The following is a 91,523-nucleotide window of genomic DNA, read 5'->3' as shown; positions in this document are numbered from 1 at the left end:
GGTGGTGCGGATGATCCTTGCCGAGGCAGGGGCGATCGCCCACGGGGCCGGGGCGTGGGGCGAGCTCAAGAGGAAGCGTGCGGCCTCCTGGGCGTTGCGGGCCGGGATCACCTTCGCCGCGGTCCTGGCGGCATGGCCTTCCACGGCGAGCAGCCTCGCCTCACGTCGTCCCAACCCCATCCGCCGCAGCGCCCGCCACACCGTGCTCGGGGGGACATGAATCCCTTGTCGCTCAAGCTGCAGCGACACCCGCTTAGGCCCCCACGTCGGCCACGCTGTGGCCACGATCGCCCGCTCCAGCTGCCGACAGGCAGCGCTCACGTTGCCCAGTTCCTCCGCTCGGCGGAGTGCATGGAGCCGGAAACCGTGTACCTTGTCCTCGAGGGTCATCGGGGCACCTCCCAGGTCTCTTGTCGGATTCCTGGTGAGCTTGCCGCGGTGACCCTCACCTCTGCTACCCCCTCCGTGCACCCCCACCCGTCAGCACTGCTATGAGACTGAACATTCTAGGACGCCCCTCGCCGTGGCCGGCGATGTCGGGGGTCACCCCACGCGGGCGGATTGAGCCCGTGGGGTTAGGAAGTTTTTCCCCTGAACCGCTCCAGGGCGTCGGCGATCCGGGCCACGGCCCGGCGCAGGGGGGCCTCGTCCGGGCCCTCGGCGAAGATGCGGATCAGGGGCTGCGTACCGGAGGAGCGAACGACGAGCCGCCCCGTGCCATCGAGCATGTGCCGCGCCTCTCCGATCGCCCGGCGGACGATGGGGTCGGCCAAGGCCCCCTCCTGGTCCAGGACCGGGATGTCCTCCCGCACCTGGGGGTAGAGAGGCACGGGGGCGACGAGCGAGCCGAGGTCGGTGCCGGCGCGCCGGAGGGCGTTCAAGGTGAGGAGGGCGGTGAGGATACCGTCCCCGGTCGGGGCGTGGCGGGCGAACACGATGTGGCCGGATGGCTCTCCGCCGAGCTCGCTTCCCTCCGCCCGCATCGCCCAGGAGACGTTCCGGTCCCCCACCGGGACACGGGCCACCCGGAACCCACGCTCCGTGAGGTACCGCTCGGCCCCCATGTTCCCGAGCACGGTGAACACCACCTGTTGGGACAAGAGCTCCCCCCAGTCCCGGAGAAGGGGGGCGAGGGCGGCCATGAGCCGGTCTCCTTCCACGACCTCGCCATGGCCGTCCACGAACAGCGCCCGGTCCCCATCCCCGTCGAACGCGATCCCCAGGTCCGCCCCCGCCTCACGCACTACGGCCTGGAGTTGGCCCAGGGCGGCGACGCCGGTGGTGTTGATCCGGGCCCCGTCCGGCTTCGCCCCGAGCAGGGCGAGCGTGGCCCCAAAGGCGGAGAACAGGCCCGGGGCCACCGGGGCGGTGGCCCCGTAGGCGCAGTCCAACGCGATCCTGAGGCCCCGGAGGTCGAGGTCGGGCACCGCTTCACGCAGGAACGCGACGTACCGGTCCGCGGCCTCGGGCCACGGGGCGACCATCCCCAGCCGACCTGGCGGGGAGGGCTCGTCCAGGACTTCCTCCACCCGATCCTCGTCCTGGGGGGAGATCTTCAATCCCTGTCCATTGTAGAACTTGATCCCGTTGTCCTGAGGTGGGTTGTGGGACGCGGACACCACGACGCCCAGGTCGAACCGGTGGAGCCGTACGAGATGGGACACGGCCGGGGACGGGAGGACCCCACCCAGATGTACGTCGCCGCCGGCCTCGGCAAGGCCGGCGGCACAGGCCGCCTCCAGGGCCGGCCCGGACAGGCGGGTATCCCGGGCGAGGAGGGCGGTGCGGGGCCCAAGCGCCCGCCCCGCCGCCCGCCCCAGACGGAACCCAAGCTCGCCGGTGAGCTCCACCCCGGCGATCCCCCTCACCCCATCCGTTCCGAAATGTTTGGCCATCCCGTGGCCTCGATCGCCTAAAGCGCCAGTGGGAAGCGTACCCGCATCCTACCCCTCCAGACAAGGGCCGTCACGTGCGGCGCACGCGAATGCGCCCGCCGGCAGGGGCCGCGGTCCCATCGAGGGCCAATCCGATCACTGCTCATCGCTTCTCTCCCCGCTTCACGGCGTGCCCCACCGGTCACCTCGGCGGAACAGCAGTGCCCGGAGGAACATGAGCACGGGGATGATCTCCAGGCGGCCAACCCACATGTTGAAGCACAGCACGAGCTTGGCCAGGGTGGGCATCTCGGGATGGGTGATGCCCACCGATAGGCCGACGTTCCCCTGGGCCGAGGCGACCTCGAACAGCGCATCGGCCAGGCGGGCGGGCACGAGGTGGGACAGGGTCACCGTTCCCAGAAAGAGGAACCCGACCCAAAGGAAGGCAAGCATTGCCGCTTCGGCGATCCGTCGGAAGGCGACCTCTTCCGGGAGGGCATTGCGGCCCAGGCGGAGGGGGGTGATGGCATCCAGGGGCCGTACGATTCGCCGGAGCTGCCAGCTCACTCCGCGCACGAGGAGGACAATCCGCATCACCTTGACCCCTCCGGCGGTCGACCCCGCTGCCCCCCCCACCACCATCCCCAGCACGAGCAGGAGCTTCCCCGTGTCCGACCATCCTCCGAGGGATGTGGTTTGGAATCCTGTACAGGTCATGGCCGAAACGTATTGAAATGTCCCCCAGCGAAAGGCAACAGCAGGGCCCGCCAACTCAAGACCTTCTACCCCCACCAACGCTACCCCCCCAAGGAGGAAGGCCAACATCCAGCGGGTCTGGACATCGCTAAACAGCACACCCAGCCCCCGCTGTAGGGTGTGGTAGTGGACGACGAAGCTTATGGCGCCGGCGAGCATGGCCAGGATCGCGATGAGCTCGATAGCGAGGGACTTGTAGTGGCCGATGGACTCCGGCCACACCGAGAACCCCCCGGTGGCGACGCCGGTCATGGCGTGGTTCACCGCCTCCCACGGGGGCATCCCCGCCCCCCACAGCCCCACCGCGGCGATCACCGTGTACAGGGCAAAGATCCACCACATGGTGCGCACGGTGGAGCGGACCGAGGGGTGGATCTTCTCCCCCCGGGCCTCGGCGAAGTACAGGTTGGCGGCGGCTATCCCGGGGCCGGCGATCAGGGTGATCATGAGCACGATCACCCCCATCCCCCCCACCCACTCCGTAAACGACCGCCACCACTGCAAGGTGCGGGGGAGGAGGTCCGGTCGCAGGGCCATGGTGAGCCCGGTCCCAGTGAACCCGGACACGGATTCGAAGAAGGCGCTGGCCATGTTCGCATAAGGGAAAACCGTCCCTCCACCCAGGCGCACCGACACGAAATGGAGGGGCAACGCCCCCACCGCGGACACAAGGAGCCATCCCAGGGCAGCGATGATCAGCCCGTGTTTCAGCTGGGCCTCCCCGGCCCGGCGGAACGGGAGGTAGAGGAGGGCCCACAGGCCGAGGGAGGTGAGGGCGGTCAGGCCAAGCGGCCACAGGGCGTAGCCCTCCCCGAACGCCGCCGCCACCGGGAGCGACAAAGCGGCCATCACCCCCACCGTGGTCACAACCAAGCCCAGGTCCCGGAGGACGATCTTCAGGTCTTCAGAGCGCATGACGTCAGCCGGTGAGCCGCTCGATCAGGCTCTCGGGGGCGTGGCTCTTGGTGAACACGGTCACGATGTCCCCGGCCTGGATCACCGTGCTCCCCGAGGGGATGATGAGTTCCCCGTTGCGTTCGATGGCGGCGATCAGGGTCCCATCCGGGACCAGGTTCTCTTGGCCAGCCTCCCGCAGAGAGGTGCCCACCAGGGGTGACTTCTCGGTAACCGTGGTGCGGAACACCTGCGCCCCCCCGGGCAGGGTGACGAGGTCCCGGATCCAGGGATGACGGGCGGCGTGGTACAGGTACTCGGCCACGATCACGTCCGGGTTCTCCATGACGTGGGCCCCGAGGCGGCGGAACAGCTCGGTGTGTTCGCGGTTGTTCACCACGGACACGATGGTGGGCACCCCGAGGTCCCCAGCGGCGGCGATGACCATGAGGTTGGTGGCATCGTCGTGGGTGGTGGTGATGAGCGCATCCGCGCGTTCGGCCCCCGCCTCCCGCAACACCTCCGCCGACGCGGCGTCGGCGTTGATCACCAGGGCGTCGTACCGCCGGGCGATGGTTTCCGCCTTCTTCGGGTCGCGCTCGATGACCACCACGTTGTGGCGGTCACGCACGGCGATGTCGATGATGGCACTGCCGATGCCCCCTGCACCGACGACGATCAGGTACACAGTCCGGTATCATACAGCGCGGCTCCGTGTCGGTCAAAACCCTTTCTTAGACAGGATTTCGCGTTGTTCTCCTCACGCAGCCCGGTGCCCTGTCGACCTCGGCTGCCCGCACCGATCGCCCGGGCCGCCGTTGGCCCGGGCGAGGGGGGTCGAGTAGCATGGTTAAGATGCGGACGTTCGTGGTGGTCAGCCATACCGCGCCTCTGGACGGCGGGTTCCCCCTTTCCGACCTCGCCGGGGGGGCAGGGCGGCTGGATGTGCTCTGCCGGTGCGCGGTGGACGCGTTCCTCCTGTCGCACGGGATCAGGAAGGACGTGGTGCTCCACCTGGTGATCCGGGACCGGCTTGCGATCACCCTTGCCGGCAGCCGGTTGCGGTACCTGAACCCGGACGAGCGGTCCACCGGGGCCCTCCTGCGCGAGGCGCTGCGCCTGGCCCAGGGCCTCGGCCCGGGGGAGGAGGAGGAGTCCACCCCCGGGATCACCGTGCGCTGGCTGGGCCTGGCCGGCCTGATGGGCACCCTGAGCGAGGCCGGACTACGGCCGGTGCTCCTCAACGAAGATGGGGAGCCGCTGCGGGCGGCGCCCCTCCCGGAACGGCCGGCGTTCGTGCTCTCCGATCACCAGGACTTCACCCCTGAGGAGCTCGCCCTCCTCGCGCATGCGCCCCGTGTGTCGGTGGGACCCAAGGTGCTCCACGGCCACCAGTGCGTTACCCTCGTGCACAACGAGCTCGACTTAAGGGAGGCAGGATGGACCGCTGGGAGAAGCTGACTACGGTGATCGGCGAACCCCAAGCCCAGCTTTTGGCCGGGTTCCTCACCGGGGAGGGGATCCCCGTCCGGTTCCGCACCCATGTCCCGGCATCGGTGTACCCGGTGACGGTGGACGGGCTGGCGGAGGTGCAGATCCTGGTGCCGGCCCAGGATCTCCTCCGGGCCCGGGACGCCCTGGCCGCGTTTCGCCAGGGCGGGGAGTAAGGCAAACCGTGGGGGAGCTGACCCCGTCCGACGAGGCGGAGCTGGCGAGGGCGCGGGCGGCTCTGGTGGCGGAGCTCAGGGCCTTGGGCATCCGCGACGGGCGCGTGCTGGCGGCGATGGGCCGCGTCCCCCGCCACCGGTTCGTGCCCCTATCGCTCCTCGCTTTCGCCTACGAGGACCGCCCGCTTCCTATCGGGTTTGACCAGACCATCTCCCAGCCGTACATCGTCGCCCTGTCCACCGAGGCGCTGGACCCCGCCCCTACGGATCGCGTGCTGGAGGTAGGCACCGGCTCTGGCTATCAGACGGCGATCCTCGCCGAGCTCGCGGGCGAGGTGTACACGATCGAGCGGCTCCCGGAGCTCGCCCGGGCCGCGCGTGCGCGGCTGACCCAGCTCGGGTATCGGAACATCCAGGTCCGCGTGGGGGACGGGACCAAGGGCTGGCCGGAGGCCGCCCCGTTCCCGGCGATCGTGGTCACCGCCGCCGCGCCCCGGGCCCCGCAGTCCCTCCTCCACCAACTGGGGGACGGGGGACGACTGGTGATCCCCATCGGGGGGAAGACGAGCCAGGACCTGTGGTTGATCGAGAAACGGGGGGAGCAGCTCGTGCACCGGTGCCTGTGCCCGTGCACGTTCGTGCCCCTGATCGGAGAGGAGGGATGGATGTGATCGACCTGCGCTCGGACACGGTGACCGTGCCCACCGCAGGGATGCGCCAGGCGATGGCCCAGGCCGCGGTGGGGGATGACGTGTTCGGGGAGGACCCTACGGTGCGGAGGCTGGAGGAACGAGCCGCGGAGATTACGGGGATGGAGGCCGCCCTGTTCGTCCCCTCGGGGACGATGGGGAACCAGATCGCCATCGCTTGCCACACCCGCCCCGGCCAGGAGGTGATCGTTGAGGCCACCTCCCACATCTACAACGTGGAGATGGCCACCATGGCCCGCTTCTCCGGGGTCCAACCCCGCCTCCTCGTGGGGGAGCGCGGTGTGTTCACCGCCGACCAGGTAGCGGCAGCCATCCACCCCGACCTCTACTACCTCGCCCCGACCGGACTTCTGTGCCTGGAGAACACGCACAACGCCGCCGGAGGGCGGATTTGGCCGGTTGAGGGTGCGCGGGAGGTGATCGCGGTCGCCCACGCCCGTGGCCTCCCCGTGCACCTGGACGGGGCCCGCATCTTCAACGCTGCGGTGGCCACCGGGCTCCCCGTCCGGGAACTTGTGCGCGGGGTGGACTCGGTGATGTTCTGCCTGTCCAAGGGCCTCGGCTGTCCCGTCGGCTCGATGTTGTGTGGGTCGGGCCCGTTCATCGCCGAGGCCCGCCGGGTGCGCAAGGCCATGGGTGGGGGGATGCGCCAAGTAGGGATCCTGGCCGCGGCTGGCCTGTACGCCCTGGAGCATCACGTGGACCGCCTCGCCGACGACCACGCGCACGCCCGCCTCCTCGCGGACGGGCTCTCCACGATCCCCGGCCTCTCCGTGTGGCCCCCGGAGACGAACATCGTGGTGTTCGAGATCCAGACCGGGCCCACCGCCCAGGAGCTCTGCCTTGGGCTCCGGGAGCGGGGGGTGCTGGCCGCCCCGGCCGGCGCCGGCACCCATCCCCGCCGCATCCGTATGGTGACGCATCTCGGGATCACCCGGGACGACATCCTGCGGACGGTTGACCGCCTGCGCCGGGAACTGGGTACCCCGCGGATGTGACGAACCCCCCCTAGCCCGGTCCGCCCTGTCCTCGCGTCAGTCCCCCTGCGGGCGTAGCCTGCGTTACACAAGAGGGCCAGGACATCATGAGAGCGGTGTGGGCGGCGGCGATAGCGGCGGTTCTCGGGGGCGCCACGGTGGGGGCAGCCCCGGTGGTGGTGGAATCCGGAGCCCAATGGGTCCTCACGTCGATGGCCTCGCTCACCACGTTCATCCAGCTCGCCAACCATACCATCGACTTCGTCAACGAGCGGCTCCCGGAGAGCCCGGTTCCTCCCCTCCCCGCCCTTCGCGATGGGGTCGGCCTGCGGTTCACCGAGGCGTGGGGGGAGGGGCTGATGGTCGGGGCGCAGCTTTCCCTGGCCAAGGTGGAGACGGCCACCCAGGGCGTGTGGACCCAAGGGGGCGCCGAGCATCCAGTGCACCTGGCGCTTCAGGCCCAACTGGCCACGGTCGAAGCGGAGCTCGCGTTCACCGTGGTGGCTGACCTCTTCAGCATCGGCCTTTCTGCCGGGTGGGGCCTCGCCAACCTCCACTACCTCGGGGTGTTCCCCACCGCCCTGCCCACCGACTGGTCGGTCCCGTTCCTGCCCCGTAACGAGGACCGGGCGTACACCGTTCACGGCCCGGTGGGGGCGGCCTTCACCCGGGTTTCCTTGCCCCTCGGATCGGGGCTGTTCGTGGGCCTGGAAGCCGGGTTTCGGGTGGCCCCGCTGGGGGTGCCCCAAGCCGGGACCGTCCCGCTGGATCTCAACGCCGACGGTTCGGGAGACCCGCTCGATTTCAGCGGGCTTTGGCTGGGGTTGACCGTGCGTCTGGCGTTCACGCTATGAGGGAGGGGGGATGACGATGCGCGGAAGGTACCTGATCGTGGGCGGCGGGCTGGCCGTGGCGTTGGCCCTGGGAGGGTGCGTGGCCAAGTTCCAGATGAAACCGCCTGAGGCCCTGTTTGCCCTGCGCCCGAGCGAGGGGGTGGCCCCGCTCACCGTGATCTGCGATGGGTCCCTGTCGTTCGCCGACCAGGGGAGGATCACCGAGTACATCTGGGACTTCGGCGACGGTTCCCGGGGCTTGGGCCCGGTGGTGTCCCACACCTACGAGCGGGGCGGCACCTACCGGGTGATGCTGGAGGTGTACGACGAGCGGGGGCTGTCCAGCCGGCGAGAAACCCAGGTCACGGTGCGTTTCCCTGCCCCCACCGCCCGCTTCACCTACGCCCCGTGGCGGCCCGGGACCGGGGAGACCATCGTGTTCGATGCCTCCGCCTCCACCAGCCCCAACGGCGCGATCGTCGAGTATCGCTGGGCGTTCGGAAACGGACAGTGGGCCAGTGGTCGGTCGGTGGAACACCGGTACTGGTACGGCGGAGGGTACCCGGTGACCCTGACCGTGGTGGACGCGGCCGGCCAGGAGCACACGGTCACCCAAGTGGTCGAGGTCCAGGGCGGCCCGGGGTGCCAGGCCCCGTGAGGTCACCATGAAGAAGCTTTTCGCGGCGGCGATGTTGGGGGCATTGGCAGCCCTGGTCGGGTGTACGCCCCAGGTCGGGCCGGCCACCAAGATCCTGGCGGTGATCACCGCCGCCCCGACCCAGGGGCAGGCGCCCCTCCAGGTGCACTTCGACGCCACCCGCTCCACCGACCCCGAGGGCGCACTCACCGACTTCCTGTGGGACTTCGGCGATGGGAGCCCGGTCGCCTCTGGCCGAGAGGTGGACCACACCTTCGACCGCGCCGGCGAGTACATGGTCACCCTGGTGGTGGTGGGCCCGTCCGGCACCGGCCGGGCCACCACCGTCGTGCGCGCCCTGAACAACCCGCCCACGGCCGCGTTCACGTTCTACCCCCGGGACCCGTTCGAGGACGAGGAGGTGACCTTCGATGGGTCCGGATCGTCCGATCCTGACGGGGACATCGTGCGCTGGACCTGGGACTTCGGCGATGGGGCCACCGGGGACGGGGAGATCGTGCGCCACACGTTCGCCAATCCCGGCCAGTACCTGGTGGTCCTCACCGTGACCGACAGCGCCGGGGCCGAGGGCCGCACGAGCGGGCTCGTGACCGTGGGCGACTGCAGTTCCGGACGCTGCGGACGACGGAGATAGAGAGCCCGCTTCCGCAGGTTGAAGCGCCTTCCCGGCCCCGAACCGGGAAGGCGCCTTTTTGGAAGCTAGAGGTTGGGGATCAGCGCGAGGAGGAGCCGGCCGAGCTCGCCCGCCTTGCGGCGGGTGATGGCGATGACCTCGTCGTGGGAGAGGGGGGTCGGGGACACCCCGGCGGCGAGGTTGGTGACGCAGGAAATCGCGAGCACCCGCAGGCCGGCGTGGCGGGCGGCGATGGCCTCGGGCACGGTGGACATCCCCACCAGGTCTGCCCCGAGGGCCCGGAACGCCCGGATCTCCGCCGGGGTCTCGTACGACGGCCCGGTGGTCGCCAGGTACACCCCCTCCTTGACGGTGATCCCCAGGTCCTGGGCCGCCTCCCGGGCCCGCCGACGCAGCTCGGGGTCGTAGGCCGCAGTCATGTCCGGGAACCGCGGGCCGAGCCGGTCCAGGTTCGGCCCGCGCAGGGGGTTCCCCCCGAGCAGGTTGATGTGGTCGGAGACGAGCACCAGGTCCCCCGGCTCCAGGCCGAACGCGATCGCCCCGGAGGCGTTGGTGAGCACGAGGACCTTCACCCCCAGGACGGCGTAGACCCGCACCGGGAACACCACTTCCCCAAGCTCGTGGCCCTCGTAGTAGTGGACCCGCCCCCGCTGCACGAGCACCGTCCGCCCGGAAACCTCACCCACCGCCACCTCGCCGGCGTGGCCGGCCACGGTCGGGGCGGGGAACCCGGGGATGTCGGGGAACCGGAGCGTGCGCTCCCCCTGAAGCGGGAGCACCTGAGACAGTCCCGAGCCCAACACCACCGCCACCTCCGGCCGCCCGAGCCGGGCCAGGGCCGCTGCCGCCTGCTCGATGCGCTCTATTTCCTTGGGGACCTCAACTCCACACGGCATGTTCACGTTCTCGAACCTCCGGTTTTCCATATCCTGTGTATTTCGCCAGGCCACAGAAGACGGCCCGGGTTTCGTGGGGCCTTAGAACCCCTCCAGGATGGCGGCGTAGCCGGTCTTGAACCGGGCCAAGCCGTACTTGATCGCCCGCGCCCGCGCCTCCCCGATCCCCTTCACCTTCTCCAACTGCCGCCGGTTGGCGCGCTGCAGTTGGTCCAGCGCTCCGACCTCCTGCACCAGCCGCTCGATGACCGACATCGGCAGCCTGGGGATCTTTGAGAGCAGCCGGTACCCGCGCGAGGGCAGCGGCCGCTCCAGATCCTCCTCGTCCACCAGGCCGAGCGGCTTGAGCACCGCCTCCGGGTTCACCAGGTCCTCCCGGCCCATGCCCAGCAGTTCCGCCATCACCTCTTCCACCGGCCGGGACGGGTCCGTCTGGAAATCCCGTACGATGAACTCCAGCTCCTCTCGCACCCCTCGCATCAGCCCGGCCAGATGCCGCTCCGGCAGCTCCTTGTGCATCCCCAGCTCCACCAGGCTGAGCTTGATCTCCTTCTCCAGGTCGAGCATCTGGAGGATGCGCTGGATGACTGCGGCCACGTGGTAGGGCAACACCCGCTGCTCGAACTCCAGCGGAGCGAGCTCGGTCAGGAGGTCCCGTAGCTCCCGGCGATACCGATCCAGGATGAGGAGCCCCTGGGAGACCTGGCTGATCAGGGTTTGGATCTCTTGGAGCTCGTACTTCCACTCCCCGCGGTACAGGGTCACCTGGCGACGTTCCTCGGAGATGGCGATCACCGGGCGGTCGAGCTGTCGGGCGATCTGCTCGGCCACCCGGTGGCGGGTGCCCGTCTCCTGGGAGGGGAGGGTGGGGTCGGGCACGAGGTGGGCGTTGGCGTAGAGGATGGTGCGCAGGTCTTCGTCCACCACCACCGCCCGGTCCATCTTGGAGAGCTCGCCGATGGCCTGGGGGGTGAACGGGGCGTTCAGCTCGAACCCGGCGGCGATGACCGGGCTGGCGACCTCGCGGTCGGCGATGAGGATCAGCCCGCCACGGCCGAGCTGGACCACCCTGTCGATCGCCTCGCGCAGGGGCGTCCCGGGCGCCGTGCGCCGCAGGAGTTCCAGCCGTGCATCGCGTCTTGGCCCCATGTCACGTCAGGCCTAAGGCTTCGGCCGCCTCCCTGAGGGTTTGTACCTGGATCGCCTCCAACGATAACCGCTTGGGCAACGGAGCCTTCGGCACCACCGCCTGCCGGAACCCGAGCTTGGCCACCTCCCGCAGTCGCTCCGGTCCCTTGCGCACCGGACGCACGTCACCGGCCAAGCCCACCTCGCCCAGGATCACCGTGTCCGCGGGGATGACCCGGTTCCGGACGCTCCCCAGCACCACCGCGCACACCGCGAGGTCCACCGCCGGCTCCCGCACCTCCAGTCCCCCCGCCACCGCAAGGTAGACGTCCATGGCCCGGGTGTGCACCCCAAGGTGCTTTTCGATCACCGCCAGCAGCACCAGGGCACGGTTGAAGTCGAGCCCGGCCGTCCGCCGCTGGGGCGGGCCGTAGCCCCCGCTCGGGGTGACCAGGGCCTGGATCTCCATGAGCAGGGTTCGTGACCCCTCCAATACCGGCACGATGGCCGACCCCGGCCTGGGCGTGCGGTCCTGGGACACGAAGAACAGGGATGGGTTGGCCACCTCGACGAGGCCCGATGCCCCCATCTGCAGCACCGCCACCTCGGCGGTGGACCCGTACCGGTTCTTCACGCACCGCAGGAGCCGGAGGTCCCCCTCCCGCACCCCCTCCAAGTACACGGCCACGTCCACCAGGTGCTCCACCGTCTTCGGGCCGGCGAAGCCGCCCTCTTTCGTGATGTGGGATACGAGGACCGTGGCCATGCCCAGGCCCTTGGCAAGGCGAGCAAAGTGGGCCGCGGCCTCGCGCACCTGGAGGAGACCGCCGATCTCTCCCCCGTCCGGCCGAGCCAGCACCGTCTGCAGCGAGTCCACCACCAGGGCCGTCGGCCCCACGTCCTGCACTGCCTCCACGATGCGCAAGAGGTGCTGCTCGGAAAGGAGGTACAGGGTGGGCTCGGCGACGCCTAGACGCTCCGCCCGGAGCTTCACCTGAGCGGTGGCCTCCTCGCCGGACACGTACAGGACCTTGCCGTAGCGGGCAGCGAGCTGGGCGGCGAGCTGGAGGAGCAGGGTGGACTTGCCCACCCCCGGCTCGCCCCCGAACAGGACCACCACCCCGGGGATGAGGCCCCCGCCGAGGACCCGGTCCACCTCCCCCATCCCGGTGGACAGCCGTTCCTCCGGGATCCGGGGGATGTCTGCCAGGGACCGGGGCCGCTCGCCGACCCACGTCTCCCCGGCCGCCTCGCCGGCCTTGTCCTCGGCGACCTCTTCGAAGCTCTCCCAGCTCTGGCAAACCGGGCAGCGGCCCAGCCACTTCGGCGACCGGTAGCCGCACCCCCGGCAGCGGTAGGGCATCTACTCCTTCCGCACCGTGATCTCCCCGCCCTGGGCCTCGGCCACCACCGTGCACCCATCGGGGAACTCTTGGGTCAGGATCTTCTCGGCGACCGAGTCCTCCAGCAATCGCTCGATGGTCCGGCGCATCGGGCGCGCCCCGTACTTCTCGTCGTACCCGCGCTCGATGACGAGGTCACGGGCGGACTCGGTGAGCACAAGCGAGATCCCGTGCTCCTCCTGGAGGCGCTTCCTCAACCGCCCGATGAGGAGCTCGGCGATCGCCCCCACCTCATCCTTGGTCAGGGCGCGGAACACGATGATGTCATCGAGCCGGTTTAAGAACTCCGGAGAGAACAGCTTCCGCACCTCACCCATCACCCGGGACTTCATGTCCTGATAGGCCTCCTCGGACTCGACCTCCACGGTGCTGAATCCGAGGCTCGTCCGGTCGGTGATCAGCTTGCTCCCCACGTTGGAGGTCATGATCAGCACCGTGTTGCGGAAGTCCACCTTGCGCCCCTGGGAGTCGGTGAGGATGCCGTCGTCCATGACCTGGAGGAGGATGTTGAACACGTCCCGGTGGGCCTTCTCGATCTCGTCGAACAGGACCACCGAATAAGGCCTCCGGCGCACGGCCTCGGTGAGCTCCCCCGCCTCCTCGTACCCCACGTACCCCGGCGGGGCGCCGACGAGGCGGGACACGGTGAACCGCTCCATGTACTCGGACATGTCGATGCGGATCAGGGCGTCCTCATCGCCAAACAGGAACTCAGCCAAGGTCCGGGCGAGCTCGGTCTTGCCGACCCCGGTCGGGCCAAGGAACAGAAACGAGCCGATGGGCCGGCGGGGGTCCTTGATCCCCGCGTACGCCCGGCGGATGGCCCGGGATACCGCCTTCACCGCCTCCTCTTGGCCCACCAGCCGCTCGTGGATCTTCTCCTCCATGTGCACCAGGCGCGCCGTGTCCTCCTCCTGGAGGTGGTGGATGGGAATCCCTGTCCACGCGGACACGGTGGCGGCGATGTGCTCCCCGGTGACCACGGGGACAACGGCCTCGCTACGGCCCCCCTCCTCGAACCGCTTGAGGTCCTCGATCAGGGCCGACCGCTGGTCCCGGAGCTTGGCGGCGAGCTCGTAGTTCTGCTCAGCCACCGCCGCCTCCTCCTCGTCCTCGAGCCTGGTGATCTCGGCGAGGAGCCCCCGCGCCTCCTGGGGGAGCTCGGTGGCCGCGAGGCGCACCTTGGCCGCCGTCTCGTCGACGAGGTCGATCGCCTTGTCCGGGAGGAACTGGTCGGTTATGTAGCGATCGGCAAGCCGGGCCGCCTGCCACAAGGCGTCGTCGTTGATGCGCACCCCGTGATGTTCCTCGTAGCGGCGCCTGAGCCCGTGCAGGATCTTCACCGTTTGCTCCACCGACGGTTCGTCCACGTACACCGTCTTGAACCGGCGCTTTAGAGCCGGGTCCTTCTCGATGGATTTCCTGTAGGCGTCGGGGGTGGCGGTGCCGATGCACTGGATGGCCCCGGAGGCGAGCGGGGGTTTCAGGATCGCCGAGGCGTCGATCGCCCCCTCGGCCCCGCCGGCGCCGACCACCGTCTGGAGCTCGTCGATGAACAGGATGATGTTCTCCGCGGCCATCACCTGGTTGAGGATCGTCTTCAGGCGTTGCTCGAACTCGCCACGGTACTTGGTGCCGGCGACGATCCCGGCCATGTCCAGCTCCACGATCTCCTTGTCGGCGAGGGCGGTGGGCACGTCCCCGGCCGCGATCTTCTGGGCGAGGCCCTCCACGATCGCCGTCTTCCCCACCCCGGACTCCCCGATCAGGGCCGGGTTGTTCTTCTTGCGACGGCACAGGATCTGGATGAGCCGCTCCAGCTCCCGCTCCCGGCCGATGACCGGGTCGAGCGCCCCCGCCGCCGCCTCCTCCACCAGGTTGCGCCCGAACTCGCCGAGCTCCCCGGGGAGGCGGGCGTGGCTGGTGCGCACCCGCACCCCACCCCGGCGGGGGGAGAAGTGGTCGCGGGCGGAGCGCAGGTCGATGCCGTGGGCGCGGAGGATCTCCGCCGCCGTGCACTCCCCCTCCCGGAGGATGGCGAGGAGCAGGTGCTCCGGTTCAATGGTGTCCGCGCCCTCCCGCCGGGCCTCCTCGTAGGAGAGCTTCATCACCCGCCGCAGCCGTTGGGTGGGCTCGAGGTCATCGGGGGCCACGTAGAGCTTCCCCCGTCCCTTCTGGCGCTCCACGATGCGGGTCACCCGGTCGTAGGTCAGCCCCTTCCCCTCCAGGAACCGCGCCACCCGCGATCCTTCCAGGCGCAGGGCGGCGAGGAGCAGGTGTTCCGTCCCTACGTACCGGTGGCGCCACTCCCCGGCCTCTTCCTGGGACGCGGCGAGCAGCTTCATCGCTTCCTTAGAGAACTTTTCGTACATCCGGTGGCCTCCACTCGTAATTATACCCGTTCGCCCTTTCCCTCACGGGAGAAACTGTCCAGGGCCGCGGCGAGCCCGCCCTCGAGGAACCGCAGCGCGAGCCGGGCCGCCCGGTCGGCGGCGCAGGCCAGTACGTTCGCTTCCTCCGGGGGAGGAGGGGACAACACGTAGTCCACCAGGTCTACCCCGGGCGGGGGGGCGCCGACCCCCACCCGCAGGCGGGGGACCTCCTCGGTACCCAGCGCCGCCAGCACGGACTGCATGCCGCGGTGGCTGCCCGGCCCGCCGGCGGGCCGGAGCCGCACCTCGCCCACGGGCAGGTCCACGTCGTCGTAGACGACGAGGAGATGCGGTGGGGCGAGGGCAAAGCGCGCGGCGAGCTCCCGCACGGCCTCGCCGGACCGGTTCATGTACGTGAGGGGACGCAGGAGGAGGCTTTCCCCCCGCTGGTACACCTCGCCCCACGGCTGCACCCAACGCCGCCAACGGCCGGCGCGCAGGAGCCGCTCGGCGACCCAAAAGCCGAGGTTGTGCCGGGTGGCGATGTACTCCGGGCCCGGATTCCCGAGACCGACGACCGCCCTCAAGCCGCGGGCTCGCCTCCCTCAGGCGGGGTCGGGGCGGCCTCCGGAGCCGCCACCGCCGCCCGCGGGACCAGCACCGTGGCCACCACGTTGTCCGGGGGAAGCAGAGGACGAACGCCTTCCTCCCACGTCAGGTCCTTGACCAGGATCGAATCCCCCACCCCGAGGTCGGACACATCGATCGCCACGGAAGGCGGGATCTTCTCCGGGGGGGCCTCGACGGCGATGTAGGCGTGGACGTGTTCGAGGATGCCGCCGTCCTTCAACCCCCGCGGGGTACCAGTGAGCTTCACCGGGACCTGCATCACCAGCGATCGGCCGGGCTCGGGCACGTACAGGTCGAGGTGGAGGAACCGCTCCGTGATCGGATCCACCTGGATCTCCTTCACGAACACCCGGTACGCCTCGCCCCGGTCGACCTGGACCTCGACCATGGTGGACCGGGTCACATGATCGAACAGGTTCACCAGGTCCTTCTCGGAGATGGTGATGTGCACCGGTTCGACATGTGCGCCGTAGAGCACCGCCGGGACTTGGCCCTGGCGCCGAAGGGCCTTGGGGTTCACGTTGAGGGGCCGCCGCATCGCTTTCACCAACATGGATGTCCTCCTAGCTACGCACCAACAGGTCGCTTACCGATTGGCGGTTGTAGATCCGCCGGATGGCGTCCGCTATCAGTTGGGCCACCGACACGACCTCGACCTTGGGATGGCCCTGGACATGCTGAGGGCAAATGGTATCGGTCACGAAAACCTTCTGCAAGGGGGATCGTTCGAGGACGGACAGGGCGTCGCCGCAGAACAGGCCGTGCGTGCAGGCGGCGAACACCTGGGTCGCCCCGGCCTCGACCAGCCGTTCCGCCGCGGTGACCAGGGTGTGCCCGGTGGCGAGGATGTCGTCCACCAGGAGCACGTCGTGCCCGTCCACATCCCCGATGACGTACTGCACCTCCACTTCCTCGTCGTGGATCCCGATGCGGTGCTTCTCCACGATGGCGATGGGGGTTCCCAGTTCCCGCCCCAGCCGACGGGCCCGCCACACCCCGCCCAGATCGGGGGAGACGACCATCAGGTTGGTCAAGAGCTTGGGATAGCGCATCTTTACGTGGTCGGCGAACAGCTTGTCGCTGCGCAGGTGGTCGACGGGCACGTTGAAGAACCCCTGGATTTGGCCGGCATGGAGTTCCATCGTCAGCACCCGATGCACGCCGGCCGCCTCGAGCATGTTGGCTACAAGGCGGGCGGAGATGGGCACCCGCCCCTTCTTCTTCCGGTCCTGACGGGCATAGCCGAAGTACGGGATCACCGCACAGATCATCTGGGCCGAGGCCCGACGCAGGGCGTCCACCACGAGCAGGAGCTCCATCAGGTGGTCGTTCACCGGGGGAGACAGGGGCTGGAAGACGAACACCTCTTTGCCCCGCACCGTCTGCTGGATCTCCACCCGGACCTCCCCGTCGGGGAACCGTCCCGGGGTGAGGGCCTCCGAATCCGCCGGGCACAGCTCGGCGCCGAGGAGCCTGGCCACCTCTTGGGCGAGGGTTACGTTCGCTCGGCCTGACAGCAATCCTAACTTGTTCAACCTTGTTCCCCCCGTTCCTTGGCCCACCCAGGCTTGACCACCTGAGGGGAGCGTTCAACGGCGAGCGCATAGGGCGGAACGTCCGCGGTGATCACTGAACCTGCCCCCACCACCGCCCCCTCGCCGATGCGAACCGGGGCCACGAGAGCGGCGTTGCTGCCGATGAAGGCCCCCGGCCCGATCTCGGTGCGCTGCTTCTCCTTGCGGCCGGGCTGCAAGTTGCAGGTAATGGTCCCCGCCCCGATGTTCGCCCCGGCCCCCACCTCGGCATCACCGATGTACGCGAGATGGGAAGCCTTAGCCCCCTCCCCGATGGAGGCCGCTTTCACCTCCACGAAGTTCCCGACCCGGGCCCTCGCTCCGATCCGCGCCCCCGGCCGGAGGTGCGCGTAGGGGCCGATCTGGGCCGCCGGCCCCACGTACGCCCCCTCCAGCACCGAATACCACACCCGCGCCCCGGCCTCGACCTCGGTGTCCACCAGGTACGCCCCGGGGCCGATCGCACACCCCTCGCCGATGGCGGTGCGGCCGAGGAGGTGGGTGCCGGGGTGGAGGACCGTGTCCGGCCCCACCGTGGCGTCCGGGGAGATGTACACCGTGGCCGGGTCGACCACGGTGACCCCGGCCCGCATGAGGGCGGTGAGGAGGCGGGTTCGCAGGGCGGCCTCGGCCCGGGCGAGGTCAACCCGGTCGTTGATCCCCATGAGGTCCTCGGCGTGCGGCCAGAGGAGGGCCGCCGCCTTCCCCTGGCGGGCGAACACGGCCACCAAATCCGTCAGGTAGTACTCGGCTTTGGCGTTGTCCGCAGAAAGGCCTGCCAAGGCCTGCCAGAGGTGGGGCGTGTTCTCCAGGCAATAGATCCCGGAGTTGACCTCGCGGATCGCCCGTTCATCCGCGGTGGCGTCCTGGGCCTCCACGATGCGCACCGGGCGCCCGCCCTCCCGCACCACCCGGCCGTAGGCGCACGGATCGGGCGGTTCCATGGTAAGGAAGGACAGTTCCGCCTTGGTCTCCCCGTGATGGGCGAGGAGCGCCCGCAGGGCTGCCGGCGGCACGAGGGGAACGTCGCCGGGGAGGACCAGGGTCCGGCGCGCGGAGAGCGCCGGCTTTGCCACGAGCAAGGCGTGGCCGGTGCCGCGGGGGTCGCCCTGGTCCACGAACTGGAGAGGGCGCCCGGAGAACGCGGCACGGACCTGGTCCCCGCCGAACCCCACCACCACCACCGTACGGGCGGGGGCCAAAGCCAAAGCGGCTCGGATTGGGTATTCGAGGAGGGGCAGGCCGGCCAGGGGGTGAAGGACCTTGGGGCGATGGGAACGCATCCGCGTCCCCTTGCCCGCCGCCAGGATCACTACGTCCAGCGATTCCGCCATCTACCCCATACTTTAGCCGTAGCGGCCAGGGATGGCAAAACGGACGGTTGCGGTTTCCCACCGACCGCCTATACTGCCCGGCCAGGAGGTCGCCATGCGTATCTTCTCTGGCATCCAACCGACAGGGGAGCTCCACATCGGGAACTACTTCGGGGCCATCCGGCAGTGGGTCGAGCTTCAGGAAGGGAACGACTGCATTTACTGCATCGTGGACTACCACGCCCTCACGAACGAGGACACCGTGCCGGACGAGCTCCGCCGGGCCCGCCGGGAGCTGGCTCTGGACCTCCTCGCCTGCGGGATCGACCCCGAGCGGGCGATCCTGTTCCTCCAATCGGACGTGCCCGAGCACACCGAGCTCGCCTGGATCCTGGGTTGTGTGACCTCGTTCGGGGACCTCTCCCGCATGACCCAGTTCAAGCAGAAGGCGGCGGAGCAGGAGTTCGTGAACGGGGGCCTGTTCTACTACCCGGTGCTCCAGGCGGCGGACATCTTGCTGTACCGCGCGGACCACGTGCCGGTGGGGGAGGACCAGGTCCAGCACCTTGAGCTGGCCCGCCGGATCGCGCGTCGGTTCAACTACCGGTTCGGCCAGTACTTCCCGGAGCCGGAGCCCATTTTGGGCAAGGGGGCCCGGATCATGTCCCTGGCCGACCCGGAGCGGAAGATGAGCAAGTCCGCGGGCCCCGATCACTGCGTGGGGCTGATGGAGCCGGAGGAATCCATCAAGAGGAAGGTGCGGTCGGCGGTGACCGACGTCGGCCTCATCCCCGGGCAGGACATGTCCCCCGGGGTCGCGAACCTGTTCACGATCCTGGAGCTGGTGGCCCCGGCCGAGGTGGTGGAGGGGCTCAGGGCGGAGCACCGGCAGGGGAAGCTCCTCTACAAGAACCTGAAGGAGACGTTGTTCACCCACCTTATGGCCATGCTTCGCCCGATCCGGGAGCGACGGCGGGAGCTCCTCGCGCCGGGAAAGGTGGACGAGGTGCTGGCCGCCGGGGCGGAGCGGGCGAGGGGGATCGCCCGGGAGGTGATGGGCGAGGTGCGGGCCCGGGTCGGATTAGCTTAGGCCCGGACGGTGCACGGGACGAGCCGAGAGATCTTTTCGGCCACGATCTTGAGCTCTTCTCCGGTCAATGCCGACCGCGTTCGCCAGCCCTCGTCCACCAGGCGCTTCCCCCTTGGGACGAAGAACCGCTGAAGCACGTAGCCCCGTGCGCCCCGGATCTCGCGGGCGATGGCGAGAAGGTCCTCTCCGGTCAAGCCTGGGGCGACCGTGGTCCGGAACTCGTAAGAGCGGGCGTGGGCGCACACAAGGGCGATGCTTTCCCGAACCGCATCGGTAGCGTCGGGGACAAGCCCCGACGCTACGATGTACTCGCCGTACCGTTCGAAAGGGGCCTTCACGTCCAGGGCCACGTCGTCCACCAGTTGTTCGGCGAGGAGGCGGGCCACCACATCGGGGTGGGTCCCGTTGGTGTCGAGCTTCACCTTGAGCCCCAACGCCTTGACCTCGCGGAGGAAGTCGGGGAGGTCCGGGTGAAGGGTCGGCTCTCCCCCGGTGACGACGAGGCCGTCGAGGAAACCCGTGCGCTCGCGCAGCCGGGCCAGGACTTCCTCGGGAGGAAGTTTCGGGAGTGCCCGGACAAGCTCGGGCAAGACGAGCTCAGCGTTGTAGCAGAAGGGACAGCGCAGGTTGCACCCGACGGTCCACACGACCGCCGCCACCTTGCCAGGATAGTCGATGAGCGACGTCCCTTGCAGGTAGGCGAGGTCCATCCCTCGCTCCACTAGCGACCAGGGCCGGGGGTCAGGGTCGGGTGAAACATCTTGCGGTCGCGGAACTCCGATTGTTTGCCGGCGTTCCACTGCTCCACCGGCCGGAGGTACCCCACCACCCGGGAGTACACCTCGGCGAGCGCCCCACAGGTCGGACAGCGCTCCTGCTCCCCTACCAGGTACCCATGAGCGGGGCACACGGAGAACGTCGGGGTCAGGGTGAGGTAGGGGATGCGGAAGTTCCCCATCACCTTCGCCACGAGCGACTTCACCGCTTCCGGAGAAGGAAGCCGCTCCCCCAGCCACACGTGGAACACGGTCCCTCCGGTGTACCGGGTCTGCAGGGGCTCCTGCAGGCGCAGAGCAGCGAACAGGTCGAAGGTAGCGTCCACCGGGAGTTGGGAGGAGTTCGTGTAGTACGGGGCGGCGCCGCGCTCCCGCACGGCTCTCTCGTTGGCCACCACGATCCCCGGATGCCGGTCCTTGTCGACCATCGCCAGGCGGTAGCTCGTCCCCTCGGCCGGGGTCGCCTCCAGGTTCCACGGATGCCCGGTGGCTTCTTGGAACCCCACGAGCACCTCGCGCATGAAGTCGAGGACGCGGAGGGCGAACGCGATCCCCTCCTCCTCGGCCAGGGTGCACCCCAGGAGGTTGAGGGTGGCCTCGTTCATCCCGATGACCCCGATCGTGGAAAAATGCTGGGCCCAGTACTCCCCCCGCGGCTCCTTCACCCCGCGCAGGTAGAACTTGGAATAAGGATACAAGCCCTGGTCGGTGAGGCGCTCCAGCACCTTCCGCTTGATGATGAGAGACTTTCCGGCGAGCTGCATGAGCTCGTGGAGGCGGTCGAGGAACTCGTGCTCATCCCGGGACAGGTACGCCAGCCGGGGCAGGTTCAGGGTGACCACGCCGATCGACCCGGTGAGGGGGTTGGACCCGAACAACCCGCCGCCCCTTCTCCGCAGCTCCCGCACATCTAGGCGCAGGCGACAGCACATGCTGCGCGCGTCCTCGGGGCGCATCTCGGAGTTGACGAAGTTCGCGAAGTACGGGATCCCGTACTTCGCGGTCATCGCCCACAAGGGCTCGAGAGTGGGATCGTCCCACGGAAAGTCGGGGGTGACGTTGTAGGTGGGGATGGGAAACGTGAACACTCGGCCTCGGGCATCGCCCTCGGCCATCACCTCCGCAAGCGCCCGGTTGAAGAGGTTCATCTCCCGGGTGAACTCGCCGTACGTGGCGTGGATGGGCTTCCCGCCCACGATGGCCGGGAGATTGGCCAAATGCTCCGGCGGCCTGAGATCCAAAGTTACATTGCTGAAAGGTGTTTGAAAACCGACGCGTGTAGGCACGTTGAGGTTGTACACGAACTCTTGTAGAGCTTGCTTCACTTCTGTGTAAGAAAGGCCGTCCACGGCAATGAACGGGGCGAGAAGGGTGTCGAGAGCGGAGAACGCCTGGGCCCCGGCGGCCTCGCCCTGGAGGGTGTACAGAAAGTTGACGGCCTGGAGGAGGGCGACCCGGAAGTGCTTCGGCGGAAGGGACTCCACCTTGCCCCTTGCCCCCCGAAACCCCTGGGCGAGGAGGTCCCCGAGGTCCCACCCCACGCAGTAGGGGCCGAGCGTCCCCAGGTCGTGGATATGGAAGTCCCCGTCCACGTGGGCCTTCCGGATGTGCTCCGGGTAGACCCTGGTCAGCCAGTACTTGCCGATGATCTTCTCGGTGAGGAACACGTTCAGGCCCTGGAGGGAGAACGACATGTTCGAGTTCTCCCGGACCCGCCAGTCCTGCCCGTTCACGTAGCTCGCCACAAGTTCGGGGTCGACGAGCTCCTTGACCTCGCGGAGCTGCTGGTGCTGATGGCGGTAGACGATGTAGGCCCTTGCCGCGTCAGGGAGGCCGGCGGCCATGAGCACTTCCTCCACCGCGTCCTGGATCTCCTCCACGTGGGGGGGGCCGAATAGGGCCCCGCACCGGCCCTCGAGCGTCTTCACCACCCGCAGCGCCAGTTCCTCGGCCAGCGCCCGGTCGTCCTTCCCGACCTCGGCCAGCGCCCGGCCGATGGCGGAGACAATCCGGTCCTGATCGAACGGAACCACGGTTCCATCGCGCTTGCGTACGTGCTCGATCATGGCCCCCCTTGAGCGCAACCGGTGTTACCTTAGCCCGTCCCCTGGGGGCCCGACAAGCTGAAGTTTGTCCCTGTCCCTTCCTTGCACCGGGCCCAGGGAAGGGCTACCATTTCCCTTCGGATTCACCAAGGATAAGGAGGGGATTGGCCATTCCCAACACGCGTTCAGCCAAACGTCAGCTGCGGAAGAGCTTGGCTCACCGAAGGAGGAACGACCTGCGCAAGAGCGCCGTCCGGTTTTGGCGCCGCAAGTTTCAGACGCTGGTCGAGGCCGGAGACAAGGAAGAAGCCCGCAAGGTCCTCCCCCAGTTCCAGAAGGCGGTGGACAAGGCCGCCGCGCGCGGGGTCATTCATCCCAACCGGGCTGCCCGACTCAAGGCCCGACTGAGCCGTCGCCTCAAGGCCGCCTGAACAGGAGAAGGCCATGACCCAGTTTGACTTCATGGGCAAGGCGAAGTACTTCTCCTCCCTCTCGGGTGCGCTGGTGTTGGCGAGCATCCTGGTGCTGGTGTTCGTCGGCCTGCGCCCGGGCATCGACTTCACCGGCGGCATCCAGCTCACCATCTTCTACCCCACGGGCACGAACCTCACCAACGACGCCCTCCGCAGCTACCTCGCCCCACTCGTGGGGGAGGGCACGGCCAAATCCACCCTGTACGTCCAGAGCGTGACCGCCGACCGGGAGGGGGTAACCCTGCCCGGAAAGATCGTGACCGTCCGGGAATCCTCTGAGGAGCTCAAGGCCCGGATGCGCGAGGCCCTTGCCCGCCCAGCAGCGGGCTCGGGGATCCCGGAGCCGGCCCAGGTGAACGGTCTTCCAGACACCAGCGTGACGGACATCGGGGCTCAGGTGTCCCGGGAGATCGTCAACCGCGCCTGGCAGGCGATTCTGGTGGCGATGGCCGCGATGCTCGTGTACATCGCGTGGCGGTTCCGCCTCCGGTACGCGGTGGGGGCGGTGGCGGCCCTTATCCACGACGTGGTCATCACGTTGGGCGTGTTCGCCTTGTTCCGCTTGGAGATCGACCTTCCGGTGATCGCCGCCCTGCTCACGGTGGTTGGTTACTCCCTCAACGACACGATCGTCATCTTCGACCGGGTGCGGGAGAACCTGAAGCTCTCCAAGAAGACCCCGCTCCGCGATCTCATCAACCGTTCCATCAACCAGACGCTCACCCGGACCATCAACACCGTGTCCACCACGTTGGTCCCCATCGTGATCTTGTTCGTGTTCGGCGGGACCGCGTTGCGGGGGTTCACCGTGGCGATGCTGATGGGCGTGATCGTCGGCACCTATTCCACGTTCTACGTGGCCAACCCGATCTTCTACTGGTGGACCCTCACCGCGGAAAAGGCGAGGGCCCGGCGCTGATCGCCTTATCCTCGTTTTCCTCGGCAGCGGGTCCAGCCGAGCCCGATGTGGTAGAGGAGGAATGGGACCGCCCACAGCCTTCGGACCCGGCGTGGGTCCTGGGCTGCCCGCCACAGCCACTCCAGCCCTAACCGCTGCCAAGCCCGGGGGGCCCGGCAGAACCGGCCGGCCCAGAGATCCAGCGTCCCTCCCACCCCCATGAGGAGACCGGCCCCGAGGTCGCGGTGGGCGAGGATCCACCGCTCCTGCTTGGGATGCCCGAGCGCCACGAGAAGCAAATCAGGCTGCAGCCGGCGGATTTCGCGAACGGGGCCGCCTCCCGCGAAGTACCCGTGGTGCGTGCCCACGATCCTGAGCCCGGGGAACGCGGCGCGCACCCGGCGCGCGGCGGCCGCAGCCACCCCCGGCCGGCCCCCGAGGAGGTACACCGACCACCCTACCTCGGTCCCCCGTGCGCACAGCGCCCACGCCAGGTCCACCCCGGCCACCCGGGGCAGGGGGTGCCCCCCGACCCGCGCCGCCCAGGCGAGAGAGGTTCCATCGCATGCCACCAAGTCCGCCTGTCGGTACAGGGCGCGGATGTCGTCGTACAGGATAGCCCGTGCGGCTGCCCAGGCGTCCGGGGTGAACAGGGCGATCCCTCGCTCCCCCTGGGCGAGGCGGCGGGCCACCTCGTTCACGAACCCGTCCTGGGAAAGCGCGGTGAGCGGGATGCCGAGCACCTCCACCCGGCCCTCTCCTGCCCGTACGGGCGGGGTAGGACCGAGGACGGCACGGCGCAGGTTCATTCCTGGGTTGGTTCGATGACCACCCGGCGGCCGCTGCCCTTCCCCACCGAGTACGTGCGCACCCCGGGGAAGTCGGCCAGCACGAGGTGGATCACCCGGCGGTCCTGAGGAGGCATCGGCTCCAACTGGATCCGGCGCCGCTCGGCCACCACCCGTTCCGCCACCCGGCGAGCCCGCTCCTCAAGCTCATGACGGCGGGCGAGCGCCTCCCCGTTGATGTCCACCACGATGCGGACGCCTTGGGGCAGATCGGCCCGGAGGTGGAGCTGGGCCACCCGGCTCAAAGCGGCCCGGAAGGCAGAATCCCCTTGGGGGATGAGCTTGAACGGCCCGCTCAGGTTGACGTAGACGTCCCCATCCTCGGGGGTGACCTCCACCTGCCCCGGCTCACCCAGCACGACGAGGCAACCGGAGAAGAACTGGCGGATAGCCTCACCGGTCTTGGCGTCCATCGTCCGCCGTGGCGGTGGGGACCCGGGCTTCGCGGGCCATCTCCCAGTCGAAGATCCACTGCTGCCCGATCTGGAGGAGGGTGGTGAGGAGCCAGTACAGCCACAGCCCGGCCGGGAAGCTCATGAAGAGCAAGGCCATGACGAGCGGGAACACCCACCCCAGGACCTGGCTCCCCCCGGTGGGCGGTTCCGGCATGCGCCGCTGGGTGAACCACTGCTGGAGGAGCTGCGCTCCGGTAGCCAGGATCAGCAGGATGTAGTACGGATCAGGCTGAGAGAGGTCGCGGATCCAGAGGAACCCCGGGGAGAGGTGGATCTGCTCCGCCGAGTACATGATCGTTTGCCACAGCAGGATCAGGATCGGAAACTGCAGCAGCATCGGAAGGCACCCACCCAACGGGTTGACCCCCTCCTGGCGGTACAGCTCCATCATCTGCTGTTGCAGGGCCTGCCGGTCGTCTTTGTACCGCTCCTGGAGCTTCTTGAGCTTGGGGGCGAGCCGCTGCATCTTGGCCATCGACCGGTACTGGTTGCGCATGAGCGGGTACACGACGATGCGGGTGATCAGGGTGAACAGGATGATCGCCCAGCCGTAGTTCCCGGTGATCCGATACAGCCACTCGAAAAACTGCATCACCCACACCAGGAAGCGGGAGAAGAACCCGAGCGGGGTTAGCACCTCCAGTCCGGACCTCTGCAGGAGGAGATATCGGTTGCGGCCGCTGTAGAGCGTTCCCCGGATCGCCAATTCGCCGGTGGCCTCCAGGCCGAACACGGGCTGGCCGGCCGCGTTTTGCCCGAAGAACGGGGTGCCCGTCCCCTCCTGGACCCTCAAGAAGTACACCATCTCCTTGCCCACCAGGCCCACGCCCTCGAACTTGGTGTAGGTGCCCGGGGCAAGGGGGGCGGTGTAGACCCTGCCATCGTAGAGGAACCGGAGGTCTGGGACATCCCGGCCGCTCGGGCGATGGCCGAGGACGAGCCTCACCCTTTGTCCTGGGGCCTGGACGCGGACGTTCACGTCCATCGTGTAGAACGCATCCCAGTTGATGGTGAACGCCTTGTCGACGACGAGGCCGTCTCCGGACCTCTGCAGCCGCACCACCGCCACATCCGGGGCCAGGGTTTCCACGGCCACGGCGTACACAGTTGGATCGACGGTGGCCTCGTCGAGCCACACCTCGAACGGCAGGCTGACCCCCGGGCCGAGGGAGGGCTGAACGCCGCCCTCCCACCCCGGCACCGCGTCCATGTTCTGGGTGCGGTAGCTCGTGAAGTGCACGTACGCGCTCCGCAGGCTCCCCCCCAGCTCGGCGAACTGGTACCGCACCAGGCCATTGGTGACCTGCACCACCTCGCCGCCGTCGTGGAGCAGGCGCACGATCTCCAGGGGCTGGTCGGCCAGCACGGTGAGGAACCAGGGGCTGAACACGAGGGCCAAGGCCAGGACTGTTCTCCACATTGCCGAACGAACTTTACCGGGTGTCAAGGGAGGCCGCAACCGGTTGTGTGGGGGCGGGAAACCGCATACACTGTATAGATCATGTTCACCGGCATTGTGCGCGCCGTGGGCCAGGTGGTGCGGCGGGAGCCGCGGCGGCTTACGGTGCGCGCCGAGGGCGTGGCCCTGGACGAGGGGGCGAGCTTGGCGGTGAACGGGGTTTGCCTAACCGTGGCCGCCGTGCGCGATGTAGGGATGACGATGGCTCTTTCCCAGGAAACGCTCGCCCGCACTGCCCTGGGTGACCTTCGGCCGGGAGAGGCGGTGAACCTGGAGCCGGCCCTCCGGGTTGGGGAGGAATTGGGTGGCCACTTCCTCCTCGGGCACGTGGACACGGTGGGCAAGGTAGCCCTCCTCGAGCGAAGAGGGGAGGACGTACTGCTCGGCGTCTCCTTCGATCCCCGGTTCTCCGAGCTCGTGGCGGACAAGGGGTCGGTGGGTGTGGACGGAATTAGCCTAACCCCGTACGAAGTTGAGGAGGGGAACTTTCGCTGTGCGATCGTCCCCTATACCTGGGAGCACACGAACCTCCGTGCCCGCCGGGTGGGAGACCGGGTGAACCTGGAGTTCGACGTCTTGGCCAAGTACGTGCGGCGGTGGAGGGAGCGGTGAAGCTGGCGACGGTAGAGGAAGCGGTGGCGGCGATCCGGGCCGGCCGGATGATCATCGTCGTCGATGACGAGGACCGGGAGAACGAGGGCGACCTCGTGATGGCCGCGGAGAAGGCGACCACGGACGCGGTGAACTTCATGGTCCGCGAGGCGCGGGGACTCCTGTGCGTGCCCCTTCCCCGGGAGTGGGCGGAGCGGCTGGAGCTCCGCCCGATGGTGGAGCCGCCTCAGGACAGCCACGAGACGGCGTTCACCGTGTCTGTGGACGCCCGGGTCGGCGTCACCACCGGCATCTCCGCCCACGACCGGGCGCGCACGCTCCGCGTCCTGGCCGACCCGAGCTCGCGGCCAGATGACCTCGTCCGGCCCGGGCACGTGTTCCCCCTGATCGCCCGCGACGGCGGCGTCCTGCGCCGGGCCGGGCACACCGAGGCCGCGGTGGACCTGTGCGTGCTCGCCGGCCTCGCCCCGGTGGGGGTGATCTGCGAGATCATGAACGACGACGGGACGATGGCCCGCCTCCCCGATCTCGTGGCGTTCGGGGAACGTCATGGGCTTCCGATTCTGACCATCGCCGACCTCATCGCGTACCGCAAGAGGCGGGAGAAGCTGGTGGACCGGATCTGCGAGGCGGACCTGCCCACGCGGTGGGGGGAGTTCCGCATCGTCACCTTCCGCGACCGGATCGCCGGGCAGGAGCACGTGGCCCTGGTGAAGGGCGACCTCGCTGGGGAGGCGCCGGTGCTGGTGCGGGTGCACTCGGAGTGCCTGACCGGGGACGCCCTGGGGTCGCTGCGGTGCGACTGCGGCGGCCAGCTCCACGCCGCGCTCGACATGGTCGATCGGGAGGGGCGGGGGGTGGTGCTCTACATGCGCCAGGAGGGGCGGGGGATCGGGCTCGCCAACAAGGTGTGCGCCTACCACCTTCAGGATCAGGGCCTGGACACGGTGGAGGCCAACCTGCGCCTCGGGTACCCGGCCGACCTACGGGAGTACGGGATCGGGGCCCAGATCCTGGTCGACCTCGGGGTGAAGAAGATCCGACTCCTCACGAACAACCCGCGCAAGGTGGCCGGGCTCGCAGGCTACGGCCTGGAGATCGTGGAGCAGGTGCCGATCGAGGTCGAGCCGAACCCGTACAACGTGCGCTACCTCAAGGCGAAGAAGGAGAAGCTCGGCCACGAGCTCAGGAAGGTATGAAGGAGGAGGGATGGCCGCCTACGAGGGAAAGCTGGACGGAAAGGGGCTAAAGGTCGGGATCGCCGTGTCCCGGTTCAACGAGCTCGTGACCAAGGAGCTCCTGGCCGGGGCGGTGGACCGCCTGCGGCGGCTCGGGGTAGAGGAAAAGGACATCGCGGTGGCATGGGTGCCGGGGGCGTTCGAGCTCCCGCGGGCGGTGCGGACCCTCGGCTCGTCGGGCAAGGTCCACGGGGTCCTCGCCCTGGCGGCGGTGGTGCGCGGGGCCACGCCCCACTTCGAGTACGTGGCCGCCGAGGTCGCGAAAGGCCTTGCGAAGCTTAATCTGGAGCTCCCGGTGCCGGTGGCGTTCGGGGTGATCACCGCTGACACGCAAGATCAGGCCCTGGAGCGGGCCGGGGGCAAGGTCGGCAACAAGGGCGCCCAGGCCGCGGAGGCCCTGGTGGAGATGGTGAACCTGGAGCGGGCGATCGGCGGATGAAGGTCGAGAGCGTACGGGGGATGCGGGACATCCTGCCCGAGGAAACCCCCTTTTGGCAGCGGGTGGAGGCGGAGATCCGTGCTGCCTTCGCCCTGTACGGGTACCGGGAGATCCGCCCGCCGCTGGTGGAGCTCGCGGCCCTGTTCAGCCGGGGGGTGGGGGAGACCACCGACGTCGTGCACAAGGAGATGTACGTGTTCCCCGACAAAAAGGGCCTTGAGCTTGCCCTGCGCCCGGAGGCGACGGCGTCGGTGGTGCGGGCGTACGTGGAGCACGGCCTCTACGCCAAAGGGGATTTGGCCAAGCTCTACTACATTGGGCCCATGTTCCGTTACGAGAAGCCCCAGAAGGGCCGCCAGCGCCAGTTCCACCAGTATGGGGTGGAGGCCCTGGGGTCGCTCGATCCGGCGCTGGATGCTGAGGTCATCGACCTGGCGAGCTTCCTCATGGAGCGGTTGGGCCTCCGCCGGGAAGGGCTGTTTTTGCGGCTCAACTCCATTGGCTGCGCTCGGGATCGGGTCGGCTACCGGGAGGCTCTCCGCCAGCACTTCCTCCCCCGGGCGTCCGAGCTGTGTGCCGACTGCCAGCGCCGCCTTGCCGAAAATCCGATGCGCATCCTCGATTGCAAGCAACCCCAATGCCAGCCCGCGATCCGAAGCGCGCCGAAGAGCGTAGACCACCTGTGTGACGCCTGCCGGCACCACTTCCAACAAGTCAGGGAGCATCTCGACGCGCTCGCGCTCAGGTATGAGCTCGACCACACCCTGGTCCGGGGGTTCGACTACTACACCCGGACCGTGTTCGAGCTGTGTTCCCGGGAGCTTGGGGCCCAGGATGCGCTTCTGGGCGGGGGGCGGTACGACGACCTGGTGGAGCTTCTCGGGGGACCGGCCACGCCCGGGGTCGGGTTTGCCGGGGGGATGGAACGGTTGGTGCTTGTGCTCCAGGCCCAACGGGGGGAGGAAAAGGACGCGACGCCCGAGCTTGCGTGCTGCGTGGTCCCGATCGGGGACGAGGCGCAGAGGAAGGCGATCGAGCTCCTTGCCCAGCTCAGGCGGGCCGGGGTTTCTGCGGACATGGAGTACATGGGGCGTTCGCTCCGGAAGGCGATGCAGGTGGCGGGACGCCGCGCCCGCTACGCCCTGATCGTGGGCCCGGAGGAGCTTGAACAGGGTCAGGCCAAGGTAAAGGACCTTACTACCGGCGAACAGCGCCTGCTGGAGCTCCAGGAGTTTTCCGCTGCCCCCGAAGTGCTCCGGAGGAGGTTTTCGAGTGATGCCCCAGCCCGAGGGGACGTCGGGTTTGGCGTCGGGGATGAACCCCGCGAGCGTCGGGCACAAGGCCCAACCTGAACGTCGGGGATAAACCCCGACGCTACAGGTGTAGCGTCGTCCTTTATGGACGACGTTTCGTAAGGCCGTGCGCGGCCACGTGGCGGTGGAGCGCCTCGTGGAACCGAACCACCGCCCCACCCGCGGATGGTGGGTCAGGCGAGGTCGAACCCGCGATCCTTGGCCAGAAGCAGCTCCGGACCCTCGAGGTTGATCCCGGCCAGTAGATGGCCGTATCCCCGGGGACCTCGTCCACAGGCCAGCGCCACCTACCCCTACCCGTGCCACCCCACCGCCAGCCGCCCCGTATAATGGGGCCGGCAAAGGGTGAGGGAACGGAGATGCCGAAGTGGGTTTGCTCGTTGTGCGGTGAAGTGGTAAACGGGAGTTCTCGCCCCAAGAAGTGCCCGAGCTGCGGCGCCTCGAAGGAGAAGTTCGAGAAGGACAAGTAGCCCCCCGGCCCGAACGCCTGGACTGGGGCTCGGCCGGTCCGGGGCCGATGGCTCCGAACGTCGGGCATGAAGCCCGATGCTACGGTCCGAGGCGTAGCGCCGCCCTTTCGGGTGGATCCTGAGCCGAACCCCGGAACTTCCGGCGGATGTGCTCACAGGGATCGTGGCGCGACTCAACGCCCAGGGCTACGACTTCGGTGCGTTCAGGATGCCCCCTCAGCCCTGACCTCTAGTCCGGAAAACGGAAGGAGAAGAGCTGGGCGGTTTCTTCCAGCTTCTCGGCGAGGTCGAGGGCCTGCCGCAGGGTCGACCCCACCGCCACCGCGCCATGCCGGGCGAGGAGCACGGCGTTCCCGCCGCCCAAGGCGGCCACCGCGGCGTGGGCCAGATCCCACGTCCCCGGCGGGGCATGTCGGGCTACGGGAATCGCCCGGCCGAACAGAAGCTCCCCCTCGTCGTGGGCCACCGGAAGCTCGGGAAGGGGCACGGCCACAGCGGTGGCGTACGGGGAGTGGGTATGCACAATGGCCCGCACGTCCGCCCGGGCCCGGTAGATGGCCACGTGCAACCGCCACTCCGACGACGGCCCGCCGCTCCCGGACAGGGCTTTTCCCGCAAGGTCAATGGCCACCACCTGACGAGCCCGCAGGTACGCGTAGGGGATGCGGGTCGGGGTGATGAGGACGGTGTCCCCTACCCGCACCGAGACGTTCCCCGAGCTCCCCCGAACCAGACCACGGGCAGCCATTTCCCGGGCGGTCTCCGTCACCCGCTCACGCCAGAGCCGCAGGGACCGTGTCATGGTAAGGTGGCCGGATCACCCCCCGCTCGGTGACGATGGCCGTGACGAGCTCCGCCGGGGTCACGTCGAACGCCGGGTTCCACGCCCGTGCCCCGGGCGGGGCGAACGTGACCCCGCGCGGCGCAACCACCTCCTCCTCCGCCCGCTCCTCGATCGGGATCTCCGCCCCCGTGGCCACGGCGAGGTCGATCGTTGAGGTGGGGGCAGCGCTGTAGAACGGGATGCCATGACGATGGGCAAGACAGGCCAGGGTATAGGTGCCGATCTTGTTGACCACGTCGCCGCTCCTGGCGATGCGGTCCGCCCCCACCAGGACCGCGTCCACCCCGCCCCGGGCCATGAGCCATCCTGCCGCCCCGTCCACGATCAGCCGAAACGGGATCCGTTCTGTGAGGAGCTCCCACGCCGTGAGCCGCGCCCCCTGGAGGAGGGGGCGTGTCTCGCACGCGTACACCTCGCGGAGCTTCCCTTGTTCCCAAGCCGCCCGCACCACCCCGAGGGCGGTGCCATATCCGCCGGTGGCGAGGGCCCCGGTGTTGCAGATGGTCAGCACCCGCGCCCCTTGTGGAAGGAGGGCCGCCCCGTACTCCCCGATCCGCCGATTGGCGGCGATGTCCTCCTCGTGGATCCGTACCGCCTCCGCGAGGACCCCCCGGCGCAGCTCCCCTGGGTCCGAACCCGCAAGTCGGCGGAATGCGCCTTCCATCCGGCGGATGGCCCAGAACAGGTTCACGGCGGTAGGGCGCGTCCGGGAAAGGCCCTCCGCGGCCTCCTCGAACGCGGCCCGGGGGGCCTTGCCCGGAGAGGGGTTCCAGACCGCCAGGGCGAGGCCGTAGGCGGCGGCGATCCCGATCGCCGGTGCCCCGCGCACCCGCATGCTCTTTATCGCCTCCGCCACCTCCCCCCAGCGGGTGAGGGAAAGCCACACCTCCTCCTGCGGAAGCCTCATCTGATCCAAGAGCTTTATCGCCCCGTCCTCCCAGTAAACCGGCCTGATCACCCTTGTTCTCCTTTCTGGATGCCCTCAAGGATGGAACGGGCAAGGCAAGTGAATCGGGCCTTGATTTCCTGGGGATCCCAGGAGGCTACCATCTCTACCGGCCATCGCTCGGGCTCATCCGGGAATTCCTCCACCCGCTGGAACGCTTGGGCAAGCCAGTAGGGATCAAAGCCGGGGTCCTTCCGACGGGCCAACTCCATCAGCCCTTTGAGTTCGGGCTCTCGAAGGAGGAAGAAAAGGTCCACCGCATCCCTGGGCTCGGCGCGGCCGAAAAAGGCCAAGAACTTGTCGACCGCCAGATCCACGAAATCGTTCACCCTGACGAACGCCGCCTCCTCCGGGGGATGGAACCGAAACGGTGAATCGTAAGCAAGCTGTACGCGCACCTCCTCAGCCCCTATCTTCACCGTGAACTCGGCAAAGCTTGCCCGCCGACGTACCGTCCGGACTTCGAACCCGGCATCCCCAAGCTGGTTTTCGAAAAGGCGCGAGAAAGGCAGGACAAGCCCCTCCTCTGCGGTGAAGAGATCCAAGGCGAAGGAACGTCGGTGCCCCAAATAGAACTCGGCCAGGGCGGTGCCACCGGTAAGAAAGAAGCGGCCGCCACTCCCGATTCGAAGTCGGGCGGCTCCGTACGTCCCGCGGGCCACGATTTCCTCCGCGCGAGCACGGGACCCCATCCTCGCCTATCTCGTACAGCTCAAGCTCGGGTTTCTGGTTGGCTTGATATTGGCGGAAGATCAAAAAGCCGCTTGCCTTTGGGACAAGGGCCTCGCCGTACCCCCCGGAGAACCCGGTGCTGCCCACCCAAGCCCAAGAGGGCACCGCCCTTGGCGCCTCCTCCCCCAGCGCTACAGCACCCAAAAGCGAGGGTATTCCCACCACTAATGTTAGCTCAACCCACATTTTCCCCTCCCCCTGCCCACTCACGAATCACCCGCGCTCCTTCACGTACGGCTTCCCCAGGGCCTTGGGGACCTTGGTTCGGCCCAGGAACCCGGCCAGCACCACCACAGTGAGGATGTAAGGGAGCATCAGCGAGAACTGGGAGGGGATGTACGCCTGAAGCCTCATCTGCAGGGCGTCCACGAACCCAAACAGGTACGCGGCGAGAAGGGCGGGAAGGGGCCGGTAGTTGCCGACGACCATCGCCGCGATGCCGATGAAGCCGCGGCCCCCCACCATGCCGTCGGTAAACCTCCCTAGATTGTTGAACAGGAACGCCCCGGCCAGGCCACACAGGGCGCCGTTTAGCACGGTGTAGATTAGCTGGGTCCGGTACACGTTGATCCCCGCGGTGTCCGCGGCCCGGGGGTGCTCACCCACCACCCGCAGCCTCAAGCCCCACGGGGTGCGGAAGATGTAGACCTGAGAAAGGGCGATGAGGAACAGGCCCGCGCCCACCAGGATCCAGGCGTTCAAGGTGGGGGCGGAGGGGGAAGTGCCGCGCCAGCCCCAGATGACCCGGGTGAGGAACAGGGCGAACCCCACCACCAACAGGTTGATGGCCGCGCCGGACACCACGTGGTCCGCCCTGAGGTACACGCTCCAGACGGCGTGGAGCGCCCCCAGGAGGGCCCCCACCCCGATCGCCGCCACCAGGGCCAAGGTAGGGCTCCCACTGAAGTAGGCCACGATGGCCGTGGTCAACGCCCCGGCCAGGGCCATCCCCTCCACCCCAACGTTGATCACCCCGGCCCGCTCGGAGTAGGTCTCCCCCAGGGCCACCAGGGCAATGGGGGTGGCCAGCCGCAGCGCGGAGACGAGGAGTTCAAGGCTCAGAACGGACACGGCTCCTCCTTAGCGCACCCAACCGTTTGAGGTGGCGGATGAGCTCCGGGGCCACCACGAACAGGATCACCAGCCCCTGGAACACCGCCGCCAGGTCCGCCGGCGCCACCCCGGCCCGGTCAATGGCCATCCCCCCCGCCCTGAGCGCCCCCATCAGGATCGCGGCGAAGATCGCGGCGATGGGGTGAGCTCGGGCAATGAGCCCGCCGGCGATCCCGTCCCAGCCATATCCCGGCGAGAAGAACTCGATGAACCGGCGGTGGGTGCCCAAGATCTCCGCCGCCCCGCCCAAACCCGCGAGCGCCCCGGCCAAGGTCAGGGCGAGGATCATGCTCCTCGATACGTCGATCCCCCCGTACTCGGCAGCCTGGGGGTTCTGCCCCACCGCCCGGATTTGGTACCCACGCGGGGTACGAAAGATGAAGTACCACACGAGCACGGCCACCATGGCCCCCACCGCGATCCCCCACGACAGCTGGGCCCCGGCCATGAACCGCGGCAGCTCCGCGCTGCGGAGGATGCGCACCGTCTGGTTCGCCCACTGGGTGCCGTGGTACGGCCCCCGGGGCGAGACGAGCCAGCTCGTGAGGTAGATGGCCACGTAGGAGAGCATCATCGTGGTCACGAACTCGTTCGCCCCGCGCCGGGCCCGCAGCCACCCGGGAACGAGGCCCCACAATCCTCCGGCCACGGCGCCACACAGCAGGCACACCACGGTATGCAGCACCGGGGGAAGCTCCAACGTGAACCCAGCCCACGCCGCGGCGAACGCGCCCACGTAGAGCTGCCCCTCCGCTCCGATGTTGAACAGGCCACAACGAAACGCGATCACGAACGAAAGCGAGGTGAAGACGATCGGGGTCGCTTGGGTCAACGTCTGGAACAGCTGGTACTTGCCCCCGAACGCGCCCCGGACGAGCTCCCGGTACACCGCGGGCACGGAGTAGCCGGTGAGAGCGGTGACGATAGCTCCTACCCCCAGGGCGAGGGCGATCGCCCCGGCCACCGGGGCCATTTCCCTAAGCCACTTCACCCTTCCCCCTGAGCATCCACAGCCCCAGCTCGCGCTTGGTAGCCTCCCCCCGTCGCACCACGGCCACGACCTCCCCTTGGTACATCACCGCGATCCGGTCCGAGAGCATCATCACCTCGTCCAGGTCCATGGACACCAAAAGCACCGCGCACCCCTGGCGACGCATGGCGAGAAGTTGGTTCCACACGAACTCCATCCCCGCGACATCGAGCCCCCGCGTCGGCTGCACGGCTACCACCACCCGTGGCCCGCGCCCGAGCTCCCGGGCCAGGATCAGCCGCTGTTGGTTCCCCCCGGACAGGGCTTGCACCGAGGTGCGCACCGACGGGGCGGCGATGGAGAACCGCTCCACCAGCTCCTGGGCGTAGCGGGCGATGTTCCGGCGGGCCTGGGCCCACGGGCCGATAGCGAAGCGGGGGTCGTACTCCTGGCCGAGGATGGCGTTCTCGGCCACGGTGAACGGGAGGATGAGGCCCCGCTGCTGCCGGTCCTCCGGGACGTGGACCAACCCGGCCCGGGTGAGCTTCCGGGGGCTGGCCCCGGTGAGGTCGCGCCCGCCCACGGAAACGTGGCCGGCTTGGGGCTGCCGGAGGCCGCAGATCGCCTCCACCAGCTCCTTCTGGCCGTTCCCTTGGACGCCGGCGATCCCCAGGATCTCGTGGTCGTGGACGACAACGCTCACCCCCCGTACCGCCTCCACCCCCCGGTCGTCCGTGGCCACGAGGCCCTCCACCGCAACCAGGGGCTGCCCCTCGCTCACCACCGGTTCCGGCCGTACCTGGAACACCACCTCCCGGCCGACCATGAGCTCGGCAAGCTGGGTTTCGGTGGCCTCGCTCGCCGGAAGGGTGCCCACGTTCTTGCCTTTTCTGAGCACGGTGATCCGGTCGCACACGGCGAGCGCCTCGTCGAGCTTGTGGGTGATGAACACCACCGCCTTCCCCTGCTCCTTGAGCGCACGCACGGCGGCGAACAACGCCTCTGCCTCCTGCTCGGCGAGCACGGCGGTAGGCTCGTCCAGGATCAGCACCTCTGCTCCGCGGTACAGGGCCTTGAGGATCTCCACCCGCTGTTGCTCCCCTACCGCAAGCTCCTCCACCCGGGCCTCGGGGTCGACCCCGAGCCCGTACTGCTCCACCAAGGCCTCGATCCGGCGGACCATAGCCCGGCGATCGAGCAGGGGCCCGCGGGTGGGCTCCCAGCCCACGGCGATGTTCTCCGCCACCGTGAGTCGGGGGACGAGCATGAAGTGCTGGTGCACCATGCCGATGCCGATGCGGATGGCCACGGCGGGGCTTCCGATGCGGGTGGGGGTTCCCCGGACGAAGATCCTCCCCGCATCGGGCTGGTAGAGGCCGTACAGGATGCTCATGAGCACCGTTTTGCCGGCCCCGTTCTCCCCAAGGAGGCCGTGGGCCTCGCCGAAGTCCAGGGAAAAGTCGATGCCGGCGTTGGCCAGAACGCCGGGGAACCGCTTCACGATCCCCTCCATGCGCACGGCCTGAGAGATGCGCCGGGCTCCGCCTGGCGTCTCTTCTACGCCGGGCATCGACCTTCCCCTTATCCCTGATCAGAAAGGAGCACTACTCGTGCTCGATCACGATCGTCCCGTTGAGGATCCCCTGAGCGGCCTCGACCGCCTTGGCCACGACCTCAGCGGGGATGGCGACCTGGCTTGCGCTGGCGACCACGTAGGGCGGGAGCGCATCCTCGCTGCCCACGGCGATCCCGGTGCCGAGTTTGGCCTCCGCGGCCATGCCGTAGCTGATGACGCCGGGGGCCCAGGTTCCCTCCACCGCCTTCATGATCTCCGTGTACACGGCGAGGTCCACCCGCTTCAGGCCCGAGGCGATGATCACGTCGGCGTGCTCAGGGGTGGACCAGGCCTGGTCCACGTCGGTGCCGATGGCCCACCATACCCCGGGCTTCTCCTCGGCGGCGGCGAACACCCCAAGGTGGGACTTGCCGGCCGCCCCGTAGACCACGTCCGCCCCAGCCTGGTACATCTCAAGTGCAAGCTCCTTCCCCAGGGTGGGGTTGTTCCAGGCGCCTACGTAGCGCACGAGGACGTCTCCCTCCGTGATCGCGGGGTTGGCCCACATCGCGCCCTGGGTGAAGCCCTGCACGAACCGGCGGATGAGGGGGATGTCCATCCCGCCCTCCACCCCGACCTTGCCGGTCTTGGTCCAGAGCCCGGCCACCACCCCGCACAGGAACGCCTCCTCCCAGTCGTTGAACACGATGGAGGCCACGTTGCCGACCGCGGCCACGGCATCGATGACCACGAACCACTGGTTCGGATAGTCCGGCGCCACTTCTTCCAGCACCGGGGCCTGGTCAAACCCGATGCACACGATGATCGTGTACTCGCCGGAGCGGGCGAACTCCCGCTGGAACGCCTCGTAGTCGGCGATGGACCGCGGTTCCACGTAGCTGAACACCTGTTCCACCGGGACCCCGTACTTGGCCGCCAGCTCCTTGGCCGCCCGCTCGGCGCCCCAGTAGGACTGGTCGTTGAACGACCGGTCTCCCAGACCACCCGTGGCCAGGATCAGCCCGATCTTGGGGATGCTACCGAAGGCCACCGCCACACCTAGGACCATCAACAACGCCCACAGCAAACCCTTGCGCATGAAACACCTCCTCTATCCACAGTCTACACGAGCTCACTCCGCGTTCGATCCACCGCTGTGCTCCTTCTCACCCCCTCCCGAACGGCTCCATCAAGGTTCACCTCCGCTCCACGATCCGCCCCTCCACCTCCGGAGCCACCGGAGAGTGGGCGCGGAGGTAGTCGGCGAGGACCTCGTAGTCCACGAACCCGAGGTTGATGACCTGCCGCGCCTCGAGGAAGACCTCGTAGCCGTCCCCGCCCCCGGCGAGGAAGTTGTTGGTGGCCACGCGGTAGGTGCCCTTGGGGTTGATCGGCCGCCAGCCCTCTTCCGTCCACACCTCCACGGACACGACGCGCTCCCCGGCGGCCTTGGCCGGATCCCAGGTGAACCGGATCCCGGCCACCTGGGGGAACCGCCCCTTGGCCTGCTCCACCAGGCTCACCCCGTTCTCCAGGGCGGCGAGGAGCTGGGCCCCGGTGACGTCGAGGACCACAAGGTAGTTCCCGAATGGGAGGACCTCCATGACCTGGCCCAGGGTGACCTCGCCGGCGGGGATGGAGGCCCGGATCCCACCCCCGTTCTGGATGGCGATCTGGGCCCCGGCAGCCTTCGCCTTCCACAACATCGCGTCGGCAATGAGGTTCCCGAGGTTCGTCTCCCGGGTGCGCACCCGGGTCTTATCTCCGTCCAGGTCGACCCGCGTCTCCCCCACGGCCTGTGCCTTGAGGGCGGCGATGGGGGCGCCAAACACGGCGAGCTGGGCCTCGATCGCCGGGTCCATGGGTACCTCGGCCACCGGGATGAGCTCCCCGTTCCAACCGGTCAGGACCCCTTGCCCGTCGAACGTCACCTCCAACCGACCGAGGTGCTGGGCGTGCTCCCCGGCCTGGACGACCAGGGTGGGGATGCGGACGTCCGCGACCGCGATCCGATCCCGAATGGCGGCGAACGTGGCGGGACCGATCCCGGACACGTTCATGATCTCCTCGATCTTCTGGAACGGCCCGCGGGACGTACGCCAATCCACGATCCGCTGGGCCAACGTGGGGCCAATCCGGGGGAGGGCCACAAGCTCGTCCACGCTGGCGGTGTTGATGTTCACGAGCTTGCGCTCCACCACCGCCGGGTACCCGGCAGGGAGTGTATGGGAGTGTCCGCCCACGACGATGTCGATCCCGGTCACGGACGTGGCGAGCTCCAGGTCACGATCCCAACCGAGGTGGGTCAGGGCGATGATCACGGTGACGCCCTGGGCGGTGAGCTCGTCCACCGCCCGCCGGGCGGCGGCGAACGCGTCGCCGATGGCGATGTTCGGCCCAGGGTTCGAGCTCCACGCCGTGTCCTCGGTGGTGAGCCCGATGATCCCCACCCGGTTCCCGGCCACGTCCACGAGTACGTAGGGCAGGATCTCCCCGGCGAGGAGGGGGTCCTGAGAGAAGTCGAAGTTGGCCGAGAGAAGGGGGAAGCCCACCGCCTCGGCGAACTTGGCCAGGGTCGCCGAGCCCTCGTCGAACTCGTGGTTCCCGAGGGCCATGGCGGTGAAGTCCATGTGGTCCATGACCCATGCGTCCGCCGCCCCCTTGTGCACGGTGAAGTAGAGGGTCCCCAGGAACGCGTCCCCGGCGTGGAGGAGGATCACCTCCGGGACCTGCGCCCGAATCTCCTGGATCAGTGTGGCCTGCCGGGCCATGTTCTCCAGCCGCGAATGGGTATCGTTCGTATGAAGGATGGTTATCGTCCAATCGGCTTCGGCCCAGGTGACCTGGGTCGGAAGAGCGACCACCACCAACATCGCTAACAACCACTTCCTCATTCCTTCCTCCTTGTTGGTCCTCCTTTCAAGGTGTGAGCTAGGGAAGATCGCCTACGCCCCTTTCCCACCTCCTTCCCCCCACCGATCTTGAGGAGCGCCTCCAGGGCCACCCCGATCTCCCGATCGATGGCCTGCCGGACGGTGTCCCGATGGGGATTATAGTCGCCGAGTGTGGCCCGGCGGGCGTCCCCATCGATGGCGAGAATGGCCCCGGCCCGGACCCCGCGCAGGGCAGCCACGCAGAACACGGCCGCGCACTCCATCTCCACCGCCAGGGCCCCACTCCGGGAGAACGTGTCCAGCCCAAGGTCCAGGACCCCGCGGTAGAACGCGTCGAGGGTGACGACCACGCCGCGATGGACAGGAAGGCCGCGTTCCCCAGACAACTCCCAAAGGGCGGCGGCCACGTCCGGATCGCTCAAGGCCGGGAACTCCACGGGCAGGAGCCGCGGCGTGGTCCCCTCCGCCCGCACCGCGCCGAGGGCTACGACCAGGTCACCATCCCGCACGCGATCCTGGAGCGACCCCGCGGTCCCCACCCGGATCAGGACCTTGGCCCCGGCGCGGATCGCCTCCTCGACGCAGATCGCCGCCCCGGGGGCGCCGACCCCGGTGGAGACCACACCCACCGGCAGGCCCCGCCAGGTGCCGCGGTAGGCGTGGAACTCGCGGTTCTTGGCCACTTCTTCCGCCCCATCCAGCCGCGCCGCGATGCGCGCGGCGCGGGCCGGATCGCCGGGCAGGAGCGCGTACGGGGGAAGGTCGCCGGGGGCGATGCCGAGGGTTGGGAGTCGCGGCTGCACCATGGCGCCCTGAGTATACCGAAACGCAGTCCGATGTGCGCCTGCTTCGGTCCCATCGTTCTTCGGAAGCCGATGCTCCCCGCGGGATTGACCCCCGGCCTGCCGCACGACCCCGGTCGGAGTTCGTGCAGCAAAAGGGCGCGGGAAACAAGGCCGCTCTAAAGCGGATCGTGGACTCGGGCGAGGTCCCGGGGATCCTCGCCTACGCCGGCGGAAAGCCCGCGGCGTGGTGCGCGGTGGGACCACGGGAGCGGTACCCGGCCCTGGACCGGGCCCGGACCCTGAAGCGGGTGGACGATCAGCCGGTGTGGTCGGTGGTGTGCTTCTTTGTGGCCAAGCAGTTCCGGCGCCGGGGATCACGGTGCCTCTCCTCAAGGCGGCAGTGGCGTTGGCCGCGTCCCGCGGGGCGCGGATCGTGGAGGGATACCCGATGGACAAGGCTGGGCTGCCCGGGGCGTTTGTGTTCACCAGCCCGGCGGCCACGTTCCAGGGGGCCGGGTTCGTCGAGGTCCACCGATGGTCGCCGATCCGGCCCATCATGCGGTACTACATCGGGGAAAAGACGTGACCAACCGTGCAGCATTGGAGGAGCTCCTCGCCGAGATCCACGCGTTCTGCGCTGCCCACGCCGACCCGCAGGTCGCCGCCCGCTACTTCAAGGAAGGGCACGACCCGTACGGGGTGATGGGCGACTGGCGCACGTCGCCGGCCAAGTATAGGCGGGCGGTGCCGGTGGCGATTACGCCACGGAGAAGATGAGCCCGGAGGCCAAGGCCCGGTTCCGTCGCCGGAGTTCTCCTTTGCGCAAACCCATGGTTGGGCGAGCGGGGGATACACTCGCCGCCCGGAGGACCAACGTTGAACGGATCGCGAACAAACGTCGTCCACGCGGTGTGCTTCGACTGGGGGGGCACGGTGATGCGGGAACTCCCAGGGATGGTTCGCCAGGCCCTGGCCCGCGTTCATCTGGACCGCTACCTCGACGTTGTGGTCACCGCCCGCGACCTCGGGGCAGCGAAGCCCGACCCCGCGTTCTTCCACGCCGTGCTCGCGCGGCTCAACTGCCCTCCGGCCGAGGCGGCAATGGTCGGTGACGGGTAGGCCACCGACGTCGCCGGGGCCAAGCAGGCCGGACTCTGGGCGATTTGGTTCAACCCCTCCGGCGATCCGTGCCCGTGCGTTCATCCGCTGCACGACGCCGAGATCCGGGACATGGCCACCCTGCCCGCCGCGCTTTCGGATCTGCGCCTGCCGGATCTCCACACATGCTTGGAGCTTCTGGCCGAACACGGTGTGCCCGCGAGCGTGGTCCGGCATTCCCTGGCCGTGGCTGCCCACCACCTCGCCCTCCCCGATGTGGATCGGGGCGACGAGGGAAGCGTTGGTCCCGATGAACGCCCCCGGGCCGACCGTGCACTCCCGCCCGAGCGCGGTCCGGCCCAGGAGGTGGGTCCCGGGGAGGAGGACCGTGTCCTCGCCCGCAGGTCGTCGGGGCAGGGCCAACGGAGGGCCGCGGCCCTCCCGGCCGGGGCGAAGTGGGCCACGAGGTCGGTGAGGTAGAGCTCGCCCTTGGCGTTGGCGGTGGACAGGGCGGCCAGCGCCCGCCACAGGTCCGGGACGTTCTCCAGGCACCAGATCCCGGAGTTCACCTCCCCGACCGAAAGCTCCGCCGGGCTTGCATCCGCGGCCTCGACGACCCGCACGGGCCTTCCGTCCTCCGTGCGGACCACTCGGCCGTACGGGCCCGGGTCAGGGGGACTCGCCGTGAGGAGCGAGACCGTGGCTCGCCGCTCCCGGTGGCAGCGGAGGAGCGCCCGCAGGGCCTCCGGGGGGACAAGGGGGACGTCCCCCGGGAGGACGAGGAACCTCTGGGCGCTCACCTCCGCCTGGGCGGAGAGGACTGCGTGGCCGGTGCCGCGGGGCTCTCCCTGGTCCACGAACCTCACTCCCCGCGCGGAGAACGCCTCCCGCACCTCGTCTGCCCCGTGGCCGACGACGACCACCACGCGCCGGGGGCAGAGGGAGAACGCCGCGCGCAGGACGTGTTCCAGGAGGGGGAGCCCGGCCAGGGGGTGGAGGACCTTGGGGCGGCGGGAGCGCATCCGCGTCCCCTTCCCCGCCGCCAGGACCACGACATCGAGCGAGTCGTCCATCGGCCGTTTCGACTATAGCCATGGGGCAAGCGGAGCGCAAAGCCCCTTGTCGGGCCTTGACACCCCCCCCGCGCCTCTGTATAACCCAGCGCCGTTTCGGGTTCCCGTCCGAAACGGACTGGGGGCGTAGCTCAGCTTGGGAGAGCGTCGGCTTTGCAAGCCGAAGGTCGGCGGTTCGATCCCGCTCGCCTCTACCCCCTTCACCGATGCTCACGCTCCGCGAAGGTCTCCAACTCGCCGAACCCCTGCGCCGGGCGAGGGTCCTCGCCGGCGAGGGGGGTCTGGACCGGGTCGTGGAGTCGGTGAACGTGATGGAGGTGCCGGACATCCTGGAGTGGGTCCGTCCCGGCGAGCTCCTCGTCACCACGCTGTACCCCCTGCGGGACAACCCCGAAGCGCTGGCGGAGCTCGTCCCCCAGCTGGCCGCCAAGGGCCTGGTGGGCCTTGCCATCACCCCCGGAAGCTACGTGGATCGCATTCCCCCCGAGATGATCGAGGTTGCGGACCGCCTTGACTTCCCCCTCATCGAGCTGCCCCCCAAGGTCTCGTTCATCGACATCATCCAGCCCCTCACGAGCCGCATCCTCCACATCCAGGCGAGTGAGCTGCGGCAGTCGGAGTCCCTTCTGCGCCGGTTCCTGGACCTCGTGCTGCGTGGGGGGAGCTTCGCGGAGATCGCCCGCCTCATCGCGGAGGCCGTGGGTCACCCCGTGGCGGTGATCGACCGGTTTCGGCGCGTGCTTGGGCAGAGCGCCCCGTTTGGGGAGGGGGAGATCCTCGTGCGCGACCCGTCGGGGGACCTGTACTTGCGGGAGGATCTCCCCCCTGCGGCACCGGCGGAGCTGGGGTGGGAGGGGGCGGAGGTGTGGGAGGTCGCTGGGCCCCGGGGGAGGCAGACCATCGTGGCCCATCCGATCCACGCCAGCACGATGGCCCTTGGCTACATCCTGGTGGGAGGGGCCCTTTCCCCCTCGGTCCCCTACGCCGTGCGGGTGGCCCTGGACCATGGGGCCACCGTGGCGGCCCTCAAGATGATGGAGCTGCGGGCCCTGAGCCAGGTGGAGCAGCAGTTCCAACACGAGGTCCTCGAGGCGCTGCTTGCCCCGGGGGCCGGGGCCCGGGCCGTGAACCTGGCGCGCCAGATGGGCCTCTCCCTGGACCCGCCGTTCTACGTGGTGGTGGCCGCCCCGGACCTTCCCCTGGGAGAGGTGCTCGCGCACGGGGAGGACCGCAGCCGGAGCGCGATTGACACGAGTCTGCACCTGGCGCGCCGGTACGTCCGCACCCTGAACCCCAGGGCCGTGTTCTGGCGCCTGGGGACGCGGCTGGTGGCCTTGTTCCCGGTGGGCGGGCTCCGCACCGACCGGGCGGCGATCGCGCAGGCCCTGCGGGAGGTATGCCAGCGCGTGGGGACCGAGAACCCTCCCCACTCCGTGTCCATGGGGGTAGGACCGTTGACCACGACGGTGGAGGGGTTCGCCGAAGGCTACCGGGCTGCGATGCAAAGCCTCGAGCTGGGGAGGCTCGTCCAGCCGAAGGGGAAGGGGACGGTGACTTGCTACGAGGAGCTGGGCCTGTTCCGCCTCCTGTCCGGGGTGCAGTCCCGGGAGGACCTGGCCAGCTTCTGTCGGGAGTCCCTGGGGCCGGTTCTGCGCGCGAAGCGGTCCGCTGCCCTTTTGGGCACTCTGCGCGCGTACCTCGAACATGGGCAGAACCTCCGCCAGACCGCCCACGCCCTGGGCATCCACTACAACACCGCCCGGTACCGGCTGCGCCGCCTCCAGGAGCTCCTCGGCCCCGCCCTTGAAGATCCTTCCACCCGCCTCGCCCTCGAGATCTCCCTCCACCTGCTCCCCCTGGCCTTCCCCGAGGTTGTCACTAAGTGACAAGGTGGTTTGGGGAGGCTTGTCGCCCCTGTGCCCTGGGGCAGGGGTGTTCGTGCCAGGAGAATCGCCGTGTCCCAAGGGGGGGCGATGACCGACCGGCGGCCGGTTGTGCGGCTGTCCCAGATCACGAAGAGGTTTCCCGGCGTGGTAGCCAACGACGGGGTGAGCCTCGAGGTCTACCCAGGGGAGGTCCACGGGCTTCTGGGGGAGAACGGGGCGGGCAAGAGCACCCTGGTCAAGATCCTGTACGGTTTCTACCGGGCGGACTCCGGGTCGGTGTTCCTGGACGAGCAGCCCGTGTCCATCCGTTCGCCCCGCGATGCCCGGCGGCTGGGGATCGGCATGGTGTTCCAGGGGTTCACGCTTCTTCCGGCCCTCACCGTGGCCGAGAACGTGGCCCTGTTCATGACCAGGGTCCCGGCGGTGCTCCCCCCCCGCCGGCTGCGCCGGGCGGTCGTCGAGGCGAGCCGCCGCTACCACCTTGAGCTCGACCCCGATGTCCCGGTCTGGCAGCTGTCCGTGGGCCAGCAGCAGCGGGTCGAGCTCCTCAAGCTCCTCCTCTCCCAGGCACGGGTCCTGGTGTTCGATGAACCCACGAAGGTCCTCGTGCCCCATGAGGTCGAGGCCCTGTTCAGGACGTTCGCCAGCCTGCGCGAGGGGGGGTATGCGCTGATCTTCATCACCCACAAGCTCCGCGAGGCCCGGGCGTGCGCGGACCGGATCACCGTGATGCGGCGGGGGCGGGTGGTGGACACGGTTCCCGCGGCCGACGTCACCGAGGAGGGCCTGGTGAACCTGATGTTTGGGGAGCGCCTTGCCGACGTGACGCGTCGCGGGGGCGGGCCGCCCCCTGGGGAGGCGATCCTCGAGCTGCGGGGTGTGAGCACGTGGCCGGTGGGCATGGCCCCCGCCCTGGACGGGGTGAACCTTTCCGTGCGGGCGGGGGAGATCGTGGGCGTGGCCGGGGTGTCGGGGAACGGGCAGCGGGAGCTGGGGGACGCGATCCTCGGTCTGGTCCGCATCACCCACGGGCGGAAGCTGTTCCTGGGCCGGGACGTCACCGGGTGGCCCACCGGGAGGCTTGTGCGCCGGGGGTTGGCGTTCATCCCCGAGGACCCGCTGGCCATGGCGGTCGTCCCGTGGTTCTCGACCCTGGAGAACCTCGTCCTCATGGACCCGAGGCAGTTCAGCCGCTGGGGAGGGTTGAGCCTGGATTGGTCGAGGGCCCGGGGGTTCCTCCAGGAGGGCTTTTCCCGCTTGGGGATTGACCCCCTCCCGGACAGGGCCCGCGCCGCGAACCTCTCCGGAGGGAACCTCCAGCGGCTGGTCCTGGCCCGGGAGCTGGGGCGCTCCTTCCACCTGGTGGTGGGGCTGTACCCCACCCGGGGGTTGGACGTGCGAAGCGCCAACGCCGTCCGTCAGGCGTTTCTGGCGGCGAAGGACCAAGGCAAGGGGGTGCTCCTCATTTCCGAGGACCTGAGTGAGCTGTTCACCGTGTGCGATCGCGTGGTGGTGATGTTCCGGGGGCGCATCGTGGGCGAGTTCTCCCCGGAGGAGGCGAGCCTGGTCGAGGTGGGCCGGGCGATGACCGGGGCGGGGGTGGCCCATGCCTAGCTGGCTCAACGCCCGGCTGAGCTGGTCTGTTCTGAGGCTCCTCGTCATGGTGGGGGTGATCGTTGGGGTGTTCAGCCTGTTCCTCCTGCTCCAGGGAAAGGACCCCGTCCGCGCCTACCAAGACATCGTGCGCATCAACCTCCAGAACCCGCGGGGCCTCGCGGAGGTCCTGGTGCGGATGAGCCCCCTTCTCCTCACCGCGCTGGGGGTGGCGATCCCGTTCCGGGCTGGGCTGATCAACGTGGGGGCGGAGGGGCAGTTCATGGTTGGGGCCCTCGTCGGCACCTGGGCCGCCCTGAACCTGGGCGGACTCCCCCGGCCCGTCCTCCTGCCCGTGGTGATCCTGGCGGGAATGGCCGGTGGGGCGGCGTGGGGGCTCGTGCCGGGGGTGCTGCGCGCCCGGGGCTGGATGAACGAGACGATCACCACCCTCCTCCTGAACTACGTTGCCCCCCTCATCGTGGGGTACTTCGTGTTCGGGCCGTGGCGGGCAGCGGAGTTCGCCATCTACCCCCAGACCGCGGAGATTCCCCCCGCCGCGCGGTTCCCGATCCTCGTGGGGGGGACCCGGCTGCACCTGGGGTTCGCCTTGGGGCTGGCGGCCCTCCTCCTGTACGGGTACGGCGTGGCCCGGACCCGGTGGGGCCTGGAACTGAAGACCGTGGGGGGGAACCCGGAGGCAGCCCGGCGCCTGGGCCTGTCCGTGGGGGGATGGATGGTCGCCGCCATGGCGCTGGGGGGGGCATTGGCGGGGCTGGCGGGGATTGCCGAGGTCGCCGCGATCCACAGCCGACTGAAGTTGGCCATCTCCCCCGGCTACGGGTTCATGGGGTTCCTCGTGAACTGGCTCGCCTTTGCCAACCCCGTGGGCATTCTCCTCATGGCATTCTTGATGGCCCTGATCGCCGCGAGCGGGTTCACGCTCCAGATCACGCAACAGCTCCCCTTCGCGGCGGTCAACGTGCTCATGGCCCTCATCCTGTTCACCGTCCTAGCCAAGCCCCTGGGGAAGGGGGTGAGGCGATGAGCTGGCTCCTGTCGTGGCTGTCCGGGACCTTGCTCTATGCCGCTCCCATCCTCTATCCCACGGTGGGTGAGGTGGTGGAGCAGCGCACGGGCATGGTCAACCTGGGTCTGGAGGGGCTGATGCTTCTGGGGGGGGCGGTGAGCTTTGCCGTGTCGCGCCTGGCGGGGGACGCCTGGGTGGGGGTCCTGGCCGCGGGGGCCACCGGGCTGGCGGCGAACCTCGTGTACGCGTGGCTCGTCGTGCACCGGAGCGCCCACCAGCTCGCGGCAGGGCTGGCCCTCATGTTCTTCGGGATCGGGCTGTCGGCCCTCATCGGGAAGCCCTACGTGGGGCAGATGGCCCCGTCCCTCCCGAAGTACCCGCTCCTCGGCCCCCAGTCCCTCACGTTCCGCTACGACCTTCTCGTGTACCTGGCGTTCCTCTTGGCACCGCTCATGTGGTTCACCTTGTACCGAACCCGCTGGGGGCTGCGGGTGCGGGCGGTGGGGGAGAGCCCGGCGTCGGCCTACGCGGCTGGCGTTTCGCCATCCCGCGTGCGGTACGCGGCCGCCGCCCTGGCGGGGCTTCTGGCGGCGGTGGGCGGGGCCCACCTCGCGGTGGGGATCACGGGCACCTGGAGCGAGGGGATGACGGCCGGGCGCGGGTTCATCGCCATTGCGCTCGTGATCTTCTCCCGGTGGAATCCCCTCCGGGCGGTGGTGGGCGCCCTCATCTTCGGGGGAGCAGTGGTGCTCCAGCTCCAGCTCCAGGCCCAGGGGATCGGGATCTCGGCGTTCATCTTGGACATGATCCCGTACGCCTTGACCCTCCTTGTGCTCCTCGTCTGGGGCCGGGGGGTGCGCCACGTGGCCCCGGCGAGCTTGGGCCGGGTGTACTTCGGAAGCGAATAGGGGGTGAGAGCCGGGCAAAACCCAGCGGGACTGAGGAAGGAGAGGGAACTCTGAAAGCGAACTTGAGGAGGGGATCGGAGATGAAACGTGCACTGGTGGCAATGCTGGCGGTGGCGGTGGTGGGCCTGGGGGCCCTGGCAGAGCCCTGCCTCACGGTGGGGATGATCATCGGCGGGACGAAGGACGACGCAGGGTACAACCAGTCGCAGTACGACGCCCTGATGGCCCTCAAGGAAGAGATGCCCTGCGTCCAGATCCTGTTTGCGGAAAACGTTCCCGAAGGGGAGGCGGAGGCGGTGCTGGAGAACATGATCCTCCAGGGGGCCAAGCTCCTGTTCCCGGCGGGGTTCGGCTACATGTTCCCGGCGCTCAACCTGGCCAAGCGGTACCCGGACGTGCAGTTCATGCACCCTGGCGGCTACATGCTCGCCCCCAACTTTGGAACCTACTTCAGCAACGTTCAGTTCGCGTACTACGTGCTTGGGGTCGCGGCCGGGCTCATGACCCAGACGAACAAGCTCGGGTTCATCGGCGGGATGCCCAACGCCTACGTGCTTGGGAACTGCAACGCGTTCCACCTCGGCGCCCGGGCGGTGAACCCAGGCGTCACCACCGTGTTCGTGGTCACCGGGGCGTGGCTCGATCGGGCGAAGGAAGTGGCCGCCACGCAGGCCCTCCTCCAGCAGGGTTGCGACGTGATCGGCTCCCACCTCGACTCCCCGATCGCGGTCGCCCAAACGGTGGAGGCAGCCGGGAAGTTCTTCGTGGGCTACCCGTCCCTGGCGGTGCAGCAGTTCGCGCCCACCGCGTGGATCACCGGCCTTGGCCTGACCTGGGGGGACTTCTTCGTCGAGGTGGCCCAGCAGGTTCTGGCGGGCGAGTTCGTGAGCGGACACATCCGCCGGGGGTTGGAGGCAGGGTTCCTCACCCTGGGCGAATTCGGGCCGCGGGTGCCGGAAGACGTGAAGCAGACCGTCCTCCAGTACAAGGAGAACCTCGTCTCGGGCGAGCTCCAGCCGTTTGCCGGTCCGATCAAGGACCAGACGGGAGAGATCAAGATCCCGGAGGGAACGGCGTGGGGTCCCCTGGACATGGGGAAGTTCGACTGGCTGGCGGAGGGCATCGTCGGCTCGCCGAAGTAGTGGGTGCGGGGGTGCCCCCCCGGGGGCACCCCCTTTTCTTGGATGAGGGTTCAGGTGATGGGCGAGCTGGCCTGGGCGCTCCTCGGCGAAGGAGCGGAGGCGTCCGTTCTGGGGCGCACCTCGCGTGCCCTGTTTCTCGAGGTGGGGGGCGAGGTCCTGTGGGTCGAGGGCCCGGCGGGGCCGCTACACCGCCGGGGGGTGGTGGCGGAGGCCGTTCCGGCGTGGGAGGCCGGGGGGATCGTGACCGTCTCCGCGGGCAGGGTGGGGCGCCGGCCGGAGCTCCGTCTGGATCCGGCCTGGATCTGGAGAAGCCCGCCTCCCCCATCGCCGCCGGTGGACCTTGGGCGGAGGGCCCACGGCCTTCTCGTGGAGCTCCAACGGGATCTGGAGCCGCTCCGGGAGGCGGGGGATGGGGGGTGGGCGGAGGGGCTGGCGGATGCGGCCAGGGAAGGGGCGGGGATTGCGGAGTGGGGCCGAACGTGGATCGGGAGCGGACCCGGGCTCACCCCGCTGGGGGACGACCTCGTGGGGGGGGCCTTGTTTGCGCTGTGGGTCCTGGGGGAGGGTGCGGGGCAGGGGGAGGAGCTCGTGGGGTGGGCCCGGGGCCGCACCACGCGGTTGAGCGGGTGTTTGCTGGCAGACCTAAGCCAAGGCCATGGACCGGCCCCCCTGCACCGGCTGGCGGGGGCGCTTTCCACAGGGCAGGGGGCGGCGGCGCGGCGGGCCGCCCAGGAGCTGGTGGGTGTGGGCCACAGCACGGGGCGGGCCCTCCTGGGGGCGGCGTTGGTGGTGTGGTCCGTGAGAAAGGGGAGAGCGTGACCGACATCAAGGGGCGGATTGAGGAGGCCAACCAACAGGCGGTACGGCGCATGGTCGCCGGCGATCCGGTGCTCGTGGACGTGGCCCCGGCGGGCGAGGTCATCCCGGCGTTTGCGGATGGCAAGAAGCGCATCCTGCATTCCGGGCCCCCGGTGAGGTGGGACCAGATGTGCGGGGCTCAGCGCGGATCGGCCGTTGGGGTCGCCCTCTTTGAGGGCTGGGCCCGCACCCCGGAGGAGGCACAGGAGCTCCTCGCCTCGGGGGAGGTGGAAGTGGAGCCCAACCACCCCCACCGGGCGGTGGGGCCGATGGCGGGGACGATCTCTCCGTCGCTGCCGGTGTTCGTGGTCGAGAACCGGGCGTTCGGGAACCGGGCCTTCTGCCGCCCGGTGGAGGACCGGCAGCAGTTCGGGGACTTCGGCCCCGAGGCGGTGGGGATCCTCTGCCGCTGGCGGGACCTGTTTGGCCCCGCGCTGGGGGCGGCGCTGAGGGCCTCCGGTGGGCTGAGCCTGAAACCCCTCATCGCCCGGGCCCTGGAGATGGGCGACGAGCTCCACAACCGCCAGGTGGCGGCCTCCGCCCTCCTCGCCAACGCCCTGGCGGTCCCGCTCGTCGAGGCCGGGCTCCCCCAGGAGCAGCTCCTCGCCACGTTGCGCCTCCTCGTCCACCACCCCGTGTTCTTCCTGGGGCCGGCGATGGCGGCGGCGAAGTCGATCGCCGACCCTGCCCGCGGGATCCCGTACTCCACCGTGGTCACGGCGATGGCGCGCAATGGGTTCGAGTTTGGGATCCAGGTGAGCTCCCTGGAGGGGGAGTGGTTTACCGCGCCGGCACCGCGGGTGGAGGGGCTCCTCTTTCCCGGCTACAAGGCCGAGGACGCGGGCCTGGACATGGGGGACTCGGCGATCACGGAGACCGTGGGGTGGGGCGCGTTCGTCCTCGGGGGGGCCCCGGGGATCCTGTCCCTTGTTGGGGGCACGGTGGCCCAGGCGCTGGCCTACACCCGCGAGATGCGGGAGATCACGGTGGGCGTGCACCCCGACCTGCGGCTGCCCGCCCTCGACTTCCAAGGGATCGCGGTGGGGATCGACGTGCGCAAGGTGCTGCGGTCGGGGTCGGCGCCGATCATCGACACGGCGATCGCCCACCGCGACCCCGGGCACCCCAAGATCGGGGCGGGGCTGGTCCGGGCGCCCCTGGAGTGCTTCCGCAAGGCCCTGGTGCGGTTTGCGGAGAAGCACGAGCTGGCACGGGTGGGGTGAGGGGCGTGTTCCGGATCTGCCAGGTTCAGAAGCGGCGGTACTTCGACTCGATGTTTCTGATGCGGGTCACCCAGAGGCTGCGCGCCGAGCCGGGGGTTGCCGAGGCGGCCGCAGTGATGGGGACCCCGGCCAACATCCAGATCCTCCTGCGCTTGGGGTTCCCGGCAGGGGAACTTGCCGAGGCGGGCCCGGATGACCTCGTCGTCGCCCTGGCCGGAGCGGAGGAGCTGCCCCTGCGGGCGGCGCTGGAGAAACTGGAGGAGCTTCTGGCGGGAGGGGAGGCGGGGGCGGGGCTTCCCCGCACCCTCGCCGAGGCGGTAGCCCAGCTGCCCCAGGCCAACCTAGCGGTCATCTCCCTGCCTGGCCGGCACGCGGTCCCCGAGGCCCGCGCGGCCCTCGAGCAGGGCTTGAGCGTGTTCCTCTTCTCCAGCAACGTCCCTGTGGAGGAGGAGGTGGCCCTGAAACGCCTCGCCGCGGAGAAGGGTCTTCTCGTGATGGGGCCGGACTGCGGGACGGCGATCGTGGCCGGGGTCGGGCTGGGGTTTGCCAACGCCGTCCGTCAGGGCCCGATCGGGCTCATCGCCGCCTCGGGCACGGGGGCCCAGGAGTTCACAACCCTCGTCCACCGCGCCGGCTCGGGGATCTCCCACGCCCTGGGCACAGGGGGACGGGACCTCTCCGACGCCGTGGGCGGCACCACGACCCTCACGGCCCTGGACGCCCTCGCGGAGGATCCGGCAACAGAGGTCATCGTGATCTTGTCCAAGCCCCCAGGGGTGGGGACGGTGGCCCGGCTCGCCCAGCGGGTCCGCAGGGCCACCAAGCCTGTGATCGCCTGCTTTCTGGGGCTTGCGGCGGAGCAAATGCGCAACGGCTGGCCGGGGCCGCTCGTGGCGGTGATCGACGACGCGGTGGCCGCGGCCCTCCGTCGCACCGGGGTTCCCGTCCCGCCCTTCCTCTCCGTGCCCCGGAACGGGCCTGAGCTCAAGGACGACCTCTCCCGCCTTCTCCCCCGACAGCGCTACGCCCGGGGGATCTTCGCGGGCGGCACCTTCTGCTACCAAGCCCAGCTCCTCTTCCACGTGGCCCGCGTCCCCTTCCGGTCCAATGCCCCCCTCACCGCGGACCACGCCCTCGCCACCCCTTGGCGCAGCGAGGGCCACACCCTCCTCGACATGGGGGACGAGTTCTTCACCGAGGGCCGCCTGCACCCGATGATCGACCCCACCCTCCGCCAAGAGCGGATCCGGCAGGAGGCGGAGGACCCCGAAGTGGCGGCCCTCCTCCTCGACTTCGTGCTGGGCTACAACGCGTCCCCCGACCCGGTGGGGGACCTCATCCCTGCGCTCGTTGCCGCTCGGGAGCACAAGCGGCGGGAGGGTGGCGACCTCGTCGTCGTGGCCTCGGTGTGCGGAGCGGAGGCCGATCCCCAGAACTACCGGGAGCAGGTGGAGCGCCTGACGGAGGCCGGGGCGAGGGTGTTCCCGACCCAGGCCCAGGCGGCCCGGTACGCGCTCACCTTGCTCAAGGAGCTGAAATGAACCTTCACCCGAACCTCGTCGCTCTCCTGCGGGACGGTCCCCGCGCGATCAACCTGGGCCTGGAACCCTTTGCCGAGGCCATTGGCGCCCAAGGAGCGACCGTGCTCCACGTGGCGTGGGCGCCGCCCCCACCGGAGGCGGAGGACCTCGCGGACCTCCTCGATCGGCTCCTCTAGCCCTGGGCGAGGAGCGCGTCCAGGCGGGCCTTGTCGAACCCGATCACGAACTCGCCGTCGATCTCGATCACCGGCACGCCCTGCTGCCCGGTCTTGCGCACCAGCTCCATCGCCGCCTGGTAGTCCGCGGATACGTCCACCTCCGTGTAGGCGATGCCCTTGCCCTCCAGGTACCGCTTGGTCACCTGGCACCACGGGCAGGTGGGGGTGGTGTACACGATCACTTCGCGCTCTTTGTCCATTGTTCTCCCTCCTTCGTGAGTTTCGTGCGGACCTGGGGCCCAAGGAGCTCCCGCAGCACTGGGGCCAGGCTCAGGCAGTGCCACCTTCCCTCCCGGCGCCGCAGAACAAGCCCCGCTTCCTCCAGGGTCCGCAGGTGGTACGAGAACGCGGAGCTGGACATCCCCAGCGAACGGGCGATCTCCCGGCAGTGGGGCCCCCGGTGGGCGAGGAGGTAGCTCACGATCCGGAGCCGCTCCTCGCTTCCCAGGGCGGCGAACGCCTCTGCCAGCTCCCCAAGTTCCCGGTCCACGCCGGGATTGTACCAGGGCGCGATCAAAGTTCAACTGTCTTTGAAACGTTGAACAGTAACGACCGCCCCTGTACCCTCGGGGCATGGAAGCCAAGGTGACGTGGGACAAGGGGATGCGGTTTGTCGGGGTGGGCCCGTCGGGCCACCCCGTGGCCATGGACGCGGGGCCGGAGGTGGGGGGAGGGGACACCGCCCCCCGGCCCACGGAGCTCCTCCTCGTGGCCCTCGGGGGGTGCACGGGGATGGACGTGGTGTCGATCCTGGAGAAGATGCGCACCCCGGCGCGGAGCCTGGAGGTGGTGATCTCCGCGGAGCGGGCCCCCGCAGCACCCCAAGGCGATTCGCAAGGCCAGGGTCCTCTTTCGCGCGGAGGGGGTCCCGGAGGAGAACCTGCGCCGGGCGTGGCCCAGCCGTGCCGGGAGATCGCCGAGGCGCCGGAGAAGGTGTTCCAGTACACGAACAAGGGGAACATGGTCGCCGTGGTGTCCGACGGCACACGGGTGCTGGGCCTCGGCGACATCGGCCCCGAGGCCGCCCTGCCCGTGATGGAGGGGAAGGGGCTCCTCTTCAAGTACCTCGGGGCGTGGACGCGTTCCCGGTCACCCTCGCCACGAAGGACCCCGAGGAGATCATCCAGGCCGTGAAGTGGATCGCCCCGGCCTTCGGGGGGATCAACCTCGAGGACATCGCAAGCCCGAAGTGCTTCTACGTCCTCGATCGGCTGCGGGAGGAGCTCGATATCCCGGTGTGGCACGACGACCAGCAGGGAACGGCGGCGATCACCCTGGCTGGCGTCCTCAACGCCCTCAAGGTGGTGGGCAAGGACCCGAGGAAGGCCACCTACGCCGTGATCGGCTCGGGCGCGGCGAACATCGCGTTCGTGCGCGTGGCCCTCACGTACGGGATCCCCGCCGGGAACATCCTGATGGTGGACTCCAAGGGGATCCTCCACCCGGGGCGGGAGGACCTGGAGCGAGGGAGGGACGAGAACCCCTACAAGTGGGACTACGCCCACCGGACGAACGCGGAGCGCCGCACGGGCGGGATCGCGGAGGCGCTCGTCGGGACGGACGTGTGCGTGGCCGCCTCCAAGCCCGGGCCGGGGACGATCAAGCCGGAGTGGGTCAAGCGCATGGCCAAGGACGCGATCGTCCTGGCGTGCGCCAACCCCGTCCCGGAGATCTGGCCGTGGGAGGCCAAGGAGGCGGGCGCGCCCATCATCGGCACCGGCCGCAGCGACTTCCCGAACCAGATCAACAACTCCATCGGGTTCCCCGCGATCTTCCGCGGGACCTTGGACGTGTTCGCGAAGACGATCACCGACGAGATGGCGATTGCCGCCGCCGAGGACAAGGGCCTGCGCGATGACCACATCGTCCCCTCGATGATGGACCTCGACGTGTTCGTGAACGAGGCGGTGGCGGTGGGGCTCAAGGCGATCGAGCAGGGGGTGGCGCGGCGGGTCCTCACCAAGGCGGAGCTGGAGCGGCAGGCGGAGACGATGATCAAGCGGGCGCGGGCCGAGGTGGAGATCCTCCAGAAGGCCGGCCACATCCCGCCCCCGCCGAAGGTGTAGCCGAGGAAGCGCGGCGTTCCCAGGGCCGACCCAAGGGTCGGCCCTGGGGCGTTGTGGGCCACCCGAGGGCGCAGGTCCAAAGCTTGCCCTGGTCGCCTCCGCACAATCGGCCGCGGCTCGGGACCAGAGTAACCCCAGCAGGGCCAGGAATCCTTCGTATCCCAGCACCTGCCCATTTGACCAAGAACACCCAGGATTCTATGTTGGAGCAAACTTTCGGCAGTACAGGAGGAGATGCGAGAGATGTGAGGAAGTACGGGGCGGAGCTCGTTGGGACGTTCTGGTTGGTCTTGGGAGGCTATGGCAGTGCCGTGCTCGCGGCCGCGTTTCCAAACGTAGGCATCGGCCTGCTCGGCGTTTCGCTGGCGTTCGGCCTGACCGTCCTCACGATGGCCTACGCCACCTCAATCCGGCCGTCTCCATTGGCCTATGGGCTGCCCGCCGCTTCCAGGAAAGGATGTGCCGCCCTACATCGTGGCCCAGGTCGTGGGCGCGGTCGCAGCGGGAGGCATTTTGTACCTGATCGCCAGCGGCCAGCCTGGTTTCAACGTATCGGCGGGCGTCGCCTCCAACGGCTTTGGTGAACACTCGCCCGGCGGGTACAGCTTCGTGGCAGCTCTGATCGCCGAAGTGGTTTTGACAATGCTGTTCCTCGTGGTCATCCTCGGGGCTACGGACAAGCGGGCCCCTCAGGGATTCGCGCCGATTGCGATTGGGTTGTGCCTGATGCTCATCGGCCTGATCAGCATCCCGATCACGAACACATCGGTGAACCAGCCCGAAGCACGGGCGTGGCCGTGTTCGCCGGCGGATGGGCGCTTGTCCAGCTGTGGCTCTAAAGCCCTAGAAGACAACGCAGGACCGTGCGCCTGCGGATGCAACGGCGACGGTTTCGGCCCTCGGGGATGAGTTCGCCCCGAGGGCTGACCCATTGGGGTGGACAGGGACTAAGGAGACGTCCGGTCCAGTACAATCCGCGCGGAGGGGCTGACCATGCGAACTCGCGGATCCCGGAGGCGAGGTCGTCCACGATCGTCCCGGGCAGGCCGAGGGCAGCGTTGGCCCGGTCGGGACTGCCCTGGCCGTTTGTGGCCATGAAGTACCCCAGGTACGCGCTCAGGGCGTCCGGGGCCGTGTTTCCGCTGACCCCGCGGGGCCAGCCGCCGACGGTCGCCCCGAGAGAGGCGATCGCGCTCGCGGCGGCCAGGGGACCGCTCCAGTTGTCCACGGACAGAAACCCCAGCGGGTTGGGAGGCGGCTGGGACACGTCCGGCACGCCAGCAAGGTACCGGCCCTCCAACCCCCCTCCCGCGATGGTGAGCACGCACCCCTGGCCGAGGCCAGCCAGGCCCAGGACCACGCTGAGCGCGACACAACACCAAGCCCGCATGGCCGCGATCTTACCCAAAGGCCCCCCCGGCGCGCTATCATCCGCCCCGTGGGCGCGTTGGGCTCCCCGGTGCGGGCGGTGCTGCTGGATTGGGGAGGGACCCTGGCGCGGGAGCTCCCCCCGTCCGGGGAGGGCGGGGCGGAGGAGGCCCTGCGGGCGCTCCACGGCCGTTACACGCTCGCCCTCGCCACGAACGCCGCCTCCCTCCGGGAGGCCCTGGAGCGGGCCGGCCTCGACCGGTACGTGGACGCCACCTTCGCCGCCGGCGACCTGGGAGCGGCCAAGCCCGAGCCACGGTTCTTCCACATGGCCCTCGCTGCCCTCGGCGTCGAACCCCAGGAGGCCGCCATGGTCGGCGATAGCTACGGGTCCGACGTGGTCGGCGCCAAGGGGGCCGGGCTGCGCGCCATCTGGTACAACCCCGCGGGGATGCCCTGTCCGTTCGCGCACCCCATTCACGATGGGGAGGTCCAGACCCTCGGGGACCTCCCGGACGTCCTGGGGCGGTCGTTTCTGCCCGACGTTGCGGAAGCGCTGGGCCTCCTCCGGGAACACGCGGTCCCGGAGAACATCGTCCGCCACTCCCTGGCTGTGGCCGCAGCCGCCCACCACCTGGCGCGGCGCCTCCGGGAGCGGGGGGTGGCCGTGGACCCCCTGCTCGCCCACCGGGGGGCCCTCCTCCACGACCTGGACAAGGCCTCCTCCGCGGTGCCCGCCGACCACGGGGTGAGAGCAGGCCAGATCCTGCGGGACCTGGGAGCGGCCAGGCTCGCCGCGATCGCCGAGCGCCACGTCCTGGGCGCGACCCCAGTGACCTGGGAGGAGAAGCTCGTCCACTACGCGGACAAGGTCGTGGAGGGGGACGAGGTGGTGGGGCTCGTGGCCCGGGTGACGGCCCTGTCCTGCCGCTACACCGCCCAAGGGGCGGAGATTGCCCAGGCGCTTCCTGGGCTCCTGGCCCTGGAAGAGGAGATCGCGGCCGCGGCCGGGGTGGCCCCAGGAGACCTCCTGGACGAACTCGGGCAGCTGGACCCGGCGCTCCCCCCCTTGTCCGGCTGGGGGGAGACGCCCTATGATCGCGGGGAGGAGGGGACATGAGGGCCAAGCTGAGGAAGAGACTCCGGGCGATGGGGTGGGCGGGGGTATTCCTCGCCTTGGGGATCGTCCTCGCCGGGTGCGACCTCCTGAACGAGGTACCGCTCCCGCCGGACCAGGCACCGACCGGGCTCCGGGCCTCGCTCGCCGAGTTCGAGGGCGAGATCCGGATCACCTGGATGCCGGTGGAACGGGCCACGGCGTACCGGGTCCTCCGGGGTGAGGCCCACAGCGGGCCGTTCCAGGTCCTGGAGACCACCGCCGCTGTGGCGTTCACGGACCCGGTGGGCGCGGAGAACCACGGCCGACTGTACTGGTACAAAGTTCAGGCCTGCAATGCAGCGGGGTGCGGGCCCGAGTCGGCAGCCGTCGTGGGGTACGCGGGCTGGCCGCCCGCCCCGACAAACGTCCAGGCCAGCGACGGGACCTACGCCGACCGGGTGGTGGTCACGTGGGACCCCGTGCCGGGGGCCGACTACTACAAGGTGTTCCGGGACCGCAATCCCGATGTGGGGTTTCCCCTCCTCGCTGACAACGTGACGGAGACCTCGTTCTCCGACGCGACCGCTTTCGTCGGTCTCAAGTACTGGTACCGGATCAAGGCCTGCCGCACGAACCCCGGGACGTGCAGTTACCTGTCCAGCCCCGACTCCGGCTGCCGCGCCCCCTGCCCGCCCGGGGACGCCCTGGACACCGTCGAGGGGATCTGAGCGCTCGGTGCCGTCACCGCGGGGGGATGGGGTACTCCAGGGCGAGGACGTAGCGGAAGTCCGGGAGGGGAACGAGCCCGTGGCGGGCGAGGACCTCGATCCGGTCGTCGGTGGCCATTGCTGACAGATGCTCCTGGCCGCGGTCCCGGGCGTGGGCGTGGGCCGACCGAAGGAGGGCCTCCACCGCCCCCCGATCTCCGTCGAGGAAGGCCAGGGACGAGAACGCCTGGGGGGCGTAGGGATCGGGGGCCTGGACGAGGATCCCCGCGGGGGGGTCCCCGCAGGCGAAGACGGCCCCCTGGGCGAGGAGGTGCGCGAGCCGCTCCCGGGTGAGCTCCGGAAACCGCCAGCCCAGCCCGAGCAACCCGCGCGCATCGCGGTACGCGGACGAGGCGCGGATGAAGGCCCAGGCCGGCTCAACGTCGCGAACAGGGGAGACCCCGGAGGGCGCGGCCTCCTCCCTCACCGGGCCCTCGACGTAGGTGAACCGCGCCACCTCCCGAAACCCCTGCTTTGCGGCGATGTGGAGGCTCTCGGCGTTCACCTCGGCGGTGGCGAACCGGATCGAGCGCGGCTTCAAGGCCAGCGCGGACTCGAACTGGTGCTGGGCAAGCGCCTTGGCCACGCCTTTCCCCCGGTGGGCCGGGTCCACCCGCAGCCCCTCAAGCCACACTTCCCCCGGCCCGAGGAGGGTCAGCTTGGCGAACCCCACCACATGCGAGTCCAGCTCGGCCACGGCGAGGCCGCCCTCAGAAAGCCAGCCATCGAGGACGTTCGGGACGTAGTCCTCTCCCCCCCACACCTGGGCGGAGATGGCGAGGATCGCCGCCTTGTCCTCAGGCCGCGCCCCGCGGACCTCTACCGCCATGAACCGCCTCCAGCTGTCCGGTGACGATGTCCATCGTCACCATGTCCCCGGCCTCGACCCCGTCCGGGACCCTCACCCTGATCCCCATCGCCAGCACCGCGTACCGCCCCCGCGGGCCGTCCCGCACCTCTTCCACCGGAAGGTCGATCGTCCGGAGCACGGACACCTGAGACCCCGTCAAGATCCGATCGATTTCACCGAGCTCGTCAGGGGTGAACGGTCGCTCCCCGGCGCGGGCGTTCTCCTCCACCTGCTTCGGGCGCTTCGCCCCGGGGATGGCGCAGGTCACCCCGGGGCGGGAGATGGCCCACCGCAGGGCGAGCTGGGCGGGCACAAGGCCCCACTCCCGGGCGAGCGCGCCCAAGCTCTCCCTCAGGTCCGCGGCCGCGCGGATGAGTTCCACAAAGTGCGGGTATGCACGGCGATGGTCATGGAGGGCGAACGTCGTGTCGGGCCCGATCCGGCCGGAAAAGAGGCCGAAGAGGAGCGGCTGGTACGCGATCAGTCCGATCCCCCGCTTCCGGCACAACGGGAGGAGCCCGTCCTCGATGTCCCGGTGGAGGAAGTTGTAGGGCATCTGGTTCGCGACCGCCGGGCCGACCTCAAGCCAGCCCAGGAGGTCCTCCTCCCAGAAGTTGGACACCCCGACGTAGCGGACTTTGCCCGCCTTAACCAGCCGCTCCAAGGCCCGGGCCGTGTCCGCAAACGGGGTCGCCGGGTCGGGGAGGTGGAGCTGGTAGAGGTCGATCCAGTCCGTCCTCAAGCGCCTGAGGCTCCCCTCGGCGGCCCGCAGGATCGTCTCCGGGCGGGCGTCGTTGCTCGGCCGGCCCCGGGCGTCCACGGCCGTGCCGCCCTTGGTGGCCACGATGGCCTCCTTCCGCCGGCCGCGCAGGGCCCGGCCCAGGAGCTCCTCAGCCCGGCCGTGGCCGTAGTTGTCGGAGGTGTCGAAGAAGTTGATGCCGCAGTCGAGGGCGCGGTGCACCACGGCGACCGCCTCCCCCTCGTCCACCGGGCCGTACGCCCCGCCGAACGCGAGCGTCCCCAGGCCGATCGCGGACACCCAGAGCTCTGACCCGCCCAGCCACCGGAACTCCATCTCCCTTCGTTTCCTCACGCCATGGTAGCGGCTCTCCAGGGTTGGGGCAAGGGCCAACGCAGGGGGCCGCAGGGCCTCAGTACATGGTCTGCATGTCGAGGAGGCCCTTCCGGTGCGCGAGGCGCTCCGCCCACCGGTAGAACAGGACCGACAACACGGCCAGGGTAGCGGTGGACCCGGCCAGGATCCCGAAGAGAGCCCCGTTCGAGAGCGCGGCGATGGCTTGGCTCCCCCCGCCCCCGAGGAGGGCCCGGCGCAGGGCCTCCAACCAGTACGTCACCGGGAGGGCCCGCCCCACCGCCGCGAGCCCCCGGGGGAGCACGTCCAGAGGGAACACGGCCCCGCACAACAGGTACAGGGCCCCGGCCACCCCCTGGCCGACGAAGTAGTTGTGCCGCGCGGTGATCAGGGTCACACCAGCGAGGAGGATCCCCATGAACGCCAGGGCACAGAGCCCGAGGACGAGGGCCACGGCCAGCAGCCCCCAGTCCACCTCCCCCGGCGGGATCGAGATCCCCAGCGCCCCCACCCCGAACAGGAGGGTGATCGTCGTCGCCACCGTGGCGATCGCCGTCTGGGCCGCCCCGCGGCCGATGAGGTAGGTGTAGATGTTCAGGGGGGCGGTGTACAGGTACTTGAGCATCCCGTAGTGCTCGCGGTCGTCGATGACGACCCAACTGATCCCCATCAGCACCGCCCCCACGTAGATGTAGAACGCGTTTCCCACGAAGACGTACGGGAAGAGAGGGTTGTCCAGGCCCCCGCGGGCCACGACGAGGTACATGAACACGAGGATCAGCGCCCCGGCCACGGGCTTGACGACCGAGTAGACGGCGAACAGGAACGGGTCCGTCCAGTTGGACTCGATCTGCCAACCCAACCACGCTGCCACCCGCAGGCTCCGCCACGACTCTCCACCTCTCACCCGCGCCGTCATGACCACCCCCGCGGAGCATTCTCACCGCAGAGCCGCGGAGTTCGCAGAGAGAAGAGGTCGTAGCGTCGGGGTTCATCCCCGACGGCTGTTCGTCGCAGACAAGCTGCGAAGCTACGAACCCTTGGAAACTTTGATTCATTTCCGGAACTGGTTTTCTCTGCGACCTCTGGGTCTCTGCGGTGAAAACGTTCCATCGTCATCACTGGCCCCTCAGGGTGAGGCGCCCTTCCCGCCGGGCGAGGTTCTCAAAGAACCGCAGCGCCCGGTGCGCAAAGAACAGAAACGCAATCCCCAGCACAGCGAGCGCCCCGAGCTCGGCCCCCACAGGCAGAAACCTGAACCCCTCCATCATCTGCGGGTAGAGGAGCTGGCGCATCGCGTCCAAGCCCAACGTGATCGGGACGATCGAGGCTCCCAGCGCCACCAGGAACCCGAGGGCCCGCACCGGAAAGTAAAACCCGGAGAGGAGGAACACCGGCTCCTGGAGGAGGTTCGCCAGGTGCCACGCCTGCCGCCCCCAGAGGAGAAACAGCGACGCCATGAGCATCCCCATCCCGTACAGGGCGACCAACGTGAGGAGGAACACGCCCACGAGGGCGGGCACGCTCGTCACCTCCATCGGCACGCGGAAGATCAAGACGCCCACGGTGAGCACCCCCAGCGCCCGGATCGTGGTGGAGGCGATCCCTCCCGCGGCCATCCCCAGCAGGATCGCCATCCGCGACGTGGGGGCGATGATGTAGAGCTCGAGGTTCCCCGTCTCCTTCTCCCAGTAGAGCTGGCTCGCCATGCTCCACAGGATGTTCATCCAGTACGCGGTCATCGCCCCACCGAGAACCACGAACCCGGTGAACTCCGGCGGGGCCTGGATGGCCCGGTAGATGTACACGTACGCCGCCACCTGGAGGAGGGGGAGCAGAACCTCGAACAGCATCCAGCTCTTCTCCCGCTGGAGCCCGATCACCCGGGGGTAGGCCCGCCCGACCACCGTGCGCCAGAAGATCCGCCACTCGGTGCGCCGCCTCATGCCCCAGCCCCTTCTCCGCTTCCAAGCCCCCGGCCGACGAGGCGGATGAACACGTCCTCCAGGGTCGGCTCCCGCTTCTCGAGCGACAGGAGCTGGCCCCCTGCGCGCTGGATCCCCCCGAGCACCGCGAGGAGGGCGTTCTCGTCGCCGAGGATCACGTCGAGCTCAACGTATCCGTCGCGGGCGGCGTGGGTGAACCGGTGCACGCCCGCCACCCCCTGGAACAGGACCTCGGGATCGGCGAGCGCGGCCACGCGCAGGCGGAAGATCGCCTCCCGCTGGAGGGTCCGCTTGAGAGCCGCCGGCGTATCGCACGCCAGCACCTTCCCCCCGTCGATGATCGCGACCCGGTCGCACAGCTCGTCCGCCTCGTGCATGTAGTGGGTGGTGAGGAGGATCGTGCGGTCGGGGTGTCGGTCCATCCAGTCCCGGATGTAGGCGCGCAGGGTGCGGGCCGTCTGGACATCCAGGCCCAGGGTCGGCTCATCCAGGAACAGGATCTCCGGGTCGGTGAGGAACCCCCGGGCGAAGTTCATCTTCTGGCGCATCCCGGTCGAGAGGTGGTAGACCTTGGTCCGCGCCCGGTCGGCGAGGCCCACCACGGAAAGGAGCTCGCGGATGCGGGCCCGAGCGACGCGGCTCGGGATCCCGTAGAACTGGGAGAACATCCACAGGTTCTCCTCCACGGTGAGGAGGCCGTACCCGGAAGACTCGCCCCCGGACACCATGTTGATGTGCCGCCGTACCTCCCACGGGTTTTCGGATACGTCCACCCCGGCCACCCACGCCCGGCCGGACGTGGGGGCGAGCAGGGTGGCCAGGATCTTGATGAGGGTCGTCTTGCCCGCCCCGTTCGGCCCAAGCACGCCGAACAGCTCTCCCCGGTGGACCTCAACGTCCACCCGGTCGAGGGCAGTGATCTCCCGCTTCTCCCCCCGCGCCTCGCGGCGCTTGGGGCGGAACACGCGCGTCAGCCCCTCCGTGCGGATGGAAAGTTCTCCCCCGCTCATGGCTATCCTTAGGTGTGCAGCAAAAACCATCCTGGGAACCCAGGACATCCCGTGAAGAAGCCCCCGAAGGCAGACCCCATTATACCGTGGGGAACGACCTCGACAAGGATCCAAGGGGCCATCCATGGCCGGGGTGGAAGCACACCTGCTCCCGACTAAACTCGGAACCCGAGGGGTGAGAGGCGTTGCGGCTACCTCGGTTCATGCTGCGGGCCAAGGACGCCGACATCGAGCGGGAGGCACGGCTCCTCCTCGAGGTGCTGGGGATCGAGGACGTCGAGGTGGTGCGGGATGACACCGTGGCCGAGGCGTGGCTCGACGACCTCGAAGCGCGGCGCACGATCTACGGCCTGGACGAAATCCGCCGCTACCTGGAACAGCTGGTGAAGGGGTGAGCGTCCTGATCCCGGGCCGGAGTTGTCCCGCTCGGCAGGGGCCCGGTATACTAAACGAGGAGCGATCCATTGGGGTCTCGAGCGATCGGGGTCATCGGCGGATCAGGGCTTTGGCGGCTCGGCACCCTCGGCGACGCCGAGCCACAGGCGGTGTCTACCCCGTATGGCCCCCATGCCGACGGCCTCGTGGTAGGGACCATCGGCGGCCGGACGGTGGCGTTCCTCCCCCGGCACGGTGCGGGCCATCGTCTGCCACCTCATCGCATCCCGTACCGGGCCAACCTGTGGGCGCTGCGGGAGCTTGGGGTGGAGCGGGTGGTGGCCGTATCGGCCATGGGCGGGTTGCGTCCGGAGCACACGGTAGGGGACCTCGTCTTGCCTGACCAGTTCATCGACTGGACCCGTGGGCGGCCGACCACGTTCTTCGACGGCCCGGTGGTGGTCCACACCTCCATCGCCGACCCGTTCTGCCCGGAGCTGCGGGACGTGCTCGCCACGGCCGGGGAGGCGGCGGGGTTCCGGGTGCATCGCGGGGGCACCTGCCTCACCTTCGAGGGCCCGCGGTTCTCCACCCGCGCCGAGTCCCGGGTGTACCGGGAGGTGCTCGGGGCGGACCTCCTCAGCATGACCCTGGTGCCGGAGGTCGTGCTGGCGCGGGAGCTGGGGATGTGCTATGCCACGTGCGCGGTGATCACCGACCTCGACGTGTGGGGGCAGGAACCGGTAAAAGCGGACGAGGTGACCCGGGTGATGGAGTCGTGCCGGCCCCGGCTGGCCCAGCTTTTGACGCTGGCCATCCCCCGCATCCCCGCGGGGCGGGGCTGTGCCTGCGCCCAGGGAGGGCGTGCGGAAGCGCGCTGATCGCCATGGACGAAAAGACAGGTGTGGATCTCGGGGTCCCCGGAAAGTCCGACGCTTTCCGGGGTGGAATGAGAAGGGAGGCTCGATGAACGGCGTGGCGGGCAAGATGCTGGTGGTGGACCTGTCGCAGCGAAGGACGAACGTGGAGGAGATCCCGGAGCGGGCCTATCGCCTGTACCTGAGCGGGTTCGGCCTGGGGGTGCATTTGGCGTGGACCCACATCCCGAAAGGGGCCGAGCCCCTCGGGCCGGAGAACGCGGTGGCCATGGTACCGGGGCTCCTCACCGGGACGGGCATCCCTACCGCGTCCAAGACCACGTTCGTGTTCCGCTCCCCACTCACCGGGACCCTGGCCCGGTCGGTAGCCGGGGCGTGGCTCGGGGTAACCCTGCGCAAGGCCGGCTTTGACGCCCTCCTCATCACGGGGGCGAGCAAGGCCCCGCTGGCCCTGGTGGTGGAGGACGGCATGGCCCGCCTGGAGGAGGTTCCCGACCTGTGGGGTCTGGACACCCGGGCCACGCGGAAGGCGCTGGCGGAGAGGTTCGGGGAGGGGTACCGCTCCGCGGTGATCGGCCCGGCCGGGGAAAAAGTCTCCCGCATCGCCACCATCGAGTGCGACGGCCGCCAGGCCGGCCGGGGCGGGGGCGGGGCGGTGCTGGGGGCCAAGAAGCTCAAGGCGATTCTGGTGAAAGGCAACGCCCCGGTGCCGATGGCCGAACCGGAGCGGGTCAAGGCGCTCGGGAAGTACTGGAACGAGGTGTTCCGCGATCACCCGGCGACCAAGGCGGACATGGCCTACGGATCCGGCGAGTTCCTGGACTGGATGAACCAGGTGTCCGGCACGTTCCCGTCCCGCAATTGGCAGTGGGGCTACTTCCAGAGCGCCTACACGCGGGCCAAGGGCGGCAAGATCGAGCTCGACCCGTACCACTGGGCTCCCAAGTACGTGGAAAGGAACGTGGCCTGCCCGTTCTGTACCAAACCCTGCGGGAAACTGTTCCAGATCAAGCAGGGCAAGTACGCGGGCACCGAGGTGGACGGGCCGGAGTACGAGACCCTGTACTCCCTGGGCGGGGCCCCGGAGATCGCGTCCATCGAGGCGGTGGCCAAGGCCAACGAGATCTGCGACGTCCTGGGGCTAGACACCATCTCCGCTGGCGTCACCGTGGCGTGGGCGATGGAGGCCGTGGAGCGGGGCCTCCTCACGAAGAAGGACCTGGACGGGATCGACCTCAAGTTCGGCGACGAGGACGCGTTCCTGGCGGTGCTTGAGCGGATGGGCAGGCGCGAAGGGAGGGTAGGAAAGCTCCTTTCCGATGGGACCAAGGCCGCTTGCGAGCGTCTGGGCAAGGGAGAGGCGTTCGCGATCCACATCAAAGGGATGGAGCTTCCGGCCTACGACATCCGCGGCTCCAAGGGGGTGGCCCTCGCGTTCGCGGTGGCGTTTCGGGGCGGGGACCACCTGACGGCCGGCGTGTACGGCACGGAGTTCGGCGGCTCGTGGTGGCGGTTCGAGGCCGTGGACCGCCGGAGCTTGCGGGGCAAGGGGTTTGAGGTCAAGTTCCACGAGGACCTGATGGCCGTGTACGACACCCTCGGGATCTGCAAGTTCTCCCGGCACATGTTCTTCCTCGAGGGCCTCCCCGACCTCGTGGCCGCCCAGACCGGCCTCTCCTTCACCGCGGCCGAGCTCCTCACCGTGGGGGAGCGGACCTACAACCTGGCCCGGGCGTTCAACGTCCGGGAGGGGTTCACGCGGAAGGAAGACCACCTGCCGGTGCGGGTGATGGAGGACCCGATCCCCGAGGGCCCGTCGGCCGGGGACCGCGTCTCCTACGAGGAGCTCCAGCTCCTCCTCGACGACTACTACGAGGCCCGCGGCTGGAGCCGCGACGGGGTGCCGCTCAAGGCCCGCCTGGCCTCCCTCGACCTCCCGGACGTGGCGGAGGCGGTGGGGGCCAAGGGGGCGGGTTGATCTCCTTTGCCTGCCAGCCTTTGGATTTGCCGGCTCGTGTTTGGGAGCCTTGGCCTCCGCTCGTCGGCCCGGGGCATGGCGATCACCGGCCTCGTCACGAAGCTGCTTCTCGTCTACGCCCCAATCTTCTTTGTTGGACTGTACTACTTTGTGGCGTCGTTTGTGTAAGGAAGGCTGTGGGCTCAGACCTTGATGTTTGATGGCCAGCGGTCCCTCTTCCATTGCGAACGGCACGCCTGGCAGGTCTCTGTCGGATTCCCGGTGAGTTTGCCGCGGTTACCCTCGTCCCTTCTCTAAGGTAGCGCGGATCGTTCCCCACTGTAACATTGCGTTGAAACAGAACAGCCTAGCCCCCCTTCCCGACGCGCCGGTGGAGGTCCGCCTGATGGAGGAACGCCTCCAGCCGGGTGCGCAGGTGGGCCTGCTCCTGGCCGTCGAACGTGAGGTTGAGCCAGGGGATCCCATGGTCACGCTTGGCCCGGGTGGACACCGCGGCCACCATCGTCCCCGGCATGCAGCTGAACGGCATCACGTTGATGATCCCGTCGAACCCCGTGAGGGCGTAGTCGATGGCCTTCCCCACCGTGAGCACCGGCTCGCCACGGTACGCCTCGGAGATGTACGGTTCGGCGTGGCGTACCACCTCGGGGGTGGTGGGTTCCTCAGCCTCCCAGGGGGCGACCGCGCCCCGGCAGAGCTCGGCCACCCGGTGCTCATCGTGCCGGAGAACATACCGTTCCAGACGGGCCTTGAAGTAGGCCGGCCAGTCCCGGCGAACCCGGCTGTCCCCTTGTTTTTTGTACATGCTGTAGTTCAGCCATTCCGCCACCGGGGCGATGCGCACCTCTCCGCCCAGCTCCTCCACGAGGTCGACGAGGCCGGCGTTGCTGAACGGGTTGGCCCGCACGTAGATCTCGCCCACGATGCCCACGAGCGGCCGCTCCTCCGGGCGAAGCTCAATCCCGGAAAACCGGGCCACCACCCCGGGGAGAACCGCCAGCAACCCCTTGATCCCCCGTTGGGCGAGGGCTTCCTCCACCGTGCGCAACGCCTCCCGGTACACGGCGCTCGCGGTCCCCCGCACCGCCTCGTAGGGGCGCGTCCGCCACAGGAGCTTCTGCAGGAAGTCCACGGCGACGATCCCGTACCAGGCGGTGCGGCGAAACGCGGTGCCCAGGTCCTCGATGGTGTAACCGCCGTACGCTTCGAGGGAGATGAAGTCCACCGCGCATCCGAGGCGTTCCAGGATCAGCCGCTGGGCGGCGAAGTAGTGGCAGAACCGGCACGGGCCGCTGCTCGTGGGCATGAACAGGGCCGACCTGGCCGGGTTGAAATCCTTCCGGCGCACGAGCTTCAGGAAGTCCCCGGTGGTGAGGATGAACGGGAGGCACTCCCCGCCGGTGGAGTGTTTGCGCCCGAGGGTCAGGCTCTCCTCGTCCGGTGGGGGAAGCGTCTCCGCGTGGAACCCGAAGCGGCGGAGGGCCCCGGTGAACGCATGGTTGTGGTCGCACATGTACGGGAGGTAAATGGTCTTGGTGCGGTCGAACGCCGCCCGCGGCCGGGCCAGGGGCCGGGCCGCCGCCGGCCTGGGCTTGTGCGTGAGGGCGGCCACCGAGTCCAGGTACGCCTCCAGCCGGGTGATGACCCCGGCATCGGCGGAATGCTCATCCAGCTCCAGGGTGAGGAACGGCTTCCCCCGCAGGGCCTCCCGGAGGTAGTGGGCGATGAACGAGTCCGGTCCGCAGTTAAAGTGGGATAGGTGCACCGCCCATAGGCCCTCCGTACGGCGGACGATCTCCGCCGCGGCGAGGATCCGCTTGCCCCCGTGCCATTGCATGAACGGGTACAGGGGGTCGACATCCACCTCCTCCCACGGGAGCGCGTCCACGGGGATGGGCAAAGCCCCAAGCGCGGCCAGTTTCTCCGGCACGGTGAGGTTCAGCCCCCGGTCACAGCCGTTGTAGCTCCGGGAGAGCACCACCACCCCCAGGGCCCCGCCGGCCACCCGGGCCAGCGCCTCCTCCCCGAGGGCCCGGAGCCCGGCCTGCGCCTCCCGTTGGGTGGCCATGGCCTGAGCGATCGCCCGCTCCGCCTCCCGCGACCCCGCCCCCAGCCGGCGGGCCAGCCCCCCCAGCTCCTGGATGAGCCGGGCCTTCCCGTAGAACCACGGGTAGAAGTGGATGGGGTCGGTGATCGCCTCCACCCCAAGCGTCCGGAAGTCGAACTGCGCACTGAGGATGTACGGCTGGGCCTGCACGAGGGGGCAGTTGTAGTTGGTCTTGGTGCGGGTGGTGGGGTGGTCGGCATCGATGAGGGCCGGGAGGAACAGGCGGTCGATGCCCGCCTCGACCAGCTCCTCCACGTGGCCGTGCACAACCTTCACCGGGAGGCAGGCGGTGGCCGGGGCCGCCGTCAGGGACGACCGGACCAGCCCCTGGTGGGTGAGGGGGGACAGGACGACCTCGTACCCCAGGGCCCGGAAGAACTCCCGGAAGAACGGAAACAGGTCCCAGGTGAGCAGGGCCCGGGGGACCCCCACCCGGCCCCGCACCTCCCCGTCCGGAGGGAAGCGGAGCACGCCCTCCAGGTCCTTGTGCTCCCCCTCCGGGTTGAACAGGATCGCCTCCCGCCTTCGGAAGAGGTCGGGCTCGAGGCGCTTTGCCTCGGGCCGCACCTCGTACCGGTCGCAGCGGGCGCCGTAGTAGAACGGGCGTTCCTCCCCGAACCGTACCTCGGTGATGCGGCACACGTTGGGGCAGCCGCGGCACGTGAACTGGCGGGTACGGTAGGTGCGGTCAGCGAGGTCGAACCCGGGGAACCTGGTCATGTCAAGGCCTCCTTGGCGATGAGGGCCGCCCCGAGGGCCCCGGTGACCTCGAAGTGCGGCGGCACCCGCACGGGCCGGCCCACCAGGTTCTCCAAGGCGGCCACCACCGCCCGGTTCCCGGCCACACCGCCCTGGAACAGGATCCTCTTCCCAATCGGGCGATCCCCCACCACCCGGTTGAGGTAGTTGATGGCCACGGAATAGGCGAGCCCGGCGGCGAGGTCCATCTTCGTCCGCCCCCGCTGCTGGTGGTGGATGAGATCCGATTCCATGAACACCGTGCACCGCTCCCCCAGGCGGGTGGGCTCAGGGGCAGCAAGGGCGAGCTCGATCAGGTCCGCGATCGAAAGGCCCAGCCGGGCCGCCTGCTCCTCCAAAAACGACCCCGTCCCGGCGGCGCACGCCTTGTTCAGGGAAAAGTCCACCACCACTCCATCCTCCAGGCGGATGAACTTGGAGTCCTGGCCGCCGATCTCGAAGATCGTGTCCACCTCCGGGTCGATGAACGCCGCCGCCCGGGCCTGGGCGGTGATCTCGTTCTTGACCACGTCCGCCCGGACGTACCGGCCCACGAGCTCCCGGCCCGACCCGGTCACCCCTACCCCACGCACCCGGAACGCGCCGCTGAGGTCCCCCCTGAGCTGGCGGAGGCAGTCCCGGGCCGCGCCCAGCGGATCGGCCCGGGTGCGCAGGTACACCTTGGCCACGAGCTGTCCCTCCTCGTCGATGGCCACCGCCTTTGTGCTCACCGATCCCACATCGATCCCGAGGTACCCGGCGGTGGCGCCAGCGGTGCACGGCCCAGTGGGGGCGGTCAGGGTGGCGCCGGTGAGCCGGACATGGCCCCCGGGCCCGCCGCGGCGCTGCTCCTCCATGGCCCGCACGAGCCTGCTCCGTTCCTCCTCCCACCGAAATGGCTGCCCGTCCCGCTCTCCGGCCATCAAGGCGGCGCCGATGGCGGCCATCAGCACCTGGTGGCGGGGGACGATGAGCTCCCCGGCCCGGAGGCCGAGCACCGCCTCGAACGCGCGCACCATGCCCTGGTTCTTGGACAGCCCCCCCTGGAACAGGATCGGCCGCCGGAACTCCCGCCCCCGCCCCACGTCGGACAGGAAGTTGCGGGCGAGCGCGAGACACAGCCCCCCCAGGACCTCAGGGAGCGGGGTCCCCACCTGCTGGAGGTGGACGATGTCGGATTTGGCAAACACCGCACACCGGCCGGCGATGTACGGGGGGTCTTGGGCCTGGACGGCGAGCGCGGCGAACTCTTCGATGGCGAGGCCGAGCCGCGCGGCTTGCTGCTCCAAGAACGATCCCGTCCCCGCGGCGCATTGGGTGTTGAGGGAGAAGTCCACCAAGACCGGACGGCCATCCTGATGATCGAGGATGAGGAGCTTGGAGTCCTGCCCCCCGATCTCGATCACGGTGCGGACCTCGGGATGGTACACCTGCACGGCGCGCGTTTGGGCCACAAGTTCGTTCACATATTGGACGGACAGGATCTCCCCCAGAAGCCGGCCCCCGGATCCGGTGACCCCCACCCCGCGCAGCTGGGACGGGTCGTGCTCACGGAAGAGCCGCTCCAGGATGGAGAGGGTGGTGTGGAGGGGGTCGCCATGGGCGGGTTGGTAGGCCTCCCACCTCACCGTGCCCCCCTCGTCCACCAGCGCTACCTTCACGGTGAGCGACCCAATATCGATGCCAACCAGATCTCCCGTCATGGCCTTCCATTATAGCCTTCCATTATAACCACGCCGGGGGAGGAGCAACCGAGGGTCGGCCGTGTCCCCATCCCTTGCCGCCGGCCATCGTCCCCTGGACGGGACGTGGCCTTGCGGATGGAGCCGTCTAGGACTAAGATTCCCGCCGGAACCAAGTTTGGTCGGCTTCTCAAGCCGGCGTAGCTCAGCAGGCAGAGCAGCGGTTTCGTAAACCGCAGGCCGGAGGTTCGATCCCTCCCGCCGGCTCCAGGGTGCGGGGAGGTTACCACTCGCTATAATGATCTGCGCAAGCTTTTTTCGCGCGAGGTGGGGGCGATGGAGAAGGGCACCTATCGGGTGAAAACGGGGTTCGCCGAGATGTTCAAGGGCGGGGTCATCATGGACGTCACCACCGCCGAACAGGCGCGTGTCGCGGAGGAGGCGGGGGCGGTGGCGGTGATGGCCCTGGAGCGGGTCCCGGCGGACATCCGGGCCGCAGGGGGCGTGGCCCGCATGGCCGACCCCAAGAAGATCAAGGAGATCCAGGCCGCGGTGTCCATCCCGGTCATGGCCAAATGCCGGATCGGCCACATCGCCGAGGCCAGGATCCTCGAGGCCCTCGGGGTGGACTTCATCGACGAGAGCGAGGTCCTCACCCCAGCCGATCCGTTCCACCACATCGACAAGTGGCAGTTCCAGGTCCCGTTCGTATGCGGGTGCCGGGACCTGGGTGAGGCCGCCCGCAGGATCTCCGAGGGGGCGGCGATGATCCGCACCAAGGGCGAGGCCGGGACCGGAAACGTGGTGGAGGCCGTGCGCCACATGCGAGTCCTGAACGACCAGATCCGGCGCCTGTCCGGCATGTCCCGCGCCGAGCTTGTCAGCTACGGCAAGGAGCTCGGGGCCCCGGTGGAGGTACTGGAGTCCATCCAGGAGCAGGGGCGGCTTCCGGTGGTCAACTTCGCCGCCGGCGGGATCGCCACCCCGGCCGACGCGGCGTTGATGCGCCTGCTCGGGGCGGATGGCGTATTCGTGGGCTCGGGGATCTTCAAGAGCGAGAACCCGGAGAAGCGGGCCCGGGCGATCGTGCTCGCCTGCGCCCACTACGACGATCCGCAGCTCCTGGCCGAGGTCTCGGCTGGGCTCGGCGAGGCCATGCCTGGGCTCGCCATCGAGGAGATCCCCGAGCGGGAGCTCATGCAGCATCGATGACGATCGGGGTCCTTGCGGTTCAGGGCACGTCCGGGAGCACCTCCGCGTGCTCGATCGCCTTGGCGCCACAGGACGGCCCGTCCTGCGCCCGGAGCATCTGCACGGCCTTGCCGGCATCGTCCTCCCGGGCGGGGAGCCCACGGCGATGTGGCGGATCATGGCCCGGGACGGGCTCGCCGAGCCACTGGGACAGGCTCTGCGAGAGGGGCTCCCGGCGTTCGGGACCTGCGCGGGGATGGTGCTCCTGGCCCGCGAGATCACGAACTGGCCTGAACGGTTCTTCGGGGTCATCGACATCGCCGTGGAACGCAATGCCACTGGCCGCCAAGTGGACTCGTTCGCGACGGTGGTGTCCGCCGATGGGCTTGGTGACGTCCCGGCCGTGTTCATCCGCGCCCCGCTCGTGCGCCGGGTGGGCAGCGGCGTGGAGGTGCTGGCGCGGCTGGGCGACCAGCCGGTGATGGTCCGGCAAGGGAGCTTGCTCGCCCCAAGCTTCCGTCCGGAGCTGACCGGCGACGTGCCGGTAGGAAGGAGGAATTGTGGTCAAGGTAGCCATTAACGGGTTTGGGCGGATCGGGCGAGTCTTCACCCGCATCGCGGCGAAAGACCCAGCGGTGGAGATCGTGGCCGTGAACGATCTCGCGTTCTTCGACAAGAAAAAGGGCGGAGTGGACGGCACATGGGCAGCGTACCTCCTGCGCTGGGATACGGTGTACGGCCGGTATGACCTCCCGGTGGGCTTGGCGGGGAACGCCCTTAAGATCGGGGGCAAGTCGGTCCAGCTCCTGGCCGAGGCCGACCCGGCGAAGCTCCCGTGGAAGGTGCTCGGGGTGGACGTGGTGGTCGAGGCCACCGGCGTGTTCCGTGACCCGGAGAAGGCCGGGGCCCACCTCAAGGCCGGGGCGAAGAAGGTGCTCATCACCGCCCCGCCCCGCGGCGAGGAGAGCGCGGAGGTCCTCCAGATCCTGTGGCGCGTGAATGAGGGTCAATACCTGGACCGGGGGAAGCCGGACATCGTGTCTGCCGCGTCCTGTACCACCAACTCCCTCGGCCCGGTGGTGAAGGTCCTTCACGAGTCGTTCGGAATTGAATACGGGTTCCTGACCACGGTGCACGGGTACACCGCCGACCAGCGGCTGGTGGACGCGGCCCACTCCGACCTCGCCCGGGCGCGGGCGGCGGCGGCGAACATCATCCCCACCTCCACCGGGGCCGCCCGGTCCATCCCCGCCATCTTCCCCGACCTCGCCGGCAAGTTGGACGGGATCGCGATGCGCGTCCCGGTGCCGTGCGGTTCGGTGTCGGACTTCGTGGCCAAGCTCAAGCGGCCGCTCCCCAGCTCCAGCTCCAACCCCAAAGAGGCGATGAAGGAAGCCCTGAGGGCCCTCAACGACACGTTCCGCGAGAAGGCCAAGGGCCCGCTGGGCGAGGTCATGGAGGTGGACGAAGACCCGATCGTCTCGAGCGACGTCATCGCCCGCGACCGTTCTTGCGTCGTGGCCGTCGCCTACAACATGGTCCTGTCCAAGGCCCTCGACGTGGTGAAGGTTGTCGCCTTCTACGACAACGAGTGGGGCTACGCGGCGAGGCTCTTGGATGTCGCCAAGTTCATCGTCTCCTAAGGCTTCGCCGATCGCGGCGGGACTGGTGGGGCTCCTGTTCCGGCCCCGGTGCTTCCTGTGCGACGGACCGGTGACAGGGTTGTCTCCCCTGTGTGGGGCGTGCCTGGCCGACCTCCCCCGCTGGGGGGGCGCGGTGTGCGCCGTGTGCGGGGTGGGGATCGCGGAGGGGGTTGACCTGTGCCGCGCGTGCGCGGTGGAAGGGCGGTTGTATGCGTGGGCGCGGTCGCTGGGGCCGTATGAGGGAGGCCTGCGGGTGCTGGTACGGGCCCTGAAGTACGAGGGCGAGCGGGCGCTGGCCCGTCCATTGGGACAGCTCGTAGCCGGTCTGGTTGCGGACCGTGAAGACCAGGGTTTGTCGGCGTCCTCCGCGGTGAAAGCAGTGACGTGTGTTCCCCCGGACCCGGCGCGGCTGCGGGCCCGGGGGTACCACGCGGCGGAACTCATCGCTCGGGAGATAGCTCGGGCCCTCAGCCTCCCGTTCCGCAGCCTCCTCGTCAAGGTCCGCTCCACCCCGCCCCAGGTGGGTCGGCCGCGGGAGGAACGTGAACGGACCATGCACGATCTCTTCCGGGCCCGCCGCTTGGGGCACGGGGAAGGCGTCCTTCTCGTGGACGACGTGATCACCACCGGGGCCACCGTCGCCGAGGCCGTGCGTGCCCTCCAGATCGCAGGGTTCGGCGATGTGGGGGTCCTGGCCTGTGCCCAAGCCTTGTCCGGGTGGGAGGGCTGAATGGAGTTCCGCCGGTTCGTGGTCGGTCCCCTGTACACCAACGCTTACCTGATCCTGGCGGACGGGGAGGCGGCGCTGGTGGACCCCGGGGATGACCATCCCCAACTCCGGCAAGCCCTGGCGGGGTGCACGCTCCGCTACGTGCTCCTCACCCATGGCCACTTCGACCACGCCGACGCCGCCGAGCTCGTCCAGGCCCGCACCGGGGCCCCCATCCTCTACCACCCCGACGAGCAGGCCACGTTCTGGGCGATGGGCCGAAAACCTCCGCCTCTAGCCCGGCCACTCCAGGACGGGGATCGCCTGCCCCTCGGCCGGGAGGAGCTCGTGGTGTGGCACCTGCCCGGGCACTCCCCGGGCTCGGTGGCCTATCTCTGGGAACGGGGGCGGGTGGCGCTTGTGGGGGACGTCCTGTTCGCCGGTTCGGTGGGCCGGTCCGACCTCCCCGGCGGGTCATGGGAGGCCCTCGGTCGGTCCCTGGCCCGCCTGCTTGGGCTTGGGGACGGGTGGCGAATCCTCCCCGGCCACGGTCCGGAGACCGACCTCGCCACGGAACGGGAGCGGAACCCGTACCTTCAGGAGCCGAACGATGGCAAGCCCTGAGGTGGACGAGGTCAAGGCGCGGGTGAACATCGTGGACCTGATCGGCCGTTACATCACCCTGAAGCCGGCCGGCCAGCGGTTCAAGGGACGATGTCCGTTCCATCCCGACGACACCCCATCCCTCATGGTGTCCCCGGACAAGGGCCTCTGGCACTGCTTTGGCTGCAACGTGGGCGGGGATGCGATCGGGTTCCTGATGCGCATCGAGCGCTTGTCCTTCCCCGAGGCCCTCGCCCGTCTCGCCCAGGAAGCGGGGGTGGAGCTGCGGGGAGGGGAGGGGAAGGCCAAGCTCTACCGGGCGAGCGAAGAGGTGGCTGGCTACTTCGCCCGGGAGCTCCTCGGCCCGCGAGGGGCAAAAGCCCGCGACCACTTGGTCGGACGGGGGATCGGGAAGGACCTGTGGCAGAGGTACCGGTTGGGGTACGCCCCGGACGGGTGGGACAACCTCATCCGGGCCCTGGGGCGGATGGGCCTCGAGGTGCTGCGGGACCTGGGCCTGGTGGTGGCCGGGGAGCGGGGCTACTACGACCGGTTTCGCGATCGGGTGATGTTCACCATCCACGACGACCAAGGCCGGCCGGTGGCGTTCGCCGGGCGCAGCTTCTCCGGGGAGCCCAAGTACCTGAACGTCCCGAATACCCCGCTCTTCACCAAGGGCACGCTCCTCTACGGGCTCGACTCGGCCAAGGACGCCATCCGCCGCCGGGCACGGGTGGTGCTCGTCGAGGGCTACACCGACGTCATCAGCTTCCAGACGGCGGGGATCGAGGAGACGGTGGGCTCCATGGGCACCGCGCTCACCGAGGCCCAGGCCCGGCTCATGGCCCGGTACACGGACCGGGTGGTGATCGCCTACGACCGGGACGCGGCCGGGGAGAGCTCCACGTTGCGGGGCCTGGCCATCCTGCGCGGGGCCGGGCTGCAGGTGGAGGTGGCCACCCTCCCCCCGGGAGAGGACCCGGACACTCTCGTGCGGAGGCACGGAGTGGATGCCGCCCACGCGGTGATGGCCGAGGCCCGCCCGTTCCATCGGTTCTTCCTGGAATCCCTGGCCGAGCGGCATGACCTGGCCACCATCGAGGGCAAGGAGGCAGCGTTGGCCGAGGCCAAGGGGTTGTGGTCGGAGGTTAAAAAGAGCCTCCCGCTCGAGCACGAGCTAACGTACGGGTTGGCCGATCTCCTCTCCCTCCCCGAGGAGGAGGTGCGGGCGTTCCTGCGCGGCCGGGGCCGGCCAACCCCGCGGACGACGGAGCGCGGCGCGGGGCTGGGCCCGGAGGAATTGGTGTTACATTTTCTCATCGCGGGAAAGCTTCCTGACAAGGCCATCGTCGACCTTGAAATCCAAGATTTCCGCCCGGAATATCGTCCCATCGTGGAGAAGTGGTGGGAGCTCCGGCGGGTGGGGGGGACGCCGACGGCGGCAGGGCTGGCCGGTGAGCTCGACCCCGAGCATGTGGGCCACCTGACGCGGCTGGCCCTTCTGGAGCTGTCCTTTTCCGACGAGGACCGAGCGATGGAGGACGCCCTGGTCCGGTTCGTGTACCTCCCCCGCTTGAGCCGACGGATGGACGAGGTGCGGGCTCGTCTCAAGGCCGCCGAGGCGGCCGGGGATGGGGAGGAAGTCCGCCGGCTCAACATGCAGTTCCAGACGCTTTGCCAGGAGCGGCTTCGGCTCCTGCGGAGGCGGTGATGATGCCCGACGATCTCGAGGTCGGCCCCCCCGAGCAGCGGGAAGGGGCGATGGCCGAACCGGCGGACGAGGAACTGGCCGAGGTGTTGCCGTTCCTCGTCGAGCTGGCTGAGGCAGAACCGGAGGAGGAACCGGAGGAGCGGGGCCGCGATCCGGTGCGGACCTACCTCCGGGAGATCGGCCGGGTCCCCCTCCTCACCAAGGAGGAGGAGGTGGAGCTGGCCCAACGGATCGAGGCCGGCCGGGAGGCGGCGGCGGAGCTGGCGCGGGAGAAGAACATCCCCCCGGCGCGACGGGCGGAGCTGGAGCGGCAGGCCCAGGACGGGGAGGCGGCCCGGGAGCGACTGGCCGTGTCCAACCTACGCCTGGTGGTGTCCATCGCCAAGCGCTACATGCACCGGGGGCTCTCGTTCCTCGACCTCATCCAAGAGGGAAACATGGGCCTGATGCGGGCGGTGGAGAAGTTCGACTGGCGGAAAGGGTACAAGTTCTCCACCTACGCCACGTGGTGGATCCGCCAGGCCATCACCCGGGCCATCGCCGACCAGGCCCGGACGATCCGCATCCCGGTGCACACCATCGAAGCCGTGCAGGAACTGCATCGGCTGCGGCGGGAGTACATCCGCCAACACGGCTCTCCCCCCACCTACGAGGAGCTGGCCGAGCTCCTCGGCACGAGCGTGGACCGGGTGAAGAAGATCGAGCAGGTCGCCGCCCATACGACCTCGCTGGAGCGGCCGCTTTCGGACGAGGACGACGAAACGCTCGGGGACTTCATCGCCGACGATTCCGCTCCTTCCCCGGCCCGAGAGGCGCTGCGGGCCAAGCTCCGCGAGGAGCTCAAGAAGGCCCTGGTCGATCTCGATCCCCGAGAGCGGGAGATCCTGGAGCTCAGGTACGGGCTCCTCGACGGCCACCCCCGCACGCTGAAGGAGGTGGCCACCCAGTTCGAGATCACCCGGGAACGGGTCCGCCAGCTCGAGCTCAAGGCTCTGGAGAAGCTGAAGTACCCGGCCCGCCAACGGTCCCTGCGCTACCTGCGGGGGCTCCTTCTCTCGGAGGAGTGAACGCCACCCCGGCAAAGTCGCCGCATGTTCACCGAGACGCCGTCGGCTCTTGAGGCCAGGAGGACGGTGCTGTTGCTCGTGGGCCCGACCGCGGTCGGGAAGTCCGCGGTGGCGGCGTGGGTGGCGGAGCGGGCCGGGGCCGAGGTCATCTCCGCCGACGCCCGGACCATCTTCCGCGATCTCGCCGTGGGCACGGACCGGCCGCCCCCGGAGGTCCTGGCCCGCGTGCCACACCATCTGGTGGGCATGCTCGACCCGAGTGCCCGCTACGACGCGGCCATGTTCCGCCGGGATTGCGAGCGGATCGTGTCCGAGATCCACGCCCGGGGGCGGCGGGCGATCGTCGTCGGGGGGAGCACCCTCTACGTGCGGGCCCTGACCCGGGGCCTGTTCCCCGGGCCCCCGGGCGACCCCGCCCTGCGGAGGGAGCTGGCGCAGCGGCCGATCGAGGAGCTGCGGGCTGAGCTCGTGCGGGCGGACCCGGAGGCGGCGCGGCGCATCCACCCTGGGGACCGGGTGCGCCTGGTGCGGGCCCTGGAGGTGTACCGCAAGACCGGTCGCCCCATTTCCTCGTTCTGGGGCCAGGAGGCCCCGTTTCCATGGCCCCTGGTCAAGGTGGGGCTGGTGCTCGACCGGCGGGAGGTGCATCAGCGGATCGAGGCCCGGGTAGAACGGATGTTCGCCCAGGGGCTGGTGGGCGAGGCGCGACGGCTGTGGGAGCGCGGGGCCCCTCCGGAATCCCAGGTCGCCCGCACCATCGGGTACCGGGAGCTGTTCCAGCACTTTGCAGGGGAGTTCGACCTCGCGGAGGCCAAGCGCCGCATCGTCCGGTCTACCCGGGCCTACGCCCGACGGCAGCTGACATGGTTCCGGGCCGAGGAGGGCGTGCACTGGATCGACGTCACCGGACGAACCGTCGCCGACGTGGGCGGGGAGGTGGTGCGCCTTTGGCGCGACCGAGATGGCCATCTACAATGAGCCCGTGCTGAAGGTGTTTTCTGGTGAGGTTATCCGCGCGGTGGACCGCCGGGCGGAGGAGCTGGGGGTGTCGTCCCTGCTCCTCATGGAGTCCGCCGGGCGGGGGGCGGCGGAGGAGATGCGGCGGTGGTGGCCGGAGCTCCATGGGAAGCGGGTTGTGGCCGTGTGCGGCCGGGGGGGCAACGGCGGGGACGCCCTGTGCGCCCTCCGCTGGCTCGGGCTGTGGGGGGCGGAACCGCATGCGCTCGTCCTCGGTGAGCCCACCGGGTCGGCGGCGGAGGAGATGCGGGCATTCGCCGCCTCGTTTCCTGAGGGGCTAACCGTGGTGAACACTGCCCAGGACTTGGGTTCTGCAATGCCGCAGTTAGAGCGGGCCGATTTGGTTCTCGATGGGATCCTAGGGGTGGGGTTGGCGGGGCCGGCGCGGGGGCTTCCCCGGACGGCGATCGAGCTCCTCCGCGAGGTCAAGGCGCCCGTGGTAGCGATGGATGTTCCGTCTGGCCTCCTCGCGGACAGCGGGGCGATCCCGGGGCCGGCGGTACGGGCCGACCTGACCTTGGCCATGGGGGCGCTGAAGGCCTGCCATCTCCTGCCGCCAGCGGCGGAGCGGTGCGGGGAGGTGCGCGTGGTGGAGGTGGCCTATCCCCCGGCGGCGTGGGAGGGGATCGCGCCGGTGGCGGAGGTCATCTCTGCCGCGCTCTGTACCTCGTTCCTCCCGCCGCGGCCTCGCCACGGCCACAAGGGCACGTTCGGCCGGGTCCTGATCGTCGGGGGAGCGGTGGGGATGTCCGGGGCGGCGGCCCTGGCCGCGCAAGGGGCGTTGCGGGCTGGGGCGGGGCTGGTGCACGTCCTGTGCCCGGAACCGATCTATCCGATCGTGGCCGGGCTCGTCCCCGAGGCCCTGGTCCACTTCGCCCCGGCGGGGGCGGACGGGATGTTCGCCCCGGAAGCGGCCGAGGAGGCCCTGCGATGGGCGGAGGGGATGGACGTGATCGTGGTGGGGCCGGGCCTCGGCCGGGGACCGGGGCCGGCGGAGGTGGTGCGGGCCCTCATCACCGCCCAGGCATCACGGCTGGTAGTGGATGCCGATGGCCTCTACGCCCTGGCCCAGGCGCCCAAGCTCCTCGCCAAGAAACATGGGGAGCTCGTGCTTACGCCCCACCCGGGCGAGTTCGCCCGCCTGGTGGGGAAGGACGCGGACCAAGTGGTGGCCGACAAGATCCGGTGGGCGCGGGAAGCTGCCCGCAACTTCCAGGCGGTGGTGGCCCTGAAAGGGCCACCCACCGCCATCGCTTCCCCAGACGGAGACGTGTATCTCAACATCACCGGGAATACCGCCCTCGCCCACGGAGGCTCCGGGGACGTGTTGGCCGGGGCGATCGGCGGCCTGTGGGCGGGCGGGGCGAGCCCGCTCGGCGCGGCCGTGGTCGGAACCTACGTGCACGGCCGGGCCGCGGAGCTCCTCACCCACGGCCGCTCCCCCCGCGCCGTTCTCCCCACCGACCTCCTCCGTGCCCTCGGCCAAGCCTTCCACACCGTTGAACGGAAACCCTGAGTGAACGGACATGGGGAGCCATCCTACAGCCGAGATCAGGTGCGCCAGTTGCCGAAAGGAGATCCTCAACCCGCACGAACTCATGGTCGTCGTCTTCTATTGCGTACGCCTCGCGCCCTACTGCCATGACTGCTACGCGGAGCTACACAAGCGCCTTTGGTTCCAGTGGTATCCGCGCCTGCCCCTCAACCACAGTGACGCACGGCTTCGCCTGGCCACTCTGGTCGTCGGCCTCTACCTCGGCGCGATGTCCTGGGTGTTCGCCCGATTCTGGAACGCCGTCCAGGCACCAAGGTGGCTGACCGTGTTGGTTGCCCTCGGCCTCCCCGCAGCTGGCGTTCTCTTCGCGTGGTACCTGCGCTGGCAGAGCTGGATCCGCTTTGAGCGCCCCCTGCAGAGCAAGTGGTTTCGCGATCTCATGGGACGGGACCATTGAGACTGTTCGACACCCACGCCCACCTCGACTTCTCCCAGTTCGGGGAGGACCGCGACCAGGTCCTGCGCACGCTCCGCCAGGAGAGCGTGGCCGTCCTCAACGTCGGGACAGACCTCCGATCCTCGGCAGCATCCCTGGACTTGGCGCGAAAACACTCGTTCGTCTTCGCCTCCTGCGGGGTCCATCCTCACGATGCCAAGACCTTTGGAGCGGAGACCGAGCGGCGCCTGGAGGGGCTCCTGCGGGCGGGGGCCGTGGCCGTGGGGGAGTGCGGGCTGGACTTCTACCGCGACCTCTCGCCCCGGGACGTCCAGGTGCGGGCCTTCCGGTCCCAGCTCCGCCTGGCCAGGAAGCTCGACCTCCCGGTGATCCTCCACCAGCGGGCAGCGTGGGACGCGTTCCGGGAGGTGCTTTCTGAGGAGGGGCCGGTACGGGGGGTGGTCCACGCCTTCTCCGGGGACGAGGCGATGGCGGTACAGGTGGTCCGGCTCGGCCTCTACATCGGGATCGGGGGCCCGCTCACCTATGCCAAGAACGAGGGGCTGCGCCGGGCGATGGCCCGGGTGCCGCTCGATCGGGTGCTTCTGGAGACCGACGCCCCGTACCTCCCGCCAGAGCCGTTGCGCGGCCAGCGCAACGACCCGCTCAAGGTGCGGCTGGTCGCGGTGCGCCTGGCCGAGCTCCACCGGCAGCCGCTGGAGGTGATCGCCGCCGTCACCTGGGCCAATGCGTGCGATCTGTTTGCGGTGTTCCCACCGTTCTGAATCCCTCCCCAGCCGCCATCGAGGACGTGAGCCCAAGGGAACAGGTCTTCGCCTGGCGAGGCGCGAGAGATGCGCGTCTATCCAGCGAGCCACGGGGTGAGGCCCACCAGGATCCAGGCGATCAGGAACAGCGTGGGAACGAGGGGTACCATCAGCCGGGCTGCGCCGCGGGCAAACCAGCCCAGGCGCGCCACCTCGGGGCACCACTCGTCGAAATGGAGCGTGGTCGTGGGCGTACGCACCGGCTGCCCTTTGAGAAGCCGCAGCGCGCTGCGGTGGAACTCAGCCCCGGCAAACTCCCCCTCCAACTGGCGCAGGAGCCCTTGCCAGTGGGCGGCCTCGCGTCCGAGGCGGTGCTGGATGGCCAGCCAGTATGCACCCACCCCAACGCCGATCACCGCCAGCGCTGTGGTGAGGTACCGCCACTCCTCCAGCCACGCCGCGCGGCTCACGTACGCAGCCAAAGCAAGCAGGATGGTGTTGGCGATCAGGCATGCCCCACCCACGCCCCAATAGACGCGCTCTTTGCTCGCCGCCGTCAGACTCACCGCTTGGCACACGGCCAACCACTCCTGCAGCTCCAACTCCACCCCCACCTCGAGAAAAGGTCAATAAATCGTAGAAGAGAAGATCTCGATGCCCAAGGAACCGGTTCAACGAAACCGAGGACATTCGTCTTGAAACCTGCACCTTGGCATGCCGCTGCCCCTCGGGCGGTGGTTGGCGTCAGGGGTGACGCCGCCCTAGAATTGGAATAGAGGCGGGTGGGGCTTTTAGGGGCGGCCATGAACATTGGATTGTATAGACAACAAGGCGAGGCGAGCCCCGACACGAGATCTGGCACAGACCCGGTGGAGCGGCCTGTCCAGGCGGTGGTGGAGGCCCTTGCCGATGCGGTGCTCCGGCAAACGCCGTTCCGGCGGGTTGTGGTCAGCCTCTACGAGCAGCCGATCACCGCCTCCGCGTCCTCCCAATCGCGTGTCCGCGCCTATGCAGCACAGGGCCTCACCACCGCTGATGCGGCCGTGCTCCAGCGGTTTGTGGCCGAAGGCGGCACCGTCAGCGGTGCCCGGTTCGCCCCCGAGTTCCGGGTTGGGGGCTCGTACGACATCCGTGCCGGTTCCGACGACATTCAGCCCCGTGTGACCAGCCGGCGCCGGTTCCTGTGCCCCGACGGTTGGCATCCAAACGATCTGCTTCTTACCCCGATGGAATCGGAAGATGGGATCCTCGGGGTGATCTCGGTGGACGACCCCCGGGATGGGGCCAAGCCCGACCGCCCTTGTTTGCAAGTTCTCCAGGATTTGGCGCGGATGGGCGTGACCGCCCTTCAACATGCGCAGCTCCTTCAGGAAATGGCTGAGCAGCACGAGTTGTTCCGCATCCTGGCGGAGAACTGCATGGCCGGATTCCTCGTGACCCAAGGGGACCGCCTCTGCTACGCCAACGAGCGGGCGGTGGAGCTGTTCGGCTACTCCCGCGATGAACTCCTCGCCATGCGCCCGTGGTGGCAGATCCTCCATCCCGACGAGCGCGCCTCCGTGGTGGGGGGCGACGCCGGCGTGCGGCGGGCGGGGGTCCGAGCCCGCGCCGTGCGCAAGGATACGAGCACGGTCTGGCTCCTCGTGCGCACCTACCCCATGGAGTACCAGCGCCGTCAGGCGCACCTGGTGGACCTGTGGGACATCACCGACCAGGTGCAAACCGAGGGGATGCTCAAGCAGAAGGCGATGCGCGACCCGCTCACCGGCCTCTTTAACCGCCACTACTTCGACGAGAGCATCCACGGCGAGCTGAAGCGCTCCCAGCGCTACGGCCGCTCGTTCACGCTGCTGATGGCCGACCTGCGCGGGTTCAAACGGGTCAACGACCGCCTCGGCCATGCCAAGGGGGACGAGGTGCTCCGGGAGATCGCCCACGTGATCCGCAAGACACTGCGGGAAAGCGACTGGGTGATCCGCTATGGAGGCGATGAGTTCCTGATCGTCCTCCCGGAGACCCCGTCCCCGGTGGACGCCGTCGTCCAGCGCCTGCGGACCGCGGTCGAGGAGTGGAACCGCGAGCACCTGCCGGACATACCCTTGACCATCGACGTGGGCTGGGTGACGTGGTCCCTGGAGAGCCGCCAATCGATCCGCGAGCTCTTGGAGGCCGCCGACGCCCGGATGTACGAGGACAAACAGAAGCGGACTTCTTAAACGCACCCGCAAAGAACTATGGAGGGGATCGAGCTCCGCAAGGCCATGGAGGAAGCGCGGGAGTTGGTGGGGGCGCGGCTTGCCAAGGTCCACCAGGTGGGGAACGCGTTCTTCCTGCGCGTCTTCCGCCCGAGCGGGGCCCTCGCCCTCGACCTCGGGGGCAAGGCGTTCCACCGCACCGCCCTCCGCCCGCCCGCGCCACCTACACCGCCCCCGTTCTGTCAGTTCCTGCGCAAGCTCGCCGGCCAGCCCTTGATCGCCATCGATCAGGCCGGGTTAGACCGCGTGGTGCGCCTCCGGTTCCCCGAAGCCGACCTCGTCCTGGACCTCCGCCCCCGCCTGGGGAACCTGTTCTACCTCGGCCGAGCCGGCCGGGTCGCCTCCTTCCGGGATGGCGACCTCCAACCGGTGGAATTCGTGTCCGAGGGCGACCCCCTGCAGGGGCTGGGTCCGGAGCTCCGCCGGGCCGCGGTTGCCCTGGGCCATGCCCAATCCGACGCGGAACTGGCCGTGTTCGCGGGCGGCCTCCTCGCCAGGCCGCCAGCCGGATACCTGTACCAAGCCGAGCGCGGGATCCTGGTAAGCTTCTTCCCCAGGCCCGACCTGGGTGAAGCCCGATTCAGCTTTCCCACGTTCTGGCAGGCTCTGGACCGCGCCCTCGAGGACCGCCTCGCCACCGCCGTGGCCGAGGAGCGACGGGACCTGGTGGAGCGGGCCATCCGCCGCCGCAAACGGGCCCTGGCCGCCCTGGCCAAGGCCGAACGGGAGGCGATCCGGTGGCCGGAGCTCAAGGCCAAGGCCGACCTCATCTTGACCCGCCTCTCCGAAATCCCTCCGGGCATCCCCGAGGTGGAGGTGGACGGGTTCGATGGGCAGCCGGTGCGTCTGGCCCTCGATCCGACGCTGCCCCCGCTCGCCTACGCCCAGGCCCAGTACCGCAAGGCAGGGAAGCTCCGCCGCCGGCTCGAGCACATCCCGAACCGACGGTGCGCGCTCGAGGAGGAACTGGCGCGCTTGGAGGACCTGGCGTCCCTCCTCACCACCCGCCCCGAGCTCGCCCCGTACCTCGAAGGAGACCTGGCCGCCCTCGGCGATACACGCGTGGAACCCACGCCGAACAAGGCGGAGGCGCCAACTCAGCCCAGGGAATTCCTGATCGGCGGGTTCACCGTGATCGTGGGCCGGTCGGCGGGGGAGAACGATCGCCTCGTGCGGACCGCCCAGCCTGACGACATCTGGCTCCACGCCCGCGGGGTGCCCGGAGCCCACGTCCTCGTCCGCTCAGGCGGGCGTCCTGTGCCGGAGGCGGTGCTCAGGCGGGCCGCGGAATTGGCAGCCTGGCATTCCCGGGCCCGGGGTGAGCGCAAGGTGGAGGTGAGCTACACTGAGGCCCGGTACCTGCGAAAGCCCAAGGGCGCCCCAGCGGGGGCGGTGGCGGTGCGGAAGGAGAACGTCGTCGTGGTACCCGGAGAGAAGGGCCCATGACCGAACTCATCCACGGGATCATGTCCGTGGCGGCTCTCCTGGTGTGCGTGATCCCCCACGAGGTGGCCCACGGCTACGTGGCGTGGAGGCTCGGGGACCCCACGGCCAAGGCCGCTGGGCGCCTCTCCCTGAACCCCCTCCGCCACCTCGACCCCATCGGGTCCGTGCTCCTCCCGCTGGCCTTGCTGCTCTTGCGCCGGCTCAGCGGGTTCCCGATCGTGTTCGGCTGGGCCAAGCCGGTGCCCATCAATCCGTACTACTTCCGGAACACGTGGCGGGACATGTTGTGGGTGGGGCTGGCCGGCCCGGCCACCAACGTGGCCATGGCCCTGGTCGCCGCCGGGATCGGCCGAGCTCTCGTGGCGGCCGGGGTGCGGGTACCGTGGCTGCTGGCGTTCCTCGCCCTGATCGTGCTCCTGTCCCTGGTCCTGGCCCTGTTCAACCTGGTGCCGGTGCCGCCCCTCGATGGCTCCCGCATTCTCGCCTACTTCCTCCCCCCGCGGTGGAGGTTCAACCTCCTCCGGCTGGAACAGGTGGGGATCCTCATCGTGGTCGTCCTCCTGTTCCTGGGGGTGCTCGAATACGTGTTTCTGGGCGCGGAGACGGTGGCGCTGCACCTGATCGGGGTGGGCTGGGCTCTCCTCTCCGGATTGTGGCGGTGATGGGGTATACTCCTTGCGCCGTGGGCGACCAAAACGTGCAACTCGAACGGAATGGGCACGAGATCACCCTTTCCATCGACGTCCCTAAAGAGGCCGTACAAACGAAGGAGCAAGAGCTCCTCCGTGCCCTCGCCCGGGAGGTGAAAGTCCCCGGCTTCCGCCCGGGGAAGGCCCCCACGGATCTTCTCCTGCGCCACTACGGAGAGGACACGTTCCGGGCGGAGCTCAAGGAAGCCCTGATCCGGGAGTGGCTCGCCCGAACGCTGGAGGCGATGGCCCTCCATCCCGTGACCACACCGCGAGTGGAGACGGTGGCGTTCACGCGCGGAGGGCATTTGGCATTTCGCGCCAAGTTCGAGGTGTTGCCGGAGGTGGTGGTCCCGGACGAGCTCCCGATCGAGGTCGCCGAGCCCCCACCGGCCGAGGTGAACGAGGAGGAGCTGGCCGCGGTCCTCGCCGACCTCCGGCGGGAGGCAGCGGTGCTCGAGCCGAAGACCGGCCCGGCCGAGGAAGGCGACGTGGTCCACATCCGGCGCGGCGATCGTGTCTGGGAAGGAGAGGCCTCCGCTGCCCGCCCCATCGGCAAACAGCTTCTGGGCGCCACTCCGGGCGCGCGGGTGATCCTGACCGATGAAGGCGGCCAGAGCGAGGAGTTCGAGGTGACCGCGGTGTACCGAGTGCTCCTTCCCTCTCCGGAAGAAGCGGCCAGCCACTACGGGTTCGCTTCGTGGGACGCGTTCCGGGAGGAGGTCCGCGCGGAACTCCTGCGCCAAGCGGAGGCGCGGCGTCGCCACGAGCAGCGGGTGAACGCCCTGGACGCCCTCGCCGACGCAGTGAACGTGGATGTCCCACCCGGTCTCCTCCAGGAGGTATTGGCCGAGGAGATCGGACGACTCCGGGGAAACGCGGCCCTGCGGCCGGAGGTGGAGGCGGCGGTGCGCCGGAGACTCCGCCGGGAGATCCTGGCCCGTCGGTTGGCCGAGCAAAAGGGGCTTCTCCCGAGCGAGGAGGAGGTAAAAACACGCGCGCGCGAGGGCGGGGAGGAGGAAGCCGCGGTGCGGGGACGGCTGTTGTTCGAGCGGGCAGCGGATTGGATCATCGAGCGTGCAAGGAGGTCACGATGAAGATGCAGCTTATACCCACGGTGATCGTGCAGGAGCACGGGATCATGTACGCCCACGACATCTACTCCCGGCTCCTCAAGGACCGCATCGTGTTCCTGGGCGCCCCCATTGACGACCATGTGGCGAACACGGTGATCGCCCAGCTCCTGTTCTTGGAGTCGGAGGACCCGGAGAAGGACGTGAGCCTGTACATCAACACCCCTGGGGGCGAAGTTACGGCAGGGCTAGCCATCTACGACACGATACAGTACCTGAAGTGTTCGGTGCGTACGATCTGCGTGGGCATGGCCGCGTCGATGGGGGCGGTGCTGCTGGCAGCCGGGACGAGGGGCAAGCGTTATGCCCTGCCCAACGCCAAGATCCTCATCCATCAGCCTTGGGGCGGAGTCCAGGGGCAGGCCATCGACCTCAAAATCCGCGCCGAGGAGATCATGCGCACCCGGGATCAGATCAACGCCATCCTCGCTCGCCACACCGGGCAGCCGATGGAGAAGATCGAGCGGGACACGGACCGGGACTACTTCATGTCCGCCGAAGAGGCCAAGGCCTACGGCCTCGTGGACGAGATCATCACCGTCCGCCGGTAGTGGGAAGGGGAGGGCATCCTGGACCTCGGCGTCACCGCGTCCAGGGTCAACCGATACACCCATGCCCTTGGGCATTACAATCGGGTCATGGCCAAGAAAGCGAAGCAAAAGCCGACGAGCCTCTGGCGCCGTCTTCGTGCGGTACTGACACGGCGGCGCCGGCCTCACCGAAAGAAGTAGTGGCCGACGCGGCCACGCAAGAAGGGCACCCCGTCCCCCGCTGGGAGGGGCCTCAAAGGAGCTGGGGTGGATCTCTCCACCCTCCTCTCACCCGCCCGGTTGGGGGCCGCCCGACCGCCAACCTGATCGGCTTGACGGTGCCTTTCTAACCGCCTATTATAACCTATCAAGCCGCTTTCGCAAGTTAGAGGAGACGGCGATGGCCATCACCGAACGTTCTGCCGGCAGGCTGAAGCTGATCGGGGGCGAGCTGTGCCTGGACTTCGCGAACACGGTGGACTGGCACGCAAGCGACCACCCGCGGGAGTTCCTCACCTCCTATGCCGACCTCGTGGCGTGGGGCCAGCACGTGGGGATCCTGACCGCCCAAGAGGCGGAGGCCCTCCTCCGTGAGGCATCCCGGCGGCCGGCCGAGGCCGCGGCCGTCCTCGAGCGGGCGATCGCCCTGCGGGAAGCGATCTACCGGATCTTCTCCGCGGTGGCGGCGGGAACCCCCCCGGCGGCCTCCGACCTGGACATCCTGAACGCCGCCCTCAGGGAAGCGCTGACCCACATGCAGATCGAGCCCGCCCCGGACGGCTTCGCCTGGGCTTGGGCCGAGGCCGAGGCCGCCCTCGCGCGGGTGTTGTGGCCGGTGGCCCGGTCGGCGGGGGAACTCCTGACCTCCGCCGAGCTCGGCCGGGTGAGGAGGTGTGCCGATCAGGACTGTGGGTGGTTGTTCCTGGACAGGAGCCGGAACCGCAGCCGCCGCTGGTGCGACATGAAGGACTGCGGCAACCGCGCCAAGGCCCGCCGCCACTACCACCAGGTGAAGAAGTCACCAGAACCCACGATAAGCGAAACCCCGGTTTCGTAAAAGAAAATACGCCCGGCAGGATTTGAACCTGCGACCTCTGGCTCCGCAGGCCAGCGCTCTATCCTCTGAGCTACGGGCGCGGGCGGAGGGACGGGGATTCGAACCCCGAAGGCCGTGAGGCCGTACCGGTTTTCGAGACCGGCTCCTTACCGTTCGGACATCCCTCCCCGGCGATTATCGCCCGTCGCAAGGGGGGCGTCAACGCGAACACGCGTTCAGGAACGCTGGGAGAGGATGCCGAGAAAGACGAGGCCTGCCCCCACGAGCTGCCATGGCGCGAGCACCTCCCCGAGGAGCCACCACCCGAAGATACCGGCGAACACCGGCTCCATCGCCAGCACGATCGCCGCCCGCGCCGCCGGGATCCGCCGCTCCGCCCACGCGAGGACGTAGTAGGCCCCGGTGGTGGCCAGGGCCCCGGTGACGGCGAGCGCGCCCCACACACCGCGGGAGAACGCGAACGTCGGCTCGCGCCACGTCCAGGCCCCGACGAGCGAGAGCAGCGCCACCACCCCGAGCTGGGGAGGGAGGAGGGCCTGCCAATCCCCAGCCCGGACATACCGCTCCAGGAGCACCATGTACAGGGCGAACGACACCGCGCACAGGAAGGTCAGGAAATCCCCGAACCCGGTGGCCCCGAGGGGATCTCCCCCGCCCAGGGTGAGGAGGGCGACCCCGGCCCCGGCCAACCCCACCCCGAGCCAGGTCCGCGCGGCGGGCCGACTTCCGAACAGCCACGCCACCGGTGGCACCAGCACCACCGCCATCCCCGAGATGAGCCCCGACTTTTGGGCCGTGGTGTACGTGAGCCCCCACGTTTGGAAGAAGTACCCGGCGAACAGCGCCATCCCGAGCACTCCACCCCCGGTCCAGTTCCGCCGCGACCACGCCTCCCCGCGCCGAAGCAAGGGCGCGGCGAGCAAGGTGGCGAACAGGAACCGCAGTGTGAGAAACCAAAACGGACCGACCTCGCGGAGGGCATCCTTGACCAAGGCGAACGTCCACCCCCAGACCACGGTGGCGAGGAGAAGGGCGAGGGTGGCCATCAGGCGCAGATGAAGTGGATCACGTCCCCATCCTGGACGATGTAGTCCCGCCCCGCCCGCTGGACCTTGCCCCTCTCCCTAAGGGCACGTTCCGATCCGAGGGCGAGAAGGTCGTCGAGCCGCATCACCTCGGCAAGCACGAACCGGTCACGGAAGTCGGTATGGATGGCGGCACCGGCGTCCGGGGCCTTCGCCCCCTGGGGGACCGTCCACGCCCGCACCTCCGGCCCCTCCACGGTGTAGAACGTGATCACGGAAAGGAGCGTGTACGCAGCCCGCACCAGGCGCACCAGGGCCGATTCGGTCAGGCCGTACTCGGCGAGGAACGCCCGCCGCTCCCCCTCGTCCGAACACGCCTCGGCCACCTCGGCCTCGAGGCGGCCGCGGACGACCACCCATCCCGCCCCCGTCTCCCGGGCGACCGCGGCCACCTCCTGGGAGTGCTCGTTTTCGCCGGCGTCGCCGACGTTGGCCACGTACAAGACGGGTTTCGCCGTGAGGGGGGCGAGGTCCCTCACCAGGGCCAGCTCGTCCGTGGAGAGGTCGAGGTTGCGGATCGGGGTCCCGGCCCCCACTGCGGCGATCAGCCGCTCCAGGAGCGCGAGCTGGGCCCGGGCCGTCTTGTCCCCGACCCTCGCCACCTTGCTCAGCCGCTCCCGCCGTCGGTCCAGGGTCTCCAGGTCCTTGAGCAGAAGCTCGGCCTCCACGATCTCGATGTCGCGGCGGACGTCCACGGTTCCGGTGGGGTGCGCCACCTCCGGGTCCTCGAAGCACCGCACCACGTGGAGGATGGCATCCACCCCGCGGATCTCCGCCAGGAACTGGTTCCCCAGGCCCTCGCCATGGGCCGCCCCCTGCACGAGCCCGGCAATGTCCACCACCTCGATCGTGGTGGGGACCTTCCTCTTCACCGGGAACAGGGCGTGGAGTCGGTCCAGGCGCTCGTCGGGCACCGCGGCCACCCCGTGGTTGGGGTCGATGGTGCAGAACGGATAGGCCTCGACCTTCGCCCCGGCCGCGGTCAGGGCGTTGAAGATCGTGGACTTGCCGGCGTTGGGCAGGCCCACCAGCCCGAAGCTTCGGCTCACCGGAGAGCCTCCTTTACCAAGGTCGCCACTTGGGCCGGGGTACGGGCCACGGGGATGCCCTTCTTCTCCAGCCGCTCCGCCTTGGCCTGGGCCGTGCCCTCGCTCCCGGTGATGATCGCCCCGGCATGACCCATCCGCTTCCCCGGCGGGGCGGAGAACCCCGCGATGTACGCGACCACCGGCTTTTCCATGTGCTCGGCCACGTACTCCGCTGCCTCCTCCTCGGCGTTTCCCCCGATCTCCCCCACCAGCACGACGAGCTCCGTCTGAGGATCCTCCTCGAACAGGGGGAGGAGGTCGGTAAAGGAGCTCCCGATGATGGGGTCGCCGCCGATCCCCACCACCGTGGACTGGCCAAACCCGCTGGAGCTGAGGTGGTGGGCGATCTCATAGGTCAGGGTGCCGGAGCGGGACACGATCCCCACCGGGCCGGGCCGGAACACGGCGCTGGGGATGACCCCGACCTTCGCCTTGCCCGGGGAGATGATCCCGGGGCAATTGGGACCGATCAGCCGTACCGGATACCCCTTGAGGAGGTGGTAGGCGCGGAGCATGGCGTGGAGGGGGATCCCCTCCGTGATGGCCACGATGAGGGGGATCCCGGCCGCTGCGGCCTCGAGCATGGCATCGGGGGCGAACGCGGCGGGGACGAACAGGACCGAGGCGTCCACCCGATGCCGCTCCACCGCTTCGGCCGCGGAACCATAAACCGGGATCCCATCAAGTGTTTGCCCGCCCTTGCCCGGGGTGACCCCAGCCACCACCTTCGTCCCGTAGGCCACCATCTGCCGGGTGTGGAACGCCCCCTCGCTCCCGGTGATCCCCTGGACCAGCAC

The 91,523-nt window shown here is 69.2% G+C and carries 92 protein-coding genes, 4 tRNA genes and 2 pseudogenes; 55 read left to right on the top strand and 43 right to left on the bottom strand.

The genetic code is table 11. The features are described 5' to 3' along the window. The 4 genes from NUV94_03800 to NUV94_03785 form a co-directional block, all read right to left on the bottom strand. Positions 1-390 (bottom strand): hypothetical protein (locus NUV94_03800; protein MCR4391907.1); only part of this gene is annotated, 390 nt, incomplete at its 3' end. Between the two features lie 185 nt (positions 391-575). Then, positions 576-1,895: a phosphoglucosamine mutase gene (locus NUV94_03795; GenBank protein ID MCR4391906.1), complete on the bottom strand. Its 1,320-nt coding sequence runs from the start codon at positions 1,893-1,895 to the stop codon at positions 576-578. 162 nt (positions 1,896-2,057) lie between these two features. Further along, positions 2,058-3,548 (bottom strand): TrkH family potassium uptake protein, encoded by a 1,491-nt coding sequence (locus tag NUV94_03790; GenBank protein MCR4391905.1) that lies wholly within the window; start codon positions 3,546-3,548, stop codon positions 2,058-2,060. 4 nt (positions 3,549-3,552) lie between these two features. Further along, the gene (locus tag NUV94_03785; GenBank protein MCR4391904.1) at positions 3,553-4,215 is read right to left on the bottom strand and encodes an NAD-binding protein; all 663 of its coding nucleotides are present in this window, start codon (positions 4,213-4,215) and stop codon (positions 3,553-3,555) included. Between the two features lie 167 nt (positions 4,216-4,382). On the opposite strand from NUV94_03785, the gene trmY reads away from it, so the two are divergent. From trmY to NUV94_03750, 7 genes are all read left to right on the top strand, one after another. Further along, positions 4,383-4,988 carry a tRNA (pseudouridine(54)-N(1))-methyltransferase TrmY gene (gene trmY / locus NUV94_03780; GenBank protein MCR4391903.1) on the top strand — a complete coding sequence of 202 codons (606 nt, stop codon included), beginning with the start codon at positions 4,383-4,385 and terminating at the stop codon, positions 4,986-4,988. Continuing rightward, a complete protein-coding gene (locus NUV94_03775) occupies positions 4,967-5,194 on the top strand; it encodes a hypothetical protein (protein MCR4391902.1) in 228 nt (75 codons plus the stop codon). Before trmY ends, NUV94_03775 begins: the two co-directional genes overlap by 22 nt. Before the next feature lie 17 nt (positions 5,195-5,211). Then, a complete protein-coding gene (locus NUV94_03770) occupies positions 5,212-5,865 on the top strand; it encodes a protein-L-isoaspartate(D-aspartate) O-methyltransferase (protein ID MCR4391901.1) in 654 nt (217 codons plus the stop codon). Continuing rightward, positions 5,856-6,902, top strand: coding sequence for a low-specificity L-threonine aldolase (gene ltaE / locus NUV94_03765; GenBank protein MCR4391900.1), 1,047 nt, complete (start codon positions 5,856-5,858; stop codon positions 6,900-6,902). Before NUV94_03770 ends, ltaE begins: the two co-directional genes overlap by 10 nt. A gap of 86 nt (positions 6,903-6,988) precedes the next feature. Then, complete coding sequence (locus NUV94_03760) at positions 6,989-7,735, top strand: hypothetical protein (GenBank protein ID MCR4391899.1); 747 nt, start codon at positions 6,989-6,991, stop codon at positions 7,733-7,735. 16 nt (positions 7,736-7,751) lie between these two features. Then, a complete protein-coding gene (locus tag NUV94_03755; GenBank protein MCR4391898.1) occupies positions 7,752-8,372 on the top strand; it encodes a PKD domain-containing protein in 621 nt (206 codons plus the stop codon). Positions 8,373-8,379: 7 nt separating this feature from the next. Next, positions 8,380-9,006 carry a PKD domain-containing protein gene (locus tag NUV94_03750; protein MCR4391897.1) on the top strand — a complete coding sequence of 209 codons (627 nt, stop codon included), beginning with the start codon at positions 8,380-8,382 and terminating at the stop codon, positions 9,004-9,006. Positions 9,007-9,071: 65 nt separating this feature from the next. On the opposite strand, the gene NUV94_03745 is transcribed toward NUV94_03750, so the two are convergent. Genes NUV94_03745 through glmU form a run of 8 tightly spaced genes read right to left on the bottom strand, consistent with a single transcriptional unit; the run spans position 9,072 to position 18,343 of the window. Next, on the bottom strand, positions 9,072-9,932 hold the full coding sequence (locus tag NUV94_03745) for a purine-nucleoside phosphorylase (protein MCR4391896.1): 861 nt from the start codon (positions 9,930-9,932) through the stop codon (positions 9,072-9,074). A gap of 51 nt (positions 9,933-9,983) precedes the next feature. Beyond that, positions 9,984-11,051 (bottom strand): DNA integrity scanning diadenylate cyclase DisA, encoded by a 1,068-nt coding sequence (gene disA / locus NUV94_03740; protein MCR4391895.1) that lies wholly within the window; start codon positions 11,049-11,051, stop codon positions 9,984-9,986. A gap of 1 nt (position 11,052) precedes the next feature. After that, positions 11,053-12,393, bottom strand: a complete 1,341-nt coding sequence (gene radA, locus NUV94_03735; GenBank protein MCR4391894.1) for a DNA repair protein RadA — start codon at positions 12,391-12,393, stop codon at positions 11,053-11,055. After that, positions 12,394-14,805, bottom strand: a complete 2,412-nt coding sequence (locus NUV94_03730) for an ATP-dependent Clp protease ATP-binding subunit (GenBank protein ID MCR4391893.1) — start codon at positions 14,803-14,805, stop codon at positions 12,394-12,396. It abuts the gene before it with no gap. Positions 14,806-14,825: 20 nt separating this feature from the next. Next, positions 14,826-15,392, bottom strand: coding sequence for an aminoacyl-tRNA hydrolase (gene pth / locus NUV94_03725; GenBank protein MCR4391892.1), 567 nt, complete (start codon positions 15,390-15,392; stop codon positions 14,826-14,828). Further along, positions 15,389-15,988, bottom strand: a complete 600-nt coding sequence (locus NUV94_03720) for a 50S ribosomal protein L25 (GenBank protein MCR4391891.1) — start codon at positions 15,986-15,988, stop codon at positions 15,389-15,391. The genes pth and NUV94_03720 overlap by 4 nt, the downstream gene beginning before the upstream one ends. Before the next feature lie 10 nt (positions 15,989-15,998). Next, positions 15,999-16,970: a ribose-phosphate pyrophosphokinase gene (locus NUV94_03715; protein MCR4391890.1), complete on the bottom strand. Its 972-nt coding sequence runs from the start codon at positions 16,968-16,970 to the stop codon at positions 15,999-16,001. Then, the gene (gene glmU, locus NUV94_03710) at positions 16,967-18,343 is read right to left on the bottom strand and encodes a bifunctional UDP-N-acetylglucosamine diphosphorylase/glucosamine-1-phosphate N-acetyltransferase GlmU (GenBank protein MCR4391889.1); all 1,377 of its coding nucleotides are present in this window, start codon (positions 18,341-18,343) and stop codon (positions 16,967-16,969) included. The genes NUV94_03715 and glmU overlap by 4 nt, the downstream gene beginning before the upstream one ends. A gap of 94 nt (positions 18,344-18,437) precedes the next feature. Between glmU and trpS the strand changes: the two genes are divergently transcribed. Next, on the top strand, positions 18,438-19,412 hold the full coding sequence (gene trpS / locus NUV94_03705; GenBank protein ID MCR4391888.1) for a tryptophan--tRNA ligase: 975 nt from the start codon (positions 18,438-18,440) through the stop codon (positions 19,410-19,412). Here trpS and NUV94_03700 read toward each other — a convergent pair. Further along, a complete protein-coding gene (locus NUV94_03700; GenBank protein MCR4391887.1) occupies positions 19,409-20,122 on the bottom strand; it encodes an anaerobic ribonucleoside-triphosphate reductase activating protein in 714 nt (237 codons plus the stop codon). The two genes, trpS and NUV94_03700, sit on opposite strands and share 4 nt — an antisense overlap. Positions 20,123-20,133: 11 nt before the next feature. Continuing rightward, the gene (locus tag NUV94_03695; protein MCR4391886.1) at positions 20,134-22,254 is read right to left on the bottom strand and encodes a ribonucleoside triphosphate reductase; all 2,121 of its coding nucleotides are present in this window, start codon (positions 22,252-22,254) and stop codon (positions 20,134-20,136) included. Between the two features lie 143 nt (positions 22,255-22,397). On the opposite strand from NUV94_03695, the gene rpsT reads away from it, so the two are divergent. Together rpsT and secF are read left to right on the top strand one after the other, a co-directional pair. Next, on the top strand, positions 22,398-22,664 hold the full coding sequence (gene rpsT, locus NUV94_03690; protein MCR4391885.1) for a 30S ribosomal protein S20: 267 nt from the start codon (positions 22,398-22,400) through the stop codon (positions 22,662-22,664). 13 nt (positions 22,665-22,677) lie between these two features. Further along, positions 22,678-23,625, top strand: coding sequence for a protein translocase subunit SecF (gene secF / locus NUV94_03685; GenBank protein MCR4391884.1), 948 nt, complete (start codon positions 22,678-22,680; stop codon positions 23,623-23,625). A gap of 5 nt (positions 23,626-23,630) precedes the next feature. Here secF and NUV94_03680 read toward each other — a convergent pair whose 3' ends face one another. Genes NUV94_03680 through yidC form a run of 3 tightly spaced genes read right to left on the bottom strand, consistent with a single transcriptional unit; the run spans position 23,631 to position 26,327 of the window. Then, complete coding sequence (locus NUV94_03680; GenBank protein MCR4391883.1) at positions 23,631-24,413, bottom strand: WecB/TagA/CpsF family glycosyltransferase; 783 nt, start codon at positions 24,411-24,413, stop codon at positions 23,631-23,633. After that, entirely contained in the window at positions 24,410-24,865 is a 456-nt protein-coding gene (locus NUV94_03675; protein ID MCR4391882.1) for a hypothetical protein, read from the bottom strand. The genes NUV94_03680 and NUV94_03675 overlap by 4 nt, the downstream gene beginning before the upstream one ends. Continuing rightward, positions 24,846-26,327, bottom strand: a complete 1,482-nt coding sequence (yidC, locus tag NUV94_03670) for a membrane protein insertase YidC (GenBank protein ID MCR4391881.1) — start codon at positions 26,325-26,327, stop codon at positions 24,846-24,848. Before yidC ends, NUV94_03675 begins: the two co-directional genes overlap by 20 nt. A gap of 81 nt (positions 26,328-26,408) precedes the next feature. Here yidC and NUV94_03665 point away from each other — a divergent pair, with 81 nt between their 5' ends. Genes NUV94_03665 through hisS form a run of 4 tightly spaced genes read left to right on the top strand, consistent with a single transcriptional unit; the run spans position 26,409 to position 30,007 of the window. Further along, positions 26,409-26,978 carry a riboflavin synthase gene (locus NUV94_03665; GenBank protein MCR4391880.1) on the top strand — a complete coding sequence of 190 codons (570 nt, stop codon included), beginning with the start codon at positions 26,409-26,411 and terminating at the stop codon, positions 26,976-26,978. Positions 26,979-27,025: 47 nt separating this feature from the next. Continuing rightward, positions 27,026-28,177, top strand: coding sequence for a bifunctional 3,4-dihydroxy-2-butanone-4-phosphate synthase/GTP cyclohydrolase II (locus NUV94_03660; GenBank protein MCR4391879.1), 1,152 nt, complete (start codon positions 27,026-27,028; stop codon positions 28,175-28,177). 10 nt (positions 28,178-28,187) lie between these two features. Then, a complete protein-coding gene (gene ribH, locus NUV94_03655; protein ID MCR4391878.1) occupies positions 28,188-28,655 on the top strand; it encodes a 6,7-dimethyl-8-ribityllumazine synthase in 468 nt (155 codons plus the stop codon). Next, positions 28,652-30,007, top strand: coding sequence for a histidine--tRNA ligase (hisS, locus tag NUV94_03650; protein ID MCR4391877.1), 1,356 nt, complete (start codon positions 28,652-28,654; stop codon positions 30,005-30,007). Before ribH ends, hisS begins: the two co-directional genes overlap by 4 nt. Before the next feature lie 660 nt (positions 30,008-30,667). Here the strand turns inward: hisS and NUV94_03645 are convergent. The 9 genes from NUV94_03645 to NUV94_03605 form a co-directional block, all read right to left on the bottom strand. After that, a complete protein-coding gene (locus NUV94_03645) occupies positions 30,668-31,207 on the bottom strand; it encodes a class II aldolase/adducin family protein (GenBank protein ID MCR4391876.1) in 540 nt (179 codons plus the stop codon). Positions 31,208-31,211: 4 nt separating this feature from the next. Continuing rightward, positions 31,212-32,237 (bottom strand): S-methyl-5-thioribose-1-phosphate isomerase, encoded by a 1,026-nt coding sequence (gene mtnA, locus NUV94_03640; GenBank protein ID MCR4391875.1) that lies wholly within the window; start codon positions 32,235-32,237, stop codon positions 31,212-31,214. Further along, positions 32,237-32,920, bottom strand: a complete 684-nt coding sequence (locus NUV94_03635) for a nucleotidyl transferase AbiEii/AbiGii toxin family protein (protein MCR4391874.1) — start codon at positions 32,918-32,920, stop codon at positions 32,237-32,239. The genes mtnA and NUV94_03635 overlap by 1 nt, the downstream gene beginning before the upstream one ends. A gap of 253 nt (positions 32,921-33,173) precedes the next feature. Further along, the gene (locus NUV94_03630; protein ID MCR4391873.1) at positions 33,174-34,031 is read right to left on the bottom strand and encodes an ABC transporter permease; all 858 of its coding nucleotides are present in this window, start codon (positions 34,029-34,031) and stop codon (positions 33,174-33,176) included. Further along, complete coding sequence (locus NUV94_03625) at positions 34,012-35,064, bottom strand: ABC transporter permease (protein MCR4391872.1); 1,053 nt, start codon at positions 35,062-35,064, stop codon at positions 34,012-34,014. The genes NUV94_03630 and NUV94_03625 overlap by 20 nt, the downstream gene beginning before the upstream one ends. Beyond that, positions 35,051-36,613, bottom strand: coding sequence for an ABC transporter ATP-binding protein (locus NUV94_03620; GenBank protein MCR4391871.1), 1,563 nt, complete (start codon positions 36,611-36,613; stop codon positions 35,051-35,053). Before NUV94_03620 ends, NUV94_03625 begins: the two co-directional genes overlap by 14 nt. 34 nt (positions 36,614-36,647) lie before the next feature. After that, positions 36,648-37,697, bottom strand: coding sequence for a BMP family ABC transporter substrate-binding protein (locus tag NUV94_03615; GenBank protein MCR4391870.1), 1,050 nt, complete (start codon positions 37,695-37,697; stop codon positions 36,648-36,650). 97 nt (positions 37,698-37,794) lie between these two features. Further along, positions 37,795-39,492: a 5'-nucleotidase C-terminal domain-containing protein gene (locus NUV94_03610; protein ID MCR4391869.1), complete on the bottom strand. Its 1,698-nt coding sequence runs from the start codon at positions 39,490-39,492 to the stop codon at positions 37,795-37,797. Continuing rightward, positions 39,489-40,298: a nucleoside phosphorylase gene (locus tag NUV94_03605; GenBank protein MCR4391868.1), complete on the bottom strand. Its 810-nt coding sequence runs from the start codon at positions 40,296-40,298 to the stop codon at positions 39,489-39,491. The genes NUV94_03610 and NUV94_03605 overlap by 4 nt, the downstream gene beginning before the upstream one ends. Positions 40,299-40,602: 304 nt before the next feature. On the opposite strand from NUV94_03605, the gene NUV94_03600 reads away from it, so the two are divergent. The 3 genes from NUV94_03600 (at position 40,603) to NUV94_03590 (ending at position 41,396) form a co-directional block, all read left to right on the top strand. Continuing rightward, complete coding sequence (locus tag NUV94_03600) at positions 40,603-40,863, top strand: hypothetical protein (protein MCR4391867.1); 261 nt, start codon at positions 40,603-40,605, stop codon at positions 40,861-40,863. Beyond that, positions 40,860-41,054 carry a hypothetical protein gene (locus NUV94_03595; protein MCR4391866.1) on the top strand — a complete coding sequence of 65 codons (195 nt, stop codon included), beginning with the start codon at positions 40,860-40,862 and terminating at the stop codon, positions 41,052-41,054. The genes NUV94_03600 and NUV94_03595 overlap by 4 nt, the downstream gene beginning before the upstream one ends. A gap of 99 nt (positions 41,055-41,153) precedes the next feature. Further along, a complete protein-coding gene (locus NUV94_03590) occupies positions 41,154-41,396 on the top strand; it encodes an HAD family hydrolase (GenBank protein MCR4391865.1) in 243 nt (80 codons plus the stop codon). A gap of 80 nt (positions 41,397-41,476) precedes the next feature. On the opposite strand, the gene NUV94_03585 is transcribed toward NUV94_03590, so the two are convergent. Further along, entirely contained in the window at positions 41,477-42,448 is a 972-nt protein-coding gene (locus tag NUV94_03585) for an NTP transferase domain-containing protein (GenBank protein MCR4391864.1), read from the bottom strand. Positions 42,449-42,568: 120 nt separating this feature from the next. Between NUV94_03585 and NUV94_03580 the strand changes: the two genes are divergently transcribed. The 10 genes from NUV94_03580 to NUV94_03535 all read left to right on the top strand — a co-directional run bounded on the left by NUV94_03580 (position 42,569) and on the right by NUV94_03535 (position 52,805). Beyond that, positions 42,569-42,642: transfer RNA gene (locus NUV94_03580), tRNA-Ala, on the top strand. Between the two features lie 12 nt (positions 42,643-42,654). Beyond that, positions 42,655-44,334 carry a PucR family transcriptional regulator ligand-binding domain-containing protein gene (locus NUV94_03575; GenBank protein MCR4391863.1) on the top strand — a complete coding sequence of 560 codons (1,680 nt, stop codon included), beginning with the start codon at positions 42,655-42,657 and terminating at the stop codon, positions 44,332-44,334. Between the two features lie 87 nt (positions 44,335-44,421). Further along, positions 44,422-45,948, top strand: coding sequence for an ABC transporter ATP-binding protein (locus tag NUV94_03570; GenBank protein ID MCR4391862.1), 1,527 nt, complete (start codon positions 44,422-44,424; stop codon positions 45,946-45,948). Further along, positions 45,941-46,975, top strand: a complete 1,035-nt coding sequence (locus tag NUV94_03565; protein ID MCR4391861.1) for an ABC transporter permease — start codon at positions 45,941-45,943, stop codon at positions 46,973-46,975. The genes NUV94_03570 and NUV94_03565 overlap by 8 nt, the downstream gene beginning before the upstream one ends. Further along, positions 46,972-47,865, top strand: a complete 894-nt coding sequence (locus NUV94_03560) for an ABC transporter permease (protein MCR4391860.1) — start codon at positions 46,972-46,974, stop codon at positions 47,863-47,865. The genes NUV94_03565 and NUV94_03560 overlap by 4 nt, the downstream gene beginning before the upstream one ends. Before the next feature lie 80 nt (positions 47,866-47,945). Continuing rightward, the gene (locus tag NUV94_03555) at positions 47,946-49,007 is read left to right on the top strand and encodes a BMP family ABC transporter substrate-binding protein (GenBank protein MCR4391859.1); all 1,062 of its coding nucleotides are present in this window, start codon (positions 47,946-47,948) and stop codon (positions 49,005-49,007) included. Positions 49,008-49,064: 57 nt separating this feature from the next. Continuing rightward, on the top strand, positions 49,065-49,826 hold the full coding sequence (locus NUV94_03550) for a DUF2877 domain-containing protein (protein MCR4391858.1): 762 nt from the start codon (positions 49,065-49,067) through the stop codon (positions 49,824-49,826). After that, positions 49,823-51,088 (top strand): DUF1116 domain-containing protein, encoded by a 1,266-nt coding sequence (locus NUV94_03545; protein ID MCR4391857.1) that lies wholly within the window; start codon positions 49,823-49,825, stop codon positions 51,086-51,088. Before NUV94_03550 ends, NUV94_03545 begins: the two co-directional genes overlap by 4 nt. After that, positions 51,085-52,629 carry an acyl-CoA synthetase FdrA gene (fdrA, locus tag NUV94_03540; GenBank protein ID MCR4391856.1) on the top strand — a complete coding sequence of 515 codons (1,545 nt, stop codon included), beginning with the start codon at positions 51,085-51,087 and terminating at the stop codon, positions 52,627-52,629. The genes NUV94_03545 and fdrA overlap by 4 nt, the downstream gene beginning before the upstream one ends. Then, positions 52,626-52,805 (top strand): hypothetical protein, encoded by a 180-nt coding sequence (locus tag NUV94_03535; protein MCR4391855.1) that lies wholly within the window; start codon positions 52,626-52,628, stop codon positions 52,803-52,805. Before fdrA ends, NUV94_03535 begins: the two co-directional genes overlap by 4 nt. Here NUV94_03535 and NUV94_03530 read toward each other — a convergent pair. Further along, the gene (locus NUV94_03530) at positions 52,802-53,047 is read right to left on the bottom strand and encodes a glutathione S-transferase N-terminal domain-containing protein (GenBank protein MCR4391854.1); all 246 of its coding nucleotides are present in this window, start codon (positions 53,045-53,047) and stop codon (positions 52,802-52,804) included. The genes NUV94_03535 and NUV94_03530 overlap by 4 nt on opposite strands. After that, positions 53,026-53,337, bottom strand: a complete 312-nt coding sequence (locus NUV94_03525; GenBank protein ID MCR4391853.1) for a metalloregulator ArsR/SmtB family transcription factor — start codon at positions 53,335-53,337, stop codon at positions 53,026-53,028. Before NUV94_03525 ends, NUV94_03530 begins: the two co-directional genes overlap by 22 nt. Before the next feature lie 83 nt (positions 53,338-53,420). Between NUV94_03525 and NUV94_03520 the strand changes: the two genes are divergently transcribed. From NUV94_03520 to aqpZ, 3 genes and pseudogenes are all read left to right on the top strand, one after another. Further along, complete coding sequence (locus NUV94_03520) at positions 53,421-53,981, top strand: OsmC family protein (GenBank protein ID MCR4391852.1); 561 nt, start codon at positions 53,421-53,423, stop codon at positions 53,979-53,981. Continuing rightward, complete coding sequence (locus NUV94_03515; GenBank protein MCR4391851.1) at positions 53,921-54,913, top strand: malate dehydrogenase; 993 nt, start codon at positions 53,921-53,923, stop codon at positions 54,911-54,913. The genes NUV94_03520 and NUV94_03515 overlap by 61 nt, the downstream gene beginning before the upstream one ends. Before the next feature lie 245 nt (positions 54,914-55,158). Continuing rightward, positions 55,159-55,749, top strand: a pseudogene (aqpZ, locus tag NUV94_03510) (aquaporin Z). Here the strand turns inward: aqpZ and NUV94_03505 are convergent. Then, on the bottom strand, positions 55,749-56,303 hold the full coding sequence (locus tag NUV94_03505; protein MCR4391850.1) for a hypothetical protein: 555 nt from the start codon (positions 56,301-56,303) through the stop codon (positions 55,749-55,751). The pseudogene aqpZ and the gene NUV94_03505 sit on opposite strands and share 1 nt — an antisense overlap. 48 nt (positions 56,304-56,351) lie before the next feature. Between NUV94_03505 and NUV94_03500 the strand changes: the two genes are divergently transcribed. Next, on the top strand, positions 56,352-57,401 hold the full coding sequence (locus tag NUV94_03500; GenBank protein MCR4391849.1) for an HAD-IA family hydrolase: 1,050 nt from the start codon (positions 56,352-56,354) through the stop codon (positions 57,399-57,401). Then, a complete protein-coding gene (locus NUV94_03495) occupies positions 57,398-58,108 on the top strand; it encodes a hypothetical protein (protein ID MCR4391848.1) in 711 nt (236 codons plus the stop codon). Before NUV94_03500 ends, NUV94_03495 begins: the two co-directional genes overlap by 4 nt. A 13-nt stretch (positions 58,109-58,121) precedes the next feature. Here the strand turns inward: NUV94_03495 and NUV94_03490 are convergent, their stop codons facing one another. From NUV94_03490 to NUV94_03470, 5 genes are all read right to left on the bottom strand, one after another. Beyond that, positions 58,122-58,976 (bottom strand): GNAT family N-acetyltransferase, encoded by an 855-nt coding sequence (locus NUV94_03490; protein ID MCR4391847.1) that lies wholly within the window; start codon positions 58,974-58,976, stop codon positions 58,122-58,124. Beyond that, the gene (locus NUV94_03485; protein ID MCR4391846.1) at positions 58,945-60,072 is read right to left on the bottom strand and encodes an aldo/keto reductase; all 1,128 of its coding nucleotides are present in this window, start codon (positions 60,070-60,072) and stop codon (positions 58,945-58,947) included. The genes NUV94_03490 and NUV94_03485 overlap by 32 nt, the downstream gene beginning before the upstream one ends. A gap of 76 nt (positions 60,073-60,148) precedes the next feature. Continuing rightward, complete coding sequence (locus NUV94_03480; protein MCR4391845.1) at positions 60,149-61,009, bottom strand: ABC transporter permease; 861 nt, start codon at positions 61,007-61,009, stop codon at positions 60,149-60,151. A 199-nt stretch (positions 61,010-61,208) separates the two neighbouring features. Then, complete coding sequence (locus tag NUV94_03475) at positions 61,209-62,036, bottom strand: ABC transporter permease (GenBank protein MCR4391844.1); 828 nt, start codon at positions 62,034-62,036, stop codon at positions 61,209-61,211. After that, positions 62,033-63,046: an ABC transporter ATP-binding protein gene (locus tag NUV94_03470; protein MCR4391843.1), complete on the bottom strand. Its 1,014-nt coding sequence runs from the start codon at positions 63,044-63,046 to the stop codon at positions 62,033-62,035. Before NUV94_03470 ends, NUV94_03475 begins: the two co-directional genes overlap by 4 nt. A gap of 185 nt (positions 63,047-63,231) precedes the next feature. Between NUV94_03470 and NUV94_03465 the strand changes: the two genes are divergently transcribed. The 4 genes from NUV94_03465 (at position 63,232) to NUV94_03450 (ending at position 66,445) form a co-directional block, all read left to right on the top strand. Further along, entirely contained in the window at positions 63,232-63,441 is a 210-nt protein-coding gene (locus tag NUV94_03465; protein ID MCR4391842.1) for a hypothetical protein, read from the top strand. A 69-nt stretch (positions 63,442-63,510) separates the two neighbouring features. Further along, positions 63,511-64,302 (top strand): S-methyl-5'-thioadenosine phosphorylase, encoded by a 792-nt coding sequence (mtnP, locus tag NUV94_03460; protein ID MCR4391841.1) that lies wholly within the window; start codon positions 63,511-63,513, stop codon positions 64,300-64,302. A gap of 85 nt (positions 64,303-64,387) precedes the next feature. Continuing rightward, positions 64,388-66,277 (top strand): aldehyde ferredoxin oxidoreductase family protein, encoded by a 1,890-nt coding sequence (locus tag NUV94_03455; protein ID MCR4391840.1) that lies wholly within the window; start codon positions 64,388-64,390, stop codon positions 66,275-66,277. 6 nt (positions 66,278-66,283) lie between these two features. Beyond that, complete coding sequence (locus tag NUV94_03450; GenBank protein MCR4391839.1) at positions 66,284-66,445, top strand: hypothetical protein; 162 nt, start codon at positions 66,284-66,286, stop codon at positions 66,443-66,445. A 178-nt stretch (positions 66,446-66,623) separates the two neighbouring features. Here the strand turns inward: NUV94_03450 and NUV94_03445 are convergent, their stop codons facing one another. Together NUV94_03445 and NUV94_03440 are read right to left on the bottom strand one after the other, a co-directional pair. After that, positions 66,624-69,104 (bottom strand): acyl-CoA dehydratase activase-related protein, encoded by a 2,481-nt coding sequence (locus NUV94_03445; GenBank protein ID MCR4391838.1) that lies wholly within the window; start codon positions 69,102-69,104, stop codon positions 66,624-66,626. After that, entirely contained in the window at positions 69,101-70,825 is a 1,725-nt protein-coding gene (locus NUV94_03440; protein ID MCR4391837.1) for an acyl-CoA dehydratase activase, read from the bottom strand. The genes NUV94_03445 and NUV94_03440 overlap by 4 nt, the downstream gene beginning before the upstream one ends. 173 nt (positions 70,826-70,998) lie before the next feature. Here NUV94_03440 and NUV94_03435 point away from each other — a divergent pair. The 12 genes from NUV94_03435 (at position 70,999) to NUV94_03380 (ending at position 81,461) form a co-directional block, all read left to right on the top strand. After that, positions 70,999-71,074 (top strand) — tRNA-Thr (locus NUV94_03435). Between the two features lie 66 nt (positions 71,075-71,140). Continuing rightward, a complete protein-coding gene (gene pdxS / locus NUV94_03430) occupies positions 71,141-72,016 on the top strand; it encodes a pyridoxal 5'-phosphate synthase lyase subunit PdxS (protein ID MCR4391836.1) in 876 nt (291 codons plus the stop codon). Positions 72,017-72,062: 46 nt separating this feature from the next. Beyond that, positions 72,063-72,575 (top strand): pyridoxal 5'-phosphate synthase glutaminase subunit PdxT, encoded by a 513-nt coding sequence (pdxT, locus tag NUV94_03425; GenBank protein ID MCR4391835.1) that lies wholly within the window; start codon positions 72,063-72,065, stop codon positions 72,573-72,575. Beyond that, the gene (locus NUV94_03420) at positions 72,553-73,638 is read left to right on the top strand and encodes a type I glyceraldehyde-3-phosphate dehydrogenase (GenBank protein ID MCR4391834.1); all 1,086 of its coding nucleotides are present in this window, start codon (positions 72,553-72,555) and stop codon (positions 73,636-73,638) included. Before pdxT ends, NUV94_03420 begins: the two co-directional genes overlap by 23 nt. A 25-nt stretch (positions 73,639-73,663) precedes the next feature. Next, positions 73,664-74,368, top strand: a complete 705-nt coding sequence (locus NUV94_03415) for a double zinc ribbon domain-containing protein (GenBank protein MCR4391833.1) — start codon at positions 73,664-73,666, stop codon at positions 74,366-74,368. Continuing rightward, positions 74,369-74,971 (top strand): MBL fold metallo-hydrolase, encoded by a 603-nt coding sequence (locus NUV94_03410; protein ID MCR4391832.1) that lies wholly within the window; start codon positions 74,369-74,371, stop codon positions 74,969-74,971. It begins immediately after the preceding gene. Then, positions 74,958-76,661 carry a DNA primase gene (gene dnaG / locus NUV94_03405; protein ID MCR4391831.1) on the top strand — a complete coding sequence of 568 codons (1,704 nt, stop codon included), beginning with the start codon at positions 74,958-74,960 and terminating at the stop codon, positions 76,659-76,661. Before NUV94_03410 ends, dnaG begins: the two co-directional genes overlap by 14 nt. Positions 76,662-76,663: 2 nt before the next feature. Beyond that, complete coding sequence (locus NUV94_03400; GenBank protein ID MCR4391830.1) at positions 76,664-77,728, top strand: sigma-70 family RNA polymerase sigma factor; 1,065 nt, start codon at positions 76,664-76,666, stop codon at positions 77,726-77,728. A gap of 66 nt (positions 77,729-77,794) precedes the next feature. Beyond that, entirely contained in the window at positions 77,795-78,706 is a 912-nt protein-coding gene (miaA, locus tag NUV94_03395; GenBank protein ID MCR4391829.1) for a tRNA (adenosine(37)-N6)-dimethylallyltransferase MiaA, read from the top strand. Next, positions 78,690-80,261 (top strand): NAD(P)H-hydrate dehydratase, encoded by a 1,572-nt coding sequence (locus NUV94_03390; protein ID MCR4391828.1) that lies wholly within the window; start codon positions 78,690-78,692, stop codon positions 80,259-80,261. The genes miaA and NUV94_03390 overlap by 17 nt, the downstream gene beginning before the upstream one ends. An 82-nt stretch (positions 80,262-80,343) precedes the next feature. Next, on the top strand, positions 80,344-80,697 hold the full coding sequence (locus tag NUV94_03385; GenBank protein MCR4391827.1) for a hypothetical protein: 354 nt from the start codon (positions 80,344-80,346) through the stop codon (positions 80,695-80,697). Further along, positions 80,694-81,461 (top strand): TatD family hydrolase, encoded by a 768-nt coding sequence (locus tag NUV94_03380; protein MCR4391826.1) that lies wholly within the window; start codon positions 80,694-80,696, stop codon positions 81,459-81,461. The genes NUV94_03385 and NUV94_03380 overlap by 4 nt, the downstream gene beginning before the upstream one ends. Before the next feature lie 77 nt (positions 81,462-81,538). Here NUV94_03380 and NUV94_03375 read toward each other — a convergent pair whose 3' ends face one another. Continuing rightward, on the bottom strand, positions 81,539-82,057 hold the full coding sequence (locus tag NUV94_03375; protein ID MCR4391825.1) for a hypothetical protein: 519 nt from the start codon (positions 82,055-82,057) through the stop codon (positions 81,539-81,541). Between the two features lie 189 nt (positions 82,058-82,246). On the opposite strand from NUV94_03375, the gene NUV94_03370 reads away from it, so the two are divergent. The 7 genes and pseudogenes from NUV94_03370 (at position 82,247) to NUV94_03340 (ending at position 88,553) form a co-directional block, all read left to right on the top strand. Beyond that, positions 82,247-83,659 carry a sensor domain-containing diguanylate cyclase gene (locus NUV94_03370; GenBank protein MCR4391824.1) on the top strand — a complete coding sequence of 471 codons (1,413 nt, stop codon included), beginning with the start codon at positions 82,247-82,249 and terminating at the stop codon, positions 83,657-83,659. Between the two features lie 18 nt (positions 83,660-83,677). Continuing rightward, positions 83,678-84,640, top strand: a pseudogene (locus NUV94_03365) (NFACT family protein). 120 nt (positions 84,641-84,760) lie between these two features. Beyond that, positions 84,761-85,144 carry an NFACT RNA binding domain-containing protein gene (locus NUV94_03360; GenBank protein ID MCR4391823.1) on the top strand — a complete coding sequence of 128 codons (384 nt, stop codon included), beginning with the start codon at positions 84,761-84,763 and terminating at the stop codon, positions 85,142-85,144. After that, complete coding sequence (locus tag NUV94_03355; protein MCR4391822.1) at positions 85,141-85,806, top strand: site-2 protease family protein; 666 nt, start codon at positions 85,141-85,143, stop codon at positions 85,804-85,806. Before NUV94_03360 ends, NUV94_03355 begins: the two co-directional genes overlap by 4 nt. A gap of 35 nt (positions 85,807-85,841) precedes the next feature. Next, positions 85,842-86,930, top strand: coding sequence for a hypothetical protein (locus NUV94_03350; protein ID MCR4391821.1), 1,089 nt, complete (start codon positions 85,842-85,844; stop codon positions 86,928-86,930). Positions 86,931-86,932: 2 nt separating this feature from the next. Then, positions 86,933-87,517, top strand: coding sequence for an ATP-dependent Clp protease proteolytic subunit (locus NUV94_03345; GenBank protein ID MCR4391820.1), 585 nt, complete (start codon positions 86,933-86,935; stop codon positions 87,515-87,517). 379 nt (positions 87,518-87,896) lie between these two features. Next, the gene (locus tag NUV94_03340) at positions 87,897-88,553 is read left to right on the top strand and encodes an ABATE domain-containing protein (protein ID MCR4391819.1); all 657 of its coding nucleotides are present in this window, start codon (positions 87,897-87,899) and stop codon (positions 88,551-88,553) included. Between the two features lie 7 nt (positions 88,554-88,560). Here NUV94_03340 and NUV94_03335 read toward each other — a convergent pair. The 5 genes from NUV94_03335 to sucD form a co-directional block, all read right to left on the bottom strand. After that, positions 88,561-88,633 (bottom strand) — tRNA-Arg (locus NUV94_03335). Positions 88,634-88,636: 3 nt separating this feature from the next. Beyond that, a tRNA-Ser gene (locus tag NUV94_03330) sits at positions 88,637-88,720 on the bottom strand. Between the two features lie 48 nt (positions 88,721-88,768). Beyond that, positions 88,769-89,599 carry a DMT family transporter gene (locus NUV94_03325; protein MCR4391818.1) on the bottom strand — a complete coding sequence of 277 codons (831 nt, stop codon included), beginning with the start codon at positions 89,597-89,599 and terminating at the stop codon, positions 88,769-88,771. After that, positions 89,599-90,687 (bottom strand): redox-regulated ATPase YchF, encoded by a 1,089-nt coding sequence (gene ychF, locus NUV94_03320; GenBank protein MCR4391817.1) that lies wholly within the window; start codon positions 90,685-90,687, stop codon positions 89,599-89,601. Before ychF ends, NUV94_03325 begins: the two co-directional genes overlap by 1 nt. Next, a partial coding sequence (sucD, locus tag NUV94_03315) for a succinate--CoA ligase subunit alpha (GenBank protein MCR4391816.1) occupies positions 90,684-91,523 on the bottom strand: 840 nt, incomplete at its 5' end. The genes sucD and ychF, both read right to left, overlap by 4 nt.

This window comes from Candidatus Acetothermia bacterium, assembly GCA_024653305.1.
In the GTDB taxonomy this organism is placed as follows: domain Bacteria; phylum Bipolaricaulota; class Bipolaricaulia; order Bipolaricaulales; family Bipolaricaulaceae; genus JACIWI01.
The sequence above is the reverse complement of the archived record's forward strand: the minus strand, read 5'-3'. Positions and strand labels throughout refer to the sequence as shown.

Excerpts from the sequence above, each read along its gene's own strand:
- NUV94_03795 (MCR4391906.1), bottom strand. The coding sequence starts at position 1,895 with ATGGCCAAACATTTCGGAACGGATGGGGTGAGGGGGATCGCCGGGGTG.
- NUV94_03455 (MCR4391840.1), top strand. The coding sequence starts at position 64,388 with ATGAACGGCGTGGCGGGCAAGATGCTGGTGGTGGACCTGTCGCAGCGA.
- NUV94_03695 (MCR4391886.1), bottom strand. The coding sequence starts at position 22,254 with ATGATCGAGCACGTACGCAAGCGCGATGGAACCGTGGTTCCGTTCGAT.
- NUV94_03665 (MCR4391880.1), top strand. The coding sequence starts at position 26,409 with ATGTTCACCGGCATTGTGCGCGCCGTGGGCCAGGTGGTGCGGCGGGAG.
- NUV94_03560 (MCR4391860.1), top strand. The coding sequence starts at position 46,972 with ATGAGCTGGCTCCTGTCGTGGCTGTCCGGGACCTTGCTCTATGCCGCT.
- NUV94_03790 (MCR4391905.1), bottom strand. The coding sequence starts at position 3,548 with ATGCGCTCTGAAGACCTGAAGATCGTCCTCCGGGACCTGGGCTTGGTT.
- NUV94_03345 (MCR4391820.1), top strand. The coding sequence starts at position 86,933 with ATGCAGCTTATACCCACGGTGATCGTGCAGGAGCACGGGATCATGTAC.
- NUV94_03585 (MCR4391864.1), bottom strand. The coding sequence starts at position 42,448 with ATGGACGACTCGCTCGATGTCGTGGTCCTGGCGGCGGGGAAGGGGACG.
- NUV94_03410 (MCR4391832.1), top strand. The coding sequence starts at position 74,369 with ATGGAGTTCCGCCGGTTCGTGGTCGGTCCCCTGTACACCAACGCTTAC.
- NUV94_03620 (MCR4391871.1), bottom strand. The coding sequence starts at position 36,613 with ATGCCCGGCGTAGAAGAGACGCCAGGCGGAGCCCGGCGCATCTCTCAG.
- NUV94_03390 (MCR4391828.1), top strand. The coding sequence starts at position 78,690 with ATGGCCATCTACAATGAGCCCGTGCTGAAGGTGTTTTCTGGTGAGGTT.
- NUV94_03355 (MCR4391822.1), top strand. The coding sequence starts at position 85,141 with ATGACCGAACTCATCCACGGGATCATGTCCGTGGCGGCTCTCCTGGTG.
- NUV94_03750 (MCR4391897.1), top strand. The coding sequence starts at position 8,380 with ATGAAGAAGCTTTTCGCGGCGGCGATGTTGGGGGCATTGGCAGCCCTG.
- NUV94_03575 (MCR4391863.1), top strand. The coding sequence starts at position 42,655 with ATGCTCACGCTCCGCGAAGGTCTCCAACTCGCCGAACCCCTGCGCCGG.
- pdxS (MCR4391836.1), top strand. The coding sequence starts at position 71,141 with ATGGAGAAGGGCACCTATCGGGTGAAAACGGGGTTCGCCGAGATGTTC.
- NUV94_03490 (MCR4391847.1), bottom strand. The coding sequence starts at position 58,976 with ATGGCGGTAGAGGTCCGCGGGGCGCGGCCTGAGGACAAGGCGGCGATC.
- hisS (MCR4391877.1), top strand. The coding sequence starts at position 28,652 with ATGAAGGTCGAGAGCGTACGGGGGATGCGGGACATCCTGCCCGAGGAA.
- NUV94_03485 (MCR4391846.1), bottom strand. The coding sequence starts at position 60,072 with ATGGAGTTCCGGTGGCTGGGCGGGTCAGAGCTCTGGGTGTCCGCGATC.
- NUV94_03555 (MCR4391859.1), top strand. The coding sequence starts at position 47,946 with ATGAAACGTGCACTGGTGGCAATGCTGGCGGTGGCGGTGGTGGGCCTG.
- NUV94_03675 (MCR4391882.1), bottom strand. The coding sequence starts at position 24,865 with ATGGACGCCAAGACCGGTGAGGCTATCCGCCAGTTCTTCTCCGGTTGC.
- NUV94_03480 (MCR4391845.1), bottom strand. The coding sequence starts at position 61,009 with ATGACGGCGCGGGTGAGAGGTGGAGAGTCGTGGCGGAGCCTGCGGGTG.
- NUV94_03615 (MCR4391870.1), bottom strand. The coding sequence starts at position 37,697 with ATGCGCAAGGGTTTGCTGTGGGCGTTGTTGATGGTCCTAGGTGTGGCG.
- trmY (MCR4391903.1), top strand. The coding sequence starts at position 4,383 with ATGCGGACGTTCGTGGTGGTCAGCCATACCGCGCCTCTGGACGGCGGG.
- NUV94_03755 (MCR4391898.1), top strand. The coding sequence starts at position 7,752 with ATGCGCGGAAGGTACCTGATCGTGGGCGGCGGGCTGGCCGTGGCGTTG.
- NUV94_03680 (MCR4391883.1), bottom strand. The coding sequence starts at position 24,413 with ATGAACCTGCGCCGTGCCGTCCTCGGTCCTACCCCGCCCGTACGGGCA.
- dnaG (MCR4391831.1), top strand. The coding sequence starts at position 74,958 with ATGGCAAGCCCTGAGGTGGACGAGGTCAAGGCGCGGGTGAACATCGTG.
- NUV94_03730 (MCR4391893.1), bottom strand. The coding sequence starts at position 14,805 with ATGTACGAAAAGTTCTCTAAGGAAGCGATGAAGCTGCTCGCCGCGTCC.
- NUV94_03340 (MCR4391819.1), top strand. The coding sequence starts at position 87,897 with ATGGCCATCACCGAACGTTCTGCCGGCAGGCTGAAGCTGATCGGGGGC.
- NUV94_03530 (MCR4391854.1), bottom strand. The coding sequence starts at position 53,047 with ATGGACAAAGAGCGCGAAGTGATCGTGTACACCACCCCCACCTGCCCG.
- secF (MCR4391884.1), top strand. The coding sequence starts at position 22,678 with ATGACCCAGTTTGACTTCATGGGCAAGGCGAAGTACTTCTCCTCCCTC.
- NUV94_03605 (MCR4391868.1), bottom strand. The coding sequence starts at position 40,298 with ATGGTGCAGCCGCGACTCCCAACCCTCGGCATCGCCCCCGGCGACCTT.
- glmU (MCR4391889.1), bottom strand. The coding sequence starts at position 18,343 with ATGGCGGAATCGCTGGACGTAGTGATCCTGGCGGCGGGCAAGGGGACG.
- NUV94_03440 (MCR4391837.1), bottom strand. The coding sequence starts at position 70,825 with ATGACGGGAGATCTGGTTGGCATCGATATTGGGTCGCTCACCGTGAAG.
- NUV94_03700 (MCR4391887.1), bottom strand. The coding sequence starts at position 20,122 with ATGGACCTCGCCTACCTGCAAGGGACGTCGCTCATCGACTATCCTGGC.
- NUV94_03325 (MCR4391818.1), bottom strand. The coding sequence starts at position 89,599 with ATGGCCACCCTCGCCCTTCTCCTCGCCACCGTGGTCTGGGGGTGGACG.
- radA (MCR4391894.1), bottom strand. The coding sequence starts at position 12,393 with ATGCCCTACCGCTGCCGGGGGTGCGGCTACCGGTCGCCGAAGTGGCTG.
- ltaE (MCR4391900.1), top strand. The coding sequence starts at position 5,856 with ATGGATGTGATCGACCTGCGCTCGGACACGGTGACCGTGCCCACCGCA.
- NUV94_03470 (MCR4391843.1), bottom strand. The coding sequence starts at position 63,046 with ATGAGCGGGGGAGAACTTTCCATCCGCACGGAGGGGCTGACGCGCGTG.
- NUV94_03720 (MCR4391891.1), bottom strand. The coding sequence starts at position 15,988 with ATGTTGGTGAAAGCGATGCGGCGGCCCCTCAACGTGAACCCCAAGGCC.
- NUV94_03565 (MCR4391861.1), top strand. The coding sequence starts at position 45,941 with ATGCCTAGCTGGCTCAACGCCCGGCTGAGCTGGTCTGTTCTGAGGCTC.
- NUV94_03760 (MCR4391899.1), top strand. The coding sequence starts at position 6,989 with ATGAGAGCGGTGTGGGCGGCGGCGATAGCGGCGGTTCTCGGGGGCGCC.
- NUV94_03610 (MCR4391869.1), bottom strand. The coding sequence starts at position 39,492 with ATGAGGAAGTGGTTGTTAGCGATGTTGGTGGTGGTCGCTCTTCCGACC.
- NUV94_03495 (MCR4391848.1), top strand. The coding sequence starts at position 57,398 with ATGAGGGCCAAGCTGAGGAAGAGACTCCGGGCGATGGGGTGGGCGGGG.
- NUV94_03635 (MCR4391874.1), bottom strand. The coding sequence starts at position 32,920 with ATGGGGTCCCGTGCTCGCGCGGAGGAAATCGTGGCCCGCGGGACGTAC.
- yidC (MCR4391881.1), bottom strand. The coding sequence starts at position 26,327 with ATGTGGAGAACAGTCCTGGCCTTGGCCCTCGTGTTCAGCCCCTGGTTC.
- NUV94_03385 (MCR4391827.1), top strand. The coding sequence starts at position 80,344 with ATGGTCGTCGTCTTCTATTGCGTACGCCTCGCGCCCTACTGCCATGAC.
- ribH (MCR4391878.1), top strand. The coding sequence starts at position 28,188 with ATGGCCGCCTACGAGGGAAAGCTGGACGGAAAGGGGCTAAAGGTCGGG.
- NUV94_03520 (MCR4391852.1), top strand. The coding sequence starts at position 53,421 with ATGGAAGCCAAGGTGACGTGGGACAAGGGGATGCGGTTTGTCGGGGTG.
- NUV94_03400 (MCR4391830.1), top strand. The coding sequence starts at position 76,664 with ATGCCCGACGATCTCGAGGTCGGCCCCCCCGAGCAGCGGGAAGGGGCG.
- NUV94_03370 (MCR4391824.1), top strand. The coding sequence starts at position 82,247 with ATGAACATTGGATTGTATAGACAACAAGGCGAGGCGAGCCCCGACACG.
- NUV94_03475 (MCR4391844.1), bottom strand. The coding sequence starts at position 62,036 with ATGAGGCGGCGCACCGAGTGGCGGATCTTCTGGCGCACGGTGGTCGGG.
- NUV94_03775 (MCR4391902.1), top strand. The coding sequence starts at position 4,967 with ATGGACCGCTGGGAGAAGCTGACTACGGTGATCGGCGAACCCCAAGCC.
- NUV94_03570 (MCR4391862.1), top strand. The coding sequence starts at position 44,422 with ATGACCGACCGGCGGCCGGTTGTGCGGCTGTCCCAGATCACGAAGAGG.
- NUV94_03505 (MCR4391850.1), bottom strand. The coding sequence starts at position 56,303 with ATGCGGGCTTGGTGTTGTGTCGCGCTCAGCGTGGTCCTGGGCCTGGCT.
- trpS (MCR4391888.1), top strand. The coding sequence starts at position 18,438 with ATGCGTATCTTCTCTGGCATCCAACCGACAGGGGAGCTCCACATCGGG.
- disA (MCR4391895.1), bottom strand. The coding sequence starts at position 11,051 with ATGGGGCCAAGACGCGATGCACGGCTGGAACTCCTGCGGCGCACGGCG.
- NUV94_03445 (MCR4391838.1), bottom strand. The coding sequence starts at position 69,104 with ATGACCAGGTTCCCCGGGTTCGACCTCGCTGACCGCACCTACCGTACC.
- NUV94_03550 (MCR4391858.1), top strand. The coding sequence starts at position 49,065 with ATGGGCGAGCTGGCCTGGGCGCTCCTCGGCGAAGGAGCGGAGGCGTCC.
- NUV94_03660 (MCR4391879.1), top strand. The coding sequence starts at position 27,026 with ATGATCATCGTCGTCGATGACGAGGACCGGGAGAACGAGGGCGACCTC.
- NUV94_03535 (MCR4391855.1), top strand. The coding sequence starts at position 52,626 with ATGAACCTTCACCCGAACCTCGTCGCTCTCCTGCGGGACGGTCCCCGC.
- NUV94_03745 (MCR4391896.1), bottom strand. The coding sequence starts at position 9,932 with ATGGAAAACCGGAGGTTCGAGAACGTGAACATGCCGTGTGGAGTTGAG.